Source organism: Thioalkalivibrio sp. AKL17 (assembly GCF_000377885.1).
Classification (GTDB): domain Bacteria; phylum Pseudomonadota; class Gammaproteobacteria; order Ectothiorhodospirales; family Ectothiorhodospiraceae; genus Thioalkalivibrio; species Thioalkalivibrio halophilus.
The window spans coordinates 224,853-337,314 of record NZ_KB898767.1; the positions used below are offsets into that span (position 1 = coordinate 224,853).

At 67.5% G+C, this 112,462-nt stretch carries 111 protein-coding genes and 1 riboswitch (2 of these 112 only partly in view); of the genes, 48 read left to right on the plus strand and 63 right to left on the minus strand.

Going from position 1 to position 112,462, the window contains the following annotated elements; translation table 11 throughout:
* Positions 1-801: the 5' portion of a dihydroorotate dehydrogenase gene (locus tag D577_RS0109375; protein WP_018947230.1), read on the minus strand. The gene continues 168 nt to the left of window position 1, outside the view; 801 of the gene's 969 nt are visible here — the first part of the coding sequence; its start codon is at positions 799-801; the stop codon falls past the left edge of the window.
* Here D577_RS0109375 and D577_RS0109380 point away from each other — a divergent pair.
* On the plus strand, positions 800-1,264 hold the full coding sequence (locus D577_RS0109380; protein ID WP_018947231.1) for a tRNA (cytidine(34)-2'-O)-methyltransferase: 465 nt from the start codon (positions 800-802) through the stop codon (positions 1,262-1,264). The two genes, D577_RS0109375 and D577_RS0109380, sit on opposite strands and share 2 nt — an antisense overlap.
* Positions 1,265-1,273: 9 nt before the next feature.
* Here the strand turns inward: D577_RS0109380 and D577_RS0109385 are convergent, their stop codons facing one another.
* From D577_RS0109385 to D577_RS0109405, 5 genes are read right to left on the minus strand one after another with little or no spacing between them, the layout of a single operon-like run.
* Positions 1,274-2,266, minus strand: a complete 993-nt coding sequence (locus D577_RS0109385; protein ID WP_018947232.1) for an NAD(P)H-dependent glycerol-3-phosphate dehydrogenase — start codon at positions 2,264-2,266, stop codon at positions 1,274-1,276.
* Positions 2,267-2,282: 16 nt separating this feature from the next.
* Positions 2,283-2,819: a protein-export chaperone SecB gene (secB, locus tag D577_RS0109390; protein WP_018868918.1), complete on the minus strand. Its 537-nt coding sequence runs from the start codon at positions 2,817-2,819 to the stop codon at positions 2,283-2,285.
* A 17-nt stretch (positions 2,820-2,836) separates the two neighbouring features.
* Complete coding sequence (gene grxC, locus D577_RS0109395) at positions 2,837-3,127, minus strand: glutaredoxin 3 (protein ID WP_018868917.1); 291 nt, start codon at positions 3,125-3,127, stop codon at positions 2,837-2,839.
* Position 3,128: 1 nt separating this feature from the next.
* Complete coding sequence (locus D577_RS0109400) at positions 3,129-3,557, minus strand: rhodanese-like domain-containing protein (protein ID WP_018868916.1); 429 nt, start codon at positions 3,555-3,557, stop codon at positions 3,129-3,131.
* A gap of 19 nt (positions 3,558-3,576) precedes the next feature.
* Complete coding sequence (locus D577_RS0109405; RefSeq protein ID WP_051073636.1) at positions 3,577-3,864, minus strand: helix-turn-helix transcriptional regulator; 288 nt, start codon at positions 3,862-3,864, stop codon at positions 3,577-3,579.
* Positions 3,865-3,969: 105 nt separating this feature from the next.
* On the opposite strand from D577_RS0109405, the gene D577_RS0109410 reads away from it, so the two are divergent.
* Genes D577_RS0109410 through D577_RS0109420 form a run of 3 tightly spaced genes read left to right on the plus strand, consistent with a single transcriptional unit; the run spans position 3,970 to position 7,040 of the window.
* Positions 3,970-5,160, plus strand: a complete 1,191-nt coding sequence (locus D577_RS0109410; RefSeq protein WP_026288997.1) for a murein hydrolase activator EnvC — start codon at positions 3,970-3,972, stop codon at positions 5,158-5,160.
* 60 nt (positions 5,161-5,220) lie between these two features.
* Positions 5,221-6,483, plus strand: coding sequence for a S41 family peptidase (locus D577_RS0109415; RefSeq protein ID WP_018947234.1), 1,263 nt, complete (start codon positions 5,221-5,223; stop codon positions 6,481-6,483).
* Between the two features lie 14 nt (positions 6,484-6,497).
* Complete coding sequence (locus D577_RS0109420) at positions 6,498-7,040, plus strand: DJ-1 family glyoxalase III (protein ID WP_018947235.1); 543 nt, start codon at positions 6,498-6,500, stop codon at positions 7,038-7,040.
* Positions 7,041-7,237: 197 nt separating this feature from the next.
* On the opposite strand, the gene D577_RS0109425 is transcribed toward D577_RS0109420, so the two are convergent.
* From D577_RS0109425 to rpmH, 22 genes are all read right to left on the minus strand, one after another.
* Entirely contained in the window at positions 7,238-7,534 is a 297-nt protein-coding gene (locus tag D577_RS0109425) for a hypothetical protein (protein ID WP_018947236.1), read from the minus strand.
* A gap of 74 nt (positions 7,535-7,608) precedes the next feature.
* Positions 7,609-9,459: a glutamine--fructose-6-phosphate transaminase (isomerizing) gene (glmS, locus tag D577_RS0109430; protein WP_018947237.1), complete on the minus strand. Its 1,851-nt coding sequence runs from the start codon at positions 9,457-9,459 to the stop codon at positions 7,609-7,611.
* 3 nt (positions 9,460-9,462) lie between these two features.
* Positions 9,463-10,872, minus strand: coding sequence for a bifunctional UDP-N-acetylglucosamine diphosphorylase/glucosamine-1-phosphate N-acetyltransferase GlmU (glmU, locus tag D577_RS0109435; protein ID WP_018947238.1), 1,410 nt, complete (start codon positions 10,870-10,872; stop codon positions 9,463-9,465).
* A 97-nt stretch (positions 10,873-10,969) separates the two neighbouring features.
* A complete protein-coding gene (locus D577_RS0109440; RefSeq protein ID WP_024328652.1) occupies positions 10,970-11,392 on the minus strand; it encodes a F0F1 ATP synthase subunit epsilon in 423 nt (140 codons plus the stop codon).
* Positions 11,393-11,404: 12 nt separating this feature from the next.
* On the minus strand, positions 11,405-12,781 hold the full coding sequence (gene atpD / locus D577_RS0109445; RefSeq protein WP_018947239.1) for a F0F1 ATP synthase subunit beta: 1,377 nt from the start codon (positions 12,779-12,781) through the stop codon (positions 11,405-11,407).
* Positions 12,782-12,837: 56 nt separating this feature from the next.
* A complete protein-coding gene (atpG, locus tag D577_RS0109450) occupies positions 12,838-13,698 on the minus strand; it encodes a F0F1 ATP synthase subunit gamma (protein WP_018947240.1) in 861 nt (286 codons plus the stop codon).
* 12 nt (positions 13,699-13,710) lie between these two features.
* Positions 13,711-15,252, minus strand: a complete 1,542-nt coding sequence (gene atpA / locus D577_RS0109455; protein ID WP_018947241.1) for a F0F1 ATP synthase subunit alpha — start codon at positions 15,250-15,252, stop codon at positions 13,711-13,713.
* 12 nt (positions 15,253-15,264) lie between these two features.
* Positions 15,265-15,801 (minus strand): F0F1 ATP synthase subunit delta, encoded by a 537-nt coding sequence (locus tag D577_RS0109460; protein WP_018947242.1) that lies wholly within the window; start codon positions 15,799-15,801, stop codon positions 15,265-15,267.
* Positions 15,802-15,810: 9 nt separating this feature from the next.
* Complete coding sequence (locus D577_RS0109465; protein ID WP_018947243.1) at positions 15,811-16,281, minus strand: F0F1 ATP synthase subunit B; 471 nt, start codon at positions 16,279-16,281, stop codon at positions 15,811-15,813.
* Positions 16,282-16,334: 53 nt separating this feature from the next.
* Positions 16,335-16,571: a F0F1 ATP synthase subunit C gene (gene atpE / locus D577_RS0109470; RefSeq protein WP_018868902.1), complete on the minus strand. Its 237-nt coding sequence runs from the start codon at positions 16,569-16,571 to the stop codon at positions 16,335-16,337.
* Between the two features lie 48 nt (positions 16,572-16,619).
* Positions 16,620-17,462: a F0F1 ATP synthase subunit A gene (gene atpB, locus D577_RS0109475; protein WP_018947244.1), complete on the minus strand. Its 843-nt coding sequence runs from the start codon at positions 17,460-17,462 to the stop codon at positions 16,620-16,622.
* 16 nt (positions 17,463-17,478) lie between these two features.
* The gene (locus tag D577_RS0109480; protein ID WP_018947245.1) at positions 17,479-17,880 is read right to left on the minus strand and encodes an ATP synthase subunit I; all 402 of its coding nucleotides are present in this window, start codon (positions 17,878-17,880) and stop codon (positions 17,479-17,481) included.
* An 82-nt stretch (positions 17,881-17,962) separates the two neighbouring features.
* Positions 17,963-18,814, minus strand: a complete 852-nt coding sequence (locus D577_RS0109485; protein WP_018947246.1) for a ParB/RepB/Spo0J family partition protein — start codon at positions 18,812-18,814, stop codon at positions 17,963-17,965.
* Positions 18,815-18,840: 26 nt separating this feature from the next.
* Positions 18,841-19,596: a ParA family protein gene (locus D577_RS0109490; protein WP_018947247.1), complete on the minus strand. Its 756-nt coding sequence runs from the start codon at positions 19,594-19,596 to the stop codon at positions 18,841-18,843.
* Entirely contained in the window at positions 19,593-20,252 is a 660-nt protein-coding gene (gene rsmG, locus D577_RS0109495) for a 16S rRNA (guanine(527)-N(7))-methyltransferase RsmG (RefSeq protein WP_018947248.1), read from the minus strand. The genes D577_RS0109490 and rsmG overlap by 4 nt, the downstream gene beginning before the upstream one ends.
* Complete coding sequence (gene mnmG / locus D577_RS0109500) at positions 20,242-22,116, minus strand: tRNA uridine-5-carboxymethylaminomethyl(34) synthesis enzyme MnmG (RefSeq protein WP_018947249.1); 1,875 nt, start codon at positions 22,114-22,116, stop codon at positions 20,242-20,244. Before mnmG ends, rsmG begins: the two co-directional genes overlap by 11 nt.
* Positions 22,117-22,226: 110 nt before the next feature.
* The gene (locus D577_RS0109505; protein WP_018947250.1) at positions 22,227-23,387 is read right to left on the minus strand and encodes a diguanylate cyclase; all 1,161 of its coding nucleotides are present in this window, start codon (positions 23,385-23,387) and stop codon (positions 22,227-22,229) included.
* Positions 23,388-23,466: 79 nt separating this feature from the next.
* Positions 23,467-24,783 (minus strand): tRNA uridine-5-carboxymethylaminomethyl(34) synthesis GTPase MnmE, encoded by a 1,317-nt coding sequence (gene mnmE / locus D577_RS0109510; RefSeq protein WP_018947251.1) that lies wholly within the window; start codon positions 24,781-24,783, stop codon positions 23,467-23,469.
* A 6-nt stretch (positions 24,784-24,789) separates the two neighbouring features.
* The gene (gene yidC, locus D577_RS0109515) at positions 24,790-26,493 is read right to left on the minus strand and encodes a membrane protein insertase YidC (protein WP_018947252.1); all 1,704 of its coding nucleotides are present in this window, start codon (positions 26,491-26,493) and stop codon (positions 24,790-24,792) included.
* Positions 26,494-26,501: 8 nt separating this feature from the next.
* Complete coding sequence (yidD, locus tag D577_RS0109520; protein WP_018868892.1) at positions 26,502-26,759, minus strand: membrane protein insertion efficiency factor YidD; 258 nt, start codon at positions 26,757-26,759, stop codon at positions 26,502-26,504.
* Positions 26,756-27,112 (minus strand): ribonuclease P protein component, encoded by a 357-nt coding sequence (gene rnpA, locus D577_RS0109525; protein ID WP_018947253.1) that lies wholly within the window; start codon positions 27,110-27,112, stop codon positions 26,756-26,758. Before rnpA ends, yidD begins: the two co-directional genes overlap by 4 nt.
* Positions 27,113-27,130: 18 nt before the next feature.
* On the minus strand, positions 27,131-27,265 hold the full coding sequence (rpmH, locus tag D577_RS0109530; protein WP_018868890.1) for a 50S ribosomal protein L34: 135 nt from the start codon (positions 27,263-27,265) through the stop codon (positions 27,131-27,133).
* A gap of 150 nt (positions 27,266-27,415) precedes the next feature.
* Here rpmH and dnaA point away from each other — a divergent pair, with 150 nt between their 5' ends.
* From dnaA to ubiD, 8 genes are all read left to right on the plus strand, one after another.
* The gene (dnaA, locus tag D577_RS0109535; RefSeq protein WP_018947254.1) at positions 27,416-28,786 is read left to right on the plus strand and encodes a chromosomal replication initiator protein DnaA; all 1,371 of its coding nucleotides are present in this window, start codon (positions 27,416-27,418) and stop codon (positions 28,784-28,786) included.
* Between the two features lie 260 nt (positions 28,787-29,046).
* Positions 29,047-30,150, plus strand: a complete 1,104-nt coding sequence (dnaN, locus tag D577_RS0109540; RefSeq protein WP_018947255.1) for a DNA polymerase III subunit beta — start codon at positions 29,047-29,049, stop codon at positions 30,148-30,150.
* Between the two features lie 14 nt (positions 30,151-30,164).
* Positions 30,165-31,241, plus strand: a complete 1,077-nt coding sequence (locus D577_RS0109545) for a DNA replication/repair protein RecF (protein WP_018947256.1) — start codon at positions 30,165-30,167, stop codon at positions 31,239-31,241.
* Positions 31,242-31,350: 109 nt separating this feature from the next.
* Positions 31,351-33,783, plus strand: coding sequence for a DNA topoisomerase (ATP-hydrolyzing) subunit B (gene gyrB, locus D577_RS0109550; RefSeq protein WP_018947257.1), 2,433 nt, complete (start codon positions 31,351-31,353; stop codon positions 33,781-33,783).
* A gap of 16 nt (positions 33,784-33,799) precedes the next feature.
* Positions 33,800-34,315, plus strand: coding sequence for a hypothetical protein (locus tag D577_RS0109555; protein ID WP_018947258.1), 516 nt, complete (start codon positions 33,800-33,802; stop codon positions 34,313-34,315).
* A 59-nt stretch (positions 34,316-34,374) separates the two neighbouring features.
* Positions 34,375-36,429 carry a M3 family metallopeptidase gene (locus D577_RS0109560; RefSeq protein WP_018947259.1) on the plus strand — a complete coding sequence of 685 codons (2,055 nt, stop codon included), beginning with the start codon at positions 34,375-34,377 and terminating at the stop codon, positions 36,427-36,429.
* On the plus strand, positions 36,426-37,196 hold the full coding sequence (xth, locus tag D577_RS0109565; protein ID WP_018947260.1) for an exodeoxyribonuclease III: 771 nt from the start codon (positions 36,426-36,428) through the stop codon (positions 37,194-37,196). Before D577_RS0109560 ends, xth begins: the two co-directional genes overlap by 4 nt.
* A gap of 47 nt (positions 37,197-37,243) precedes the next feature.
* Positions 37,244-38,707, plus strand: a complete 1,464-nt coding sequence (gene ubiD, locus D577_RS0109570; RefSeq protein WP_018947261.1) for a 4-hydroxy-3-polyprenylbenzoate decarboxylase — start codon at positions 37,244-37,246, stop codon at positions 38,705-38,707.
* A gap of 109 nt (positions 38,708-38,816) precedes the next feature.
* Here ubiD and D577_RS0109575 read toward each other — a convergent pair whose 3' ends face one another.
* Positions 38,817-39,383 carry a hypothetical protein gene (locus D577_RS0109575; protein ID WP_018947262.1) on the minus strand — a complete coding sequence of 189 codons (567 nt, stop codon included), beginning with the start codon at positions 39,381-39,383 and terminating at the stop codon, positions 38,817-38,819.
* A gap of 182 nt (positions 39,384-39,565) precedes the next feature.
* Between D577_RS0109575 and D577_RS0109580 the strand changes: the two genes are divergently transcribed.
* Positions 39,566-40,591 (plus strand): CDP-6-deoxy-delta-3,4-glucoseen reductase, encoded by a 1,026-nt coding sequence (locus D577_RS0109580; protein ID WP_018947263.1) that lies wholly within the window; start codon positions 39,566-39,568, stop codon positions 40,589-40,591.
* 71 nt (positions 40,592-40,662) lie between these two features.
* Here the strand turns inward: D577_RS0109580 and D577_RS0109585 are convergent, their stop codons facing one another.
* Together D577_RS0109585 and hemC are read right to left on the minus strand one after the other, a co-directional pair.
* Positions 40,663-41,484 carry a uroporphyrinogen-III synthase gene (locus D577_RS0109585; RefSeq protein ID WP_018947264.1) on the minus strand — a complete coding sequence of 274 codons (822 nt, stop codon included), beginning with the start codon at positions 41,482-41,484 and terminating at the stop codon, positions 40,663-40,665.
* 10 nt (positions 41,485-41,494) lie between these two features.
* The gene (gene hemC / locus D577_RS0109590; protein WP_018947265.1) at positions 41,495-42,424 is read right to left on the minus strand and encodes a hydroxymethylbilane synthase; all 930 of its coding nucleotides are present in this window, start codon (positions 42,422-42,424) and stop codon (positions 41,495-41,497) included.
* Positions 42,425-42,514: 90 nt separating this feature from the next.
* Between hemC and D577_RS0109595 the strand changes: the two genes are divergently transcribed.
* A complete protein-coding gene (locus D577_RS0109595) occupies positions 42,515-42,985 on the plus strand; it encodes a thioredoxin fold domain-containing protein (RefSeq protein WP_018947266.1) in 471 nt (156 codons plus the stop codon).
* Between the two features lie 51 nt (positions 42,986-43,036).
* Here D577_RS0109595 and D577_RS0109600 read toward each other — a convergent pair whose 3' ends face one another.
* Both D577_RS0109600 and D577_RS0109605 read right to left on the minus strand, forming a co-directional pair.
* Positions 43,037-43,753 carry a LytTR family DNA-binding domain-containing protein gene (locus D577_RS0109600; RefSeq protein WP_018947267.1) on the minus strand — a complete coding sequence of 239 codons (717 nt, stop codon included), beginning with the start codon at positions 43,751-43,753 and terminating at the stop codon, positions 43,037-43,039.
* A 3-nt stretch (positions 43,754-43,756) separates the two neighbouring features.
* Positions 43,757-44,836: a sensor histidine kinase gene (locus D577_RS0109605; RefSeq protein WP_018947268.1), complete on the minus strand. Its 1,080-nt coding sequence runs from the start codon at positions 44,834-44,836 to the stop codon at positions 43,757-43,759.
* 57 nt (positions 44,837-44,893) lie between these two features.
* Between D577_RS0109605 and argH the strand changes: the two genes are divergently transcribed.
* Positions 44,894-46,327, plus strand: coding sequence for an argininosuccinate lyase (gene argH, locus D577_RS0109610; protein ID WP_018947269.1), 1,434 nt, complete (start codon positions 44,894-44,896; stop codon positions 46,325-46,327).
* On the opposite strand, the gene D577_RS0109615 is transcribed toward argH, so the two are convergent.
* Positions 46,312-46,836 carry a hypothetical protein gene (locus tag D577_RS0109615; RefSeq protein ID WP_018947270.1) on the minus strand — a complete coding sequence of 175 codons (525 nt, stop codon included), beginning with the start codon at positions 46,834-46,836 and terminating at the stop codon, positions 46,312-46,314. The two genes, argH and D577_RS0109615, sit on opposite strands and share 16 nt — an antisense overlap.
* A gap of 118 nt (positions 46,837-46,954) precedes the next feature.
* Between D577_RS0109615 and D577_RS0109620 the strand changes: the two genes are divergently transcribed.
* Positions 46,955-48,478 carry a YdiU family protein gene (locus D577_RS0109620; protein WP_018947271.1) on the plus strand — a complete coding sequence of 508 codons (1,524 nt, stop codon included), beginning with the start codon at positions 46,955-46,957 and terminating at the stop codon, positions 48,476-48,478.
* A gap of 19 nt (positions 48,479-48,497) precedes the next feature.
* Here the strand turns inward: D577_RS0109620 and gpmI are convergent, their stop codons facing one another.
* From gpmI to soxY, 11 genes are all read right to left on the minus strand, one after another.
* Positions 48,498-50,048, minus strand: a complete 1,551-nt coding sequence (gene gpmI / locus D577_RS0109625; protein ID WP_018947272.1) for a 2,3-bisphosphoglycerate-independent phosphoglycerate mutase — start codon at positions 50,046-50,048, stop codon at positions 48,498-48,500.
* A gap of 100 nt (positions 50,049-50,148) precedes the next feature.
* Positions 50,149-51,276 (minus strand): twin-arginine translocase subunit TatC, encoded by a 1,128-nt coding sequence (gene tatC, locus D577_RS0109630; RefSeq protein ID WP_018947273.1) that lies wholly within the window; start codon positions 51,274-51,276, stop codon positions 50,149-50,151.
* The gene (gene tatB / locus D577_RS0109635) at positions 51,273-52,052 is read right to left on the minus strand and encodes a Sec-independent protein translocase protein TatB (protein WP_018947274.1); all 780 of its coding nucleotides are present in this window, start codon (positions 52,050-52,052) and stop codon (positions 51,273-51,275) included. Before tatB ends, tatC begins: the two co-directional genes overlap by 4 nt.
* Positions 52,053-52,096: 44 nt before the next feature.
* Positions 52,097-52,405 (minus strand): twin-arginine translocase TatA/TatE family subunit, encoded by a 309-nt coding sequence (tatA, locus tag D577_RS0109640; protein WP_018947275.1) that lies wholly within the window; start codon positions 52,403-52,405, stop codon positions 52,097-52,099.
* 70 nt (positions 52,406-52,475) lie between these two features.
* On the minus strand, positions 52,476-52,838 hold the full coding sequence (locus tag D577_RS0109645) for a phosphoribosyl-ATP diphosphatase (RefSeq protein ID WP_018947276.1): 363 nt from the start codon (positions 52,836-52,838) through the stop codon (positions 52,476-52,478).
* A complete protein-coding gene (gene hisF, locus D577_RS0109650; RefSeq protein WP_018947277.1) occupies positions 52,835-53,623 on the minus strand; it encodes an imidazole glycerol phosphate synthase subunit HisF in 789 nt (262 codons plus the stop codon). Before hisF ends, D577_RS0109645 begins: the two co-directional genes overlap by 4 nt.
* Position 53,624: 1 nt before the next feature.
* Entirely contained in the window at positions 53,625-54,362 is a 738-nt protein-coding gene (gene hisA, locus D577_RS0109655) for a 1-(5-phosphoribosyl)-5-[(5-phosphoribosylamino)methylideneamino]imidazole-4-carboxamide isomerase (RefSeq protein ID WP_018868865.1), read from the minus strand.
* Positions 54,363-54,377: 15 nt separating this feature from the next.
* Entirely contained in the window at positions 54,378-55,043 is a 666-nt protein-coding gene (hisH, locus tag D577_RS0109660; protein ID WP_018947278.1) for an imidazole glycerol phosphate synthase subunit HisH, read from the minus strand.
* A 24-nt stretch (positions 55,044-55,067) separates the two neighbouring features.
* Positions 55,068-55,661: an imidazoleglycerol-phosphate dehydratase HisB gene (gene hisB, locus D577_RS0109665; protein ID WP_018868863.1), complete on the minus strand. Its 594-nt coding sequence runs from the start codon at positions 55,659-55,661 to the stop codon at positions 55,068-55,070.
* 183 nt (positions 55,662-55,844) lie between these two features.
* A complete protein-coding gene (gene soxZ, locus D577_RS0109670) occupies positions 55,845-56,147 on the minus strand; it encodes a thiosulfate oxidation carrier complex protein SoxZ (protein ID WP_018947279.1) in 303 nt (100 codons plus the stop codon).
* Positions 56,148-56,193: 46 nt separating this feature from the next.
* Complete coding sequence (gene soxY, locus D577_RS0109675; protein ID WP_018868861.1) at positions 56,194-56,667, minus strand: thiosulfate oxidation carrier protein SoxY; 474 nt, start codon at positions 56,665-56,667, stop codon at positions 56,194-56,196.
* A 314-nt stretch (positions 56,668-56,981) separates the two neighbouring features.
* Between soxY and D577_RS14060 the strand changes: the two genes are divergently transcribed.
* The 13 genes from D577_RS14060 to ubiB all read left to right on the plus strand — a co-directional run bounded on the left by D577_RS14060 (position 56,982) and on the right by ubiB (position 67,622).
* The gene (locus D577_RS14060; protein WP_018947280.1) at positions 56,982-57,113 is read left to right on the plus strand and encodes a lipoprotein; all 132 of its coding nucleotides are present in this window, start codon (positions 56,982-56,984) and stop codon (positions 57,111-57,113) included.
* Positions 57,114-58,403: a diaminopimelate decarboxylase gene (gene lysA / locus D577_RS0109685; protein WP_018947281.1), complete on the plus strand. Its 1,290-nt coding sequence runs from the start codon at positions 57,114-57,116 to the stop codon at positions 58,401-58,403.
* Positions 58,400-59,077 carry a trans-aconitate 2-methyltransferase gene (locus D577_RS0109690; protein WP_018947282.1) on the plus strand — a complete coding sequence of 226 codons (678 nt, stop codon included), beginning with the start codon at positions 58,400-58,402 and terminating at the stop codon, positions 59,075-59,077. The genes lysA and D577_RS0109690 overlap by 4 nt, the downstream gene beginning before the upstream one ends.
* Positions 59,074-59,913 carry a diaminopimelate epimerase gene (dapF, locus tag D577_RS0109695; protein ID WP_018947283.1) on the plus strand — a complete coding sequence of 280 codons (840 nt, stop codon included), beginning with the start codon at positions 59,074-59,076 and terminating at the stop codon, positions 59,911-59,913. Before D577_RS0109690 ends, dapF begins: the two co-directional genes overlap by 4 nt.
* Positions 59,910-60,617: a DUF484 family protein gene (locus tag D577_RS0109700; RefSeq protein ID WP_018947284.1), complete on the plus strand. Its 708-nt coding sequence runs from the start codon at positions 59,910-59,912 to the stop codon at positions 60,615-60,617. Before dapF ends, D577_RS0109700 begins: the two co-directional genes overlap by 4 nt.
* Positions 60,592-61,569, plus strand: coding sequence for a tyrosine recombinase XerC (locus D577_RS0109705; RefSeq protein ID WP_018947285.1), 978 nt, complete (start codon positions 60,592-60,594; stop codon positions 61,567-61,569). The genes D577_RS0109700 and D577_RS0109705 overlap by 26 nt, the downstream gene beginning before the upstream one ends.
* A gap of 59 nt (positions 61,570-61,628) precedes the next feature.
* Entirely contained in the window at positions 61,629-62,171 is a 543-nt protein-coding gene (gene hslV, locus D577_RS0109710) for an ATP-dependent protease subunit HslV (protein WP_024328616.1), read from the plus strand.
* Between the two features lie 55 nt (positions 62,172-62,226).
* Positions 62,227-63,558, plus strand: coding sequence for an ATP-dependent protease ATPase subunit HslU (gene hslU, locus D577_RS0109715; RefSeq protein ID WP_018947287.1), 1,332 nt, complete (start codon positions 62,227-62,229; stop codon positions 63,556-63,558).
* Positions 63,559-63,642: 84 nt separating this feature from the next.
* Positions 63,643-64,053: a CBS domain-containing protein gene (locus D577_RS0109720; RefSeq protein ID WP_018947288.1), complete on the plus strand. Its 411-nt coding sequence runs from the start codon at positions 63,643-63,645 to the stop codon at positions 64,051-64,053.
* Positions 64,054-64,186: 133 nt separating this feature from the next.
* Positions 64,187-64,555, plus strand: coding sequence for a gamma-butyrobetaine hydroxylase-like domain-containing protein (locus D577_RS0109725; protein ID WP_018947289.1), 369 nt, complete (start codon positions 64,187-64,189; stop codon positions 64,553-64,555).
* Positions 64,556-64,568: 13 nt separating this feature from the next.
* Positions 64,569-65,321 carry a bifunctional demethylmenaquinone methyltransferase/2-methoxy-6-polyprenyl-1,4-benzoquinol methylase UbiE gene (gene ubiE / locus D577_RS0109730; protein WP_018947290.1) on the plus strand — a complete coding sequence of 251 codons (753 nt, stop codon included), beginning with the start codon at positions 64,569-64,571 and terminating at the stop codon, positions 65,319-65,321.
* A 19-nt stretch (positions 65,322-65,340) separates the two neighbouring features.
* Positions 65,341-65,940, plus strand: a complete 600-nt coding sequence (locus tag D577_RS0109735; RefSeq protein WP_018947291.1) for an SCP2 domain-containing protein — start codon at positions 65,341-65,343, stop codon at positions 65,938-65,940.
* Positions 65,941-65,945: 5 nt separating this feature from the next.
* Positions 65,946-67,622: a ubiquinone biosynthesis regulatory protein kinase UbiB gene (gene ubiB, locus D577_RS0109740; RefSeq protein ID WP_018947292.1), complete on the plus strand. Its 1,677-nt coding sequence runs from the start codon at positions 65,946-65,948 to the stop codon at positions 67,620-67,622.
* A 37-nt stretch (positions 67,623-67,659) separates the two neighbouring features.
* Here the strand turns inward: ubiB and D577_RS0109745 are convergent, their stop codons facing one another.
* Both D577_RS0109745 and D577_RS0109750 read right to left on the minus strand, forming a co-directional pair.
* Positions 67,660-68,916, minus strand: coding sequence for an inorganic phosphate transporter (locus D577_RS0109745; protein ID WP_018947293.1), 1,257 nt, complete (start codon positions 68,914-68,916; stop codon positions 67,660-67,662).
* A gap of 33 nt (positions 68,917-68,949) precedes the next feature.
* Positions 68,950-69,630, minus strand: a complete 681-nt coding sequence (locus D577_RS0109750; protein ID WP_018947294.1) for a TIGR00153 family protein — start codon at positions 69,628-69,630, stop codon at positions 68,950-68,952.
* A gap of 82 nt (positions 69,631-69,712) precedes the next feature.
* Positions 69,713-69,819: riboswitch (TPP riboswitch) on the plus strand.
* A 79-nt stretch (positions 69,820-69,898) separates the two neighbouring features.
* On the opposite strand from D577_RS0109750, the gene thiC reads away from it, so the two are divergent.
* The 4 genes from thiC to D577_RS0109770 all read left to right on the plus strand — a co-directional run bounded on the left by thiC (position 69,899) and on the right by D577_RS0109770 (position 75,533).
* Complete coding sequence (gene thiC, locus D577_RS0109755; RefSeq protein WP_018947295.1) at positions 69,899-71,788, plus strand: phosphomethylpyrimidine synthase ThiC; 1,890 nt, start codon at positions 69,899-69,901, stop codon at positions 71,786-71,788.
* A gap of 167 nt (positions 71,789-71,955) precedes the next feature.
* Positions 71,956-72,453: an SH3 domain-containing protein gene (locus D577_RS0109760; RefSeq protein ID WP_018947296.1), complete on the plus strand. Its 498-nt coding sequence runs from the start codon at positions 71,956-71,958 to the stop codon at positions 72,451-72,453.
* Complete coding sequence (locus D577_RS0109765) at positions 72,453-73,358, plus strand: M48 family metalloprotease (protein WP_018947297.1); 906 nt, start codon at positions 72,453-72,455, stop codon at positions 73,356-73,358. Before D577_RS0109760 ends, D577_RS0109765 begins: the two co-directional genes overlap by 1 nt.
* A gap of 57 nt (positions 73,359-73,415) precedes the next feature.
* Complete coding sequence (locus D577_RS0109770; protein ID WP_018947298.1) at positions 73,416-75,533, plus strand: CHASE2 domain-containing protein; 2,118 nt, start codon at positions 73,416-73,418, stop codon at positions 75,531-75,533.
* A gap of 11 nt (positions 75,534-75,544) precedes the next feature.
* Here the strand turns inward: D577_RS0109770 and D577_RS0109775 are convergent, their stop codons facing one another.
* Positions 75,545-76,228, minus strand: coding sequence for a hypothetical protein (locus tag D577_RS0109775; protein WP_018947299.1), 684 nt, complete (start codon positions 76,226-76,228; stop codon positions 75,545-75,547).
* A gap of 231 nt (positions 76,229-76,459) precedes the next feature.
* On the opposite strand from D577_RS0109775, the gene D577_RS0109780 reads away from it, so the two are divergent.
* From D577_RS0109780 to D577_RS0109825, 10 genes are all read left to right on the plus strand, one after another.
* On the plus strand, positions 76,460-79,459 hold the full coding sequence (locus D577_RS0109780) for a response regulator (protein WP_018947300.1): 3,000 nt from the start codon (positions 76,460-76,462) through the stop codon (positions 79,457-79,459).
* A 22-nt stretch (positions 79,460-79,481) separates the two neighbouring features.
* Positions 79,482-80,045 (plus strand): hypothetical protein, encoded by a 564-nt coding sequence (locus D577_RS0109785; protein WP_244263444.1) that lies wholly within the window; start codon positions 79,482-79,484, stop codon positions 80,043-80,045.
* A 92-nt stretch (positions 80,046-80,137) separates the two neighbouring features.
* On the plus strand, positions 80,138-82,141 hold the full coding sequence (locus D577_RS0109790) for a TonB-dependent siderophore receptor (protein WP_018947302.1): 2,004 nt from the start codon (positions 80,138-80,140) through the stop codon (positions 82,139-82,141).
* Between the two features lie 14 nt (positions 82,142-82,155).
* Positions 82,156-82,539, plus strand: a complete 384-nt coding sequence (locus D577_RS0109795) for a response regulator (RefSeq protein ID WP_018947303.1) — start codon at positions 82,156-82,158, stop codon at positions 82,537-82,539.
* Positions 82,536-83,684: an FIST N-terminal domain-containing protein gene (locus D577_RS0109800; protein WP_018947304.1), complete on the plus strand. Its 1,149-nt coding sequence runs from the start codon at positions 82,536-82,538 to the stop codon at positions 83,682-83,684. The genes D577_RS0109795 and D577_RS0109800 overlap by 4 nt, the downstream gene beginning before the upstream one ends.
* Complete coding sequence (locus D577_RS0109805) at positions 83,674-85,866, plus strand: response regulator (RefSeq protein ID WP_018947305.1); 2,193 nt, start codon at positions 83,674-83,676, stop codon at positions 85,864-85,866. Before D577_RS0109800 ends, D577_RS0109805 begins: the two co-directional genes overlap by 11 nt.
* The gene (locus D577_RS0109810; RefSeq protein WP_018947306.1) at positions 85,863-87,281 is read left to right on the plus strand and encodes a diguanylate cyclase; all 1,419 of its coding nucleotides are present in this window, start codon (positions 85,863-85,865) and stop codon (positions 87,279-87,281) included. The genes D577_RS0109805 and D577_RS0109810 overlap by 4 nt, the downstream gene beginning before the upstream one ends.
* A 132-nt stretch (positions 87,282-87,413) precedes the next feature.
* The gene (locus D577_RS0109815; RefSeq protein WP_018947307.1) at positions 87,414-87,785 is read left to right on the plus strand and encodes a DUF5362 family protein; all 372 of its coding nucleotides are present in this window, start codon (positions 87,414-87,416) and stop codon (positions 87,783-87,785) included.
* Positions 87,786-87,881: 96 nt separating this feature from the next.
* Positions 87,882-88,448, plus strand: a complete 567-nt coding sequence (locus D577_RS0109820) for a hypothetical protein (protein ID WP_018947308.1) — start codon at positions 87,882-87,884, stop codon at positions 88,446-88,448.
* A gap of 65 nt (positions 88,449-88,513) precedes the next feature.
* A complete protein-coding gene (locus D577_RS0109825) occupies positions 88,514-89,953 on the plus strand; it encodes a DUF945 family protein (RefSeq protein WP_018947309.1) in 1,440 nt (479 codons plus the stop codon).
* 3 nt (positions 89,954-89,956) lie between these two features.
* Here D577_RS0109825 and D577_RS0109830 read toward each other — a convergent pair whose 3' ends face one another.
* On the minus strand, positions 89,957-90,925 hold the full coding sequence (locus D577_RS0109830) for a sigma-54-dependent Fis family transcriptional regulator (protein ID WP_018947310.1): 969 nt from the start codon (positions 90,923-90,925) through the stop codon (positions 89,957-89,959).
* A 332-nt stretch (positions 90,926-91,257) separates the two neighbouring features.
* Here D577_RS0109830 and D577_RS0109835 point away from each other — a divergent pair, with 332 nt between their 5' ends.
* The 4 genes from D577_RS0109835 (at position 91,258) to D577_RS0109850 (ending at position 96,133) form a co-directional block, all read left to right on the plus strand.
* The gene (locus tag D577_RS0109835; protein WP_018947311.1) at positions 91,258-93,243 is read left to right on the plus strand and encodes a TonB-dependent copper receptor; all 1,986 of its coding nucleotides are present in this window, start codon (positions 91,258-91,260) and stop codon (positions 93,241-93,243) included.
* 18 nt (positions 93,244-93,261) lie between these two features.
* On the plus strand, positions 93,262-93,810 hold the full coding sequence (locus D577_RS0109840; protein ID WP_018947312.1) for a copper chaperone PCu(A)C: 549 nt from the start codon (positions 93,262-93,264) through the stop codon (positions 93,808-93,810).
* A 76-nt stretch (positions 93,811-93,886) separates the two neighbouring features.
* Positions 93,887-94,429, plus strand: a complete 543-nt coding sequence (locus D577_RS0109845) for an FHA domain-containing protein (protein ID WP_018868827.1) — start codon at positions 93,887-93,889, stop codon at positions 94,427-94,429.
* Between the two features lie 3 nt (positions 94,430-94,432).
* Complete coding sequence (locus D577_RS0109850) at positions 94,433-96,133, plus strand: serine/threonine-protein kinase (RefSeq protein ID WP_018947313.1); 1,701 nt, start codon at positions 94,433-94,435, stop codon at positions 96,131-96,133.
* Between the two features lie 19 nt (positions 96,134-96,152).
* Here D577_RS0109850 and D577_RS0109855 read toward each other — a convergent pair whose 3' ends face one another.
* The 10 genes from D577_RS0109855 to D577_RS0109900 all read right to left on the minus strand — a co-directional run bounded on the left by D577_RS0109855 (position 96,153) and on the right by D577_RS0109900 (position 105,211).
* Complete coding sequence (locus tag D577_RS0109855; protein WP_018947314.1) at positions 96,153-97,196, minus strand: LysM peptidoglycan-binding domain-containing protein; 1,044 nt, start codon at positions 97,194-97,196, stop codon at positions 96,153-96,155.
* Positions 97,197-97,259: 63 nt separating this feature from the next.
* The gene (locus tag D577_RS0109860) at positions 97,260-98,102 is read right to left on the minus strand and encodes a PP2C family serine/threonine-protein phosphatase (protein ID WP_018947315.1); all 843 of its coding nucleotides are present in this window, start codon (positions 98,100-98,102) and stop codon (positions 97,260-97,262) included.
* 146 nt (positions 98,103-98,248) lie between these two features.
* Positions 98,249-98,809 (minus strand): rhodanese-like domain-containing protein, encoded by a 561-nt coding sequence (locus D577_RS0109865; RefSeq protein WP_018947316.1) that lies wholly within the window; start codon positions 98,807-98,809, stop codon positions 98,249-98,251.
* Positions 98,810-98,908: 99 nt separating this feature from the next.
* Positions 98,909-99,859 carry a PDC sensor domain-containing protein gene (locus tag D577_RS0109870; protein ID WP_018868822.1) on the minus strand — a complete coding sequence of 317 codons (951 nt, stop codon included), beginning with the start codon at positions 99,857-99,859 and terminating at the stop codon, positions 98,909-98,911.
* 115 nt (positions 99,860-99,974) lie between these two features.
* Positions 99,975-100,196 (minus strand): hypothetical protein, encoded by a 222-nt coding sequence (locus tag D577_RS0109875; protein ID WP_018947317.1) that lies wholly within the window; start codon positions 100,194-100,196, stop codon positions 99,975-99,977.
* Between the two features lie 61 nt (positions 100,197-100,257).
* Positions 100,258-101,262, minus strand: a complete 1,005-nt coding sequence (gene hypE / locus D577_RS0109880; RefSeq protein WP_018947318.1) for a hydrogenase expression/formation protein HypE — start codon at positions 101,260-101,262, stop codon at positions 100,258-100,260.
* A complete protein-coding gene (gene hypD, locus D577_RS0109885) occupies positions 101,259-102,347 on the minus strand; it encodes a hydrogenase formation protein HypD (RefSeq protein WP_018947319.1) in 1,089 nt (362 codons plus the stop codon). The genes hypE and hypD overlap by 4 nt, the downstream gene beginning before the upstream one ends.
* Positions 102,344-102,601, minus strand: a complete 258-nt coding sequence (locus tag D577_RS0109890; RefSeq protein ID WP_018947320.1) for a HypC/HybG/HupF family hydrogenase formation chaperone — start codon at positions 102,599-102,601, stop codon at positions 102,344-102,346. Before D577_RS0109890 ends, hypD begins: the two co-directional genes overlap by 4 nt.
* A 4-nt stretch (positions 102,602-102,605) precedes the next feature.
* Positions 102,606-104,954, minus strand: a complete 2,349-nt coding sequence (gene hypF, locus D577_RS0109895; protein ID WP_018947321.1) for a carbamoyltransferase HypF — start codon at positions 104,952-104,954, stop codon at positions 102,606-102,608.
* The gene (locus D577_RS0109900) at positions 104,951-105,211 is read right to left on the minus strand and encodes a hydrogenase maturation nickel metallochaperone HypA (RefSeq protein WP_018947322.1); all 261 of its coding nucleotides are present in this window, start codon (positions 105,209-105,211) and stop codon (positions 104,951-104,953) included. The genes hypF and D577_RS0109900 overlap by 4 nt, the downstream gene beginning before the upstream one ends.
* A gap of 386 nt (positions 105,212-105,597) precedes the next feature.
* Between D577_RS0109900 and D577_RS0109905 the strand changes: the two genes are divergently transcribed.
* Positions 105,598-105,915, plus strand: coding sequence for a hypothetical protein (locus D577_RS0109905; RefSeq protein WP_018947323.1), 318 nt, complete (start codon positions 105,598-105,600; stop codon positions 105,913-105,915).
* Between the two features lie 92 nt (positions 105,916-106,007).
* Here D577_RS0109905 and D577_RS0109910 read toward each other — a convergent pair whose 3' ends face one another.
* From D577_RS0109910 to D577_RS0109925, 4 genes are all read right to left on the minus strand, one after another.
* Positions 106,008-107,147, minus strand: coding sequence for an acyl-CoA desaturase (locus D577_RS0109910; RefSeq protein WP_018947324.1), 1,140 nt, complete (start codon positions 107,145-107,147; stop codon positions 106,008-106,010).
* Positions 107,148-107,231: 84 nt separating this feature from the next.
* Positions 107,232-107,441, minus strand: coding sequence for a DUF3185 family protein (locus tag D577_RS0109915; protein WP_018947325.1), 210 nt, complete (start codon positions 107,439-107,441; stop codon positions 107,232-107,234).
* Between the two features lie 148 nt (positions 107,442-107,589).
* Positions 107,590-109,833 (minus strand): bifunctional diguanylate cyclase/phosphodiesterase, encoded by a 2,244-nt coding sequence (locus D577_RS0109920; protein ID WP_018947326.1) that lies wholly within the window; start codon positions 109,831-109,833, stop codon positions 107,590-107,592.
* Positions 109,823-112,462, minus strand: the 3' portion of a protein-coding gene (locus D577_RS0109925; RefSeq protein ID WP_018947327.1) for a CheR family methyltransferase. It continues 327 nt past the right edge of the window; only the last 2,640 of its 2,967 coding nucleotides appear in the window; its start codon lies beyond the right edge, outside the window; its stop codon occupies positions 109,823-109,825. Before D577_RS0109925 ends, D577_RS0109920 begins: the two co-directional genes overlap by 11 nt.

Consider the following 112,462-nt stretch of genomic DNA (forward strand, 5'->3'; position numbering starts at 1 on the left):
CGCGAGCAGGAACTCCAGGGCATCCTCGGCGCGGGTGACCCCGCCCTGGCCGATGATCGGGATGCCATGGGCCCTGGCTACCTGGTGGACCTGGTGGACCTTCAGCAGCGCCACCGGCTTGATCGCCGGGCCCGACAACCCGCCCTGGTTGTTGCCGATCACCGCGCGGCCGCTCTCGGCATCCACCGCCATGCCCATCAGGGTGTTGATCACGGCAAAGCCGTCGGTGCCCGCCTCGATGCAGCGCCGGGCGTTCTCCGCGATGTCGGTCTGGTTGGGCGAGAGCTTGGTGATCAGGGGCTTTTGCGTGACCGAGCGGCAGGCCTCGACCACCCGCGCGGACATGTCCGGGTCATTGCCGAAGGCGACCCCGCCTTCCTTCACGTTGGGGCAGGAGATGTTGATCTCGATCGCGTCCACCGGGGAATCGTCGAAGGCCCGCGTGACCGCGATGTATTCCTCGATGGTGGAGCCGGAAACGTTGGCGATGAAGCGCGTCTCGTCGTAATCCAGCCCCGGCAGGATCCCGCCGACCACCTGTTCGACCCCGGGGTTCTGCAGGCCGATGGCGTTGAGCATGCCCTCCGGGGTCTCGTACACCCGGTGCGGGGGGTTGCCGGGCCGGGCGGCCCCGGTGGTGCCCTTGAGGCACACCGCACCGGCATCCCGGTTGGAAAAGCCGGCCACCCGGGTATATTCCTCGCCGAACCCGACACAGCCGGACAGCAGCACCAGAGGCGTGTTGAAATGCAGCCCGCAGAATTCCAGGGAGAGCCGCGAATCGTCGCGCGCTTCGCTCATGTTTCACATCGTCCTGTATCAGCCCGAGATCCCGCCGAACACCGGGAACGTCATTCGTCTGGCCGCCAACACCGGGGCGGCCCTGCATCTGATCCACCCGCTGGGCTTCAGCCTCGACGAGAGCCGGCTGCGCCGCGCGGGGCTGGATTACCGGGAATGGGCCCGGGTCCGCGAGTATGACAGCCTGGCCGCCTGGCGGGAATCCGTGGCCCCGCGGCGGGTGTTCGCGATCACCACGCGCGGCACCTGCCGCTTTGATACCCCGGCGTTCGCCGCCGGCGATGCCTTCCTGTTCGGCCCCGAGAGCCGCGGCCTGCCGCAGCAGGAACTGGACGCGATCCCGGAGGAGCGACACCTGCGGCTGCCGATGCAGCCCGGCAGCCGCAGCCTCAATCTCGGCAATTCGGTCGCGGCGGTGATCTACGAGGCCTGGCGCCAGCTGGACTTCGCCGGCGGCGAATGAGCCGATGGGTCAGATATTCTCGGCGACCGGGTCGCGCTCCAGCAGGCGCCGCACCGCGTCGTGCACCCGCCGGCCACGGTAGAGCACCGCGTGCACCTCCTCGCAGATCGGCATCTCCACGCCGGCGGCATGCGCGCGTTCCACCGCCACGCGCGCGGTCTCGACCCCTTCCACCGACTGGCCCACCCGCTCGCGCGCGGTCGCCAGGTCGTAACCCTGGCCCAGCAAAAGACCGACACGGCGGTTACGCGACTGGTCATCGGTGCAGGTGAGCAGCAGGTCGCCGAGTCCGGACAGCCCGGTCAGGGTCTGCGGCCGCGCCCCCAGGGCCTCGCCCAGGCGCTGCAGCTCGGCCAGCCCGCGGGTCAGCAGCGCGGCGCGGGCATTGGCGCCGAACCCGGCCCCGTCGGCGATGCCGGAGGCCACCGCGAGGACGTTCTTGAACGCCCCGCCGAGCTCCACGCCGATCACGTCGGGGTTGCCGTAGATGCGCATGGAACCGCCGTGGAAGGCATCCGCCAGACGTCGCCGGCGCTCCGGGTCGGCCGAGGCCGCGGTGAGGGCAGTGGGCTGACCGCGCGCGACCTCGGCCGCGAACGAGGGACCGGAAATCAGGGCGGCGGGCTGATCCGGCCCCAGTTCGGCCTCCGCGACCTCATGCAGCCAGTCGCCGGTCGCGGTTTCCAGCCCCTTGGTGGCCCAGGCCACGACCTGCCCCGGTTCCAGCCGGGGCCGCAGCCAGCGCAGGGTCTCGCGGAACGCGCCGGACGGCACCACCACCAGCACCAGATCCACCCCGACGACGAGATCCGGGTCGGCGCTGACCCGGAGGTTGCGCGGGAAGGTCAGGCCGGGCAGGTAACGGGGGTTTTCGCGTTCCCGCTCAAGGCGCGCGGCAGTCTCCGGTGAACGTCCCCACAGCCGCACGTCGTCGTGCAGGCGGGCGGCATGCACCGCCAGCGCGGTGCCCCAGGAGCCGGCCCCCAGTACCGCGATGCGCATGCGCCGGGCCGCCGGCTCAGGGGTTTTCGCTGGCCGTGACGGCGGCGCCGTTGCCTCCCTGGCCCTGACCCGAACCTTCCTGCTGTTCCTTCAGGTGCTTGGCATACAGCGCGTCGAAGTTGACCGGCTGCAGCAGCAGCTGCGGGAAACCGCCCTTCAGGACCAGGTCGGCAACCGTCTCGCGGGCGAAGGGGAACAGCGCATTGGGGCAGTAGGCGCCCAGCAGCTGATTGCGTTGCTCCTCGGAGAAACCGCGCACGATGAACACCCCGGCCTGCTTGATCTCGACCAGGTAGCCGGTCTCGCCGTTGGATTCGGTGGTGACCGTCAGGCCCAGCTCGACCTCGTAGACCCCTTCCTGCTCGCCCACCGGGCGCGCCTGGGTGTTGAGCTGAATGCCGGTCTCGCCCTTCCATTCCTTGAGGAAGATCTCCGGGGCGCCGGGGGCCTCGAAGGACAGGTCCTTGATGAAGACCTTCTGCATGGAGAATTCGGGGCCGTCGGAGCCCTGGCCGCCCTGTGCGGCCGCGTCGGTCTGGTTTTCTTCAGCCATGGTGCGTTCGGATCCTTTCAGGTGTTCGTGGAATCGCCGGCGTCCACACCCCCGCAGGCCTCGATCAGGCGGTCCAGCTCGCCGGACCGTTCCATGGCCTGGAGTTCATCGTAGCCGCCGATATGGGTGTCCCCCAGGAAGATCTGCGGGACGCTGGTGCGTCCGTCCGCCCGCTGTTCCATCTCGTGGCGCAGCCCGGAGTCCCGGTCGATGCGGTATTCGTCGAAGCCGAGGTCGCGCTGGTTCAGCAGGCGGCGGGCGAGGATGCAGAACGGGCAGTGCCCGGTAGAGTAGACCTCGAAGCGCATGTCACTTCTTCTTCAGCGGCATGCCCGCATTTTCCCATGCCTGGATGCCACCGGAAAGATTGACCACGTCCTCGAAGCCAGCCGCCGTCAGCTGGTTCGCGGCCATGGAGGACCGGTTGCCGCTGCGGCAATACACCACCACTGGGCTGGATTTCCACGCCTCGATGTCCTGCATGCGCTTTTTCAGTTCGCCGAGGGGGATATGCTTCGCGCCACCGATGCGGCCGCCGGAGACCTCGTTGTGCTCGCGCACATCCAGCACCAGGGCATCATCCTGGTTCATCACGCGCACCGCTTCGGTGGGCGCCAGCTCGCGGTACTTGCGCGTCAGGCGCCGGAATTCGGCGTAGATGATCAGGGCAAGCACCGCGATCAGGGCACCCGTCAGAATCGGGTTGTTGGCGAGGAATTCGGGCAGTCGTTCAAGCATGCGGGAGACCGGTCGGGATTCAGGAACGGCAGAAGACGTCCTGCATCATACCGATCAGGCGCAGGGTGCGGGAGTCCCCCACGCGGTAATAGACCCGATTCGCGTCCTTGCGCGTGGCCAGGATGCCCTTGTCACGCAGGATTCCGAGGTGCTGGGAAATATTGCTCTGCGAGGTCCCGACCTGATCCACGATTTCCTGTACGCTGACCTCCCGGTCGCCCAGAATGCACAGGATCTTGAGCCGCAGCGGATGGGACATGGCCTTGAGCGAGCGCGAGGCCCTCTCGATATCCTCGTCCTGCGACATCAGTTCGTCTTCGATGCACGGTTCGTCGCTCACGGCAGCCTCTCGTTCGGAGGGGCATGACCCCTGCCACTGGGTGAGAATATTAGAACGCAAACGTACCCCGATATGCGGATTCACGCAATCTTGTCCCTGTCGCTTTCATGGGTTGGCCTGCTGCTGGCGGGCCTGCTGGTTGCCGTGCCGGCCACGGCACTGGAACCCGAGGCGGAGCTGGAAAAGACCCTGGAGGCCATCCGGGACGTCGAACGTTCGCTGGAGGAACGCCGCGAGGCAGTCGCCGATCTGGAAGACCGGATCGCCGCGTCCGCCCGGGGCGCAGGCGAACAACGCGAGCGTCTGGATGAACTGAAACGCCGCCGCGAGGCCCAGGAGGAGGTGATTGCCGAGCACGAGGCCCGCGTGGCCCGGCGCGAGGAACGGCTGCACGAGCAGCGACACGACGCGGCGCGACTGGTGCATGACCAGTGGCTGCAGGCGCGCCACGGGCAGCGTGAGCGACCGACGGAAGGCGGACAGCGGCACCACCCCGTTTACGCGGCCGCCATTCAGCAGGCGCGGGAACGGACCCTGGCAGGCCTGCACGAACGGATCGAGGAGCTGCAGGCGGCCCGTGCCGGGCTGACCGAGGAGCGCGAACGGCTGGCACGTCGCGAAACCGAAACCCGCGAAGCGATGGCCGAGCTGGAGCGCCAGGAAGCGGCCCGCCGGGCGGCACTGGAGGAACTCGAGGCGGCAATGGAAGACGAGGCACTCGAGCTGGAGCGCCTCGAACGCAACGCCGAAACCCTGGATCGCGTGATCACGGAGATCGAAGAACAACGCCGTGCCACCAGCCGCGAAAAAGAATCGGGCGAGGAGGCAGCCCCTCGGTCCCGCGCAGTCAATCCGGATGTCCCGTTCGCGGATCTGGAAGGGGAGTTGCCGCGACCGGTGGATGCGCCGGTCATCCGCGATTTCGGCAGCGAACGCCGGGGCAGTCTGCGCAGCCAGTGGAACGGGGTAGTACTGGAGGCGCCCTCCGGCGCGCCGGTGCGGGCAGTGCATCAGGGTCGCGTGGTCTATGCGGACTGGATGCAGGGCTACGGGTTCCTGGTGATCCTGGATCACGGGGACGGTTATCTGACGCTGTACGGCAACCTCGAAGACATCCTCGCCGGGCCGGGGGAATCGGCCGATGCAGGCGAGCCGGTGGGACGCGCCGGGGAAGGCAGCCCCGCCATCGCGCCGGGACTGTACTTCGAAGTGCGGCGTGAGGGGCGGACATTGAACCCGCAGGCATGGTGGCCGTCACAGTAAGGGCGGAATGCTAGAATTCGGAGCATAACCGCAGAAAGACCTCGGACAAGGGATACTCTGATGAACAAGCTTTTCCATTCCGGCTACGGCCTGCTCACCGGCCTCGTTCTGGGCATCATGCTGAGCGTCTCCGTTGGCGTGTACGCCGGGCGCGACGATGCCGCCGGTCTGTCGGCACTGCCGGTCGAGGACCTGCAGCGCTTCACCGACGTCTACATGCGCATCAAGCGCAATTACGTCGAGGAAGTCGACGACAGCGAGCTGCTGGACAACGCCATTCAGGGCATGCTGACGGGGCTCGACGAGCACTCTTCCTACCTCGACGAGGACGACTTCCGTGACATGGAAGCGGGAACCTCGGGCGAGTTCGGCGGCCTCGGGATCGAGGTCGGGATGGAAGACGGGTTCGTGAAGGTCATCGCTCCGATCGACGATACGCCCGCGGAGCGTGCGGGCATCCAGGCGGGTGACCTCATCGTGCGTCTGGACGGCGACTCGGTGCGCGGCATGACCCTGTCGGATGCCGTCAGCCGGATGCGCGGCGAACAGGGTTCCGACATCACCCTGACGGTGGTGCGCGACGGCGAGGATCAGCCGCTGGAGATCACGATCACGCGCGACATCATCCAGGTGGAATCCGTCCGCTCCGAGATGCTGGAAGACGGCTACGGCTACGTACGCGTCAGCAACTTCCAGACGCGCACGGCGCGGGATCTGGTCAGCGCGATCGAGGAGCTCAAGGAGGCCAACGGACTGAAGGGCCTGGTCCTGGACCTGCGCAACAACCCGGGCGGAATCCTCAACGGCGCCGTGGGCGTGTCCGACGCCTTCCTGGACGGTGGACGCATCGTCTACACCGAGGGCCGTCTGGACGAGGCGCAGATCGAATATGACGCCTCGCCGGGGGACGTCCTCGATGGCGTGCCGATGGTGGTGCTGGTTAACCGCGGCTCGGCATCGGCTTCGGAAATCGTCGCGGGTGCTCTGCAGGACCACGGTCGCGCGATCATCATGGGACAGAACAGCTTCGGCAAGGGATCGGTGCAGACCATCCTGCCGCTGTCCGAGCAGACCGGGATCAAGCTGACCACCGCACGCTACTTCACCCCGGACGGCCGGTCCATCCAGGACGAAGGCATCAATCCGGACATCGCGCTCGACGAGAGACTGCGGGTGTCGCGGTCGGAAGACGATGAACCCGCGCGGCGCGACCTGCCTGAAGACGTCGAAGACGAGGAAGAAGAAAGCCTGGCCGAGCGCGACTTCGGGCTTAACGAGGCCCTCAATCTCCTCAAGGGCCTGAATTTCTACAACGGACGCTAGCTGGGAGGAGCGCGATGACGCGAGTGCTCGTACCTCTGGCCTCCGGCTCGGAAGAGCTGGAGGCCGTGACCATGATCGACCTGTTCCGGCGGGCCGGCTTCGAGGTCACGGTGGCCGGCCAGGAGGCCGGGCCGGTCACCTGCTCGCGTGCTACGGTGATCCAGCCGGACAGCGACCTCGAAACGGCCGTCGGCGAGGATTTCGATCTGATTGCCATTCCCGGGGGACTGCCGGGCGCGAATCATCTCCGCGATGACCCGCGGCTGATCGCGCGGCTGCAGAAACAGGCAGAAGCCGGCCGGCATGTGGCGGCCATCTGTGCGGCCCCCAAGGTGCTGGCGCAGGCCGGGTTGCTGCAGGATCGCCGGGCGACCTGCTTTACCGGCGCCCTCGACGGCACCGGAGTGGAGTCGAGCGGAGCGGCCGTGGAGATCGACGGTACCGTGATTACCGGACGTGGCCCCGGGGTGGCGATGGATTTCGCCCTGGCGGTGATCGAAGAACTGGCGGGCCGCGAAACCCGTGAAGCGGTGGAGGGTCCGCTCCTGCGGGCCTGAGGCGGACCGCCGGAACGGACGTGATGCCGGGTCGGCGAGAGGGCCGAATCGGCGAGGGGGCTCGCCTCCTACAGGGAGGTCGAACCCTGGCCCCGGCAGGAGGCCGGCCCTCCGGCCGATTTTGCGTTCGGCCAATGCCTGCGCCGGAACGGCGAGGGGGCTCGCCTCCTGCAAGGAGGCCGAACACGGAAATCGCGTCAGTCGGCGCGACGCAGGAACGGCCGCTGTCCGGACTGCACGGCGCGACGGATGAAGTCCGCACGGCCGCCTTCACGCTGGTTGACCTCATCCGCGCACTGGGACGGCTCGTAGGCTGCGGCGGACAGCATCACTTCCAGCTCGGCCACGTCCACCTTCGGATCGGTCAGCTGGTCGGAGGTCACGTTCAGATGACGCCCCACCTCCCAGAACATGCGCGGATTCCACATCTTGGTCTGCACCCGCGGCGAGTTGAACAGTTCGACGCAGCGCTGATTGATCTGTTGCTGATCCATCGGATACTCCGGTCACGGTTTTCAGGACGCCGGGGAATCTAGCGAAGCCGGCGCGGCAATACAAGCCATGTACGCTATTCCACGGTCACGGACTTGGCGAGATTGCGGGGCTGATCGACGTCCGTGCCCTTGAGCACCGCGGTGTGATAGGCGAGGAGCTGCAGCGGGATCGCGAACAGTACCGGCGCGATCCAGGGATTCAGCGGACCGCTCTGCGGCATCCCGATCCAGGTGTCATCCGAACCCAGGGCACGCGCAGCAGCCGCTTCCCCGATCACGATGAGCTCGCCGCCCCGGGCACGCACCTCCTGGAGATTGCTGGCGAGCTTCTCCAGCTGGGCGTCATCCGGCGCGACCGCGATCACCGGCATCTCGGCATCCACGAGCGCCAGGGGACCGTGCTTGAGCTCGCCGGACGGGTAGGCCTCGGCATGGATGTAGGAGATCTCCTTCAGCTTCAGGGCGCCTTCCAGGGCGATCGGATAGTGCACACCGCGGCCCAGGAACAGCGCGTGGTGGCGTTCCACGAGATGCTCCGCCACCTGCGCCAGGCGGCCGTCCAGCTGCAGCGTGGCTTCCGCCATCGCGGGCAGGGACTGCAGGGCCCGGATCCCGTCCTGGCGATCACCATCCGCAAGGCGGGCGGCCCGCGCCGTATCGCCCAACAGGAGCACCAGCACCGCCAGCGCGGCCAGCTGGGTCGTAAAGGCCTTGGTTGAGGCCACTCCGATTTCGGGGCCCGCCTGAGTCATCAGGACCAGATCGGCGAGACGAGCCATGGTGCTCTCGGGCACATTGCAGATGGCGAGACGCGCGGCGAAGGGCTCTTCCCGCGCCTGGCGCAGGACCGCGAGAGTATCAGCAGTTTCTCCCGACTGGGACAGCACCAGCAACAGGGTCCCCGGCGCCACGACATGCCGACGATAACGGTATTCGCTCGCCACCTCGACCTGTGCCGGCATGCCGAGATAATCCTCGATCCAGTACCGCGCGACCATCCCCGCGTGGTAGCTCGTGCCGCAGGCCACGATCTGGACCGAGCTCACTTCCTGCAGCAGGCGGTCGGTGTCCGGACCCAGAAGATTGGGCAGAACACCATCGTGCCCGAAACGCCCCGCCAGCGTGTCGTACAGTGCCCGGGGCTGTTCGTGGATTTCCTTGAGCATGAAATGGCGATATTCGCCGCGGTCGGCGATCGTCACCTCGCACCGGGTTTCGCGAGCTTCGCGGACGACCGGCTGTCCGGCCACGTCCTCGATCTCGACCCGGTCGCGGTAGAGCACAGCGATATCGCCTTCTTCCAGGTCGATAAACCGCTGGGTGACCGGAAGGAGGGCCTGCATGTCCGAGGCGGCGAAATTTTCGCCGATTCCCAGTCCGAGCAGGAGCGGGGACCCGTGGCGAGCGACGATGATGCGATCGGGCGCGTCGGAAACACTCACCGCCAGTGCCCATGCACCCTGCAGCCGGGCGCAGGTGCTCCGGACTGCCGCCACCGGTTCCTGACCCGCCTCCAGCGCCTGTTCGACCAGGTGGGCGATGACTTCGCTGTCGGTGTCGGATGCACAGGCCCAGCCATCGTCGGCCAGCGCATCGCGCAGGGCCGCGTGGTTCTCGATGATGCCGTTGTGCGCGATGGCGACACGCCGGTCGCGCGACAGGTGGGGGTGGGCATTCACCTCGGACGGCCGACCATGGGTCGCCCACCGGGTGTGGGCGAGGCCAGCGTGACCGTGGATACCGGTCCGGGCGACGCGATCTTCCAGCGCCGCCACCTTGCCCTCGGTCCGCACCATGTCGATTCCGCCGGCTCCGGTGACCGCAATGCCGGCGGAGTCATAGCCGCGGTACTCCAGGCGATGGAGGCCTTCGATCAACAGCGGGACGATATTGCGTTCGGTGATTCCGGCAACCAGTCCGCACATGGTTCAGTCCCCGCTTTTGGTTGGATTGGGGCCGGCTGCGCCTGACTCAGGCTGCCTGGCCGGACGCTGCCAGCCCTCTACGGTTCGTGCCGGTGCCCGCGTGAGCGCCAGGGCCCCGTCCGGGACATCACGGCTGATGGTGGAGCCCGCACCCACGGTCGCCCCGGCACCAATGGTGACCGGTGCGACAAGCGCCGTATTCGAGCCGATGAACGCATCCGCACCAATCTCGGTGTGATGCTTGTTGGCGCCGTCGTAATTGCAGGTGATGGTGCCGGCGCCCAGATTGGCGCCGGCACCCACACGGGCATCCCCGACATAGGCGAGATGGTTGGCCTTCGCACCCGAATCCAGGCGCGCGTTCTTCACCTCGACGAAATTGCCGACACGAACGTCCTCGGCAAGATCGGCGCCCGGCCGCAGGCGCGCGAACGGGCCCGCCTCGGCCCGCTCACCGAGCCGCGCGCCCTCAACCACCGTATACGGCTGCAGCCGCGCGCCGGAGGCGATACGACAGTCACGCAGCACGCAGCCGGGGCCGATTTTCACGTCGTCCCCGAGGACCACCGTGCCCTCCAGGACCACGTTCACGTCCAGACGGCAGTCCTGCCCGAACTGCAGCGTACCGCGGCAATCGAATCGGGCCGGGTCGGCCAGTGCCAGACCCTCGCGCATGTATTTTTCGGCGATATCCCTCTGGAGCAGACGTTCCTGCACCGCAAGCTGGGCCCGGTCATTCACGCCCAGAACGGCATCGGGATCCTCGCTGTCGACCAGTGCCACCGATTGACCCTCGCCGCGAGCGACTTCCACCACGTCCGTGAGGTACCACTCGCGTTCGCTACCCGGCGCCGGTGCGCATGCGCCCAGCCATCGCCTCAGCGCGACCGCATCCCCGGCAAGCACACCCGTATTAATCCGCGTGACGGCAGCTTCCGACGCACTGGCTTCCTTGTCCTCGACAATGCACTCCAGGTTGCCCTGCGCATCTTCGATCAGCCGCCCGTAGCCTCGAGGATCGGCCACCCGCGTTCCGAGCACCGCCAGACTCTCACGGGCGCGAGCACAACCCTCCAGATCGGCGACCGGAATCCTCGGCACGTCGCCATACAGCACCAGGACCCGTGCCCCGTCGGGAACAGCCTCCAGGGCGCGGGCCACCGCATGGCCGGTCCCGCCAGGGTGTCCCTGATCCACCCAGTGGATGTCCTGTCGGGACGCGAATTCACCTTCCACTGCCTGGCGTCCGTGACTCACCACCACATGCCTGGCTTCTGCGGGGAGCGCGTCCGCCCGTTCCAGCACGTGGGCAAGCATCGGGCGCCCACCCAGCGGTTGCAGCACCTTCGGCAGGGCCGAACGCATCCGCGTCCCCTTGCCCGCCGCCAGTATGATCAGATGCAGTGTTTCCACGTTTCACCTTCCATCCCGAGTGCCCGGTCGGGGCCACAAACAACAAGGCCGCCCAGAACAGGCGGCCTTGCACTGCTTCCCTGCCGTGTCCGTCGCCTCAGCGGCGCCGACGCAGCTTTTCGATCATCTGCAGCCGGGCCGCGGCTTCCGCAAGCTCGGCCTGCGCCTTGGCATAATCGAAGTCGGCCTGCTTGTCGGCCAGGGCTTCCTCCGCCCGCTTCTTGGCCTCGAGCGCCTCGGCCTCGTCCAGGTCCTTCGCACGGACCGCGGTATCCGCGAGCACCGTGACGTGGCGCGGCTGCACCTCCATCACCCCCCCGGAGACGAACACCGGCTGGGGCTCCGCCCCTTCCTTTTCCTGGATGCGCAGTTCGCCGGGATTCAGACGAACGAGCATCTGCAGGTGACCGGCATACACGCCGACCTCGCCTTCCTCGGCCGGGGCCGCGATCATCTCGGCCGTGCCGGAGTAGATGGACTCCTCGGCACTGACCACGTCCACATGCATTGTCATTGGCATGACAGGTGCTCCTTAGCCGAGTTTGTCGGCCTTCTCGACGGCTTCCTCGATGGTACCCACCATGTAGAACGCCTGCTCGGGCAGGTGATCGTACTCACCGTCCACGATGGCCTGGAAGGCACGGATGGTGTCCTTGAGCGACACGTACTTGCCGGGGGCACCGGTGAACACTTCCGCCACAAAGAACGGCTGCGACAGGAAGCGCTGGATCTTGCGGGCCCGGGCCACGACCAGCTTGTCGTCTTCCGACAGCTCGTCCATGCCGAGGATCGCGATGATGTCCTTCAGCTCCTTGTAGCGCTGCAGCGTACCCTGCACCGCACGCGCGGTATCGTAGTGCTGCTGGCCGATGATCTGCGGATCCAGCTGACGCGAGGTCGAATCCAGCGGATCCACCGCCGGGTAGATCCCCAGTTCGGCGATCTGGCGCGACAGCACGACGGTCGCGTCAAGATGCGCAAACGTCGTGGCCGGGGACGGGTCGGTAAGGTCGTCCGCCGGCACGTAGACCGCCTGGATCGAGGTGATCGAGCCCTTCTTGGTCGACGTGATGCGTTCCTGCAGCACACCCATCTCTTCCGCCAGAGTCGGCTGGTAACCCACCGCGGAGGGCATGCGGCCCAGCAGTGCCGAAACCTCGGTACCGGCCAGCGTATAACGGTAGATGTTGTCGATGAACATCAGCACGTCGCGACCTTCGTCACGGAAGTACTCCGCCATGGTCAGACCGGTCAGCGCCACACGCAGACGGTTGCCCGGCGGCTCGTTCATCTGGCCGTAAACCAGAGCCACCTTGTCGAGGACGTTGGAATCCTTCATCTCGTGATAGAAGTCGTTCCCTTCACGAGTACGCTCACCGACGCCGGCGAACACGGAATAACCGCTGTGCTCGATCGCGATGTTACGGATGAGCTCCATCATGTTGACGGTCTTGCCCACGCCGGCGCCGCCAAACAGGCCAACCTTGCCACCCTTGGCAAAGGGGCACAGCAGATCGATCACCTTGATGCCGGTTTCCAGCAGATCGGTTGAACCCGCCTGCTCGTCAAAGCTGGGCGCCTTGCGGTGAATGGACCATTTTTCTTCGGTTTCCACCTCGCCGGCTTCGTCGACCGGCCGCCCGAGGACGTCCATCACGCGGCCCAGGGTCCCCTGACCCACCGGCACGGAGATCGGACCGCCGCTGCTGGTCACGGCCGTCTGACGCTTGAGGCCGTCGGTGCTGCCCATGGCGATGGTGCGCACGACCCCGTCACCCAGCTGCTGCTGGACCTCGAGGGTCAGGCCGTTTTCCAGGGTGAGGGCGTCGTACACCTTGGGCACTTCGCCGTGGGGAAACTCCACGTCCACGACAGCGCCGATGATTTCGACAATCTTTCCAGAGCTCATGCGTTCAATCCTCTAAGTCGTAATTCTTGCCGCGTCGGGCCTGCGGGAGCCGGTCTCTAGACCGCGGCGGCGCCGCTGACGATCTCGGAAATCTCCTGCGTGATCGCGGCCTGGCGTGCCTTGTTGTAGACCAGCTGGAGATCCTTGATCATCGTTCCGGCGTTGTCGGAGGCCGCCTTCATCGCCACCATCCGCGCAGCCATTTCGCAGGCCACGTTCTCGACTACGGCCTGATAGATCAGGGATTCCACGTAGCGCTCGACGAGGGTATCCAGGACCTCGTAGGGCTCCGGCTCGTAGATGTAGTCCCAGTGGTACTCGAGCTCGTCGTCGGAGCTCGGCGCCGTCGGCAGCAGCTGCGTGGTCCGGGGTTGCTGCGTCATGGTGTTGACGAACTTGTTCTCCACCAGGACCACGCGGTCGATTTTCTCCTCACGGAAATCGTCGAGCAGGACCTTGACGGTTCCGATGAGGTCAGAGAGGTGCGGGCGGTCACCGAGATCCGTGGCCTGAGCCACGATATTGCCGCCAAGCCGCCGGAAAAACTGCAGTGCCTTGTTACCGAAGACGCAGAGGTCGACCTCGACCCCTTCCTCACGGTAACGCCGCATCTCCGCCACGGCCTGCTTGAACAGATTGGTGTTCAACCCGCCGCACAGACCCCGGTCGGTCGACACCACGATCATGGCGACACGCTTGACGTCGCGCTCGACCATGAACGGATGCCGGTACTGGGCGTTCGCCATGGCAACGTGACCGATCACGTCGCGGATCTTCTCGGCGTAGGGCCGGGACTCCTGCATGCGGTCCTGGGCCTTGCGCATCTTGGACGCGGCCACCATCTCCATGGCCTTGGTGATCTTCTGAGTATTCTGGATACTCTTGATCTGCGTCCGGATCTCCTTTGTGCCCGCCATTGCGCGCTCCCGTTACCAGGTGTTCTTGGACTTGAACTCGTCCAGGGCACTGGTCATGCGTTCCTGGATGGAGTCGTTGTAGTCACCGGTGCTGTTGATCTCGTCGAGCAGGGACTTCTGGTTCGAGCGCAGCCACGCCTGCAGTTCACGTTCGAAGTCGACCACCTTGTCCTCGTCGACGTCGTCCAGGTAACCCTGGTTCGCCGCGTACAGCGAGAACGCCATTTCGCCAATGGACATCGGCTTGTACTGACCCTGCTTCATCAGCTCGGTCACGCGCTTGCCGCGATCCAGCTGCTTGCGGGTCGTCTCGTCCAGATCGGACGCGAACTGCGAGAAGGCCGCCAGTTCGCGGTACTGGGCCAGATCCAGACGGACGCTGCCACCCAGCTTCTTGATGATCTTGGTCTGAGCCGAACCACCCACTCGCGAAACCGAGAGACCGGCGTTGATCGCCGGACGGATGCCCGAGTTGAACAGATCGGTCTCAAGGAAGATCTGACCGTCGGTGATGGAGATGACGTTGGTCGGCACGAAGGCGGAGACGTCGCCGGCCTGGGTCTCGATGATCGGCAGCGCGGTCAGCGAGCCGGTCTTACCCTTCACTTCACCGTTGGTGGCCTTCTCCACGTAATCCTCGTTGACGCGGGAGGCGCGCTCCAGCAGACGGGAATGCAGGTAGAAGACGTCACCCGGATAGGCCTCGCGACCAGGCGGGCGACGCAGGAGCAGGGACACCTGACGATACGCCCAGGCCTGTTTGGTCAGGTCGTCATAAACGATCAGTGCGTCTTCGCCCTTGTCGCGGAAGTATTCGCCCATGGCGCAGCCGGCGTACGGAGCGATGAACTGCATCGCGGCCGATTCGGAGGCGTTGGCGGCCACGATGATGGTGTTGTCCATCGCGCCGGCCTCTTCAAGCTTGTTCACCACCGAGGCGACCGAGGAGGCCTTCTGGCCCACGGCGACATAGATGCACTTAACGCCGGAGTCCTTCTGGTTGATGATCGCATCGATCGCCACCGCGGTCTTGCCGGTCTGACGGTCGCCGATGATCAGCTCGCGCTGGCCGCGGCCGACCGGGACCATGGCGTCAATCGCCTTGATGCCGCTCTGCAGCGGCTGGTCGACGCCCTGGCGCTCGATCACGCCCGGGGCCATGCGCTCGATTGGGCTGGTATGATCGGTCTCGATCGGGCCCTTGCCGTCCAGCGGTTGACCGAGCGAGTTCACGACACGGCCGAGCATCTGGTCGCCGACCGGCACCTCGAGGATGCGGCCGGTGCACTTGACGGTGTCGCCCTCGCTGAGGTTCTGGTAGTCGCCGAGGATCACGACGCCCACGGAATCGCGCTCGAGGTTGAGCGCCATGCCGTAGACGTCCCCGGGGAAGGCGAGCATTTCGCCCTGCATGACGTCGCCCAGGCCGTGTACGCGGGCGATACCATCCTGCAGGCTGACCACCGTGCCTTCGTTGGAGGCCTCGGAGCCCGCATCGAACTGGTCGATGCGCTGTTTGATCAGATCACTGATCTCGGAGGGATTCAGTTGCATGATAATTTCCTCTTAGCGACTCAAATTGGCAGCCAGGCGGTCCAGCTGGCCTCGCACGGAGCCGTCGATGACCAGGTCGCCGGCGCGGATGATGGCCCCTCCAATAAGGGAGCTGTCGACCGAGGAGGTCAGATCCACCTCGCGACCGAGTCGTTGGGACAGGGCCTTGTGGATCTCTTTCTCCTGCGCCTGCGTGAGCTTGCGGGAGGCAATGACCTCGGCCTCCACGCGACTTTCCGCCTCGGCCTTCAGCGCATTGAACGCCTCGCTCACCGCCGGCAGGGCCGGCAGTCGACCGTTCTCGCCCAGGAGACGGACGAGGTTCGCCACGCCGTCGTCGAGCTTGCCCTCGGCGATGTCCAGCATGAGCTGGGCACGCTGGGCACGCGGGACCCGGGGGTTCGTGAGGAGATCGTGCACGCGGGAATCGCGGGCGATGGCCGCCAGCAACTCCAGCTGCTCGGCCCAGCCGGCAAGATCCTGGCCGTCGCGGGCCCGCTCAAAGGCGGCGCGAGCGTAGGGTCGGGCTACCGAAATCAGGTCTGACATAGCCTCTCCTTACAGCTTTGCGGCGAGCTTCTTGAGAAGGTCACCGTGGGCCTTGGCGTCAATCTCCTTGGCCAGGATCTGCTCGGCACCCTGAACTGCCAGGTCGGAGACCTGCTTGCGCAGCTCTTCCTTCGCGCGGTTGAGCTCCTGCTCGGATTCGGCCTGGGCCGATTCCTTGATTCGCTCCCCTTCCTCGCGGGCGGTGGTGCGGGCTTCCTCGACGAGCTCGTTGGCACGCTTCTGAGCGGAGGCGACGATGTCGTTGGCCTGCTGCTTGGCCTCCTTGATGACCTCGGTCGCTCGCTCCTGGGCCAGCTCCTGTTCCTTCTCGCCGCGTTCGGCGGCCGCGAGGCCGTCGGCGATCTTCTTGCGCCGTGCCTCCAGGGCCTGGGTCAGCGGCGGCCATACGAATCGCATGGTGAACCATACGAAAACGCTGAAGGCCAGCAGCTGCCCGATGATGGTGAGATTGATATTCATCCTGCTACCTCAGGTTGACGAGTGGTGAGGGATCCTCGTGACTCGATCAGCCCTTAGCCGAGAACGAACAGGACGTACAGGCCGATACCCACCGAGATCATCGGGACGGCGTCGGTCAGACCCACAACGATGAAGAAGTTGGTGCGCAGCATCGGGATCAGTTCCGGCTGACGGGCGGCGCCTTCGAGGAAGCGACCCCCGAGGGTGGCGACACCAATCGCGGCGCCGATAGCGGCCATGCCCATCATCAGAGCGGCGGCGATAATAACCAGAGCGTTAGCCATTTCCATCGTAATATCTCCAGTGAAGTTGAGACGGTCAGTTGAAGTTAAGGGTTATCAGTGGTCTTCCGAGTGAGCCATGTCCAGATAGACGATGGTCAGCACCATGAAGATGAAGGCCTGCAGCGGCACCACGAGGATGTGGAAGATCGCCCAGCCGACGTGCAGCACCCCCCCGGCAAGCCCGAACATCAGCCCGGCGGAGTACATCAGGCCGATGAGGATAAAGATCATCTCGGCGGCGTACAGGTTGCCGAACAGTCGCAGGGCGAGAGAAGCCGGCTTGGCCAGGAGGTCGACGACTTCCAGCACGAAGTTGGCCACCCAGGTCAGGGGCTTCAGCGGGGTGATGGAGGTCTGGAACGGCGCACCGGTCAGCTCCTTGACGAAACCCACCGGACCCTTGATCTTCAGCGAGTAATAGATGATGAGAATGAACACGCCCAGCGCCAGACCGATCGTCACGTTGATGTCGGTCGTGGGCACGATCTTGAAGTACGGGATGCCCAGCAGATAGGCGAGGTGCGGGATCAGATCCACCGGCACCAGGTCCATCAGGTTCAGGAGGAAGATCCAGATAAAGATAGTCAGTGCCAGCGGCGCGATGAGGTCGTTCTTGTGCTTGAACGAACCGCGCACGTTGGTGTCGACGAAGTCCATGATCCATTCGACGAAGTTCTGCCAGCCACCGGGGACACCGGCGGTGACCCGCTTTGCCGCGTAACGGAAGCTGAGGATGAACAGCAGGCCGAGGCCGATGGACCAGATCATCGAATCGACGTGGATGGCCCAGAAACCCATCTCGGCGGCCTCCGATGCGTTCATCGCGAAGCCGAGCCCGTTCTCCGGGTGATACCCGAAGGTCAGGTTCGTGAGATGGTGATTGATATGGTCGTCCATTTCTGAAGCCATGTCGCTATCTCTTCATTGCTTGGGCGGATGCCCGGTGGACCCACCACACGGGCAGAAGATGCACCGCGAGAAAGCCACCGAACAGGGCGAGCAGGTCGGGGTTCTCGTAACCCGCGAACACCGCCGCAAATGCGGCTGCGATGAGCAGCAGCCGGAATACCTGAGCCAGCATCATGCGCCCGGCCAGGTTGCGGGCGGCCGACGCACGATACGCCCCGAAGACCGCAAATACCATCACGGCGTTTCCGAGGGCGGCAATCCCGCCGCCGAGCGCCATCGAGATGGCGGCCGACGGTAACGACAGCACCAGCAAGAGCACCGTCAGGAGAAGGGTGACTGCGAGCTGCAGACCGAGCGACTGGATGGCAGGGCTGAAGCGTCGCAGTGTCATCTGGTGGATGGGCACAACCCACCCCTCTCCGGAAAATTGCGCGCAGTATAAGTGGGCCCTTAAGGGAGGTCAACGCGACCCGCGGGAGCCGACCGGGTTACTGAATATGTGACAGGATTCCGTCGAGCTCGTCGAGGGAGTTGTATTCGATCACCAGGCGGCCCTTGCCCTGACGGTTGTAACGCACCTGGACGGGAGCACCCAGGGTGTCGGCCAGGCGGCTCTCCAGCTGCCGGATCTCGGGCGGGGGCTCGCTGGAGACCGGCTCGGCATCCTTCTGCTCGAGGGTGCGGCGCACCAGCTGTTCGGTGGCGCGTACCGAGAGGCCGCGCTTGACGACGCGCTCGGCGACCTCGGGCTGGTCGTCGACCGGCAGGGCGAGGATGCAGCGGGCATGGCCCATCTCGAGGCGACCCTCGTCGACGTGAACCTTGACCGCATCGTGGAGCTCCAGCAGCCGCAGGAGGTTGGTCACCGCGGTGCGGGAGCGGCCAACGGCGGTGGCCGCGTCCTGGTGGGTCAGTTCGAATTCGCCGATCAGCCGGTGGATGGCACTGGCCTCCTCCAGCGGGTTGAGGTTCTCCCGCTGGATGTTCTCGATCAGGGCCATCGCGGCGGCCGCCTGGTCGGGGATCTCGCGGATCACTGCCGGGACCGTTTCGAGGCCTGCCTGCTGGGCGGCGCGCCAGCGTCGCTCGCCGGCGATCAGCTCGTAGCCATCGTCCACCGGCCGCAGGACCACCGGCTGTACGATGCCCTGCGAGCGGATGGATTCGGTCAGTTCGGCCAGCGCCTCTTCGGAAATCCGGCCGCGCGGCTGGTAACGGCCGCGGCGGATGCGTTCGACCGGCACGGACTCCAGGCGATCCTCTTCGCCGGGCTCCTCGGAGGCCCCGCTGAGCAGCGCGTCGATACCACGTCCGAGTCGTCCACTGTTTCTTCTGGCCATGTGTCGAATCCTGCCGAAAGGAGCAATCAGCGGCGCAGCAGTTCGCCTGCCAGGGCGAGATAGGCGACCGCGCCGCGCGATGAAGCATCATACAACAGAGCAGGCTGACCGAAGCTGGGGGCTTCGGCCAGGCGGATGTTGCGCGGGATCACGGTATTGTAGACCCGGTCGCCAAAATACCCGGTCAGCTGCTCGGATACGTCGCCGGCGAGACGGTTGCGGGCGTCGAACATGGTGCGCAGCAGCCCGGCGATGCGCAGGCGGGAATTGGGCCCGCGCTGGATGCTCTCGATGGTGCGCATCAGCGCGGTGAGACCCTCGAGGGCGTAGTACTCGCACTGCATGGGGATAACCACGCCGTCGGCAGCGACCAGACCGTTGACCGTCAGCAGGTTGAGTGACGGCGGGCAGTCGACCAGCACGTAGTCCCAGCGGCCACGGGCATCCGCCAGGGCCTGTTGCAGGCGATATTCGCGGCCCTCTTCTTCCATCAGGCGCACCTCGGCCACGGTCAGGTCACCGTTGGCCGGCAGCAGATCGAAGCCGGCCTCGACGCGCTGCACGACATCATCCAGGGGCGCATCACCCAGCAGGACGTCGCAGGTGGTGCGTACGTCGGCATGCTTGTCTTCGCCGGATCCCGTGGTCGCGTTGCCCTGCGGGTCCATGTCGACCACCAGCACCGAACGCCCCAGACGGGCGAGCGATGCGGCCAGGTTGACGCAGGTGGTCGTCTTGCCGACGCCGCCCTTCTGGTTGGTGATCGCGAGGGTTTCGGTCACGGCGCGGTTCTCTCGATGATGGCGATGTGACGGGGGGCGTGCTCGCCGGGAATGGTAACCGGCTCGACCGCATGATACGACCACGGTGGCGGCAACGCCTCGCGGGCGCGGTCCGCCGGGCCCAGCATCGCCAGTACCCGCCCCTGCGGGGCGACCAGATGGCCGGCGCGCTCAAGGGTCTCGGCGGGGGCCTTGAAGGCGCGCGAGACCAGGGTATCGAACGGGGTCTGCGGCGCGAACTGCTCGATCCGCAGATGACGGGCCTCGACGTTTTCCGTCCGCAGCAGGCCGATCACGTGACGCAGGAAGCGAACGCGCTTGGCGGCACTGTCCAGCAGGCAGTACCGCCGATTCGCGGCCGCATGGCCGTCGGGGGCGTACGCGTCGGCCAGGGCCAGGATCAGTCCCGGCAGTCCGGCACCGGTTCCCACGTCCAGGATGCGCTGCCCGTGCAGCCACGGGCGCAGGCTGAGACTGTCGAAGACATGCCGCGACACCATCTGCTGCGGATCGCGCACCGCGCTCAGGTTGTGCACCCGGTTCCAGCGTTCGAGCTGACTCAGCCAGGTCACCAGCGCGTCGATCGCGGGTTCCGTCAGACCCGCGGCGGGGGCGTGGCGCGCAAGCTCCGCACGCCAGGTGTCCTCATTCGCCACTGGCCCGCTGCTTCAGATGCACGGCCAGAGCGGACAGCGCGGCCGGAGTCACGCCGGGAATGCGCCCCGCCTGGGCCAGGGTGTGGGGACGGAACTCGGCGAGCTTCTGCCGGAGTTCGGCGGACAGGCCATGGACGCGGTCGTAGTCCAGATTTTCCGGCAGCGGCGTGTTTTCCGCGCGCTCCTGACGCCGGACCTCGGTCTGCTGACGTTCGATGTAGCCGGCATACTTGGTCTGGATCTCGACCTGCTCGCAGACGTCGGCGGGCAGGGTCGCGGCCAGTTCGGGCAGGCAGGCCATCAGACCGGGATAATCCACGTTCGGGCGACGCAGGAGGTCTTCCAGGGTCGCCTCGGGATCGGGTGTCTGGCCGAGGTAGGCGACCAGGGCCTCGTTGCGCCGCTGTTCGCGCGACAGTCGGGTCGCACCCAGGCGCACGCGTTCGGCTTCGACCTGTTCGGCCCGGCGACTGAACACGGTCCAGCGTTCGTCGTCGACCAGACCCATTTCGCGGCCCGTCGGCGTGAGGCGCAGATCGGCGTTGTCCTCGCGCAGCAGGAGGCGATGTTCGGCGCGCGAGGTGAACATCCGGTAGGGCTCGCGGGTACCGCGGGTGACCAGATCGTCGATCAGCACCCCGATATAGGCCTCGGAACGCTGCGGGACCCACGGGTCGTGCCCGGCGACGTGGCGGGCGGCGTTGAGGCCGGCCACCAGCCCCTGGGCGGCCGCTTCCTCGTAGCCGGTCGTACCGTTGATCTGGCCGGCGAGGAACAGGTTGTCGACTTCGCGGGTCGCCAGCGCCGGGGTCAGGCCGCGCGGGTCGAAGAAATCGTATTCGATCGCATACCCCGGACGGGTGATGTGTGCGTGCGCGAAACCGGGGATGCTGCGGACCACGTCGACCTGTACCTCCCAGGGGAGGCTGGTGGAGATGCCGTTGGGATACAGCTCGTGGGTATCCAGGCCTTCGGGTTCCACAAAGATCTGGTGACTGTCCTTGTCCGCGAAGCGCACCACCTTGTCCTCGATCGACGGACAGTAGCGCGGACCGGTGCTGTCGATGGCCCCGGAATACATCGGCGAGCGCTCGAGGTTGTCGCGGATGATCGCGTGGGTATGCTCGGTGGTCCGGGCGATATGACAGGCACGCTGCGGCGGATGCTCGTCGCGCGAACCGACGAACGAGAAGACCGGTCGCGGATCGTCGCCAGGCTGACGTTCCAGCACGGAAAAGTCGACGCTGCGGCCGTCGATGCGTGGCGGGGTACCGGTCTTCAGCCGGCCGACATCGAACGCCATCTCGCGCAGGCGCGCCGCCAGGCGTTCGCTCGGCGGGTCGCCGGCGCGGCCGCCGGCCTGGTTCTGCTCGCCGGTATGCATCCGGCCGTTGAGGAAGGTGCCCACGGTCAGCACCACCGAGCGGGCCTCGAAGCGGATCCCGCCGTCGGTCACGACCGCCGCAGCGCGGTCACCGTCGAGCACGACATCGGCCACGCCCTGCTGAAAGACCCGCAGGTTGGGACACTGGTCGACGGCGCGGCGTACGGCCAGGCGATAGAGCTGGCGATCCGACTGCGCACGGGTGGCGCGCACCGCCGGCCCCTTGCGCCGGTTCAGGACGCGGAAATGGATACCCGCGGCATCCGCGGCCCGCGCCATGACCCCGCCCAGTGCATCGATCTCCCTGACCAGATGCCCCTTGCCAATGCCGCCGATCGCCGGGTTGCAGCTCATCTGCCCGACGGTCTCGAGATTGTGGGTCAGCAGCAGGGTTTGCGCACCGGTGCGCGCTGCCGCCAGGGCTGCCTCGGTACCGGCATGCCCGCCGCCCACTACGATGACATCAAAGGATTCCGCCATGCTCGAGAACTTCCCGGCCCGGGGGTCGGGCCACTGCGTTGCAAGCGATCAGTGTAGCAGGAGCGCTGCCGGTCCCGAAGTGACCATACCGTGAATCGCTTTCGACTCGATCAGGTCGGGACGGGGGCGCTGCGCACGCAGTCCCGGCCGGCGGTCTTGGCGGCGTACAGTGCGTCATCGGCGCGCTGCACCAGCGCGTCCAGCGATTCGTCACCCTGGCGACACGCCACGCCCACCGAGGCGGTTACGGTCAGCGAATCCGCCGGAAACAGATCGACGGGTTCCGCCCCCAGGCGCTCGCGAATCCGTTCCGCCAGCGCTCGCGCGCGCTCGAGGTCGCCGTGCGGCAGGACCGCGAGGAATTCTTCACCGCCCCAGCGGCCGGGGGTGCCGCCGTCGCACAACTCGTCCTGCAGCAGGGCAGCGAAATGTTCCAGCACCCGATCGCCGGCACGATGGCCATGGGTGTCGTTGATCCGCTTGAACCAGTCGAGATCGAACAGCAGCACGCACAGGCCGGCATCCGCCCCGCCGCCAACTTCCAGCTGACTCCGTACCCGGCGCGCGAGGGCCCCGCGGTTGAACAGGCCGGTCAGCGGATCGCGAGTGGCCTGCCGGTAGAGCCGCAGCAGCATGTGCAGCTGACTCAGAGCGGCCCATACGGCTACCCCGGCCACCAGCACCAGCAGCCAGAGATTGCCCAGGGTGTCCCAGCGACCCAGATTGCCCATTGCCGCCTCGATGGCCATGTAGACGGCGAGGATGACAACCGAACCGAACGCACCTTCGCGCAGGGTCAGCGGGAAGATGGCCAGGGCCGCGACCGTGAGCGCCGGAAAGAAGGCGTAACCCGAGGCGAGCGCCGACTCGAGGTCGGAATTGATGATGAACCGCGCCATGGCATAGAGCGTCATCGGAATCGCCAGCAGCAGGGCGAGGCGCCACAGCGTGCCGCGGTAGCCGGTATCCTGGCGGCAACTCCACCACAGCACCAGCCCGGCGCCGGCCCCTGTGAGCCGCAGGATCATCGTAAGCAGGGCGTCCGGGGTATCCAGCAGGAAGAATTCGAGCGGCAGCCACAGGGGCAGACCGATGGCCAGCAACAGCGCCAGCGGCCGGATCCGGCGGCGGATGTAGTCCGCTCGCGTTTCCCGGAAGTCGGGCGCGTGACCGCCACCATGGACGAGATCGGGTAGATTCATCCGGATCAGGCGTTCACGCAGGGAGGCAGGGGAGGATTCCTCGGTCGGGACTTCCGGTTCGGTCGCCATGCCGCATTCCTTCGCTCGGGATTCGGCAAGCCTGCGGCGGGATCACGGCGAATGCAAAAGCCGCAGAACGGCACTCGGATTATTTGCCGATGCAGAACCCGGCGAAGATCTCGCCCAGCAGGGCCTCGTGGTCCTGGCGTCCGAGGAGGGCGTCGAGGGTCTGTTCGGCGCTGCGCAGTTCTTCGGCGGCGAGATCGCCGGGCAGTGCCGGGTGGATGCGTTCCAGGGCACTCGCGGCCGCCACCAGCCCGTCGAGGTGGCGCGCACGCACGCTGAAGCCGCCGTCCGTCTCGGGCGCCAGGCCCAGGCGCGCGGCAATCGCGGCGCGCAGCGCATCCAGTCCCTCGCCGGTGCGCGCGGAGATCGCGAGCGCGTCGGCGGAGACAGAACCCTGCCGGTCATCGGCAAGATCGCTCTTGTTCCACACTACCAGGCGCGGCAGATCGGCCGGCAGGTCCTGTGGTATCCCGGCGTCGGGATCGGTGAGGTCACGCAGCTCGAGCACCAGGTCGGCCGTCCGTCCGGCCTCGCGGGCCCGTTCCATGCCGATCCGCTCCACCGGATCCTCGCTCCCGTGCAGGCCGGCCGTATCCACCACCTCGACGGGAATGCCATGGATCGCGACCGGTGCCCGCAGCACGTCGCGCGTGGTCCCGGGCCGGTCGGTGACGATGGCAACCTCATCCTCTGCAAGGCGGTTCATCAGGCTGGACTTGCCGGCGTTGGGTGGCCCGAGCAGCGCCAGTCGCAGACCGCGGTCCAGGTAGCGGCCGGGCCGCAGGCGTTCGATCAGCGCGCGGATCTGCGCGGCGAGTTCGGCCGCCGCCGGAGCCAGCGTCCCGGCCACATTCGACTCGAGATCGGTCTCGCCAAAGTCCAGTTCCGCCTCCATGTGGACCCGCAGGTCGCGGATGCGGCGGGAGACCGGCTGCAGCTCGGCCGCCAGGGCGCCGTCCAGACTGGAACGTGCGCGCCGCGCCGCGCGCTCGGTCTGGGCGTGGATGAGATCGGCGACGGCCTCCGCCTGGGCCAGGTCCATGCGGCCATTGAGGAACGCGCGTTCGGTGTATTCGCCCGGGCGCGCACGGCGCGCGCCCAGGGCCACGCAGGCCGCGACCAGCCGCTCCAGGAGTACGGGGCTCCCGTGGCCCTGGAATTCGACCACGTCCTCTCCGGTGTAGGAACGCGGGCCCGGGAAGAACAGCACCAGACCGTCGTCGATCAGCGCATCATCGGCAGGATCCTGCAGGCGCACGTAATGGGCGTGCCGCGGCCGTGGATCAAGCCCGGCGATCCGCCGCGCCAGTGCCACAGCATCGGGACCGGAAAGGCGCACCACCCCGATGCCGCCGGACCCCGGAGGGGTCGCGACCGCGACGATGGTGTCACCGTCCACGAAGGGTCACTCCTTCTGCTTGTCGGGGTCCGCGCCGGTCTCGATCTTGCGCGTGATGTACCACTGCTGCGCGATGGAGAACAGGTTGTTGGTGAACCAGTACAGCACCAGGCCCGCCGGGAAGAAGGCGAAGAACACGGTGAACACGAACGGCAGCGCCATGAAGATCTTCTGCTGCACCGGATCCATCGGCGGCGGGTTCAGCTTGTACTGCACGAACATGGACACGCCCATCAGGATCGGCAGGATGAAGAACGGATCGCGTGACGACAGATCCTGGATCCACAGCCACCAGGGGGCCTGACGCAGTTCGACACTCTCCAGCAGCACCCAGTACAGGGCGATGAACACCGGTATCTGCACCAGGATCGGGAGACAGCCACCCAGCGGATTGATCTTCTCCTTCTTGTACAGGTCCATCAGCGCCTGGTTCATGCGCTGCTTGTCGTCCTTGTAGCGCTCCTTCAGCTCCTGCAGCTTGGGCGCGACCTTGCGCATGCGCGCCATGGAGCGGTAACTGGTCGCCGACAGCTTGAAGAAGGCCAGCTTGATCAGGATCGTCAGGATGACGATGGACCAGCCCCAGTTACCGACGACCGCGTGGATCTTGTCCAGCAGCCAGAACAGCGGGCTGGAGAGGAAGGTGAACACCCCGTAATCGACCGTCAATTGCAGGCCGTCCGCGATTTCGGCCAGCTCCGCCTGGGTCTTGGGGCCGACCCACAGGCGGGTATGGAACTGGCCGCTGTCGCCCGAGGCCACGCGCAACGGCTCGGCCGAATGCAGGCCGATCAGGTACTCCTCGCCCACTTCCCCGGGGACCCCACGGGCATACAGGGCGTTGAGTTCCTCGGCGCCCGGGATCCAGGCCGACACGAAATAGTGCTCGATCATCGAGACCCAGCCACCCTCGATGCGATCCTCGACCGGATCGTCCGCCAGCGACTCGAAACGCTCGCGCTCGTAGCTGCCGTCGTACCAGGCCGCTCCGGTAAAGGTGTACAGCCACCAGGATTCACGGTCGGGGGTCTCGCCATGACGCAGCTGGCGATACTGACGCCCGATCCAGGGATCGGCACTGTGGTTGTGGACCTCGTATTCCACCTCGATCAGGTGGGTGCCGCGGTTGAAGACGTAGGTCTTCACGACCTCGATCTCACCGTCTTCCGAGGTCCAGCGCATCGGCACGCGCAGCTGATCCTGGCCTTCGCCCAGCTCGAAACGATCCTGGTCGACCTCGAAGTCGGCGTGATGCGACGGCGCGCGTCCTTCGGGGTCGACACCCTCAACGCGGTCGTGGGTCAGGCCGCTCTGCGCGACATAACCGCGAATGCGGTGATCCAGCAGGCGCACCGGCACCAGGGGGTCGTCGCGCAGATCCTGCGGGAACTGCAGCAGATCGGCCCGCAGGATCGTGCCACCGCGGGTATCGATCAGCAGGTCATGCTTGTCGGTCACCACCTGGATCTGACGCCGCTCCGGGGCCGCGATGGGTTCCGGGGCATCCGTGGCCGGGTCGGCCTCGGGCTCGGCCGCCGCCTCCGGGGTATCCGGAACATCCTCCGGCCGCGCATCCGGATCTTCTTCCAGCTCGCGTTCGGCCGCGGTCTCGGTGGCCGGTCGGGTGCCGTAGTCATCGTTCCAGGCCATCCACATCAGGAACAGGATGAAGGCCAGGGTCAGCCACAGCAGGGGACGGATGTTATCCATGGGCGCGATTACTTCCGGGAAGGAGATTGGGAGTCGGGATCCCGCGGCGGGACCGGATCATAGCCACCCGGTGACCAGGGGTGACAGCGCAGGATGCGGCGCAGGCCCAGCCAGAATCCGCGCAGCACGCCGTGGGTCTCCACGGCTTCCACCGTGTAGGCGGAACACGTCGGGAAATGGCGGCAATGCGGCGCCATGAACGGCGAGATGCCGTACTGATAGGCCCGCACGGGCAACAGGGCGATCTTGCGCAGCAGACGGCTCATCGGATGCGGTCCAGCAAATGGTCGATCTCGCGCCGCAGGGCTTCGGCTTCCACGTCACCCGCCCCGCCGCGCGCGAGGATGATGATATCCACCGGCGGCAGTTCGGTACGGCGCTGGCGAAAGGCCTCGCGGGCGATTCGCTTGATACGGTTGCGTCGTACCGCGCGTCGGACATGGCGCTTGCCGATCGCCAGGCCCAGCCGCGCAGGGCCGTCCTCGCTCCGCGGGCGGTAAAGCAGGGTCAGGTGGCGCCCGCGCACCCGCCGTGCGTCCTGGAAGACGTAGCGGTAGTCACCGCCGGTCAGCAGGCGCGCGGCGCGCGGAAAGCCGGCCGGCGAGGACTGCGCGGGCACTCGGGCCGAGGCCGGGCGTTACGGCGTCAGGCGCTTGCGGCCCTTGGCCCGACGGGCATTGATGACCTTGCGACCGCCACGGGTGGCCATGCGGGCACGGAATCCGTGGGTTCGCGCGCGGACGAGACGGCTGGGCTGGAAGGTGCGCTTCATGATGATTCCGGAATGACTGGATGAAAGGCCGGTGAACCTACCCCGTGTAGCGCCACAAGTCAATCGTCCCCGGGGGATGCGGCTGGCGTGACCGGGCGCGGCGGGCGTAGACTGCACGACTGTTTCGTATCCCTCATCGGAGAATATCGCGTGGCTTCCGACAGCCTTTGGAGGGCCTGCCTGGACCGCCTGCAGGACAAGGTCTCCGAACAGCAGCTCAATACCTGGCTGCGCCCCCTGCATGCGGATGAAAGTGGCGACACCCTGCGCCTACTGGCCCCGAACCAGTTCGTGTTCGAGCACGTGCGCGACCATCTGCTCGGGACGATCGAAGAGGCGGTGGTGGAGATCGCCCCCGCCGGTTCCGGGGGTGAGACACCGGCCGTCCGGCTCGGGATCGGCGGCGAGGAACCAGCGCCGGCAGCGGCAGGCGACGGGGCAGGCGCCACCGGGGCACGGCCGGCCGAAGGGGCCGGCACTCCGCCTCGGGCATCCGGACCGGTCAGCAACCTGAATCCGGCGTTCACTTTCGAGACCTTCGTCGAGGGGAAGTCCAACCAGCTGGCCAAGGCCGCCAGTCTGCAGGTCGCGGAAAATCCCGGGGTCGGCTACAACCCCCTGTTCATTTACGGCGGTGTCGGCCTGGGCAAGACCCATCTGATGCATGCGATCGGCAACAGCATCCTGGCGCGTCAGCCGGAAGGCCGGATCATCTATCTCCATTCCGAGCGCTTCGTGGCGGACATGATCAAGGCGCTGCAGCACAACGCGATCGACGACTTCAAACAGCACTACCGGAGTGCGGATGCGCTGCTGATCGATGACATCCAGTTCTTTGCCGGAAAGGAACGCTCGCAGGAGGAATTCTTCCACACCTTCAACGCGCTCCTGGAAGGCCAGCAGCAGATCATCCTGACCTCCGACCGTTACCCCAAGGAAGTCGAGGGGCTGGAGGAACGCCTGAAGTCCCGGTTCGGCTGGGGACTGACCATCGCGATCGAACCGCCGGAACTGGAGACCCGTGTCGCCATCCTGCAGCGCAAGGCGGAACAGGCGGGGATCGAACTGCCCAGCGAGGTGGCCTTCTTCATGGGCAAGCGAATCCGCTCGAACATCCGCGAACTGGAAGGTTCGCTGCGCCGGGTCCTGGCAAACGCCCACTTCACCGGCAAGCCGATCACGGTGGACTTCGCCAAGGAGGCGCTGCGCGACCTGCTGGCGGTGCAGAACAAGCTGATTACGCTGGAGAACATCCAGAAGACGGTGGCCGATTATTACCGGATCAAGGTCGCGGATCTGCTGTCCACGCGCCGCAGCCGCTCGATCGCGCGGCCACGTCAGGTAGCGATGGCTCTGGCCAAGGAGCTGACCCAGCACAGCCTGCCGGAGATCGGTCAGGCCTTTGGCGGGCGCGATCACACGACGGTCATGCATGCCTGCCGCAAGATCGCGGAACTGCGCGAGTCGGACGCGAGCCTCGACGAGGACTATTCCAACCTGCTCCGCACGCTGAGCAGTTGAACGGCGGATGGGAGAACGCCCGCCCGGGGCTGTGGATAAAACGGTGGACAAGCTGTCCCTGTGGCGGTGCAAAAACCGTGGGTGAGTGAGGAGGCGGAATCTGTCCACAGGCCACGCACAGCTATCCCCAAGGGCTGAAGGGACAGATTTATAGTCATAAATTACTGTTTTTAAATGTAAAACAGTCTTTTTTCCACAGGCTGACGCGTCAGTTATTACTACAAGTATTCATTTAGAAAGCTCTTACAACAGGACAAGCCATGGAACTCTCATTCAACCGGGAAGCGATGACCGAGGCCCTGCAGCGGATCGTGGGGGCGGCCGAGAAAAGGCTGACCATGCCGATCCTCGGGAACGTCCGCGTGCGGCCGGACGATACCGGGGGCATGCGGCTGGAGACTACGGACCTGGAACTGGCCTGGAGTGCACATGCAGCCGGCAACATTCCGGCGGAATGCGACACCACCGTGTCCGTGCGCAAGCTGCTGGATGTGGTAAAGGCCGCACCCGGCGAGAGCGAGATCCGGGCGAGCCTGGATGCGGAACGCATGAGTGTCGGTTTTGGCGGTTCACGGTTTTCGCTCGCTACCCTGCCGGGTGCGGATTTCCCCGACTGGGAGGCCGGCGGAATCGTGGCCGCCGTGGATGTGCCGCAGAACCGGTTGCGGCGGTTGCTGGAGGCGACCATGTTCTCCATGGCGCAGCAGGATGTGCGTTACTACCTCCAGGGGCTTTTGCTCGTGGCGACGGGGCATACGCTGCGCGCTGTCGCTACCGATGGCCACCGTCTCGCTCTGGCCGAGATCGAGCTCGATCAGGCGGTGGATAACCGCATCGAACGGATCGTGCCACGCAAGGCGGTGGCCGAACTGAAGCGCAACCTCACCGACGATGACCAGGCGGTGCGTATCGGGTTCGCCGAGGATCAGATGGTGTTCGAGCTGGGATCGGCGGTTCTGCGGTCCAAGGTCATTGAAGGGCGGTTTCCGGATTACGAACGGGTGATCCCCGCGGATCTTCCGGCGACCCTGGTGGTGGAACGGGAAGTCCTCAAAAGGGCGCTGGCACGTGTGTCCATCGTCGCGAGTGACAAGTACCGGGGGGTGCGGATGGTCCTGGGACCGGCGGGCTGCCAGGTGATGACCCATAACGCCGATCGCGAGGAAGCGCAGGAGGCGGTGGAAGCATCCTATGACGGGCCGGAAATGGAGATCGGCTTTAACCTCGGGTACCTGCAGGACGTACTGAACGTGATCGAAACGGATTCAGTGCGGATCGGGCTTCGGGACGGTAACTCCTCGATCCTGATCCAGGCGGAACCGCCTGGCGGCGCGCGCTACGTGGTCATGCCGATGCGTCTGTAGCTGCGGACCCCGGGGTGCTGGAAGAACTGCGTATCCAGGGCGTGCGCAACCTGGAGGCGACCCGGCTGAAGCTGAGCGGCGGATTCAACGTGTTCGCCGGGGCCAACGGTGCTGGCAAGACATCGGTACTGGAGGCCTGTCATTTGTTGTCGGTCGGCCGGTCGTTTCGTACGCAGCAACTCCGCCGGGTGGTACGTGAGGGGGAACATTACCTCGGCGTGGGAGGAACGGTGCTGGACCCGGTGAGCGGGACGCGCCACCGGCTCGGTGTGGAATGGCAGGGGAGCCGGCGCTCGCGTCTGGACGGAGAGTGGCTTCGGGGGCATGCGCGCGTGGCGGAATGGCTGCCCTCGCGGGTGCTGCACGCGGGCAGTTTCGACCTGGTACGGGAAGGGCCGGAGGAACGGCGACGGCTGCTGGACTGGGGCTGTTTTCACGGAATTGCTGGCTACCGCGAGGCATGGCAGCGCTGGCGGCGGGCCCACGAGCAGCGAAACGCGGCGTTGCGGCAGGGACAGGGGAGCGCGGCCCGTGAATTCGAGGGGCCACTGGTGGGGGCGGGCGAACGGGTGACCCGGGCGCGCGAAGAGTATGTCGGAGAATGGCGGGCTCGGACGCTGGAGGCCGCGGGGAAGCTGGGTTTCAAGGAGGACCTTGAAGGTCTGGATCTTCGGCTTCGGCCGGGATGGGAGCAGCGTCGCTCGCTGGCGGAGGCGGTTGATCGCAGTCGGAGCACGGATGCGGAACGCGGGTTTGCGCAGGTCGGGCCGCAGCGTGCCGATCTGGTGCTGAAACTGGCGGGGAGGGACGCGACGGAGGGATCGCGAGGGGAACAGAAACGGCTGGTAACGGCGCTGGTGGTGGGGCAGGGTCTGATGCTGGAGGCGCGTACGGGTCGCTCGCCGCTGCTGTTGCTTGACGACGTTCTGTCGGAACTGGATCGAGGGGTGACGGCCGGGCTGCTCGGCGGCTTGGATACGCTGGGCTGGCAGGTCCTGCTGACCGCAGTGGATCACGGCGCGGTCGGAGACCGGGTTCGGGAGCCCCGGATGTTTCACGTGGAACACGGGCAGGTGACTCCGCCCGACTGATGTTCCACGTGGAACATCCCTCCTCCTTTCACCCCCCGACCCGCCGACCGCCAGACTCGGCCGGCTTTGCGGTACAATGACGGGATTGTCACCTGCCGGAAGCGCATCCATGGCCGACCACGAAATCCCCGCCGATCCCGCCGCCTATGATTCCAGCCAGATCCGTGTCCTCAAGGGCCTGGACGCGGTGCGCAAGCGTCCGGGGATGTACATCGGCGATACCGATGACGGCACCGGTCTGCACCACATGGTCTTCGAGGTGGTGGACAACTCCATCGACGAGGCCCTGGCCGGACACTGTGACAGCATCGAGGTCGTGATCCACGAGGACAACGCCATCAGCGTTGCCGATAACGGCCGAGGGATTCCTACGGATGTCCATGAGGAAGAGGGGAAATCCGCGGCCGAAGTGATCCTCACCGTCCTGCACGCCGGCGGGAAGTTCGACAACAATTCCTACAAGGTCTCGGGTGGCCTCCACGGGGTAGGCGTGTCGGTCGTCAACGCCCTGTCGGAAGAGCTTCGCCTGGAGATCCATCGCGATGGCCAGCGGCACGAACAGATCTACCACCTCGGCGTACCGGAGACCGATCTGACCGTGGCGGGGGCGACCGAACGGCACGGTACCCGCATCTGGTTCCGGCCCAGCAGCGAAATCTTCTCCGACGTCGAGTTCCATTACGAGATCCTCGCCAAACGCCTGCGCGAGCTTTCGTTCCTCAACTCGGGGGTGCGCATCACGCTCCGAGACCTGCGCGACAACCGCGAAGAGACCTTCGTGTTCGAAGGCGGTATCCGTGCCTTTGTCGAGCACCTGAACCAGAAAAAGACCGCCCTGCATCCCACGGTCATCTACGCCGACCAGATGCGGGACGACTACGCAGTGGAGATCGCCCTGCAGTGGAATGATTCGTATCAGGAGAATATCTTCTGCTACACCAACAACATTCCGCAGCGCGATGGCGGCAGCCACATGGCCGGTTTTCGCGCCGCGCTCACCCGCACGATCAACCAGTATCTCGAGCGCGAGGGCCTGACCAAAAAGGCGAAGGTCGCCACGGCCGGCGATGACATGCGGGAGGGTCTGACGGCGGTTCTGTCGGTGAAGGTTCCCGACCCGAAATTCTCGTCCCAGACCAAGGACAAGCTGGTCTCCTCCGAGGTGAAGCCGATCGTCGATTCGGTGCTCTCCGATGCGCTGGGCGCCTTCCTGCTGGAAAATCCGCCCGAGGCCAAGGCGATCACCGACAAGGTGCTGGACGCCGCCCGCGCCCGCGAGGCCGCGCGCAAGGCACGCGAAGTCACCCGTCGCAAGGGCGCACTGGACGTTGCCGGCCTGCCCGGCAAGCTGGCCGACTGCCAGGAAAAGGACCCGTCCCGCTCGGAACTCTACCTGGTGGAGGGGGACTCGGCCGGCGGTTCGGCCAAGCAGGGCCGCGACCGCCATTTCCAGGCGATCCTTCCGCTCAAGGGCAAGATCCTCAACGTGGAACGCGCGCGTTTTGACCGTATGCTTGGCTCTGCCGAGGTCGGTACGCTGATCACCGCCCTGGGCTGCGGAATCGGCAAGGACGAATACGACCCCGACAAGCTGCGCTATCACCGCATCATCATCATGACCGACGCGGATGTCGACGGCTCGCACATCCGCACCCTTCTGCTGACCTTCTTCTTCCGGCAGATGCCGGAGCTGATCGAGCGCGGCCACGTCTACATCGCCCAGCCGCCGCTCTACAAGATCAAGCGCGGCAAGCGCGAGCAGTACATCCGCGACGAACAGGAAATGCAGCAGATCATCCACTCCCTGGCCCTGGACGGGGCAGCGCTGCACCCCGCCGCCGAGGCCCCCGCGATCACCGGAGAAGCATTCGAGGACCTGATCCGCGCCTACCAGGCGGCCGCCGCGGCGGTCGGGCGTCTGGGACGTCTGTATGACCCCCGCGTCCTGTGGGGCATGCTGGAAGCGCCACCCATGCCGCGTCCGCGCTCGGTGACCGAACCCGCGGTTCAGCAATGGTTCCAGGCGATTCTCGACGGACTGTCGAGTGACAAGGCGGGTGCCACGCGCTACGAACTGGAGGCCGATCGCGACGCCGACGGTCATGACCGGCTCGCACTCCATCGTCTCGAGCACGGCGCCCGGATGTCGCAGCACCTCACCGACGACACCCTGGCCTCGCGCGATTTCCAGGCGATACTCGATCTGTCCGAACGCCTGCAGAGCCTGCTGGACGAAGGCGCCTACATTCAGCGCGGCGAGCGGCGTCATGAAATCGTCCGTTTTTCCGAAGCCATGGAGTGGCTGCTGGCCGAAGGCCGGCGTGGGCTGTCCGTCCAGCGGTACAAGGGCCTCGGGGAAATGAACGCCGAGCAGCTGTGGGAGACGACCATGGATCCCGAATCCCGTCGCCTCCTGCAGGTCCGCGTGGAGGACGCGATTCGCGCGGACGAGATCTTCACCACCCTGATGGGCGACCAGGTCGAACCGCGTCGCGACTTCATCGAGACCCGAGCGCTGAGCGCCGAAAACGTCGACATCTGAGCCGCGCGCGTCGCCCGTGCTCGCTCTGCTGCTGGCCCTTGTCGCCGTGACCGGCCTCGTCTGGCTGGGGCGGACGGCGGCCCGTCTCGCCCACTGTCACCGCCAGGTCACCCGCGCCTGGGAACAGTTCGATGTCCTGGTGTGCCAGCGTAATGCGCTTTTGCCGCGGGCTCTGACCGAACTCGCGGTCCCGCCGGCCCGCCGCGCCGGCCTGGACACCGCCCTGGAAGCACATGAATCCGCACGCCGCCACGGCAATCCACCGCAACTTGCGGCGGCCGAGCGAGACCTGCGCAAGAACTGGGACCTGCTCGCCGAGGAATTCGATGAATCCACCCGCGATCACTCCGGCGTCCGTCGCATCGAGGCCCTGGATGTAGCCATCACGGATGCCATTCGTCGTTACAATGCGGCCCTTGGCGCCTATCGCTCGCTGTGCCGAACCCCTTCGGGCGTACTGATCGCGCGCCTGACCGTCCGTGGTCCCTACGCCCCCCTGGAGCCGTCCCACCAGCGCGAGCGTGCACATTGATCCGTGTTTCCCTGACAGTGGCATAATCCTGTTCCCAAACACCGACCCCGGGAGCCGTCGTGTCCAATCCGTTGCTGAACGTGGATTCCCTGCCCGCGTTCCGGTCCATCGAGCCGGATCATGTGATCCCGGCCATTGATCAGTTGCTCGCCGACAATCGCCGCGAGATCGATGAACTCGTCGCCCGCGCCGGTGACCGGCCCACCTGGGACAACCTGGTCGCCCCTCTCCAGCACCTCGAAAATCGCCTGGAGACCGCCTGGTCGCCGGTCAGCCATCTGAATTCGGTGATGAATTCGCCGGCCCTGCGCGAGGCCTACAATGCGTGCCTGCCCAGGCTGTCGGATTACGGTTCCTGGCTGTCCCAGCACCAGGGCCTGTACCAGGCTTTCCGCGCGCTGGCCGATGGCGATGAATACCCGCGCCTTTCGCCGCAGCGGCGCAAGGTCATCGACGATGCCCTGCGTGACTTTCATCTGAGCGGTGTCGATCTCCCCGCCGAGGCGCGCGACCGCCTGCGGCAGATCGACGGGCGGCTCTCCGAGCTGACCGCGAGCTTCGAGGAGAATGTGCTGGACGCCACTCAGGCCTGGGCCTATCCGCTACACGAGGAGGGCGAACTCGCCGGCCTGTCCGATTCCGACCGCGCCCTGCTGGCCCGGAACGCCCGTGACCACGAGCTGGACGCCCCCTGGGCCGCCACCCTCGACTTCCCCAGCGTGCACGCCGTCCTCACTCACGCCGACGATCGGGCGTTGCGCGAACGCGTCTATCACGCCTTCGTCACCCGAGCCTCGGAGACCGGCCCGCACGACCTCGCCTACGACAACTCCGCCAACATGGTCGAAATCCTGCAGCTGCGCCAGGAAAAGGCCGAACTCACCGGTTTTCCCCGTTACGCCCATCGTTCGCTGTCCACCAAGATGGCCGAGACGCCGGAGCAGGTGGAGCAGTTTCTCGCCGATCTCGCCCGCCGGGCCCGCCCCCGGGCCGAACGCGACCGCGCCGAGCTGGAGCGCTTCGCCCGCGAGGAACTGGACCTAGAGCAACTCGAATCCTGGGATGTGGCCTGGGCCGCGGAGAAGATGCGCGAGCGCCGGCTCGGACTCTCGCAGGAGATGCTGAAACCGTATTTCCCCGCCACCCGGGCCGTTGACGGTCTGTTCCGTCTGGTCGAACGCCTGTTCGGGGTCCGCTTCGAGGCCGATCCCGCGATCGAGACCTGGCACGACGACGTGACCTTCTACCGCATCTTCGGACCCGAGGGCGATGAACGCGCCGGCTTCTATCTGGACCTCTACGCCCGCCGCAACAAGCGCGGAGGCGCCTGGATGGATGTCTGCCGCCAGCGCTATGCGCGGCCTGACGGATTGCAGCTGCCCGTGGCCTACATGACCTGCAATTCCACGCCGCCGGTGGATGACCAGCCCGCGCTGTTCACCCACGACGAGGTGATCACGCTCTTTCATGAATTCGGCCACGGCCTGCACCACATGCTGACGCGGGTCGACGAGCCCGAGATCGCCGGCATCAACGGGGTGGAATGGGATGCGGTCGAACTGCCCAGCCAGTTCATGGAAAACTGGTGCTGGGAGCGGGAACCGCTGGACCTCTTCGCCAGGCATCACGAGACCGGCGAACCAATGCCGGAGGACCTGTACGAACGCCTGCAGGGCACGCGTCATTTTCATGCTGCCCTGCAGCTGCTGCGCCAGGTGGAATTCTCCATGTTCGACATGCGCCTGCACGACCGTCCGGCCCCGACGGATCCCGCAGAGATCCAGGACCTGCTGGACACGGTGCGGCAGGAGGTCGCGGTCTTCATTCCGCCGTCGTATAACCGCTTTCCCCACGGCTTTGCCCATATCTTCGCGGGGGGCTACGCCGCGGGTTACTACTCCTACAAGTGGGCCGAGGTGCTCTCGGCGGATGCCTTTGCCCGGTTCGAGGAGGAGGGCCTGTTCTCGCGCGAGGCCGGCGCCGACTACCTGCACGAGATCCTCGAGGCGGGGGCATCCCGCCCTGCCGCGGATTCCTTTCGCGCGTTCCGCGGCCGCGACCCGCAGATCGATGCGCTGCTGCGCCACAGTGGACTGGAGGAGAAGGCCGCGTGAAGATCGCCAGCTGGAACGTCAATTCCCTGAAGGTGCGCCTGCCCCAGGTCCTGTCATGGCTGGGGACGTCGCATACCGACATCCTCGCCCTGCAGGAGACCAAACTGACCGACGAAGCCTTCCCCGTGGCCGCCATCCACGAGGCCGGCTATCAGGTGGTCCATTCCGGCCAGAAAACCTATAACGGGGTCGCCATCCTGTCGCGCACCGAGGCCACCGACGTGGTGACCGATCCGCCCGGGCTCGAGGACGCCCAGCGCCGCATCCTCGCCGCGACCATCGCCGGCGTGCGGGTGGTGAACCTGTACGTGGTCAATGGCGAGGCCGTGGATTCGGAAAAATACGCCTACAAGCTCGACTGGCTGTCGCGGGTCCGGCGCTGGCTGGAAGAAGAGGCCCGGCACCACGACAGGCTCGTGGTCCTCGGCGATTTCAATATCGCGCCGGACGACCGCGACGTTCACGATCCGGAGGCCTGGGAGGGCAAGGTCCTGTGTTCGGCACCCGAACGCGAAGCGTTGCAGTCCCTGCAGGCCCTGGGGCTGGCGGATACGTTCCGCGCGTTTGATCAGTCCGAAGGTGAATTCTCCTGGTTCGACTACCGAGCCGCGTCCTACCGCCGCAATCGCGGGTTGCGCATCGATCTGATCCTCGCGTCGGCGGCCCTCGCCAGCCGGCTGGCGGGGGCCGGTATCGACCGCGAACCCCGCGCCTGGGAACGCCCCTCCGACCATGCCCCGGTATGGGCGGAATTCACCGACGACTGACCCCGTCTGACCCGCCACCGGTACCACCACCCGTCACGGGAGGACCCATGCAGTACAAGGATCTGCGCGATTTCATCGACGGCCTGGAACAGCGGGGAGAGCTCCGCCGCATCCAGCGCGAGGTCAGCCCCGATCTGGAGATGACCGAGATCAGCGACCGCGTACTGCGTGCCGGCGGTCCCGCCCTGCTGTTCGAGAACCCGACCGGTTCCGACATCCCGGTGCTGGCCAATCTGTTCGGCACGCCGGAACGGGTGGCCCTCGGCATGGGCGAGGATTCGGTGGAGGCGTTGCGCGAGGTCGGCCGCCTGCTGGCCTTTCTCAAGCAGCCCGATCCGCCCAAGGGTCTGAAGGCGGCCTGGGAGCAGCTCCCGGTGTTCCGCAAGGTCCTCGACATGGCGCCGAAGAAGGTGCGCAGTCCGGACTGCCAGCGACACGTGCTCGAGGGTGATGACGTCGACCTGAACCAACTGCCGGTGCAGACCTGCTGGCCGGGCGATGCCGGGCCCCTGATCACCTGGGGCCTGGTCGTGACCCGCGGCCCGGAGAAGACCCGACAGAACCTGGGCATCTATCGCCAGCAGGTCATCGGACGCAACCGCGTGATCATGCGCTGGCTGTCACACCGGGGTGGCGCTCTGGATTATCAGGAATGGTGCCGGGCTCACCCGGGCGAGCCGTTCCCGGTGGCCGTGACCCTGGGTGCAGATCCGGCGACGATCCTGGGGGCGGTCACCCCGGTACCGGATACCCTGTCGGAGTATGCCTTCGCCGGCCTGCTGCGCGGGCGCCGGACCGAACTGGCCACCTGTATCGGCTCCGATCTGCAGGTGCCCGCCTCCGCGGAATTCGTCCTCGAGGGCCATATCCATCCAGGCGATAACGCGCCGGAAGGACCCTTCGGCGATCACACCGGATACTACAACGAGGTCGACGAATTCCCGGTCTTCACCGTCGACCGGATTACCCACCGCGACCAGCCGATCTATCACTCGACCTACACCGGCCGCCCGCCCGACGAGCCGGCCATTCTCGGGGTCGCGCTCAACGAGGTCTTCGTCCCGATCCTGCAGAAGCAGTTCCCGGAGATCGTGGATTTCTACCTTCCTCCCGAAGGCTGTTCCTACCGCCTCGCGGTGGTCTCCATGCGCAAGCAGTACCCCGGCCATGCCAAGCGGGTGATGATGGGGGTCTGGAGTTTCCTGCGGCAGTTCATGTACACCAAGTTCGTCATCGTGGTCGACGAAGACGTGAACACCCGCGACTGGAAGGACGTGATCTGGGCGATCACCACCCGCATGGATCCGGTGCGCGATACCACGCTGGTCGAGAATACACCTATAGATTATCTGGATTTTGCCTCGCCGGTATCCGGTCTGGGATCCAAGATGGGGATGGATGCGACATCCAAATGGCCCGGCGAGACCGACCGCGAATGGGGCCGACCCATCAGCATGGATCCGGCCGTGAAGGAACGGGTGGACGCCATCTGGGACGAACTGGGGCTCTGAACCCGCGACCCGGCTGTCGGGTTGCCCCCCCCCGGGGCTCCAGCCGATCCCCTCCGCAGGAAAGGGAGCGGGACCGGGGACATCCGGGCCCGCTCCGCGGGTCCGGGGCTCAGTTGCCCAGATGGGCGCCGTCTTCCGGCACCCGCGACCATGCGGCGATATCCGAGCCCATCGCGCGGATCGTGCGTCCCATCACCGAACAGGTACCCTTGAATCCGCCGAAGGCGCCGCCACCGGAGATGCGACGAGAGGTGAAGTCCGCGACGGCTTCACCGTCCTCGTACAGTGTCCCTTCGGCTTCGCTGAAGGCACGGTGGCCGGACCAGGCATTCCCGTCGTTGCGCGCCTGGGTGATTTCCACCATCAGGACCTGGCCGCCGTCCGCCGGGCTCGCGTCACCGCGCTCCTCGAAGCGAATGTCATGCCGTGCACCGAACTCCTGCACGAACTCCGGAAAGCGTTCTTCCAGCTCGCATTCATTGCGGATGGCCTGCGTCACCACCGCATCATCGCTGTAGGCGAAGCGCTCGGGCATCACGATGGTGACCGCCGGATCACTGACCGCCGGCGCCGCCTGCGCCTCCCCGCCCGAATCCCGGGTCTCGTTCGCGGCACAGCCACCCAGTGCCAGGACGCCCGCTGCGGCCAGCACGCTCAGGTATTGCTTCTTTTGCATGGCTTTCTCCCCTTTGCCCATTGTGGTCTCGCGAAGTCTGCCCCAGAACCAACCCTTCATGCACCCCCCGAATCGGGGGGGGCACGGCGAATCCGGGCGGTCGATGCGGAATCCTTGCGGTTGCTTGCGTTCCCCGGTTCTCTGACCACAATGAACGCCTTTCCTGCATGGAGCATTCCCCAATGGCCTTTGACGTCACCATCCAGCCCAGCGGCCACCAGTTCGAAGTCGAGGACGACGAGACCGTCCTCGAGGCCGGCCTGCGTCAGGGATACGCGTTCCCTTACGGGTGCCGCAACGGTGCCTGTGGTTCCTGCAAGGGTCGGGTGCTGTCGGGCGAGGTGGATCATGGTCCCAAACTGCCACCGGGCATTACCGAGGCCGAGCTGGCCGACGGCCTGGCGCTGTTCTGCCAGGCGGTCCCGGTGGATGATCTGGAGATCGAGGTGCGCGAGATCGGCGCCGCCCGTGATATCGAGGTCAAGACGCTGCCGTGCCGCGTGGCGGCCCTCAACCGCCTGGCCGATGACGTGATGGAACTGCGTATCCAGCTCCCCGCGCGGGAACGCCTGCAGTTCCTCGCCGGGCAGTACCTCGACGTGTTGCTGAAGGGGGGTGAACGCCGCAGCTATTCCCTGGCCAACGCTCCGCACGACGACGAACAGCTGATCCTGCACGTGAAATACGTCGAGGGCGGACGCTTCTCGGCCCATGTGTTCGAAGAGATGCAGCCCAGGGCCCTGCTGCGTATCGAGGGCCCGCTGGGGCAGTTCTTCGTGGACGAGGAATCGCCGCGCCCGCGCCTGTTCGTGGGCGGGGGGACCGGTTTCGGTCCGCTGAAGGGGATGCTGGACCACCTCGCGAACGAGGGCCTGGACCGGCGGCACCACCTGTTCTGGGGCGCGCGGGAGGCGGCGGGAATCTATGCTCCCGAGTGGCTGCAGGCCATGGCGGCTGCGGAACCGGAGCACTTCCGTTTTACCCCGGTTCTGTCCGATCATCCGCAGGACGAGGCGGCGGGCTTCGCCGCGCGGGCGGGACTGCCCCACGATGCGGTGCTGGCCGAATATCCGGATCTGTCCGGCTTCGATGTCTACATGGCGGGGCCGCCACCCATGGTGCATGCGGCCCGCGAGGCTTTCCGTGCGGCGGGTCTCCCCCCCGAGCAGCTCTACTACGACAGCTTCGAGCCGGCGGGCGGATCCTGACCGGGGCACGTGCCCCTGTTCGCCTGCGAGCAGGCTCCTGCCGGTTTCGTGGGAGCGGGACAGACCCTGTCTCAGCCGTCGCTGCCGTCCAGGCGCGCCGCGAGACGGCGTGCGGCCGCCAGCATGGACGCGTCGGTGGGATCTTCGGCCGTCTCCACCGCGGCCTTGAAGCCGAGCTCCTGCGCGATTTCGGCGATGCGCTCGCTGCCGACCACCAGCGGGGTCTTGCGCAGCCACATGCGTCCCAGCTTGCCGACCATCTCGTAGAGATTGCGCAGGCCCTCGCCCGAGGTAATGGTGATGATGTCGATCTGCCCGCGCGAGAACGCATACATCAGATCCCCGGTGTCCCCCTCCGGGCGGCCGCGCCGGTAGGCCTCGGCGAAGGTCACCGTGGCGCCGCGTTCGCGCAGAGTATCTCCCAGCAGCTCGCGCCCGCCGTCCCCGCGGAAGATCACCACCCGCTTGCCGCCCACCTCCTGCATCGCCGGCTCCGCCAGCAGCGCCTCGCTGTCAAAGCGGCGGGGCGGGGCGATGTCGGGCGCGTGGCCGAAACTGCGCAATTCCTGGGCCGTCCGGTTGCCGATTGCGGCGATGGCGGTCCCGGCGGGCCACTCACGATCCGCCAGCGCCAGGTTCATCACGCGCTGAACGGCGTTGGGGCTGATGAACACCGCAATATCGAACTGATCCAGCTCGTCCAGCACCGCGCGCAGATTGGTGGGATCGCTGGGTGCGAGGATCTCCAGCACCGGGAAGCGGATCACCCGGGCCCCTTCACTCTCCAGCGCCTCACAGAACGGTTCCGCCTGAGCGGCGGGCCGGGTCACCAGAATGCCCCGGTCGGCGAGGGTCGGGGCCCGGCTCCGGGCGGCGGTTTCGGCATCGGCCATGATGCGGTCCTCAGTGATCGTTCATTGCGGCGCGCAGGAGTTCCCCGGCGCCCAGTTCCAGCAGCTCGTCCGCCAGGCGGATGCCCAGTGCCTCGGCATCGGCACGGGGCCCGCGTACCTCGCGCTGCAGCAGCTGGCTGCCATCGACCGCGCCCACCAGCCCGCGCAGCCACAGGCCACCGTCGGACTCGAGGATCGCATGGGCGGCCAGCGGTACCTGACAACCCCCCTCGAGCCGGCGGTTGAACGCGCGTTCCGCGCGTACGCGATCGCTGGTATCCGGATCATTCAGGCTGGCGATCCGTGCTTCCACCTCGTTGTCCCCGTCGCGGCATTCGATCGCGATGGCCCCCTGACCGACGGCGGGCAGGCTGACCTCGGGTTCCAGGCAGTTGCGAATGCGCGCATCGAAGCCGAGGCGCTTGAGTCCCGCCGCGGCCAGCAGGATCGCGTCGTATTCGCCGGCATCCAGCTTGCCCAGCCGCGTGTTCACGTTGCCGCGCAGGTCATGGACCTCCAGATCGGGCCGGCGGGCACGCAGCTGGCACTGGCGACGCAGGCTGGAGGAGCCGACCCGCGCGCCCTGCGGAAGCTCGTCCACGTGCCCGTAGTGATTCGACACGAACGCATCCAGAGGATCCTCGCGATCGAGGATGACGGGCAGGGCCAGGCCTTCCGGAAGCTCCATCGGGACATCCTTGACCGAATGCACCGCAATATCCGCGCGATCTTCCAGCAGCGCGTTCTCCAGCTCCTTCACGAACAGGCCCTTGCCGCCGATTTTCGCCAAAGGCGAGTCGAGCACGCGGTCGCCCTGAGTGGTCATGCCCACCAGTTCGACCGACCGGTCCGGATGTGCCGCGCGCAGGCGCTCGGCGACGTGTTCGGCCTGCCACATGGCCAGCGGACTCTTGCGGGTGGCGATGCGTAGCGGTTTCATGCAGTGTCCCGTTCGGGGAACCCGGTGGTTTGTCCCGGGTCCATAAAAACGACGTAGTATAACGGCTCGCAACCCGCAGCCGAAAAACCGATGGACAAGTTCATGATGATACGCAACCCGATTCTCGCGGCCTTCGGCCTGGCCGCGGCCATGCTGTTCGCCGGTCCGGCTCAGGCGGAGCTGGAACGGGTGACCGACCTGCAGGCGCTCAAGGACAACGGTGAGCGCAAGCCCACCGTGGTGATGTTCACCGCCGAGAATTGCCCCTACTGCGAGCTCGCGAAGGAGGCCCATCTCGGCCCGATGAGCCGTGACGAGGCCCATTCCGACGTCAATATCCTCATGGTGGAGATGAACGGCGAAGAAGTCCGTGATTTCGATGGCGATACCATGCGTGGCTCCGAGCTGGGGAACCGGTACGGGGCCCGCGTGACCCCCACCCTGGTGGCGTTCGACGCCGAGGGCAATCCGGTCGGGCGCCCGCTGGTGGGCATTCCCAACGAGGAGCTCTACCGCAGTCAGGTGCGCATGCGCATCAACGCCGCACGCGAGGGCAGCTGACCCGAGCCACGTCCCGCCGGACCGGACCCGCGCGGATCAGGCCCGCCCGGATCACACCCGGGTGTGCCGCCGCAGAAACTCGCGCACTCGGGCCAGCTGCCGCCGGCTCACCGGTACCGGATCGCGCCCGTCACGAAACCGCAGACGATGGTCGCCGGCGTTGCGGGTCTCCAGGCCCGCCACGTTCCGGGCCACCGCCAGGGCCCCGCGGTGCACGCGCAGCACCTCGTCCCCCAGGGCCTGCTCCAGATCCTGCAGCCGAGCCTCGACGAAGCCCTCGAGGTCCCGCCCGCGTGCGACTACGCAGCCATCCTCGGTGACGAAACAGTCGATCGCATCCAGCTGCACCGACTCTTCGCGTCGGCCGATGCGCAGGCGTATGGCCGGCGGCTCGTCCGGCTGCCCGGATCCGTCCGTTGCATGCCGGGCTCGTTCCAGAGCCTGCTCCAGTCGCTCCCGGCGTACGGGCTTGAGCACGTAGTCGCGCACCCCCGCTTCGAAGGCCTGCAGGCCGAAAGCCTCGTGTGCGGTGACCAGGATCACGACCATTTCGGGATGGCTCCGCGCGAGTTCGCCCGCCAGCTCGATCCCGCGCTCGCCGGGCATCTCGATGTCCAGCAGCAACACCCGGGGCCGGTAGGTCTGCAGGGCCGTGCGTACCTCGCCGGCGTCCGCGGCTTCCGCCACCACCCGGTGGCCCAGTTCGGTCACCAGGTCGCGCAGCCGCTCGCGCGCGACCGGTTCGTCATCCGCGATCAGCAATTCCATGGATCAGCGTCTCCCTCTCCCTCTCTCCGAATCCGGTCGATCCGGCAGCGTGCGCGGTATCTGCAGCCGGACGACGAATTCGTCTCCGTCACGTTGCGCGTGAAGCGATGCCCGATCCCCAAAGGCGTGGCGCAGGCGCAGCCGGACCGCGTCGCTGGCGGTTCCGGTACCGGCCGGGGCGGCCACCTCCGGCAGGCTGTTGCGGATCTCGACGCTCAGCGTATCCCGTTCCCGGTGGATCCGGATTCCGAGATGGCCCCGCCCGCGGGCCGGTGCGATGCCGTGCTGGATAGCGTTCTCCACCAGCGGCAACAGAACCAGTGACGGGATTTCCTGTTCCAGCGACGGGTCCTCGGGCCACTCCCGATCAATCCGGAAGCGATCGCCCAGGCGCGTCTGTTCCACCCGCAGATAGCCCTCGACCAGTTCCAGCTCCTCGCGCAGGGTATGGTGGTCGGCGCCGTTGAACGCGGCGCGAAACAGATCGGCAAGATCCAGGGTGACCTCTTCCGCGCGCGCGGGATCCGTCCGGCACAGCCCGGCGATGGTGTTCATGCTGTTGTAGAGGAAATGCGGCCGAAGCCGTGCTCGCATGGCCTGCTCGCGGGCTCGCGCCACGGCCCGGGTCTCGCGTTCCCAGGCGGTCTGCAGGTAGAGGTAATGCATCGCGACCAGGCTCAGGATCACCGCGATGCCCAGCACCGGCAGACGCAGCTCGGGATCCGCCAGCTCCACCGACTCGGCGGCGTGCTGCACCAGCGCGGTATTGACGATGGGGACCAGCGGCGGCAGCACGATCTGCAGGGTCAGCGGGCCACGCCGCAGCAGGCGCTGCAGCAGACACAGGATCAGCAGACTGGTGAGTGCGACCCAGAAGATGAACAGTGCATACAGTGCCAGGGTCCCCAGCCAGTCCCCGGTGCCGGGTCGCAGCAGGGTAATCGCCAGCGCCAGCAGCACCGCCAGCATGAGCACGCGCAGCAGGGTCTCCGCGCCACAGAAATCCGGCAGTGGCGAGACGCGGTCCGCGCGGCCCTCGTCAACCCGCTCGTTCCCGCTGGACGACCCCGGTTCCGGGCGCATGGCAGTCGCTCTCCCTGTATACTTCCCTGTCGTTCAAAACCCCGTTCAGAGTGCACCATGACGCAGGATTCCCCGCAGGACAAGCCGGCCTCCGAAGCCAAGCTCTGGGGTGGCCGCTTCTCCGAGCCCACCGATGCCTTCGTGGAGCGATTTACCGCCTCGGTGGACTTCGACCGCCGCCTCTACCGCGAGGACATCCGGGGCTCGCAGGCCCACGCGCACATGCTGGCCAGGGTGGGGGTCCTGAGCGAGGACGAGGCGCGCCGGATCGTCGACGGGCTGGACGCCATCCGCGAGGAGATCGCCGCCGGGGAGTTCGACTGGCAGGTGGGCCGCGAGGATGTCCACATGAACATCGAGGCGCGCCTGATCGAGCGCATCGGCGATGTCGGCAAGAAGCTGCACACCGGCCGCTCGCGCAACGACCAGATCGCCACCGACATCCGCCTGTGGCTGCGCGCCGCGATCGACGAGATCCTCGAACTGATTCGTTCCTACCAGAGCGGTCTGGTGGATCTGGCCGAGCGCGAGGCCGACACCATCATGCCCGGGTTCACCCATCTGCAGACGGCCCAGCCGGTGACCTTCGGCCACCACATGCTGGCGTGGTACGAGATGCTCGAGCGCGACGCCGAACGGCTGCGCGACTGCCGGCGCCGGGTGAACATCCTGCCGCTGGGCGCCGCTGCCCTGGCGGGTACGCCGTACCCCCTGGACCGTGAATACGTGGCGGAACAGCTCGGATTCGACGGGGTCACGCGCAACTCGCTGGATGCGGTGTCGGATCGCGATTTCGCGATCGAATTCACCGCGGCGGCCTCGACCCTGATGATGCATCTGTCGCGTCAGGCCGAGGAGCTGGTGCTGTGGACCAGCGCCCAGTTCGACTTCATCGAGCTGCCGGATCGTTACTGCACCGGATCCTCCATCATGCCGCAGAAGAAGAACCCGGACGTGCCGGAGCTGGTGCGCGGCAAGACCGGCCGGGTGTATGGCCATCTGACCAGTCTCCTGACCCTGATGAAGAGCCAGCCGCTGGCCTACAACAAGGACAACCAGGAGGACAAGGAGCCGCTGTTCGACACCGTGGACACCCTGCTGGGCTCCCTGCGGGCGTTCGCCGACATGGTCCCCAACCTGGCCGTGCGTCGTGCGAACACCCTGGCGGCCACTACCCGCGGTTTTGCCACCGCCACCGATCTCGCCGACTACCTGGTGGAGCGGGGCGTGGCCTTCCGCGACGCCCACGAGGTGGTGGGCCGTGCGGTGCGCCTGGCGCAGGAGCGGGGTGTGGACCTGGCACAGCTGTCACTGGGGGAACTGCAGCAGCTGAGTGCCGCGGTGGGCGAGGATGTCCACGGGGTGCTGACCGCCGAGGGCTCGGTGGCCGCCCGCCGGGTAACCGGCGGGACGGCGCCGGAACAGGTCCGGCGCCAGGTCGCGGCCGCGCGCGCGCGTCTGGCCGCAGCCGGGGATCAGTCCTCGACGTAGCCGTCGACCACGTCCCACATCACGTTGCCGTGGATGACCTCGTATTCCAGTAGCAGCTGGCCGAAGCGGTCGCCGCTCTCGAAATGGGCGAGCACCCAGCGCGCGTTGAGTACGTAGATCCCGTCTTCGCGGAACTCGGCGGTGTCACCGTCGCGCAGGACCTCGGGAACCAGTTGCGGATTCTCGACCAGATCCTCGGACAGCCGGCGCTCCGGGTTGGTCATCCCCAGACGCTGCAGCTGCTGGATGTCGGCGTTGCGCAGGCCGATCTCCACCGGGCGCGGCACCTCCTCGCGGGTGTATTCGGCCAGCTGCATCTGGGCCTCCAGCAGCTCGCGGTTGGCCTCGGTGACGTCGTGCTCCAGGCCTTCGGCGCGCGCGATGTAGATCGCCAGGATGATGACGAAGAACGCCATCAGGCCCAGCCACATCAGGCGTTCACGGGTACGCAGGCGACCCGGATCCTCGTTGTCGGTCTCGGGGTTGCGGTTTTCATCATCCTGGGACACGGCGGTTCTCCTCGGTTGCGGGCGGGCGGTAGTCCCGGGCCGAGTGGGCCCATGGGACGTACCCTCGACATGTGGCGCATGATAACCCGCAATGTTCCCGCTGCCGAGGTGCCGCCCCATGTCCGCCGCCGAGCCGAACCGCGAACGTCCTCCGGAGACACCGCCGTCGGGCGCCGGGCTGGAATGGATCAACCGTTTCGCCGCGCTGCCGGACGCCTTCCATCACCGCCCGGAGCCGGCCCCGTTCCCCGGGGCCCGGCTGCTCGCCAGCAGTCCGGCGATGCGCGAGCGTCTGGGTCTGACGCCCGAGGATCTCGCCGCGGAACCGTGGCTCGGCATGATTACCCGCGGCGAGCCGGTGGCGGGCACGCCGCAGGTCGCCAGCGTGTATGCGGGTCACCAGTTCGGGGTCTACGTGCCGCAGCTGGGCGACGGCCGGGCCAAGTTGCTGGGCGAGGTGCGCACGCCCGCCGGCGAGCACTGGGAACTGCAGAGCAAGGGCTCCGGTCCGACCGCGTTCTCGCGTCATGCCGACGGACGCGCGGTGCTGCGCTCGTCGATCCGCGAATACCTGGTTTCCGAGCACATGGCGGCGCTGGGTATCCCCACCACGCGCGCGGTGGCCCTCTACGGGTCCTCGCTGCGGGTGTTCCGTGAGCGCATCGAGAGTGGCGCGGTGGTACTGCGCGCGGCGCCCAGCTTCCTGCGTTTCGGGCATTTCGAATACTTCCACTATGCCGGTTATCCGGAGCGGCTGCGCCAGCTGATCGACTACGCGCTGGATCACGACTTTCCCGAGCACCGGGACGCGGAGGACCCGGTCCGGGCGATGCTGGAGACCGTCACGGCCCGCACCGCCGAGCTGATGGCCGACTGGCAGGCAGTGGGCTTCAGCCACGGGGTCATGAACACCGACAACATGAGCCTGACCGGGCTCACCATCGACTACGGCCCGTTTGCGTTCATGGACGCCTACGACCCCGATTACATCTGCAACCACACCGACCAGGGGGGCCGTTACGCCTTCGGCCGTCAGCCGGGCGTGGCTCAGTGGAACCTGATCCGTCTGGCGGAGACCCTGGTGGGGCAGTTCCGTGCCCCCGACATCGACACCGCGGTGGAGCAGGCGAAGCCCGTCCTCGAGGCGTACCAGGAGCAGTTCCGCGCGGCCTGGTTGCGGCGCATGCGCGCCAAGCTGGGCCTGCAGCTCGGACGTGACGAGGACGAGGCCCTGATCCAGGATCTGCTCGCCCGGATGGCGGCCGAAGGCGTCGACTACACCCGTTTCTTCCGTCAGTTGCCGGCGCTGGAAGACGGGGACGCGCGTCAGGGATTCCTCGAGGAGCTGGAAGACCCGCGTGCCTGGGCGGCCTGGGAGGATCGCTGGCGTGCCCGTCTGGGCCACGAGACGCGACCGACCGCGGAGCGCCATGCGGCGATGCGGGCGGTCAACCCGAAATATATCCTGCGCAACCACCTGGCGCAGGCTGCCATCGAACGCGCCGAGGAGGGTGACCTGTCGGAGGTCGAGCGACTGCAGCGCGTGCTGAGCCGGCCATTCGACGAACAGCCGGAGGACGAGGACCTCGCCGGGCTGCCGCCGGCCTGGGCCAGCGGCATCCAGCTCAGCTGCTCGTCCTGAGGGGAGGCGCTGCCCGGCTTCAGGCCGAGTCGGGGACCTCTTCCAGCAGCAGGCTGCGTCCGCCCATCGCACTCGGCTTGGGCACGCCCATCAGTTCGAGCACCGTGGGGGCGACGTCGGCGAGTCCGCCGCCGGTACGCAGGCGCCAGCGCTGGCTGTCGAGGATCATGCACATCACCGGGTAGATGGTGTGCTGGGTGTGCGGTGCCCCGGTGACCGGGTCGACGTATTCGTCGCAGTTGCCGTGGTCGGCGGTGACGATCACCGAGTACTCCTGGGCCTCGGCCGCATCCAGCACCCGCCCGACCTCGCGGTCGAGGGTGTGAACGGCTTCGATCAGGGCCTCGCGACGGGCGGTATGGCCCACCATGTCGCCGTTGGCGAAATTCACCAGGATGAAGCCGTAACGCCCGCTTTCCATCGCCTTGATGGTCTCGTCGGCCACCTCGCGCGCGCTCATCTCCGGCTGCTCGTCATAGGTGTCCACCGCGGGCGAGGGCACCATCACCCGCTTCTCGCCCGCATAGGGTTCCTCCTTGCCGCCGTTGAAGAAGAAGGTCACGTGGGCGTACTTCTCGGTCTCCGCGCAGTGGAACTGCGGGATCCCGGCGGAGGCGATGGTGGAACCCAGGGTGGTGGACGGGCGTTCCGGGGGAAACGCGATCGGCGACAGAAAGCGCGGGTCGTATTCGGTCAGGCAGGTCTCCGAGACCGGGTGGAAATCCCCGCGATCGAACCCGTCGAAATCATCCATGCCCAGGGCAGCGGTGAGCTGGCGCGGGCGGTCGTTGCGGAAGTTGAACAGCACGCATTCCGCCTCGGTGCCCATCGGCGCCCCGCCATTGATGATGCGGGGCTTGATGAATTCGTCATCCTCGCCCGCAGCCCAGGCACCCTCGATCGCCTCGCGCGCGCTGCCAACCGGCTCGCCCTCGGCATAGGCCATCGCGCGGAAGGCCTTCTCCGTGCGGTTCCAGCGCTTGTCACGGTCCATGGCGTAGTAGCGGCCGCAGACCGTGGCGATAAATCCGCCGGCCTGTTTCAGCTCCTGTTCCAGGACCTCGAGATAGTTCAGCGCCGAGCGAGGCGCGGTATCACGGCCGTCGGTGATCATGTGCACGATCGGCCGGGCGCCTTCCTGGCGGCAGATGCCGATCAGGGCCACCAGGTGCCGGATATGCGAATGCACGCCGCCGTCGGACACCAGTCCGATCAGGTGCAGGGGCTGGTCCTTGGAGGCCGCGGCCCGCGCCGCGCTCACCAGGGCATCGTTCTCGAAGAAACTCCCATCGGCGATGGCATCGTCGATGCGCACGAGATCCTGATTGACCACCGTCCCCGCTCCCAGCGTCAGGTGGCCGACCTCCGAGTTGCCCATCTGCCCGTCGGGCAGGCCAACCGCGCGTCCGCAGGCATCCAGGGTGGTGTGCGTGCGGGTCGACAGATAACGGTCGAGGTTGGGGGTGTCCGCCTCGGCGTAGGCGTTGTTGAGCTTGCTGGGGTTCACGCCCACCCCATCCATGACGATGAGGAGGACGGGGCGGCGAGGGGTGGTGCGTGGATCAGCCATCGCGGTCTCGGTACCTGGGTGCGTGGGTGGGACGAATCATCAGTGAAGGCTGAATTTTACCAGCTCCGCACGCGGTTTGGAGGTCCGCGACCGTCGCGAATCAGCGGGGATCGCGCTCGGGGCGGCCCCCGGATTCGTCCGGCGTGTCGTCCGCCGCATCGTCCGGCCCATCTGTGCGGTTGCCCGCGGATGCGGTTCCGCGTCGGGCGTCTTCGGCCTCGATGCGATCGAGTTCGGCATCCATCTCCGCCTCGGAAAGCGGGGTGTAGCCGGTGCGGGCCGCGGGGGACGGACGCGTCTCGTCGGAGGTGTCGGCCCGGGCCCTGCTCGCGGGTTCGGGCTGGTTGCCGCCGGAGCTCCCCCGCGGTGCGGGGCCGGAATCCAGTCCGCTCCGAGGTCCCGCGCCCGGGCTGCCGCCCGGTCCGCCATCGGGGTCATCGGGCCCGTCCGGGTCGTCATCGGGGGCGGCCTTCTGTTCGGCCTTGCGCCGCTCCATGATGCGCGCAAGGATCAGGCCGACCTCGAACAGCAACCACATCGGCAGGGCCAGCAGGGTCTGCGAAATGATGTCCGGCGGAGTCAGGACCATGCCCACGAGGAACACCCCGACGATCACGTACGGGCGCTTGGCGGCCAGCTTCTCGGTGGTGGTGGCCCCCATGGTCACCAGCAGGATGGTGGCCACCGGCATCTCGAAGGCGATGCCGAAGGCGATGAACAGCAGGATGACGAAATCCAGGTAGCGCGAGATGTCCGTCATCACGTCCACGCCTTCGGGCGCGGCCGCGGTGAAGAACGCGAAGATCAGCGGAAAGACCACGAAATAGGCGAACGCCATCCCGAGGTAGAACAGGATCGTCGATGACGCGACCAGCGGCCCGGCCAGGCTCTTCTCGTGCTGATAAAGCCCCGGCGCGATGAACGCCCAGAGCTGATAGAGCAGGTACGGGATGCTGATCGCCACCGCCAGCAGCAGGGTCAGCTTGAACGGGATCAGAAACGGCGCGGCCACCTCGATCGCGATCATGCTGGTGCCTTCCGGCAGATGCGCCATCAGCGGATCGGCCAGGAAGGTATAGAGCTGGTTGGCGAACGGGAACAGGATCAGGAACACCACCAGCACGGCGATGAACATCCGCAGGACCCGGTCGCGCAGCTCGATCAGGTGGGAGAGCAGGGTCTCGGTGGCCTCTTCCGTGGGTTCGACCCCCGGGCTGGTCTTGCTCATGGGCGTTCGTCAGGCGTGCGGGGTGAGTGGTCGGTGTCGGTTTCCTGCGGCCCGTCGCCGCCCTGTTCTTCCGGAGATTCCGGCGCCTGCTGGTTGCGGCGCTGCGGCCGGCGGCCGCCGGTGCGCCGCCGGGGCGTTTCTTCCCGAGCGTCTTCCCGCGTGCTGCGCTGTTCGCGTTCGGCCGCCAGAGCGGGATCTTCGGTGGCCAGGTCCGGGCCCATGTCGTGGCTGACGGGTACGCGTTCGAGGTCGCCGCCGTCCGCGTCCCAGGCCGGTCCCTCCGGCGCGGGTCCCGCCTCGGCGTCCTGCGTGCCGGCATCTTCCACCGAATCGGTGCGGGAGGTGTCGGTTTCGCGACCGGCCGGCTCCGGAGGGGTGCGACGTTCGCGAACCGCGGGACGTGCCGGCTTCGCCGGTGGCGTGTCCCCGTCGCCCGACTCGCCGGCATCCGCATCCGCCCGGGAGTCGTCGGTGTCGCGCAGCTCGCGGTTGATCTCGCGCTCGGTCTGCTCCAGATCCTCGCGCAGGCTGGTCTCGGTATCCTCGACCATGTGCTTGAGCTCGCGGATCTCGCGGTCCTGGCTCTTGACCATCTCGCGCAGCTCCTCGGTCTGGAATTCCCGCTCCACGTCCGAGCGCACGCTCTGGACAAAGCGCCGGGTCTTGCCGACGAACCGGCCGATCTCGCGCGCAAGGCCGGGCAGGCGCTCCGGTCCCACGACCAGGAGCGCCACCACGACGATGATCAGGATTTCCCAGAAGCCGATGTCGAACATGGACTAGCGCCGCTGCCGGCCGGTCGTTGCGGACCGGAACCGGATCAGGCGTTCTTGTCCGACGAGTCGTTGTCGCCGGACTTCTCGCTGCGCTTTTTCACCTCGGCGTCGACCACGCGACCTTCGTCGTCCTCGCTCTGGTTCTCGACGCCCGGCTTTTCGCCTTCCGCGCCTTCCTCGCCTTCTTCCTTCTTCTGGTTCTCGCCGTCGGGGTCCTTGACCGCCTGCCGGAAGTTCTTCAGCGCGGAGCCGACGTCACCGCCCATGTTGCGCAGTTTCTTCGTGCCGAACAGCAGGACCACGATCAGAAGGATGATCAGGAGCTGCCAGATGCTGATACCACCAATACCCATGGAGTGTCTCCGAAATAAGTTCCTTGCCGGACAGCCTGACCGGGGAGGGTTCCCGAATCAACCAGGCCGCCTATTTGTCCGAACGCTGTCCTGCGACTTCGCGGCCGGCCTTTTCCTCCACGCCGGACAGGCCGAAACGCCGGGCCAGTTCGTCGAGGACGTCGTCGGGGTGCCGGTCGCGCGCCCGCAGGACAATGAGGGTATGAAACCACAGGTCGGCCATTTCCGACACCAGCGCATCGGCGTCGTCGTCCTTGGCCGCCAGCACCGCCTCGGTGGCTTCTTCGCCCACCTTCTTGAGCATGGCATCCAGGCCGCGTGCCTGCAGCTTCGCGACGTAGGAGCGTTCGGGGTCCGCGGAGCGTCGCTCGTCGATGACCTCGGCCAGCGCCGCCAGCAGGTGCTCGCGCGGGGTTGCGGAGGGATCGTTCACGCCGTCACCTCCTGCAGAGGACGCACGGGCACCCCCGCGGCTTCCATCGCGGCCTTGGCCTCGCCCACCGTGTGCTCGCCGAAGTGGAAGATGCTGGCCGCCAGCACGGCATCCGCGTGCCCGGTGGTCACGCCCTCGACCAGGTGTTCCAGGCTGCCCACGCCGCCCGAGGCGATCACCGGGATGTTCACCGCGTCGCTCACCGCACGCGTCAGTTCCAGGTCGAAGCCGCTGCGGGTGCCGTCGCGGTCCATGCTGGTCAGCAGGATCTCCCCGGCACCCAGTTCGGCCATGTATTGCGCCCATTCGATCGCATCCAGGCCGGTCTCGCGGCGCCCGCCGTGGGTGAAGATCTCCCAGCGTGGGGGTTCGCCCTCGGCGCTGGTGCGGCGCGCGTCGATGGCCACCACGATGCACTGCGAGCCGACCCAGTCGGCGGCTTCGCGTACCAGTTCGGGCCGGTGAACCGCCGCAGTGTTGATGGACACCTTGTCCGCCCCGGCGTTCAGCAGACGGCGGATGTCGTCCACCGCGCGCACGCCGCCGCCCACGGTCAGCGGGATGAAGACCTGCGAGGCGACTTCTTCGACCACGTGCAGGATGGTGCTGCGGTCGTCGGAGGAGGCGGTGATGTCGAGGAACGTCAGCTCGTCGGCCCCCTGGGCGTCGTAGCGCCGGGCGATCTCCACCGGGTCACCGGCGTCGCGGATGCCGACGAAGTTCACGCCCTTGACCACGCGGCCGGCGTCCACGTCCAGGCAGGGGATGATGCGGCGTGCCAGCATCTCAGGTGTCCTCGCCCCGGGCGGCTGCGCGCGCCTGCTCCAGGGTGAAGGCGTCCTCGTACAGGGCGCGACCAACGATCACGCCGTCGATACCGGCGTCGGCCCCGCGGGCGAGGCTGCGGATGTCGTCCAGCGAGCTGACGCCGCCGGAGGCGATCACCGGTACGCGAACGTTCTCCGCGAGCTTCGCGGTGGCCTCCACGTTGGGGCCTTCCATCATCCCGTCGCGCGCGATGTCGGTATAGATGATCGCGGCGACGCCGTCGGACTCGAAGTGCTGGGCGAGGTCGATCACGTCGTGACGCGAGAGCTTGGACCAGCCGTCCACCGCGATCTTGCCGTCGCGGGCATCCAGGCCGACGATGATGTGTCCCGGGAATTCCAGGCACAGGTCGTTGACGAAATGCGGCGCGCTGACCGCCCGTGTGCCGATGATCACGTACTGCACGCCGGCATCGAGGTAGGCCTGCACGGTGTCATCGTCGCGGATGCCGCCGCCGATCTGGATGGTCAGGTCGGGGAAGGCCTCGACGATCGCGTGGATCGCCTCGGCGTTGCGCGGGCGGCCGGCGAACGCGCCGTCAAGGTCCACGATGTGCAGGCGTTCGGCCCCGGCCTCGACCCAGCGTCGGGCCATTTCCACTGGCTCTTCGCCGAATACCGTCGAATCCTCCATGCGCCCCTGGCGCAGGCGCACGCACTTGCCTTCCTTCAGGTCGATCGCGGGAATGACCAGCATCTTCTCCGCCTCCAGTTACGGCGTTTGCGGGGCGTCCGGGGCGTCGCCGTCCCAGCGCAGAAAGTTGTTCAGCAGGCGCAACCCGCAGGCCGCGCTCTTTTCCGGGTGACACTGCATGGTGAACAGCGAGCCGCGGGCGAGGGCCGAGGCGAAGGTTTCGCCATAATCCGTGTGCGCAGCCACGCTGGCCGCGTCGCGCGGCTGCACCCGGAAGCTGTGCACGAAATAGAACCACGGCGTCTCCGGCAGGCCGTGCCACAGCGGGTGCTCGCCGGTGGGCTGCACGCGGTTCCAGCCCATGTGTGGCACCTTGAGGCGACGCCCCTGCGCATCGCTGCGTTCCGGAAAGCGGGCGACCCCGCCGGGGATCACCCCCAGCAGGTCGACGCCACCGCTTTCGTCCGAGTGCTCCATCAGGATCTGCTGCCCCAGGCAGAGTCCGAGGAACGGGCGCGAGGCGGCCAGTTCCGGGAGCATGCGGTTCAGACCGCGCCGGGCGAGGGCCTGCATCGCGTCGCCGGCCGCCCCCTGGCCGGGAAACACCAGCCGGTCGGCCTCGCGCAGGATCTCCGGGTCGTCGGTACGCAGGATGCGCTGGCCGGGTGCGGCCTCGTGCGTCAGGGCACGCTCCACCGAGTGGAGGTTGCCCATGCCGTAGTCGATGACGGCGACGGTTTCCATGTGGCTTCCCTGTTGCGGCGGGCCTTACAGGCTGCCCTTGGTGGAGGGCGTGATGCCGGCGCCGCGGGGGTCTTCCTCCGCGGCCTCGCGCAGCGCGCGGCCGAAGGCCTTGAAGATGGTCTCCGCTACGTGATGGGCATTGTCCCCGCGCAGGCAGTCCACGTGCAGGGTGATCCACGCGTGGTTGACCAGGCCCTGGAAGAATTCGTGGAACAGGTCGACATCGAACTGGCCGATGTGCGAACGGCGGAAATCGGCGTGCATCTCCAGGCCCGGGCGGCCGGAGAAGTCGATCACCACCCGTGACAGGGCCTCGTCCAGCGGCACATAGGCATGGCCATAGCGGCGGATGCCCTTCTTGTCGCCGATCGCCTGCGCCAGTGCCTGGCCCAGGGTGATGCCGATGTCTTCCACCGTGTGGTGGTCGTCGATGTGCAGGTCGCCTTCGGCGCGCACGTCCAGATCGACCATCCCGTGACGCGCGATCTGGTCGAGCATGTGGTCGAGGAACGGGATGCCGGTCTCGGTGTGGCACTGGCCGGTGCCGTCGAGGTTCAGTTCGACGGCGATCCGGGTCTCGAGGGTGTCGCGGCGGACGGAGGCGGTACGCTGGTTCATCTTGGCTGGCTTCGACGCAGAAAGCTCCAGTGTAGCAAGGCTGGCGCCCGGCCGGTATGCCGTACTCGCGGCCCGGGACATGCAGCGCGACGTCTTTCCACCCATCGGCGCGCCGGATACGGGTACCCATAAAAAAGGCCGGGGCGAACCCCGGCCTTTCCCCATCCATCAAGGGAGATGGATTTACCGGACGGTAACCGACTCGGAAGCGGTGTCGCCCTGATTGTCTTCCCAGCTGACCTCGACGGTGTCGCCGGACGAACCTTCGAATTCCAGCTCGAGGAAGGGGTTCTGCGAGATGGTCACGTTCCAGTAGGCGGTGACCATGGTTTCGCCGTTGCGCTTGGCTTCGACGGTCTGAATGAAATGCTCGGGGATGATTTCGCCGGCATCATCCTCTTCCTCACCCGTGTGCATCGGGTGGGACAGCAGGGCGCGGACGTTGATCATGCCGTCCTGTTCCTGGGCGCGAATACGGATGGACATAGTTCTTTACCTCCAGACTGTTGATCGGATCGGTGAGGGTGCCGGCTTAGCCGCCGCAGCCACCCACCGTCACTTCGACGTTGCGGGACGTCATGTACCAGTTGCCGTCGGCCTTGACGGCGGCGATCACGTCCGAGGTGTCACCCAGGCGGATGCGCATGGACGCCTTGGGCTTCGCGCCGGAGGCGAAGACATAACGGCCGGTCAGGGAGCGGTTGTTGGCTTCGGCGAAGACCGCGATCTCCTCGACGTTGTCCATGTGGGCCTCGACCGAGATCGGCACCACGGCACCGTTCTCGGCGATTTCCGGGGCGCTCAGGTCGATGTCGTCGGACTGCTGCATGTCGGTGGTGCCGGCGACCGCATTCATTGCATCTTCCATGCTCTCGGTATCGAACATGTCGGCGGACCAGGCGGCGAGCAGCTTGCTCGGGGCCAGCAGGCCGGCGCCCACGGCGGCGCCCACGGTACCGGCGGCGAGAGTGCCTTTCAGGAAGACACGACGCTTGGTGCTAATCATGGAGATCTCCTCTCATCTTTTTGGATCAAATCCGGACATTCCCGGGGCGCGAGCGATCCATGTGGATGCAGGCGCCTGTGCGTTGTGACGAGGTACCGTTCGGTTCTATTCCCCGTCCCCGGATCAGCCCCCTTTGGTGTCGGGCCCTTTGCTGATCCTGCAACTCCAGAGTCCCAGAATGTGGCTGAACGCTTCATGAACGGATCCGTTATCGAGCGGCTCCGGGCCGCAACGCCCCTGATCCGAGTGAAGCCAGCCCCGTATCAATGGCACACTATGCCCTCCCGATGCAATCATTTCCGGATACCGCACCCATGTCCTTCTGCAAGGCCCACCTGCTGCTGCTGATCGTGGTCATCGTCCTCGGAGGCGCGCAGATGCTGGCCAGCTGCGGGCAGAAGGGCGATCTCTACCTCCCCGAGGACGAGCAGGAGGAATCCCGCTAGATGGACTATTTCGATTACCGCGGGGGCACGCTGCATTGCGAGAGCGTGGACCTCGACGCCCTGGCCCGCCGGGTGGGGACCCCGGCCTACGTCTACTCCCGCGCCACCCTGGAGCGCCATTACCGCGCGTTCGCCGAGGCCCTGATCGGGATGCCGCATCAGGTCTGCTTCGCGGTCAAGGCCAACTCCAGTCTGGCGGTGCTGAACGTGCTGGCGCGCATGGGCTCCGGGTTCGACATCGTCTCCGGCGGCGAACTGGAGCGGGTACTGCGTGCCGGCGGCGATCCCGCGCGGGTGGTGTTCTCCGGGGTCGGCAAGACCGCGGCGGAGATGCAGCGCGCGCTGGACGTGGGCATCCACTGCTTCAACGTGGAGTCGGAGGCCGAGCTGGAACGCCTGGAAGCGGTCGCCGCCGAGCGCGGGGAGGTCGCCCCGGTGTCGCTGCGGGTGAACCCGGACGTCGACGCGGAGACCCATCCCTACATTGCCACCGGGCTGCGCGACAACAAGTTCGGCGTGGCGATCGAGGACGCGCCGGCGCTGTATCGCCGCATCCATGAGTCCGGGCACCTGGACGCGATCGGCGTGGATTTCCACATCGGCTCCCAGCTGACCAGCACCGAGCCGTTCGTCGACGCGCTGGAACGGGTGCTGGCGCTGGTGGACCGGCTGGCGGAAGACGGCATCGAGCTGTCGCACATCGATGTCGGCGGCGGGCTGGGCGTGCGCTACCGCGACGAGACCCCGCCGGAGCCGGACGTCTGGGCGGCCGCCCTGCGCGAAACCCTGGGCGAGCGGCCGCTGAAGGTGCTGCTGGAGCCGGGTCGGGCGATCGCCGCTAACGCCGGGGTGTTCCTGACCCGGGTGGAATACCTCAAGCATTCGGAGCACCGCGATTTCGCGATCGTCGACGGGGCAATGAACGACCTGCTGCGTCCGGCGCTGTATGGCGCCTGGCAGGCGATCGAGCCGGTGGTCCCGCGCGATGATGTCGAGCCCCGCAGTTACGACGTGGTGGGTCCGGTGTGCGAGACCGGGGATTTCCTCGGGCGCGAACGCGACCTCGCGCTGGCCGCCGGCGACGTCCTCGCGGTGCGCTCCGCCGGTGCCTACGGTTACGTGATGGCGGGCAATTACAACAGCCGCCCGCGCCCGCCCGAGGTCATGGTGGATGGTGATCATTATCAGATCGTCAACCGCCGCGAGCAGGTCGATCACCTGATGATGCGCGAGAGCATGCTGCCGCGCGATCCCGACGACGAGGATCCGCCCGGGAGGGTCGATCCGTGATCCCGCGGCGGCCCGAGCCCGAGCTGATGCTGGAGCCCGGCCAGGCCCGGGCCTATGCCGAGGCGGATTTCGCGCAGCCCCACGAGGGCTTCGTGGATGCCTTCGCCGAAGTGTTCCCGGAGCCGGTGCGCGGCCCGGTACTGGATCCGGGTTGCGGCCCGGGGGATGTCAGCCTGCGCTTCGCCGCGCGCCATCCCGACTGCGAGGTCGACGGGCTGGACGGGGCCCCCGCGATGCTGGCGGCCGGGGATGCGCTGCGGGTCGGCCATCCGGCCGCCGCGCGTGTCCATCTGGCCGAGGGTTGCCTGCCCGATGCGCGGGGTCCGCGCGCGCCCTACGCCACCATCATCTGCAACTCGCTGCTGCATCACCTGCATGATCCGGGAGTGCTGTGGCAGGTGATCCGTCGCGACGGCGCTCCGGGAGCGCGGGTGTTCGTGATGGACCTGCGCCGTCCCGACTCGGAGGCCGAAGTGAAACGCCTGGTGGGGGAGCACGCGGCCGACGCCCCGGAGGTCCTGCGGCGCGACTTCGAACATTCCCTGCATGCGGCGTTTACCCCCGAGGAGGTCCAGGGCCAGCTGGCCGCCGTCGGTCTCGAAGGTTTCCGCGTGCGGGTGACCAGCGACCGCCACATGGTCATCCACGGGCGATTGCCGGAGCGCGCGGAATGAGCGAGCTGGCTTTCACCAAGATGCATGGCCTGGGCAACGACTTCGTGGTGTTCGACGGCGTGCGTCAGGCGGTCGCGCTGAGCACGGATCAGCTGCGCCTGCTGGCCGATCGCCATTTCGGCGTGGGCTGCGACCAGATCCTGCTGGTGGAGCCGCCCGCCGATCCGGCGAGCGCGCTGTTTCGCTATCGCATCTTCAACGCCGACGGTGGCGAGGTGGAGCAGTGCGGCAATGGCGCGCGCTGTTTCGCCCGGTTCGTGCGCGAGCAGGGCCTGACCGATGCCCGCGAGATCCCGGTGGAGACCCTGGGCGGTCCGCTGGTGCTGCGGGTGGAGGCGGACGAACAGGTGACCGTCGACATGGGCCGCCCGGTACTGGAGCCGGCGCGCATCCCGTTCGAGGCCGACTTTGAGGCACCGGAGTACCGCCTGGAGGTCGGCGACACGGCCCTGACGATCGGCGCGGTGTCCATGGGCAACCCGCATGCCGTGACCTTCGTCGACGACGTGGGGCAGGCACCGGTGGCGACCCTGGGGCCCGCGATCGAGGCGCATCCCCGCTTCCCGCGCCGCGTGAACGCCGGTTTTGCCGCGGTACGTGATCGCGGGCACCTGGACCTGCGGGTATACGAACGCGGCGCCGGCGAGACCCTGGCCTGCGGCTCCGGCGCCGCCGCGGCGATGGTGGTGGCCCGTCTGCAGGGCCGGGTCGATGACTGCGTGCGGGTCTCGCTGCCGGGCGGGACCCTTGTGCTAAGCTGGGACGGCAGGCCGGAGTCGCCGGTGCGGCTGACCGGCCCCGCAACCACGGTATTCAACGGCAGGATCGATCTATGAGTACAGACCCCTCCAGTGTCTCCCCGGCGGGGGATGGCGCCGAGCTCTCGGCGGCCGAGGTCGAGGCCTGGCTGCGCGAGCACCCGGATTTTTTCCTCGACCACCAGGCCCTGCTGGACGTGCTGCGCATCCCGCATCCGGCCGGTGGAGCCGAGTCCCTGGTCGAACGCCAGCTCAAGCGCCTGCGCGAGCAGAACCGCCAGCTGGAGCAGCGCATGCACGAGCTGGTGGAGCGCGCCCGCGACAACGAACGGGTCGGCCGCCAGCTGCACGATCTCGCCCGAACCCTGATGCGTGCGGAGAACCTGGATGCGGTGCTGGCGCTGACCCAGGATGCCCTGCGCGATGAACTGGGCGCCGAGCGGGTGAGCATCCGTCTGGCGGAGCGCGAGGTGCAGGACCTGCACGCCCTGGATACTGCCCAGCTGGCCGTGCTGGAACCGCTGTTCGCCCGCGGCCGGGCGCAGTGCGGCCGCGTGCCGCCTGACATGCTGAAGGTGCTGTTCGACGATGCGGACGACACGGTGGGTTCGGCGATCCTGATGCCGCTGCTGGCGGACGATGAACGCGTGGGCGTGCTGGGCCTGGCCAGTGCCTCGCCGGACCGCTTCCAGCCGGACATGGGGACCTACTTCGTCACCCATATCGGCGAGCTGCTGGCCGAGTCCATCCGCTGCCATGCTGACCGCAAACAGGCTGCCTGAGTCCGAGCCGCAACCCGACCCCGCCATCGAGGCCTATCTCGCGCATCTGCGTGATGTGCGCGGGCTGTCGCCGCACACCGTAGCCGCGTACCGTCGCGACCTGCGCGAACTGCGCCGGGCCTGGGCCGCGCCCTGGGCGGAGCTGGATGCCGCCGCGCTGCGCCGCATCGTGGCCGGGCTGGCACGCGGCGGGCGCCATTCGCGCTCGGTCCGCCGGTTTCTCGCCGCGGTACGCGGTTTCCTCGATTTTCAGGTGGAGCGTGGCGAGCGCGCCGCCAACCCCGCCGCGGGGCTGCGCGGTCCGAAGACCGACCGTCCGTTGCCCCGCGGGCTGGACGTGGATCAGGCGCAGCAGGCGCTGGATGCCCCGCCCGCCACCGGCGCCGCGCCGGACGGGGAAGCGGCCGATCCCGATTCGCCCCTGGCGCGCCGCGACCGCGCGATGCTGGAGCTGCTGTACGGCTCCGGACTGCGGCTGGCGGAACTGACCGGGCTGGATCTGCCGGACGTGGACCGGGACGCCGGCATGGTACGGGTTCTCGGCAAGGGCCGGCGCGAGCGGCGGGTGCCCGCCGGGCGCATGGCGCTGGCTGCCCTGCGCGACTGGCTGGCGGTGCGAGGCCAGTGGGCCAACGACGACGAACCCGCGCTGTTCGTGACCCGGCGCGGGCAGCGCATCAGCAACCGTTCGGTCCAGCGACGGGTCGCCGAGGCGGGGCGCCGGGGCGGGCTCGACGTGCATCTGCACCCGCATCGCCTGCGCCACGCCTTCGCCAGCCACCTGCTGGAATCCAGCGGCGACCTGCGCGCGGTGCAGGAACTGCTGGGGCATGCCGACCTGTCCACTACCCAGATCTACACCCATCTGGACTATCAGCACCTGGCCGAGGTCTACGATGCCGCCCATCCCCGCGCGCGGCGTCACGATCCGGCCGACGAGACGGGTTCGTAGGCGGCCGCAACCGCGTACAATCCCGGTCCGGATCCGACTACCGATTGCAGGAGACCACCGTGGAGCAGTTTCGTGGCACCACCATCGTCTGTGTGCGCCGCAATGGCGCCGTGACCCTGGGCGGCGACGGCCAGGTATCGCTGGGCAACACCGTGATGAAAGGCAACGCGCGCAAGGTGCGCCGCGTCTATCATGACCGCATTCTCGCCGGTTTCGCCGGCGGCACCGCCGACGCCTTTACCCTGTTCGAGCGCTTCGAGGGCATGCTGGAGAAGCACTCCGGCAACGTCACCCGGGCCGCGGTCGAGCTGGCCAAGGACTGGCGCACCGACCGCGCGCTGCGCAAGCTGGAGGCCCTGCTGGCGGTGTCCGATCGCGAGAACTCGTTCGTGATCTCGGGCAATGGCGACGTGATCGAGCCCGAGAACGCGCTGATCGCGATCGGCTCCGGCGGCCCCTACGCCCAGGCCTCGGCCCAGGCCCTGCTGCAGAACACCGATCTGCCGGCGCGCGATGTGGTGGAGAAGAGCCTCCATACCGCCGCCGACATCTGCGTCTACACCAATCACAACATCACGCTGGAGAGCCTCGACGCCGAGTGACGCCCCGGCGTCGCCCGCAAGGCTCCCCGGCCGCGACCCTTCAGGACCGCAAGCCATGAGCGACATGACCCCCCGCGAGATCGTCCAGGAACTGGATCGCTACATCATTGGCCAGGACGACGCCAAGCGTTCCGTGGCCGTCGCCCTGCGCAACCGCTGGCGCCGGCGCCAGCTGCCCGAGGCCCTGCAGCCCGAGGTCACGCCCAAGAACATCCTGATGATCGGCCCCACCGGCGTCGGCAAGACCGAGATCGCCCGCCGCCTGGCGAAGCTGGCCAAGGCCCCGTTCATCAAGGTCGAGGCGACCAAGTTCACCGAGGTGGGCTATGTCGGGCGCGATGTGGAGTCGATCATCCGGGATCTGGCCGAAAACGCGATCAAGCAGCTGCGCGAGGAAGAGATGCAGCAGCACCGCGGCCAGGCCGAGGACGCCGCCGAGGAGCGCATCCTCGATGCCCTGCTGCCGCGACCGCGCAACGCCGGTTTCACCGAGTCCGGCGACGACGCGGCCAACAACGAGACCCGGCAGAAGCTGCGCAAACGCCTGCGCGAGGGCAGCCTGGACGAGCGCGAGATCGACATCGAGCTCCAGCAGCAGGGGCAGAACGTCGAACTGATGACACCGCCCGGCATGGAAGAGATGGCCAGCCAGCTGCAGTCCATGTTCCAGAACATGGGTGGTCAGAAGAGCCAGCAGCGGCGCCTGAAGATCGCCGACGCCCGGCGCCTGCTGGTGGACGAGGAGGCCGCGCGCCTGGTCAACGAGGAGGAACTCAAGGTCAAGGCGATCGAGCGGGTCGAGCAGAGCGGCATCGTGTTCCTCGACGAGATCGACAAGGTCGCCAAGGGCAGCGAGAAGAGCGGCTCGGATGTCTCCCGCGAGGGCGTGCAGCGCGACCTGCTGCCGCTGATCGAGGGCACTACCGTGTCGACCAAGCTGGGCATGGTGCGCACCGACCACATCCTGTTCATCGCCTCCGGTGCGTTCCACCTGAGCAAGCCGTCGGACATGGTCCCCGAGCTCCAGGGCCGGCTGCCGATCCGGGTGGAACTGGAACCGCTGTCGGTGGAGGCCTTCGTGCGCATCCTGACCGAGCCCACGGCCTCGCTGACCGAGCAGTACGTGGAGCTGATGAAGACCGAAGGCGTCAGCGTGGAATTCCGCGACGAGGGCGTGCACCGCCTGGCCGAGATCGCCCACGACGTCAACGCGCGCACCGAGAACATCGGTGCCCGGCGGCTGCATACCGTGCTCGAGCGCCTGCTGCAGGATGTTGCGTTCCGCGCCCCCGACATCCCGGAACCGGTCGTGATCGACCGCGCGTTCGTCGACGAACGCCTGAGCGATCTGGCCGAGGACGAGGACCTGTCGCGCTACATTCTGTGAGATCGTTCGGAGAAACCTTAGCTGGCGCGCGGGTTCCGGACGTTGTAGGGTTCGGGGTCCGGAAACCGTCAGGGAGGCGTCACCATGCAAGCACCCACGATCGAATCGGTCATGATCCGCGACCCCATCACCATCACCGCCGACACCCGGCTGGGCGAGGCGCTGGAGATGATGATGCAGCGCAATCTGCGCCATCTGCCGGTGATGAACGGCGGGGAACTGCTGGGGGTGGCCTCGGACCGGGATGTCCTGCTGGCGGAGATCGCGCATGTGGATCTGTCCGATCATTCCAGCCTGAAGATCGGGGACGTGTGCGCTCTGGACGCCTACTGCGTGGCCCCGGAGACGCCCCTGCCGGAGGTGCTGCGTGGCATGGCCGAGCGCCACATCGGCTCCGCGCTGGTCTGCGCGGCTGATGGCCGGCCGCTGGGCATCTTCACCTCCACCGATGCCTGCCGCGAGCTGGCGCACGTGCTGGAAGGGGGAACGGGCTGATCCGTGCGGCGGAACCCGGTCCCGGTCGCCGGGATCTGCGCACCGGCATGCGGGGGGCTGGTATCCTCGCCCTACGGAACCCCGGGCTGAATGGGCCCGGCCCCCCATTCCCGCGACGGCAAGCGGAGGCCGCATGAGCACGAGCACGCATCGACCGACCGACATCCAGTTGCACCAGAAGTCGCGCATCCTCGAGCTGCGCTACGCCGACGGCTCGCATTTCGAGCTGCCCTGCGAGTTCCTGCGGGTGTATTCGCCGTCGGCCGAGGTGCGCGGGCACGGCCCCGGGCAGGAGGTGCTGCAGGTCGGCAAGGAAGACGTGAACATCACCGCGATCGAGCCGGTCGGCAACTACGCGGTCAAGCTGGTGTTCTCCGACGGCCACGATACGGGCATCTACGACTGGGATTACCTCTACAAGCTGGGTACGGAACAGGAGCGTCTGTGGCAGGATTACATGGAACGGCTGCATCAGGCCGGTCACGAACGCCGCACCCACTGACGCAAGAAGACTCATGAACGACGACGACCCCGGCAAGACCCACTTCGGCTACCAGACCGTCTCCGAATCCGAGAAGGCCGAGCGGGTCGGACAGGTGTTCCACTCCGTGGCCTCGCGCTACGACGTGATGAACGATCTGATGTCCATGGGCATCCACCGCGTGTGGAAGCGCTATACCGTGGAACGCGCCGGGGTACGGCCCGGCATGCGCATCCTCGACCTCGCTGGCGGGACCGGCGATCTGGCCAGTGCGTTCGCGCCGCGGGTCGGGCCGAAGGGCCAGGTCGTTGTGTGCGACATCAACGCCTCCATGCTGGAGGCCGGGCGCGACCGGCTGATCGACGAGGGCCGGGTCGGCAACATCGAATACGTGCAGGCGGATGCCGAAGTCCTGCCGTATCCCGACGAGTCCTTCGACCGCATCACCATGGCCTTCGGCCTGCGCAACGTGACCCGCAAGGAGAAAGCCCTGGCCGAGATGCGCCGGGTGCTCAAGCCCGGCGGCCGGGTGCTGATCCTCGAATTCTCGCAGCCGGTGGCGCCGCTGCGGCCGGCCTACGATGTCTATTCCTTCAAGCTCCTGCCGCTGATGGGGCGTCTGGTGGCCAATGATGCCGATTCCTATCGCTATCTGGCCGAATCCATCCGCATGCACCCGGATCAGGAAACCCTCGCCGGGCTGATGCGCGATGCCGGCCTCGAGCGCGTCGAATACGACAACCTTACCGGCGGCATCGTCGCCCTGCACCGCGCTACCCGCCTGTAACAGCCGGAGAAGAATCGCGATGGCCGAGCCTGCTGCCCTGCCGAGCCCCGTCACCGCTCTGGTCGAGACCCTGCTGAACGAGATCCTGGCCGCCGCGCCGGAACCGGCACGCGAGCGCCTGGCCGGCCGCGCGGTGGCCATCGTGGTGGAACCGCCGGGGGTCGCATTCAGTCTGGTGGGTGCGGCCGACCGGCTGCAGGTGATCGGCGGGGTGGAAGAACCGGTGGACGCGCGGGTTTCCGGCTCGCCGCTGTCGCTGGGCGCGGCCATGGCCCGCGACGACCGCAGCGGGCTGACGATCGAGGGGGATGCCACGGCACTCTCCGATCTGCAGCGCGCGCTGGGCGAGGCCGAGCATGACTGGGCGGCGCTGTTCGAACGGGTCGCCGGCGCCGGGTCCGCGGGTCCGCTGCAGGACCTGTTCCGGCGGGCGGTAACCGGCTTTCGCCACGCCACCACGCGCTCGGCGGAGGACCTGGCCGATTATGCCCGCGACGAGGCAGGCTGGCTGCCGCCGTCCGGGGCTTTCGAGGCCTTCAGCGAGGACGTGGCCCGCCTGCGTGACGACTCTGCCCGGCTGGAGGCGCGTCTGCGCCGTCTCGAATCCGGAGACGCCTGACGCCCATGCGACGCAGTTTCTACCAGGGTCTGCGGCTGTGGACCATCGCCCGCGTCCTGGTGCGCTACCGGCTGGACGTTATCCTGTTCACGCTGAAGCCGCTGCGCCCGCTCAGTTTCCTGCTCTATCTCGCCCCGTGGAACTGGTTCCGCCGCACCCGGGGCACGCGTGGCGAACGCATCCGTCGCGCGCTGGAGGATCTGGGGCCGATCTTCATCAAGTTCGGACAGATGCTGTCGACCCGCCGCGACCTCCTGCCGGACGATATCGCAGTGGAGCTGGCGCGCCTGCAGGACCGGGTCCCGCCGTTCCCCGCCGATCAGGCGCGAGCGGTGATCGAGGCCGAACTGGAACGCCCGGTGGATATCGCCTTCGCCGAGTTTTCCGACACGCCGCTGGCCTCGGCCTCCATCGCCCAGGTGCACCAGGCGCGGCTGCAGGACGGCCGCGAGGTGGTGGTGAAGGTGGTCCGTCCGGGGATCCTGAAGACCATTCGCGCCGATCTCGAGGTGATGCACACCATCGCCGCGCTGGCGGATCGCTACTGGAGCGAGGCCCGCCGCCTGCGCCCGCGCGAGGTGGTCAACGAATACGAGAAGACCGTCACCGACGAGCTGGACCTGATCCGCGAAGGTGCCAACGCGACCGCGATCCGGCGCAATTTCGACGACAGCCATCTGCTCCACATCCCCGAGATCATCTGGGACCACACCCGACGCAGCGTGCTGGTAATGGAGCGCATCGGCGGGATCCCGGTGGCGGATGTGGCTGCCCTGCGCGAACGCGGTGTGGATCTGCGTCTGCTGGCGGAACGCGGGGTGGAGATCTTCTTCACCCAAGTGTTCCAGCACAATTTCTTCCATGCCGACATGCATCCGGGCAATATCTTCGTGGACGCCACCGACCCGGAGGACCCCACCTATCTGGCGGTGGACTTCGGCATCGTCGGGTCGCTGCTGGATTCCGATCAGCGCTATCTGGCGGAGAACTTCTACGCCTTCTTCAACCGCGACTACCGCCGGGTGGCGGAGCTGCACGTGGAATCCGGCTGGGTGCCGAAGGACACCCGCGTCGACGAGTTCGAGGCGGCGATCCGTTCGGTGTGCGAGCCGATCTTCCAGAAACCGCTGGACGAGATCTCCTTCGGCCAGGTGCTGATGCGCCTGTTCCAGACCGCGCGACGCTTCAACATGGAGGTGCAGCCGCAACTGGTGCTGCTGCAGAAGACCCTGCTCAACATCGAGGGGCTGGGGCGCCAGTTGTATCCGCAGCTGGATCTGTGGACCACGGCCAAGCCGTTCATCGAAGAGTGGATGCACGAACGCATGGGCACGCGGGCGTTCCTGCGCAGTGCCCGCGAGCATCTGCCGCGGCTGCTGGCCCACTTGCCGGAGCTCCCGCTGCATCTGGAGAAGGCCCTGACGGTGGAAGAGCAGCGGGCCGAACGTGATGCCGCGCTGCGCCAGCAGATCCGGGAACTGGAGGAGGGGCTCGGCCAGCAGGACCGCCGGCGCCGCGAAGGCCTGGCCGCGCTGGGGCTGCTGGTGGTGGCGGGCCTGACTTTCCAGCTCGACGTGCCGCAATGGCTGGGGATCGCCTGGCCGGCGTGGCCCGCCGGCGTCCTGGGGCTGGGGCTGCTGCTGTTCAGCCTGCGGCCGTTGCCGCCGCGGCCGCAGAACTGACACCGGCCGGCTCCGGTCCCCGCCCCCGGCCCGGGATTCAGCCGAGCAGGCCGCGCAGCACGAAGAAGAACACGATCGCCAGGATCGCGCCGGCCGGCAGAGTCACGATCCAGGACATGAAGATCATGCGGACCAGGCGCAGATCGATGGCGGCGATCCCGCGGGCCAGGCCCACGCCGAGGATCGCGCCCACCAGGGTATGGGTGGTCGAGATCGGCAGGCCGGTGCCGGAAGCGAGCACTACGGTGGCGGCGGCGGCCGCGGTGGCCGCATAGCCGCGACTGGGGGTGAGCTGGGTGATCCCGGTGCCGACCGTGGCGATCACCTTGTGGCCGTAGGTGAACAGGCCGAACACGATGCCGAACCCACCCAGCAGCAGGACCCACATCGGGACCAGCGTCTCCGGGTCCACCTCGCCGGTCTGGATGACGTCCACCACTGCGGCCAGCGGGCCCACGGCGTTGGCCACGTCGTTGGACCCCAGGGCAAAGGCCATGGCGCAGCCGGTGACCACCATCAGCACCCCGAAGACCTTCTCGACGTCACTGAAGTGCGAGCCGTTTTCCTCCGGCGGGGTCTCTTCGAAGCGCAGCCGGCGGATGGCCAGCATGCCGGCCGCCACCACGCCCAGGCTGATCAGGGTCGCCAGGCTGTAGCTCTGTACCGTGGTCAGGTTCAGGCCGACATGGGTGAGGCCCTTGAACATGGTCACCAGGGCGGTGACGAAGGCCGTCAGGAAGATGTACAGCGGTGCCCAGCGTCGGGCGTTTTTCAGCGGCTGGGCGGTATCCAGGATCAGCAGCTGGATGCTGCGAAACAGGGCAAAGGCGATCGCGCCGCCGATCATCGGCGACAGCACCCAGGACATCGCGATAGTGCCCACCCGTTCCCAGCGCACTACCTCGAAGCCCAGGCCGACCACGGCAAAACCGATGATGGCGCCGATGATGGAATGCGTGGTCGAAACCGGCCAGCCGAAATACGACGCAACCATCAGCCAGGTTCCGGCGGCCGCCAGGGCCGCCAGCATCCCGAATACCAGCAAGTCCGGACTGTCCGCGAGCAGCTCGGAATCGACCATTCCGCTGCGGATGGTCTGGGTGACCTCTCCCCCGGCCAGCCAGGCCCCGGCAAACACGAAGATTCCGGCGACCACCACCGCCTGACGAATGGTCAGGGCCCGTGACCCCACCGAGGTCCCCATGGCATTGGCCACGTCGTTGGCGCCGATGCCCCAGGCCATGAACAGGCCAAAGAAAACCGCGAGGGCGAGCAGCACAATGCCGTATTCCATGCCGTCTCCCGAGCCTCGTCTTGTGTCGGGTGGTTACTTGGCCAGCATCAGTTGCAGGCGGCTGCCCACGCGCTGTGCCAGGTCGGCGAGATCACCAATGGAGTCGATCACGCGATACATGAACATGACGCTCACCGGCGGCAGCTCCGTCTCCCGGGCGAACAGCATCTCGCGGACTTCGCGCTGCGCGTCGTCGGCTTCGTGTTCCAGGGCGTCCAGCTTCTGCAGGATGCGGTTCACGACCTCGACTTCGTGGCCGCGGAAGCCCGCTTCCACCAGTTCGTCCAGCTCGTTGACCGCACGCCCCGCCTGATCGACGGTATCCACGCTGCGCTGCAGGAACCGCTGCACGGGCTCCTGCATGTCGTCGGGAAAGCGCATCTGCCGGCCCAGCATCAGTCCGGCGATGTCCTTGGCCTTGTTGGCGACCTGGTCCTGGATGAGGAGGGTGTCGAGGACGTCGCGGCGCGACATGGCCAGCATCAGCCCCTTGGGGAGGTGCAGACGCAGATCCTTCTTCAGGCGGTCGGCGTCGTGTTCGAGCTGGACGATGCGTTCCTGGTGGTTGCGGGCAGCCTCCCAGTCATCCCATCCGACCGCCTCGATAAAGGGCGGCAGTTCGGCGATGCAGGAACGAACCTTGTCCATGTGTGCCTGCAGCGGGCGCACCGGGGACCGGCCGAACAGTTCGAAGACAAAGTTCTTGGGGCTCATGGCGGCGCGAAGAGTGTCACAGACCATTAATCTAGCGCAAACGGCCCCGCCGTGCTTACTGGACGGCTCTGCGTTACACTCGGAGGTGAGCTGGGGGTGCCCCGTTGTCGAGAGCGGCGACCGGGCTGAGAGAGTCCCCTCGAACCTGAACCGGTTAACACCGGCGGAGGGAAGCTCGGTCAACGGTCTGCTGTACCCGGGGGTTCTGCCCCCGCGATCGCCCTGCCCGCGCTCCCTTCGCCTCACGCGTCGCAGCAGAGGTCCGATCATGAGTGCCATCCCCGAGTCGTTTGCCCGCAAGACCGCCGAAGTCTCCGCGGACGTCACCCGCCCGTTCCCGAACTCCGGGAAGCGTTACGTCGGGGGTTCGCGTGCGGATATCCGCGTGCCGTATCGCGAGGTCGCGCAGACGCCGACGATGACCTCCGGCACGCCCGAGGAGAACCCGCCGATCCCGGTCTACGACACCTCCGGTCCGTACACCGACCCCGAGGCGACCATCGATCTGACCCGCGGGCTGGCGGACCTGCGCGGTGCGTGGATCGACGAACGCGGCGACACCGAGTGGCTGGACGGCCCGAGTTCGGAGTACGGCCGCGCCCGCGCCGCCGATCCGGAACTGGCCAGCCTGCGCTTCGAGCACATCCGCCCGCCGCGCCGCGCGAAGGCCGGCGCGAACGTCTCCCAGATGCACTACGCCCGCCAGGGCATCATCACCCCGGAGATGGAGTTCGTCGCGATCCGCGAGAACAACCGCCTGCAGGAACTGCGGGCCGACCCGCGCTACAAGAAGCTGCTGCGGAGCCACGCCGGCGAGTCGTTCGGGGCCTCCATCCCGGACGAAATAACCCCCGAGTTCGTGCGCGACGAGATCGCCCGCGGCCGCGCGATCATCCCGGCGAACATCAACCACCCGGAACTGGAGCCGATGATCATCGGCCGCAACTTCCGGGTGAAGGTCAACACCAACATCGGCAACTCGGCGGTCTCCTCGTCGATCGAGGAAGAGGTCGAGAAGCTCGTGTGGTCCGCGCGCTGGGGCGGCGACACCCTGATGGACCTGTCCACCGGCAAGAACATCCACGAGACCCGCGAGTGGATCCTGCGCAACTCGCCGGTGCCGATCGGCACCGTGCCGATCTACCAGGCGCTGGAGAAGGTCGACGGCAAGCCCGAGGACCTGACCTGGGAGCTGTTCCGCGACACCCTGATCGAGCAGGCCGAACAGGGCGTGGACTACTTCACCATCCATGCGGGCGTGCGCCTGCAGTACGTGCCGCTGACCGCCGAGCGGGTGACCGGCATCGTCTCGCGTGGCGGCTCGATCATGGCCAAGTGGTGCCTGGCGCATCACCAGGAGAACTTCCTCTACACCCGCTTCGACGAGATCTGCGAGATCATGAAGGCGTTCGACGTCTCGTTCTCGCTGGGTGACGGCCTGCGCCCCGGCTGCCTGGCCGACGCCAACGACGCCGCGCAGTTCGGCGAGCTGGAGACCCTCGGCGAGCTGACGCAGAAGGCCTGGGAACACGACGTGCAGGTGATGATCGAGGGCCCCGGTCACGTGCCGCTGCAGAAGGTGAAGGAGAACGTCGACAAGGAGCTGGAAGACTGCTTCGAGGCGCCGTTCTACACCCTCGGCCCGCTGGTCACCGACATCGCCCCGGCCTACGACCACATCACCTCCGGCATCGGCGCGGCCAACATCGGCTGGTACGGCACTGCGATGCTCTGCTACGTGACGCCGAAGGAGCATCTGGGCCTGCCCAACAAGCAGGACGTGCGCGACGGCATTATCACCTACAAGATTGCGGCCCATGCGGCCGATCTCGCCAAGGGCTTCCCCGGCGTGCAGCTGCAGGACAACGCGCTGTCCAAGGCGCGCTTCGAGTTCCGCTGGGAGGACCAGTTCAACCTGGCACTGGACCCGGAGCGCGCACGCGAATTCCACGACGAGACCCTGCCCAAGGACGCGCACAAGGTTGCCCACTTCTGCTCCATGTGCGGCCCCAACTTCTGCTCGATGAAGATCACCCAGGACGTGCGCGACTACGCCGTGGCCCAGGGGCTTTCGGAACAGGAGGCGCTGGAAAAGGGCATGCAGGAGAAGGCCGTCGAGTTTGTCGACAAAGGCGCGAAGATCTACCGCGAGGTGTGAGCCACCGATCCCCCCACCGCGTCCGCATCGCCGTACCGGGGCATCGTCGGGCGCCCCTGCCGGCGTGTACTGGCGGCTTGACGCCGCGGGGCCGCTTCGGTAGGAAGAATGTCCATTGTCCGTCGGGTTTTCCGACGCGGGCAATCACTCACGGCCGAGGTCCTTCCATGCTGCGTATCCGAAACCTCCCGGTGCTGTTTCTCGTCCTGGTCATCGCCGGTGCCGGCTCCGTCGCGCTGGCCTTCGAGCGCGGCGATCCCGGGGACGTGGCCGTGCGCTCGGCCGAGCTGCGCGAGGCGCCCGGACATCTGACCGCGATACGCGGGCATCTCGATTACGGGACCCGGGTCGAGGTGCGGGACCGGCGCGAGGGATTCCTGCGGGTGCGCAGCGAGGCCGGCGAGGAGGGCTGGCTGCACCCGTCCGCGCTGAGCCGGGATCCGGTGATCCTGACGGGGGACGGGGACGACGTTGAACGGGACGCGGACCGCGACGAGATCGCGCTGGCCGGGCGCGGCTTCAACGAGGAAGTGGAAGAGCGCTATCGCAGTGAGCGCGGCCTGTCCTTTGCCCCGGTCGACCGGATGGAAGCCGGGGGAGCGGATCCCGAGGATCTGAGGGCGTTCCTCGAGCAGGGCGAGCTGCATCTGCCGGGGGGTGAGTGATGCGAGTACGCAATGGATCCTGCCTGCTGCTGCCGGTGTTCCTGGTGCTGTCGCTGGCGCTGCTGGCGGGTTGCCGAACGGTCGCTTCGGTGGGTGCGGAGCTGGGGACCCGGACCGGCGTGCTGGATGCGCGGCAGGCCGAAAGCCTGCGCCAGACCGGCGAGCTGGCGGAGCGCAGCATGGAGGATTTCACCCCGGAGCAGGAATATTTCATCGGCCGCGCCGTGGCGGCCCGGGTGCTGGAGGACTACGCGGTCCTCGATGACCCCGCCGCACAGGCGTACCTGAACAACCTGGGCGGGGTCCTGGCCCTGCACTCGGAGCGCCCGACTCTCTACCAGGGCTATTCCTTCCGCCTGCTGGATTCCGACGAGCTCAATGCCTTTGCCACCCCGGGCGGGCATATCTTCATCACTCGCGGCATGGCCCGGCTGGCGCAGACCGAGGACGAACTGGCGGCCATACTCGCGCACGAGATCGCCCACGTGCAGGAGCGCCACGGCCTGCAGGCGATCCGCAGCTCGCGCGTGACCGCGGCGCTCACCAGTGCGGCGCTGACCGGGGCGCAGCTGGCGGGGGACGATGATCTGCGCGAGCTGACGGACATCTTCGAGGACTCCATCGACGACATCACCCGGACCCTGTTCGTGAACGGCTATTCACGCGAGTTCGAGCGCGAGGCGGACGACGGGGCGGTGGCCATCCTCGAGCGCACCGGCTATCGCCCCGAGGCGCTGAGCCGCGTGCTGGAGCGCATGGATGACGAATGGAATCCGCAGGGCCCCGGATTCGCCCGTACCCATCCATCGCCCTCCAGTCGCATCGCGGAGCTGGGGCTGGAGCCGGCGGAGTCGCGCAGCACAGCCCGGGCCAAGCGGTTCTCGCGATTCCGCACGGCCCTCTGACCGCTCCCCCGGATGTCCGCAAACTCCCGCTCCGGAGGCCGTTTCCGGCGGGCCCTGATGACCGGGCTGCTGGCGGTCCTGCTGGCCCTGGTGGCGCAGCAGTCGGGATGGCTGGACGGGCCGGAGCGGGCGGCCTACGACCTGCAGGCGCGTCTGCTGGCCGGCCTGCTGGCTCCGGGCGGTGATGACGAGGTCGTGCTGATCCTGGTCGACGAGCAGAGCCTCGAGTGGGCGCTGGACACGCAGGGCCAGGGCTGGCCGTGGCCGCGTGAATACCCGGCGGTGATCGCTGATTTCGCCCGCCGGGCGGGGGCCGCCTCGCTGACCTTTGATGTGCTGTATACCGACGACTCCGGCTTCGGCGTGCATGACGATCGCCGCTTTGCGCGGGCCGCCGCGGATTTTGGTCCGACGGTGTTCGCCGCGCTGTACGGCGAGGAGGCCGCCCGCCACGACCGGTTCCCGCAGGACGCGCCCGTCTCGTCCGCGACGGTGGAGGTGGAAGGGGCCGGCGGCGCCACCTTCCCCGCGTTTTCCCGCGCGACCTTCCCGGTGACCGAGCTTGCGCAGTCGGCGGCGCGCATGGGCAACGTGCACGTTACCCCGGATCCCGACGGGGTCTACCGCCGGCTCCCGCCGGTGACTCGCTTCGACGGGGAGCTGGTACCCGGACTGGGGCTGGCGGCCTTTCTCGCGGGATCGGAGGAGCCGCCCGGTTTGCGGCTGGAGGACGACGGGCGGGCGCTGCGGGTGGGTGAACGGCATGTGCCGCTGGACCCGGATGGCCGCCTGATCCTGCGCTTCGAGCGGCCGGGTGCGGAACGTACCCGGCTGCGGGCGGCCGCGGTCATCCAGAGCGAACTGCGGCTGGCGGCGGACCCCGACGCCGACCCCGGCACCGACACGCCGGTCGACCCTGCAGAACTCGAAGGGCGGCATGTGATGGTGGGGCTGTCGGCGGCCGGGCTGTTCGACCTGCGACCGCTGCCGCTGGATCCGCGTGCGCCCGGCGTGGAGTTCCACGCGACCATGCTGGAGAATCTGACCACGCAGAATTTCATGCGCGAGGTCGACGCCACCCGGGCGCTGGTGCTGGTCGGTCTGCTGGCCTTTCTGCCGGCCTTCCTCGCCGGGCTGGGGCGCAGCAGTGCGAGCACGGCCCTGGCGATTGCGTTCGCCCTGGTGGCGCCGGTGCTGCTGTCCGGCTTTGCGCATGCCGGCGGGGTCTGGCTGCCCCTGGTCGTGCCGCTGGTGGCCGGGCTGACGGGGACCGTGGGGGCCGCGGTCTACAACTATGCCCGCGAGGGCCGTGAACGGCGCTTCATCAAGGCGGCCTTCGCGCAGTATCTCAGCCCGCAGGTGATCGAGCGCCTGCTGGAGGAGCCCGACCGCCTGAAACTGGGGGGCGAGCGCCGCGAACTCACCATCTTCTTCAGTGATCTGGAGGGCTTCACCAGCCTCAGCGAGCGGCTGTCACCGGATGATCTCACGCGGCTGCTCAACGAGTACCTGACGGAGATGACCGACATCCTCACGGCCTGTGGAGCCACCATCGACAAGTACGAGGGGGACGCGATCATCGCCTTCTGGAACGCGCCGGTGGATGTCCCCGACCATCCGCGGCGGGCGGTGGAGGCGGCGCTCGAATGTCAGCGGCGTCTGGCGGCCATGGCACCGCGCCTGCGCGGGCGGGCCGGACGCGATCTCGCGATGCGTATCGGCGTGAACACCGGCGAGGCAGTGGTCGGCAATATGGGGTCGCGTACCCGTTTCGACTACACCATGCTCGGTGACGCGGTGAATCTGGCCGCGCGGCTGGAGGGGGCGAACAAGGTCTTCGGCACGTACACCCTGATCGCGGAGAGCACCGTAGGGAAGCTCCCCGAAACGCTTTACTGCCGCGAGCTGGGCGAGATTCGCGTGGTCGGCCGGGCGCGGCCGGTGCGGGTCTATGAGCCGGTCGCGCGCTTGGCCCTGGATGCGGCTCCCGAGCGCTATGAGGTCTTCGCGCGGGCGCTGCAGACCCTGCGCCAGGGCCGGGTGGAGCAGGCGCGAGCGCTGTTCGCGACCATTGCCGACCAGGACCCGCCCGCGGCACGCTACGTCGAACGCTGCACGCGATTGCTGGAACAGGGTGAGGCCGGCGACGGCGTCTGGGAACTCGACGCGAAGTAGTCCCGCGGCGTTCAGAGCCCCTGGCGCAGGGTACCCAGGAGCTGGTTCATGCTCGCGTCGATGTCCATCTCGACGATCGTGGTGATGGATACAAAGTTCTGCATGGCATTGATGTTGGCGTCGCGCCGCGACGCGAGACGGATCCGCTGCATGAGGGCACGGTTGACCGTATTCAGCTCGCGATGCAGTTCCTGCAGCCCTTCCATGTCCCAGTCCGGTGCTTCACCCTCCCGGCGGTCGAGATACTGACGGACCAGATACGTCCCCGCCATGCGGTACAGCGTTTCCTCGAGGGTGGCGAACGGCAGGTGGAATTCCGCCAGCGGGCGCAGCCGCGACAGGATCGGGCAGGCGCCCGAGGCCATGATCAGCCCGAACAGCGAGCGCAGGAATTCCTGTACGTCGCATTCCTTCAGATAGCTGCGTGCGGGGGCGTCCACGCGGCCCCGGATGCGTTCCACCGACGGGCTGTCGGCGAAATGCCGCGCGATATCGGCGAACTCGATGGCCGCCGGGCAGTATTCCACGGTGCGCGCGTCCAGCGGACAGTTTTCGCACTGTCGGCATTCCAGGCGGGTCCAGTCCGGATGGGCCTCGTCATTATGGCGCGCCGGGTCCCGCGAGCGGTGGATATCCACCCGATAGCACCACTCGCTGCCGTCACTGCGTTCCAGGCGATAGATGATTTGGCTCATCGCTTTCTCTTCCCGCCGCTTTCACCGTGTTTTTGTGAAGCCTATCACGCCGCGCCGGGCCTGCCGTCCTCCGCCCCGGCGAGTCCTTTTTAACGCAGTTTCTGACCTCGGCTAACGCCTGGCTCACGCTTCGGGGGTGTAATCCCGCACGGAGCATGCCAGCATTAGCACCCGGTCCGGATCAGGGAATGGTTCCGGACGGGCCATATGGATATCCAGAGGGATGCTTCAATGCGCTTCGGAGTTGCCAGTCGCCTGCGTGGCGGCCTGATCGGGCTCGCACTCGTCACGGTCGTTGCGAGTATCGTTTCCCTCGTTTCCTTCGAACGCTTCGCGAGCAGTTTCGACGAACTGGCGGCGGAACAGGTGCCGGTACTCATGGGGACCGGCAACCTGGTCCAGCGCAGCGAGGCGATCGTCTCCACGTCGGTCGGCCTGCTCACGGCCGGAGATACGGCCGAGCGGGCTTCCGGTTTTGCCGAAATCGAGCGTTACAACGCCGATATCGGTGCCCTTCTGGAACAGATGCCGCGCAACCAGGTGGACCCGGCAACCCTCGAGGAACTCGATTTCCTGCGCGAAGACATGATGGGCTCGGTGCGTGCCCTGGAGGCGGTCATGGAGGAACATGCCGCTCACGAGGAGCGCACGCGGTCGGTACTGGCCGATCTGCGCGAGGCGCGCAGCGGGCTGGGCCGTCTGCGCGATGACCCGGATTATCCGGCGAGCTGGCTGGGACGCGCCGGCATGGTGATCATGAGTCTGGCCATGGCCGCGACGGTGGACTCGCGTGAAGACCTGGCCCCGCTGCGCCAACAGGCCAGGGACCGCGTCGAGATCCTCGTCCGCGCGACGGAAGACCTGCCGCCGGCACTGCGCCCGCAGGCCCGGCAGCTGACCGCGGATCTGCGCCGGCTCGTCCACGGCGACACGGGACTGCTGGCCACGCGCGAAGGCCAGCTGCGTCAGGCGGAGGCGGTGCAGGCCGAGCTCGGTACGGTCCGCGCCCGCGCCGGCCGTCTGGTCAGCGAGCTGTCGATGCTCACCTTCGAGCTGGAAACCAGCGTGATCACGCGGCAGGAGGAGGTGCAGGAGCTCTCGGATCAGCGCATGACGGTCCTCGCCACCACCATGGCCGTCGGCCTCCTGCTGGCAGGGATGATCATCCATTACGTTAACCGTCGGGTCGTCCGCCGGCTGCAGTCCCTGCACCACGGCATGAACGGCTGTGTCGGGGGCGAACATACTTCGGTTCCGGTCGAGGGCAACGACGAGATCGGCGACATCGGACGGGCCGCGAACTACTTCATCGACTCCGTGCGCCGGCGCGAGGAGATGCTGGAGAAGCTGTTCGATGCCACCCCCCTGCCACTGGTGCTGTGCGAACCGGCCATGGGGGTCATCGAGCGGCACAATCGGCGTCTGACCGACCTGTTCGGACCCGATATCGAGAATGTCGGGATGCTGTTCGAAAACGCTCGGGACTGGGAGGAGCTGCGGGAGAACCTGGCCGGCGGGGCCTTCCTGGATCATCACGAGCTGCAGCTGCGGCGGGCCGACGGCAGCCCGTTCTGGGCCCTGATCTCCGCACGCCGGATCACCCTGGGCGAGCGTGAACTCCTGCTGCTCAGTGCGCTGGACATCTCGGCCCGCAAGCAGGCCGAAGCCGCGATGCGCGAGGCCAAGGAACGCGCCGAAGATGCCACGCGGGCGAAGTCCGAATTCCTGGCCAACATGAGCCACGAACTGCGCACTCCCCTTAATGCCATCATCGGCTACAGCGACATGCTCCTCGAGGAAGCCGAGGACATGGGCTTCAGCGACTTCGATGATGACCTCGACAAGATCCGCTCCGCGGGGCGCCACCTGCTGATGCTTATCAACGACATCCTCGATATTTCCAAGATCGAGGCGGGCCGCATGCAGCTGTACCTGGAGGATCAGGAAGTCAGCCAGATCGCCTCCGAGGTCGAGGCGATGGTCACGCCGCTGGTGGGCAAGAACGGGAACCGGCTGGTCGTCGAGGGTGCCGAGGGGGCCGGCACCATGCATACCGATGTCACCAAGCTGCGTCAGTGCCTGTTCAACCTGCTCTCCAACGCCGCCAAGTTTACCGAGAACGGGGAGATTCGCCTGGAGATCGAGACGCGCCCGGACGCCTCGGACCCCGAGGCCGACCGGTTGTATTTTCACGTGAGCGACACCGGGATCGGCCTCAGCGAGGATCAGATGGCCCGGCTGTTCCGTTCGTTTTCCCAGGCCGATGCCTCCACCACCCGCAAGTACGGGGGGACCGGTCTGGGGCTCGCCATCACCCGTCACTTCGCCCGCATGATGGGCGGAGACGTCACCGTCAGCAGCGAGCCGGGTGCGGGATCCACCTTCACCGTGGAACTGCCGCGCGTTTCCAGCGAGTCGGCGCCGGAGCCGAGCGAGAGCACCGGCACCCTCCTGCTGTTCGACCAGGACGAGAACCTCTACCGCATGATCGGTGGCGGGCTGGAGGAGGAAGGCTACTCGGTGGTGTTCGCCAGCACCGTGGACGAGGCGCTGAAAAAGGTCGAGGAGGTGCACCCGGACCTCATTGCGGTGGGCTGCCAGATGGAGCAGGGCAACGGCTGGACACTGGTGACCACGCTCAAGCAGATGCCCGGGGCTTCGGAGATCCCGCTGATCATGGTGGGCCAGCGCGAGGACGGCGACTCCGCCCATGCACTGCCCCTGGGCAACGTGGTCACAAAGCCGGTGGATACGCGTCACTTGATGCAGATCATCAACCGTCATGGCAAACCGGGCGATGGTGACCACGTTCTGGTTGTGGATGACGACCCCGACGCCCGGGCCGTCCTGGAACGGCTCCTGGACCGCGAAGGAATCGCCACCGCACCGGCGGGGGATGGCATCGAGGCGCTGGAGTCCATGGGGAAAAAACGCCCCTCGATGCTCCTGCTGGATCTGATGATGCCGAACCTGGACGGCTTCGGCGTCCTCGAGGCCATGCAGGGGGACCCCGAGCTGCGTGATGTGCCGGTGGTCGTCATCACCGCCAAGGACCTGGAGCCGGACGAGGCGCGTCAGCTTCAGGAACGAACGCTCCGGGTCCTGCGCAAGGGGCAGTACGACCGGCGGACCCTGCTGGAGATGATCAAGAACCGGCTGGCCCGCGAGCAGGCTCCCGCCGGTGCGGCCGTCGCCGAAACCGAAACCGAAACCGCCGGAACCGACGCATGAAGACTCGCTCTCGGGAGGTCACGTGGCAGCAAGAGACGCGCGCAGAAGGCGCCTGACACTGACGGCCGCCGCCTGTTGCTGCGGCGTGATACTGGCACTCGGATATCCGGCCCTTGCTGTCGCCGATCCCGAACGGGACCTGCGCGTGGCCACCCGGGCCCTGAGCTTCCTGGACCATCGACCCAGCGGGGACATGCCCGTAGCCGTGGTTTACGCCGCCGGCGATTCCGCTTCCGAGGATCATGCCCGTCGCATGGCCGATGCGATGGGTGACGGCGGCCCGCAGGGACGGATCCGTCTCGTGCCGACTCTGATGGCAGCCGACGACCTGGGGGCCCTGGACCGCCAGGAAGCCGTCCTGATCGCTGACGGCCTCGCTGACGATCAGGCCGCCGAGGTCTTTTCCGCTGCGAGCCGGCGCGGCCTGATCACCATCGCTTCGGACATGGCATGCGTGGATGAGGGCCATTGCGTGATGGCGGTGGCCAGCGAGCCGCGGGTCCAGATCGTCGTCAGCCGCGATGCCGCCCGGGCAAGCGATGTGGGCTTTGCGTCTTCCTTCCGCATGATGATCACCGAACGATGATGGCCGCCGCTATGAATCTTGATTCTCTCCCTTCCGGTTTTGATTTTCGCGTTCGCCCGCTCGCCGTTGGCGTTGCCCTGCTGTCTGCGGGAATGGTCCCCGCGCCGGCGCTGGCCCAGGCCATCGACTACGGTGCGCTGGAAGATCTGTTCCAGGAGCCGGTGACCACCAGCGCGACCGGCTCCCCTCAGCGCAGCACCGAGGTGCCGGCGGACATGGAGATCATCTCCGCCGAAGATATCCGCCGTTCCGGCGCGACCGATATCCCGGAACTGCTGCGCCAGGTCCAGGGGGTGGATGTCTGGCGGCACAGCTTCGCCTCGGTGGACGCCACGGTGCGCGGCTACAACCGTCCGTATTCCCAGCGCCTGCTGGTGCTGATCAACGGCCGCCAGGTCTACAAGGACTACTGCGGCTACACCAGCTGGGGCGCGCTGCCGGTCAATCTGTCCGAGATTCGGCAGATCGAGGTGGTGAAAGGTCCCAACGCGGCACTGTTCGGCTTCAATGCAGTGGGCGGCGTGGTCAACATCATCACCTACAGCCCGCTTTATGACGATCACAACAACGTGACCGTGCGCGCCGGCAATCACGGGTATCAGGAGGTTTCCCTCACCCACACGGCCCAATTCGGGGACGTCGGCGGGGCCCGGATCTCGCTGGGTGGTTACGGCGCCGACGAGTTCGACACCGATGCGCACCCGGTGGATGAACCTTTCCGGCTGGATCGCTCGCGGCGCCGGCATGCCGCCGTCGATACCCTCTTCCAGGTCAGTGACCGGACGCAGGTGGGCATCGAGGCGACCACCGTGCGTTCGGACCAGACGAACCTGCTGCCGTTCTACGGCCTGACCCAGGCCAAGTACGACAACCAGTCGCTGCGGGTGAACCTGGGAGCCGACACCGACTTCGGCCTGATCGAGGCGACGGCCTACCAGAACGTCACTCACGTGGACATGAACAATGCGTTCATCGGCGACACCCAGATCGACAACCGCATCACCGTTGCACGCGTCCAGAACCTCATCAAGCCTGCCAGCGATCATACTTTTCGCATGACCGGCGAGTTTCGCCGCAACGTCCTCTACAGCCTGCCGTTCGAAGGCGGCAAGGTGAGCTACGACGTCTGGGCTGCGGGCGGCATGTGGGACTGGCAGATGACCCCGCGTCTGACCCTGAACAACGCCGTGCGCTACGACCGCCTGAGTTCGGGGCGCAGTGGCAGGCTGCCCGATACCTGGCTGTACGAGCAGGATGACTATGACGTTACGCTCAACGAGGTCAGCTGGAACAGCGGTCTGGTCTTCCGTGCCACGGACAACGACACCTTCCGTCTGCTGGCGGGCAGCGGGGTCCAGCTGCCGTCGATGATCGAGGGGAGCTTCATGTTTCTGCTCGATCCCAATGATTACGGCATCACCCAGATGGGCAACCTCGCCGGGGGTGCCGGCAGCCCCGAGGTGGAGCCCACCCGTGTCACCAACGTGGCGCTGACCTGGGATCGGGAAATCCCGCAATGGGATGCCAGCCTCAAGACCTCGGTCTTTCACACCCGCAACAAGGACCTCAAGAGCGTCCCGGGGATTTACCCCGACACAATGGTCGATCAGGTCCCCTACGTGATGTTCACCAACGTGGGTGATTCCTCCGCCAGCGGCTTCGAGGTCGGTCTGAGCCGGACCACGCGCAACTGGATCATGGAGGGCAGCTACGCCTACCTGCGCGTCAGCGATGACCTCGACGATTCCGTCTACGGTCCCGACGGGAGCCCGGTCAAGGCCATCGACTACGAGGACAGCAGCTCGCGGCACAAGATCAACGCCCGTCTGGGCTACGCGACCGGCCCGTGGGAGTTTGATCTCTACGGCAACTACGTGAGTGGATACTCCCTGCTGGAAAGCGGTGGAAGCCCGTTCGAGATGCGTGAAGTGGATGTCCCGAGCTACACCCTTTTCAGCGGGCGGATCGGGTACCAGTTCACCGACAACGCCTCGCTGGCGCTGTCGGCACAGGGGTTCAACACCTCCAGCCACCGGGAAAGCGCCGCGCCCGAAGTCGAGCGCCGCGTGCAGATGACCCTGTCGGTCGATTACTGAGAGCGAGAGCAGCCATGGGCAACCGGATCCTTCTGGTCGAAGACAACGAGATGAACCGCGACATGCTGTCGCGGCGCCTGACCCGCAAGGGCTTCGAGGTGACCACTGCCGAGGATGGTGCGACGGGGGTGCAGCTGGCGCGGGACGAACGCCCCGATCTGATCCTGATGGACATGAGCCTGCCGGTGATGGATGGCTGGGAAGCCAGCCGGACGCTCAAGGGGGAGGCGGATACGGCCGTCATCCCGATCATCGCCCTCACGGCGCATGCGATGACGGGTGATCGCGAGAAGGCCCTCGAGGCGGGATGCGATGACTTCGACACCAAACCGGTGGAGATGCCGCGGTTGCTGGAAAAGATCCATGCATACCTGGATGGCGCCGGAGCCTCCGCATGAGCACGGGTGTCGGGCCGGACGTCCGCCAGGCCTCCAGCCACGCCGACGACCCGCACGAAGCGATTGCCGAGGTGGCCGCCGGACTCGATGCCGCCGACGCCTCGGTGGTCTTTCTCTTCTGTTCCGCGCGCCATGACCGCAATGCCCTGGGCCGGGCCATCGCCCGGGCGTTCGCTGGCCGCCCGGTGGTGGGCTGCACCACGGCCGGCGAGCTGAGCGGCGCCACGGGCTATGTGGCCGGCAGCGTGACCGGGGCTTCGATCCGCTCGCCGCGTCTGCGGGTGGCCACCCGCCTGATCGGGCCGCTGGACGGGTTTGACGCGACCTGGTCCACCGAAACCGTTCAGACGCTGGTGGACGAGGTGGCCACGGACGGCCTTGACCCGGAACGCCAGTTCGCACTGCTGCTGATCGACGGCCTGTCCATGCAGGAGGAGGCCGTGGCCGCCACGCTGCATGGCAGTCTTCACGGAGTGGGGCTGTTCGGCGGTTCGGCGGGTGACGAAATGCGCTTCGAGGGTACCGCGGTGTATCACGACGGGGCGTTCCACGAGGGCGCGGCGGTCGTTGCGATGTTCGATTCCGGCCATCCGTTCCATCTGTTCCGGTTTCAGCATTTCGAGCCCACCGACATCCGCATGGTTACGACCGCCGCCGATCCGGCGTCACGCACGGTCCACGAAATCGACGGCATGCCGGCGGCCGAGGCCTACGCGCGTGCGGTGGGGGTGGATCCCGCCGAGCTGGACGGCCATGTGTTCGCGCGCCACCCGGTGATGCTGCGGGTCGGCGGGGAATGGTATGTGCGCTCCATTCAGCAGGCTCTTCCCGATGGCAGTCTCACCTTCTACTGCGCGATCGACGATGGTCTGGTGCTGGCGCTCGGGAGGGGAGTGGATCTGGCCCGGAGCATCCGCGAGAGCTTCGACCGCCTCCGTGAAACCCACGGCGAACCCGGCTTCCTGCTGGCCTGCGACTGCATCTTCCGGCGCATGGAACTGACCGACCTTGATGCCCTGGAGGCCGGTTCCGCGAGCCTTCGCGGCCTGCCGTTGATCGGATTCAATACCTACGGCGAGCAGTTCCGCGGACTGCATGTCAATCAGACCCTGACCGGGGTGATGCTGGGGACCGATGAACGCTGAAGACGACAACCGCATCCGGGAGCTGGAAGCGGAGCTCGAGCGCAAGGACCGCATCATCGCCGCGCTGATGCGCCGGGTGGAACGGGCGGTGGACGATGCGGGCGACAGCTTCTCGCTGTTCGAGCGCAACGCCGCGCTGGAATCCACCGCCCGCGAGCGCATGGTGCAGCTGGAACAGGCCAATCATCGCCTGACGGATTCGGAGGAACGGCTGCGCCGGGTCTTCGACAACGTCCAGGAGATCCTCTTCGAGACCGACGGGGAGCGCCGGATCGTGATGCTTAACCCGGCCTGGGAGCGCATTACGGGGATTCCCGCCGCCCGCTGTCTGGGCCGCGACTGGATCGAGATCCTGCATTCCGAGGACCGCGACAAGGGGCTGGCCCGCTGCGCGCCGTTCATGGAAGGCAGCACCGCGGACTGCGCCGAGACCCTGCGCATCACCTGTGAGGACGGCAGCGTGCGCTGGATGGACGTGCGCATGGCGCGGTCGACCGACCGCGACGGGAACACGGTGGGGACCATCGGCACCATGGCCGACGTGACCCGTCAGCATGAAGCGGTGGAGCAGATCCGCCAGGCGCGGGAGGCCGCCGAGGCCGCCAATCAGGCCAAGAGCGCCTTCCTGGCCAACATGAGTCACGAGCTGCGGACTCCGCTGAACGCGATCATCGGCTACGGGGAGATCCTCAGCGAGGAGGCCGGGGATCTGGGTGCCGGCGAACTCAGCGATGATGCGGACAAGATCATCAGCGCCGGTCGCCATCTGCTGTCCCTGATCAACGACATCCTCGATATCTCCAAGATCGAGGCGGGCCGAATGGACCTTTACCTGGAGGACTTCAGCCTGGCCCCGGAGATCGAGCAGGTGCTGTCCACCGTGCGCCCCCTGGTCGAGTCCCGTGGCAACGAGCTGAGGCTTGAGAACGGGACGCGACACGAAACCATTCATGCGGACCTGACCAAGCTGCGGCAGATCCTGTTCAACCTGCTGTCGAACGCCGCCAAGTTCACCGACCACGGCGAGATCCGCCTGACCGTGCGGGATGGCGAGGACGACGCGCTGGAATTCGAAATCCGGGATACCGGGATCGGCATTACCGAGGAACAGCTCGCGCGCCTGTTCCAGCCGTTCACCCAGGCCGATGCGTCCACCACGCGCAAGTACGGCGGTACGGGCCTCGGACTCTCCCTCAGCCGGCATTTCGCCCGGATGATGGGCGGTGACATCGAGGTCAGCAGCGAACCCGGTGAGGGCTCGACCTTCGTGGTGCGCCTGCCGCTGCAGGGTGAGGTACCCGGCGCCGGCCGGGATGCCTCCGGCTCCGCCGCGGTGGCACCACCGTCCGGGCGAAGCTGCCGCCCCGGGCATGTACTGGTGATCGACGACGATGCCAGCGTGCGCGACCTGATCCGGCGCAGCCTGGCCACGGAAGGCTACGAGGTGACGCTGGCCACCGGGGGCGAGGAAGGGCTGCGCCTGGCCCGCGAGCAGCGCCCGGACCTGATCACCCTGGACGTGATGATGCCCGCCATGGACGGCTGGGCGGTGATGACCGCGCTGAAAAACGACCCCGACACCCGCGACATCCCGGTCATCATGCTGAGCATGCTGCGCGACCGGGATATGGGGTTCATGCTGGGGGCGGCCGACTATGTCACCAAGCCCGTAGAACGGCATTACCTGCTCGAGGCCGTCGGTCGGCAGATGCCCCCGCCCTGCGCCTGGGGCGCAACCCCGGAGACCTGCGAACGATCGCCGGGCTGCGGCTGTACCTGCACGGTCCTGGTGGTCGAGGACGATGCCGAGACCCGCGAAATGATCCGTCGCCAGCTCGACTGCGAGGGCAGCCGGGTGATCGAGGCCGAGGACGGCCAGGCGGGGCTGCGCCGTCTCGAGGAACGGGACGGCCGGGTCGATCTCATTCTGCTCGACCTGATGCTCCCGGGCATGGATGGTTTCGCCTTTCTCGACCAGCTGCAGCGTCACGAGCGCTGGGGGGGGATTCCGGTGCTGGTGCTTACTGCCCGGGATCTTTCCGCCGCGGAACGCGGCCGGCTGCTGGAGCGGGTGGAGGACATCTTCCAGAAGGGGGCTGTCAGCCGTGAGGACCTGCTGGCGGCCATCCATTCCCACGTCGACCGCCATGCCTCCGCCAGCAACACGGATCACGGGCAATGAACGTGGCGAACACCAATATCCGTCATGACCTGCGCACGCCGGTGAACCACATCATCGGTTACGCCGAGATGGTCCAGGAAGACCTGGAGGATGCCGGCATCGATGGTGGTTCGGGGCAGCAGTTGAGCGCCCTGGTGCAGAAGGCCCACGAGCTCCTCGAGCAGGTCAATCGCATTCGCACTCCGGAGGAAGGCGGGCCGCCGCTGGAAGACCAGTTTGCCGAATGGACCGACGTGCTGTCCGATCTGACCCGGCTGCATTCCGATGTCCGCGCCGCAGTTCCGGAGGCCGGGGCCGGGAGCCTGCACGGAGATCTCGACAAGATCGGAGACGCCATCAACCATCTGGCCGATATGGTGCGTGCCGGCAGTCGTACGCGTCTTGCCGATCCCGATCCCGGCCCCGAGGCCTCCGGGCCCGGCGATGCCACGGGCGCTTCATCCGACGCCCCGCCCGGGGAAGCGCCGGAAGACGCGCCGCGGATCCTGGTGGTCGACGACAATCGTTCCAACCTCGAGATTCTCGCCCGGCGTCTGGAGCGCGAGGGGTATCGCGTGTCGGCGGTGACCAGCGGCTTCCACGCCCTGGCCCGGCTGGGTGATGAAACCTTCGACCTGATCCTGCTGGACGTGGTCATGCCGGACATGGATGGCCAGGAGGTGCTGGACCGGGTGCGCCGCAAGTACGGCCCGACCGAATTGCCAGTGATCATGGTCACCGGACTGTACAACAGCGACAGCATCGTCCAGGCCCTCAATGCCGGGGCCAATGACTACGTCACCAAACCGGTGGACTTCCCCGTGGCCCTGGCGCGCATCCGCACGCATCTCCAGCTGGGCGAGCTGGCGCGTGATCTGGCCGCGGCCAACGAGCGGCTGTTCCGGTATTCCTACATGGACGGTCTGACCGCGATCCCCAATCGGCGGCATTTCGACGAACACTATGCCCGCGAGTGGGATCGTGCCCGGCGGGAGTCGCTGCCCATTGCCGTGGTCCTGATGGACATCGACTACTTCAAGCCCTTCAACGACTACTACGGCCACGAGGCCGGCGACCGGGTCCTCAAGGAAGTGGGGCGCGCCCTGGACGCGACCCCGCGGCGCAGTTCCGATCTGGTCGCCCGCTACGGCGGCGAGGAATTCGTGGCGGTGCTCCCGGGTGCGGAACAGAGCGATGCCCGCGACTTCGCCGAGCGCCTGCGGGCGTCGGTGGAGGCCCTGGAGCTGGAACACAGCCAGTCCGGTGCTGCCGCGCATGTGACGCTGAGCGTGGGCGTCGCCGGGGAGCGGCCGGTCACGGGCGGTGACGAGGCGGACGACCGGCGCCGTCAGCTGCTCCTGCGCGCGGACGAGGCCCTGTACGAGGCGAAAGAAGGCGGGCGGAACCAGGTCCGCTGTGCGCCCGATCCGGCATAGGGGGGCAGGCGGGCCCCGGCTTGTGTCCCCCTGCAAACATGCAGGTAAGTTCGCGCGGTCCGGCTGCTACACTTCGGGAAGGCGTCGGCGGCTGCGGGCGACCTGCCACCGAGGGAGAGAAAAAGGGGAATCATGAACGAGACAACCAGTACGACCGGCGTGCGCGAACTCATCGAGCCGGTTTATCGCGGCAAGTTCTGGATGCAGCTGATCGGGGTCATGCTGATCCTGTCCGGGGTGCTCACGGCCCTGTCGATCATCGGCATCATCGTGGCCTGGATCCCGATCTGGGCCGGCGTGGTGCTGATGCAGGCAGCCGGCAGCTTCACCCGGGCCTACGAGCGCGATGACGAGCTGGAGGCGAAGAATGCCATGGGCCGGCTGCGAACCCACTTCACCATCATGGGCGTGCTCCTGCTGGTCTACATCCTGCTGATGGTGCTGGGTGTCCTGTTCGGCATCGGCGCGGGGATGATGGGCATGAGCGAGCTTCAGGGCATGTAATCCGGGCAGTCGGGCCGCCGGCCGCGGCCCATTGCCTTTTGCGGCCCGTCGTCATAGCTTCTCCGGTATGTCCATCGTCCAGACCGGAGGTTCGTGATGACCCGCTCGCCAGCCGTGCTGTTCGCCGTTTCGCTTGTGCTTCCCGTTCCCGCGCTGGCCGGGCCGGATGCCGGCGAAGCGGAAGCCGATGCCTTCACGCGTGCCTACGCGGATTCCTGTCTGAGCGGAGTGAGCGATCTGGAGGCACTGCGGGCCGAACAGGACGAGGACGATCTGCTGCGTCCGGAGGTGGCCGCGCCGTTTCTGGGCGGGCAGGAAGGCGACGCCTGGCGTCTGGAGTCAGAGGCCGGGCGTTTCGTGCTGGCCCTTCCCGACGGTGACACGTTCTGTGCGGTGCACGCGCGTCGCGCCGATGTCGAGCATGCGCACGAGGCGTTCGTGCGTCTGATCTCGGAGGCCCCGGACCCGATCGAAGCCCGCGAGGTTAGCGATGACACCCGCGAGGTGCCGGGGCGCGGCCCGACGCGAACCGTATCCTGGGAATGGGCGGTGCCCGAAGCCCCTCTCAAGCAGCTGTTCACCCTGACCCTGGCCCCGGCCGACGATGACGGCCGGGGCCAGCTGATGGGGTCGGCGGCCCTGGTGACCACCGACGACGACTGATTCGCTCCGGGGCCGTTGCTCACCCCGGGGCACACTGGCAACACCCACCAAAGAAGGGAGTCATTATGGCAAGTGGACTGGCGAAGGCCGGCGTGGCCGTCGGTGTCGTGGTACTGGGCGGAGCGGCCTGGGCGGGCGGTGACCGTCTGGTTCAGGCGCAGGCGCAGGACAGCCTGCAGGAGGCGCTCGACCGCTTCGAGGCGGATGCCGCGGCGGTGGACGAGTTCGACGTGATCCGGCTCGCTTATGACCGGGATGCGGGGACGGTCGATTATCGCTTCCGCTATCGCCCGGAGTCCGACAACCCGCTGCACGAGCCGCTGGCGGAGCTTCAGGGCACGCCGGAGCCGAGCGTGAGTGCCAGTGGTCGCATGGAGGTCGAGGATTACGGCCTCGCCCGCTGGGTCAGCGGCCAGCCGTTCCGCGCGGCCGGCACGCTGCCGTGGGCCGAAGCCGTGGCGGCCGACCTGCCCGCACTGGAGCAGGATCACTGGGCCACGCTGGAGTTCGCCCATCGCCCCGGGGGCGACACCGGCATCCACCTGCAGGGCACCGGTTATGACGGCGATCTGCTGATGGCCGGGCAGCATCGCATTGGCGAGCTGTCCTGGGACGCCTGGGAGGCCTCCGCGCAGATCGCGGGCGAGGCCGGTCTGCAGGCGCTGCACGCCGAGCTGCCCCGGGCCTGGATCGGCGTGCCGGGCGAGGTGGATCTGCGGATCGACGGCCTGCGCATGCGCGGCGACAACCTGGTCATCGTCGACTCGCTGCTGGTGGAGGGCGATTCCGAACTCGCGCTGGACGGGATCGAGGGTGAGTTCGACGACGAGTCTTTCCGCATGCGCGACCTGCGTCTGGCGGGGGTGACCCGCGAGACCGACGGTCGTTCGCGCAGTGACCTGAGTCTGGAGCTGGGCGAGACCCGGGCGGAAGGCCTGACCGGTCTGCAGCAGTTCCACGCCGAGCTGCATCTGGACCTCGATGCCGCCTCCGTCCGCGAGGCCGGGCGTCTGGGCCGCGAAGTCGAAGCCGGCCTGCATGCGCTGGAGGATGTGGACGCCCTGTATCAGCAGTGGCTGATGGATACCGCCTCGCACGGCGCCGCCCTGGAGCTGCGGGAACTGCGGGTGGTGGACGCCCGGGGCGATGCCCTGGACGGCAGCCTGACGCTGCGGGCCGGCGAGATCCCGCCAGCCGCCTGGCAGGGCCCGGGATTGCTGGAGTATCTGTCGGGTTCGTTGCAGGCGGGCGTGGACCGGGGGCTCATCCGTACCTCGGTGCGCGAGGACATGGCCCTGCGTGAGCCGCATCGGCCGGCGGCGGAGGTGGAGCGCGAGGCCGAGGAGATCGTGGCCATGCTGATGCAGGGCGCGCGCGAGTTCCCGCTGTTCACGGTGGAGGATGACCGGGTCCGGCTGGACGTCGAGGTCGCCGAGGGCATGATCGTGGTCGATGGCGAGCCGATGATGGCGGTCACCGACCTGATGATGCTGCTGCAGGGATAGCGATCAGGCGATCTGGTATTTCTTCATCCGGTAGAGCAGGGTGTCGCGGGTCAGCCCCAGCAGGCGGGCGGCCCGCGACCGGTTGCCCGCGGTCTGTTCCAGGGCCTGGCGGATCAGGTCCATCTCCAGGCGCTCCAGGCTGAGCCCTCCCGGCGGGATCACGAACGGCCCGCCGGCCTGGTCGTGCGGGGTCTGCAGCCAGGCATCGGGCAGATCGCCCGGGTTGATCTCGGCACCGCTCATGAAGATTACGCAGCGCTCGACCAGGTTCTTCAGCTCGCGCACGTTGCCGGGCCAGGGCCACTGGCCGAGCCAGCGCAGCAGTGCGGGCGTGAACCGCGGCGGTTCCACGCCGTGGTGTTCCGCCAGTGTGACGCGAAAGTGTTCGGCCAGGCGGCGCACGTCTCCCTGGCGGCTGCGCAGTGGCGGCATCTCCAGCGGCACCACCTGCAGGCGATAGTACAGGTCGGCGCGGAAACGCCCGTCGGCCACGCGCTGCTGCAGATCCTGGTGGGTCGCGGCGATCACGCGAACGTCGATCTGTTCCGCCTCGGCCGCGCCCAGCGGCTGGCATTCCCCGTTTTCCAGAAAGCGCAGCAGCTTGGCCTGGGCCCCGGCCGGGAGTTCGGCGATCTCGTCGAGCAGCAGCGTGCCGCCATGTGCCTGGCGCACCAGCCCCGGTTGATGGTCGTTCGCGCCGGTGAAGGCCCCGCGGCGGTGGCCGAACAGTTCGGATTCGACCAGCTCTTCGGGCAGGGCCGCGCAGTTCACCGTGATCAGCGGTCCGTCCGGGCGCCGACTGCGGGCATGGATGTGGCGCGCCAGGTGTTCCTTGCCGGTTCCGCTCTCGCCCAGCACCAGTACCGTGGCATCGGTGGCCGCTACCATGCTGGCCTGACGCAGCACGGCCTGCAGCTCGGGCGAGCTCCCAACGAAATGTTCGGCGGTATTTTCGGCTGATTCGACCAACATCTCCTCCCGGCCGCCAGGCGCTTGCGGCATGACTGCATAGCCTGCCCCAGAGTCCGTGCCCGGGCAAGGGACTCCGTACGCGTCCGGTTCGCAACTGCGGCGTTTCACCCCTCCGCTGTGGCAAATCCCGCACCGGTCCCGGGGGCTGCCGTGTGTGCGTGGCGGTTCCGGCCACCTCCGGTGGTGCTCCCAATGGTGCTTCGGGCGCCGCAGTCCGCCATTCCGGTTTCCCGATCCTTGTTGGTGCCCGTACCTGGCCCCTACCTGGCCCGGTGCTTGCTGGCGAGTCGGTCGCACGACACCAATGACAAGAACAAGGACGGAGAGAAATCATGAAGCATTTGCATGGATTCCGGTGCCGCTGGATCCCCCTGGCGATCGCCGGTGCCGCGGCCGCGCCCGTGGCGGCCGCAGGGCCTTCTGCGCCGCAGGCCGGGGATCCGGCGCGGCTGGCCCCGGTGGTGGTAACGGTTCCCGCCATGGAGGGGCCCGGGCGGGTCAGTACCGATCCGCGCCAGCCCCGGCTTCCGTTGCCGGCGCATGATGGCGGGGCGTATCTGGCCTCCATCCCCGGATTCGTGACCAGCCGCAAGGGCGGTACCAGCGGCGATCCGGCCCTGCGAGGCCTGGGAGGCTCGCGACTGTCGCTGCTGCTGGACGACGATCCGGTGCTGGGCGGCTGCGGCGGGCGCATGGACCCGCCCACCGCGTATGCCTACCCGCAGGCCTTTGACCGCATCGAAGTGAGCAAGGGTCCGCAGAGCGTGCGGCATGGTGCCGTGTCGGGCGGTACGGTCCGTTTCGAGCGGGACGCGCCGGTGTTCACGGAGGCCGGGGAGGTCACCGGATTCGCGGGCCTGACCGTCGGGCGTTTCGATCGCACCGACCTGGTGGCGGACGTGGCGACCGGGTCCTCAGCGGGCTATCTGCGTGCCATCGGCACCTTCTCGGATCAGGACGATTACCGCGACGGCGATGGCAACGAGGTCCACTCGCGGTATTCCCGCTGGAGTGGCACCGGGATCGCCGGCTGGCGCCCTGACGAGCAGACCCTCATTGAGTTCACGTATGACCGTTCCGACGCCGAGGCCGCTTACGACGACCGTGGCATGGACGGCGTGCGCTTCGACCGCACCGGCTACAGCCTTGCGCTTACCCGCGATGATCTCGCGCCCTGGTTCGAGACCCTGGAGGCGCGGGTCTTCCGCAACGAGATCGACCATGTGATGGACAACTACACCCTGCGGGAGCCTCCGGGCATGCCCATGGTCAGCTACCCCGAACGCATCACCGAAGGGGCGCGGGTGGCCGGGGATTTCCGGCTGCCGCGGGACATGGCCCTGCACGCCGGGTTCGATTACAGCCGCAACCGCCACAGCGGGAACCGCCTGATGGGGCCGGACGCCTTCGGGTGGCGCGATGTCGCCCGCGAGGATACCGCGCGATTCCGCGACGCAGGGGTGTTCGGCGAACTCGAGATCCCGCTGGATGCGCGGCGCCGCGTGGTGAGCGGCCTGCGGGTTGACCGGACCCGGGCCGAGGCGCAGCGCGACGGCTTTGGTGGCGCCAGCGACGGCGACCGCGAGCGCGCGACCGCCACCAGCGGTTTCCTGCGCTATGAACAGGAGCAGGCGCAGCGGCCGCTGGCCTGGCACGTCGGTGTCGGGCGTTCGGAGCGTGCGGCGGATTTCTGGGAGCGCCGGCGGGTGTTCGATCTGGATACCGAGGTCCTGACCCAGCTGGATGCGGGCATTGCCTGGAGCGGGCCGCGCCTGCGTGCCTCGCTGTCCGGTTTCTACGGCGAGTTCGATGACTACATCCTGGTGGCGCAGCCCGGGGATCGCACGCGCAACGTGGGCGCCCGGACCTGGGGCTTCGAAGCGGACGGCGCCTGGGAGATGACGTCGGCGTGGACCTTGAACGCGAGTGCCGCCTGGGTGCGTTCGGAGAACACCACGGACGACGTGCCCCTGGCGCAGACCCCGCCGGCGGAGGCGACGCTGGGCGCGGAGTATGCGTCCGGGATGCATTTCGGCGGGTTGCAGGTGCGCGGCGTGATGCGTCAGGACCGCATCCACGAGGATCACGGTACGATCTACAGCCTGGACACCGGAGAGACCTCGGGCTTTGCCACCGTCGCGCTGTACGGCGGGGTGGAGCTGTTCGGGAACTCGCAGCTGACCGTGGGCGTGGACAACCTGTTCGATCGCACCTACAGCGAGCATATCCAGCGCGGCAGTGCCGAACTGGGAGCGGCCACCCGGCCGGTCAACGAACCCGGGCGGACCGTCTGGGCCCAGTGGAACGTGGAATTCTGAGAGAGGGAGACATAAGCAATGACCAACATCTCGCAATATCAACGCCCCGGGCGGCTGGCCCTGGCCGGTGCCGTATTCCTGGCACTGGCTGCCACCGGCGTGACGGCCGGAGAACATGCGCATGGCGCGGACGAGACTTTCGCCTGCGACTGTCCGGCGGGCCTGGAAATCGTGTCCGAGCCCTGGGTGCGCATGATGCCGCCGGGCATGGGCTCGACCGCGGCGTATCTGACCCTTGCCAACCATACCGACGAGGACGTCGAGCTGGTCCGGGGCGAATCGCCGGTCGCCGGGGTCACCGAGCTGCACGACCACGTGCAGGATGACGCGGGCGTGATGCGCATGCGCGAGGTCGAGGCCATCACCATCCCGGCCGGCGGGAAGACCGCGCTGGAGCCGGGTGGCCTGCACGTGATGCTGATCGATCTGCATGAACCGCTGGAGCGGGATCAGCGTGTGTCGGTCACCCTGGAGACGGCCGCGGGCGAAACCGCGCGCTTCGAGGCCACGGTACGCGATGGTGGCGGGTCGCGCCATGGCCACGGGTCCGGTCACCACGGGCACTGAGGATTGATCCAGATCGTTGTGACCCTCCCGGGGGTGCGGGCATACTCCATCCCGTATGTCCATTCACGGGGGGAGCATGAACGAGCATTCCGAGGGAAGGGGCGAGGGCCGCGACCGTAACGGCCCGCAGGGCACCATGCTGTTCCAGCGTGGCGAACTGCCCGAGGCCCCGCCGGAGCCCGCCGGCACCGAGGTCGAGGAGAGTGACCTGCCGGTGCTGGTGGGGGTCGCCGAGCCGTTCAAGCAGCAACGCCTGCTCATGCGCCCCGGCCGCCATTCGCTGGGGCGTCAGTCCGACAACGACATCGTCCTGCAGGAGCCGAGCGTGTCCTCCCAGCACGCCTGGGTCATCAACGAGGACGGCGAATGCCGGGTGATGAACCTGCTCTCCACCAATGGCACCTGGGTCAACGGCGAGCGGGTGCACGAGGCCACGCTCAGGGAGGGCGACCGCGTGCGCTTCGGCGGGGCCGAATTCGTGTTTCATCACCGGGATCATGCCGGGGCCGGTCTGCCCCTGGCCGGCCGCCGTCCGCGCTGGCGGGCCTGGCTGGCGGGCGGTGCTGCGGTGCTGGTGGTGGCGGTGCTGGTACGGATCGGGCTGGAGGTCCTGGCCTGATCCATGCGCCGCTTCGGCCGGTATGAAGTGGGCGAGGAGCTGGGCCGCGGCGCGATGGCGACGGTCCATCAGGGGTATGACCCGCAGATCCGTCGGACCCTGGCCATCAAGATCCTGCATGACGACTACGCCTGCGATCCGGAATACCGCCAGCGCTTCCTGACCGAGGCCCGTGCCGCGGGTACGCTGACCCACCCGGGTATTGTCACGGTCTTCGACGTGGGCGAAGCCGAGGGCCGGCCGTTCATCGCCATGGAGCTGGTGGAGGGGCAGACGCTGGATGCCTACGCCGAACAGTTCCGGCCATTGCTGCTGCGCAATTTTCTCAAGGTGGCGCAGCAGCTGGCCGAGGCGCTGGACTATGCTCACCGCCATGGCGTGATCCACCGGGACATCAAGCCGGAAAACATCCTCGTCACCAGTGCCACGGTCAACATCAAGGTGATGGATTTCGGCATTGCCGAGACCCTGTTCGATCCCGAATGGCGCGCCGAGGACCACACCGCGTCGGCCGGTACTCCCCATTACATGGCCCCCGAGCTGATCCGCGGCGGTGATGCCGACGGTCGCAGCGATCTGTGGTCGATGGGCGTAGTGCTGTACGAACTGCTCACCGGGCATCGGCCGTTTCTGGATGGCGAGGCCGGTCGGGTCCTGGAGCGGGTCCTGGAAGAGCCGGTGCCGGAACCACGGCCGATCATCCGCGACTGCCCGGAAGACCTGGTCGCGGTGGTGCGCCGGCTGCTGGAACGCGACCCGTCCCGGCGTTATCAGTCGGCCGCCGAGCTGCTGGTGGATCTGCAGCGCATCGAGGACGAGCGCGCCGAACGCGAACGCGCCGGTGCCGGGCGCCGCATCGTGCCCCTGCGCCTGCGCTGGACCGCCGTGATGGGGGCTCTGGTCGCGGTCACGCTGGCGGTGGGTGCCTTCCTGGTGCAGCAGAAACAGAACGAGGTGATGACCGACCTCGCTTTCGATTACGGTTCCACGCTCGCGGGCACCATCGCGGTGGAGAGCGCCGAGGACCTGCTGCTGGAGGATTCCATCGCGATGCAGGCGCGCCTGCGCGACATGCAGGCCAATCGCGAGATCGAACTGCTGTCCGTCAGCGACCGGCACGGACGTATCGTCGCCAGCTCCGACCCGGACGCGCTGGGCGAGCCGCGCAACGAGCCGCCGGCCGAGGATCTTCTGCTCTCGCGCGAGGGGCGCACGGTATGGTCCACCGCCGGTCCGGACGGCAACGAGGTGTTCCTGTTCGAGGCGCCGGTGCGGTTCCAGGATTTCGAACTGGGACATCTGCAGGTGGCGCTCAGTACCTCTTCGCTGCAGGAAGCGGGGCGCACCACCATGATGGCGCTGCTCATGCTGACGGTGGTGACCGTGCTGGCGGTGCTGCTGGGCGTCTATGTCTTTGCCCGGCGCCTGCAGGTGCCGATGGAAACCCTGCGCGGCGCGCTGGACCAGATCGCTCAGGGGCGGCTGGATACCCGTATCCGGGTGCGGCGGCGGGACGACTTCGAACGCGTATTCTCCGCCTACAACGCCATGGCGGATTCGCTGGAAGCGCGGGTCAAGCGGGCGGCTGCGGACCCGGCGCCGTCGGGGCACAAGGACGATGCCTCCGCCACGCGGACCATGCCAGTGGCTCCACCGGAACGGCCGCCCGGCGCGGACCCGGGCGGCGACGAACGCAGCGGATAGTCCGCCGCGGTCCGGCCGGTTACTCCATGTTCTCCAGGCGCCGCTGCAGCTCGCGGGCGCGCAGGCGATAGCCTTCCGCCGCGTCGAAGTCGGGATCGAGCTCGAGCGCGGCATCCCACAGCTCAATGGCCCGCTCGAGTTCCTGGTTGCGGTAGTGGACGATCGCGGCGGAGTGCAGGGTCTCCGCTTCCGCGCGCCGCAGACGCGCCAGTTCGGTTCGTGCCGGTTCGCGCCCGGGTTCCGCCTCGAGTGCGCGTTCCAGCCAGTCCCTGGCCGCGTCCGCGTCGTCGCGGTCTCGCGCATCCAGGCCGCGCTGTTCGTAATGAGCCGCCATGGCCTCCTGTTCCAGCGGGTCGAGCCAGTCGTCCCAGGCCTCATCGGGGGCGGCCTCACGGGCGGCCCGTGCGGTCTCGTAGGCCGCTTCGTGACGCCCGGCGTCGAGGTCGGCGCGGATGGTCATGCGGTAGGACTCCCCATGTTCGCGGGAGCCGTCTTCCGCGCCCGCACCCAGGGCCTGCAGCTGCTCGTCGAGATCGGGGGTGACACCAGGCTCGCCGGCGTCCTGGGGGTCGGCGGGCGGGGGAACCCGCAGCTGCTGACCGACGGTCAGGTGTTCCGGCCGCCGGATGTCGTTGAGCCGAGCCAGGATCACGAACTGCGTGGCGTCGCCGGTGTAGCGCCTGGCGATCAGACCCAGGGTCTCGCCCGCTTCCACGGTATGCCGGGTCTCGCCGTCGGCGAGCAGCGTTTCCGGGTCCTCCGTGAGCTGACGCTGCAGCGAGCGCGCGGTGGGGTCCTCGGGGCGGGATTCCCGGAACCGCTCCAGCATGGTCTCCGCCCGGTCCCATTCGCCCGCCTGCAGCCGGCTCAGGATAGCAGCAAGGGTCGGCGGTGAGGCATGTTTTTCGTCCGACCGGGCTGCTTCCCGCGGTTCATCCGTCGCTTGCGGGTCCTGGGTCGGTTCCGGGTCTGCGTCCGGTTCCTGTTCCAGCATTGCACAGCCGCCCGTCAGGGACAGCAGGGACAACAGCAACAGCGAGCGGACGAAACGGGAGGGGGCCATCGGACGATCCATTATGTGAACTGCTTCACTGTTTATACAGTATACGGGTTCCGTGATTTCCGTTCATCCGCCGCCGACCGGCCAGAACAGGATCGCCAGCACCGCCAGCAGGATGATCCCGCCCAGCAGCGTCGATGGCACCAGCGACCCGCCCCGGTGGCGCAGGCGATCGAAGCCCCGGGGGGCGCCGCTGCGCCAGGCGGCCACGGCGATGTTGTCGCCGCGTGGGCCCCCGCGCCTGGCGGCTACCCGCACCGCCTCGTCGAGCCCGCCGGACAGGTCATCGGACACCAGCAGGCCCGCCATCTCCGCCGGCTCGATCTGTTCCCAGAAGCCGTCGGTGCACAGCAGGAACGCGGAGTCCGGATGGCGTTTCGCGTGTCCGTGGTCCAGCCGCAGGCCTCCGGGCATGCCCAGCGCCGCGAGCAGGTGGTTCTGATCCGGGTGGGTGGCCATTTCCTGTTCGCGGATCATCCCGGCCTCGAACAGCTCCTGCACCCGCGAGTGGTCGCGGGTGCGTTCGATCAGGCGCGTGCCACGGAAATGCAGCAGGCGGCTGTCGCCGCAGTGCACCCACCACGCACCGGACTCATCCACGAACAGCACCACCAGGGTAGTCCCGGGCGGGGCGGTGTCGTCGGTGATTTCCGCGCGCAGGGCGTCGTGGGCCGCGCGGGCAACGGTTTCCAGCCAGCGGGCCGGACGCGTGGGCATGCCGTTGCACTGCTCCCAGTGCGCCTCGATGGTGGCGATGGCGGTATGCGAGGCCCAGGCCCCGGCCGCGTGGCCGCCCATGCCGTCGGCGACGGCCAGCAGTGCGCGGCGACCGTCGTCGGAGACCCGGACGGTGACGGCATCCTGCTGTTCGGGGCGCGCCCCGATGTCGCTGGCGGAGGCGGTTTCCATGTCGAGTCCGGCGGGAGGGATGAAGACCCTGCCATGATGCCGGTTTCGGGGATTGCGGGACACCCCCGGGCGGGAGAGTACGAAACGGGTGAAACGGCCCCGGTGGCATCCGGGGCCGCGGAGGATCCGGACGGATCCGGGTGGGGTCAGTCGCTGCGGTGGATCTTGTCGGCGTTCATCTCGCGGCTCCACGGCAGGCCGGAGTTCTGCCAGCCGTTCTTCAGGCGGAAGCCGGCGCGTTCGCCTTCGCTGATGGCGTCGCCCTGGAAGCCGTTGACCACGTAACGGGCGTTGGGAAAGCCGTTCTCGCGCAGGAATGCCGCGCTGGGCTCTCCGCGTTCGCTGCCGGAGCGGCACATGGTGATGATCGTGGTGTCACGGTCCAGGCCGCGCTCGTCCAGCGCCGCGTCGATCTGGTCGACGAAGTCGGGGTTACGCGAGGGGTTGAAGCGGTTCTTCTCGTCATCCCAGTCGTGGCGGTCCACCAGCAGGAAGGGGATGTTGAGATCGACCTCGTCGGTGAAGCCCACGAACATGATCTCGACCGGGTCGCGGACATCGATGAACAGGATGTCATCGCCGTCTTCCTGCACCAGGTTGTAGGTCGCCTGCGGCGAGATCCCGAATTCGTGGACGTCGTCGGCCACGGCGGTGGCGGGCAGGGCGAGGGCCAGGCCCAGAGTCAGGGCGGCGAGGGTACGCTGCATGCTTCTCTCCAGTGTTTATTAGGGAATACTAATATACATGCAGCGCCGTGACCCCGGGAAAATGACCCGGCCCCCGAGGGGGTATGAGGCCGGGGCGGATCAGCCGGTCGCCCCCAGCCAGAATTCTATGGAACGCCCGAGGAATTCCTCGGAGGTCATGTAGTGCGAGCCGTCGCAGGAGAAGGTCAGGCTGACCATGCCGTTGAACAGGTTGAGCGACGCGGAACGCAGATACACGGTGTCGTCGGCGAAACGCAGGGTCCGCAGGCCGTCCAGCACCCGGCCGATGTCCCGTTGCGGGATCAGTGCCTCCTCCGGGTAGGGCTCGTGGGGGAAGGCCAGACAGACATCCGGATCGGCCAGCGACTCGTGGGTCAGGATGCGGTAGCGGTACGGATCCTCGGTGGTCCACAGGGTCGCGCGCGAGCTGGAGAAGTGGAACACGCCCTGGAACACGCCGCGCTCCGTGAACAGCTCCTCCAGGATGGCCAGCGCGGTGTCCATGTTGCGGTCCATCAGGCTTTCGGTGCGGCTCTGCTGGAACAGCGTGCCGCGGATCGACGGGTCGCCCTTGATCTGACGCCACTCGCTGGATTCCTCGTACAGGTCTTCCGACAGGTCCGGCAGGTTGCGCAGGTCGAAGTCCGCGCCGAGGAAACCCAGGGCCCGGCCGTTGTCGTCGCGGACGAGCTGCAGGGCGGTCAGCGACGGGCGCCGCCCCAGCAGGCTGATATAGGCCTCGGACAGCAGGAAACCGTCGGCCGGCACTGCCTCCTTCATGTATGGCCGCTGCGAGCGGTCGCGGCCGAAGTGCTCGGGCAGCACGCCGCTGCGGGAGATGTTGTCGGACAGCTGGATCCCGCGGGTGTTGAGCGCGTACATGAATGTGGCCTCGGGGATCCGCCGGATCCCGTCCTCCAGGATCGAGTCCAGTTCCTCGCGCCGGGGCCAGGCCGGCACCAGGCGCGCCGCGATCCCGCTCAGTGGCTCATGCAGCCGCTCTTCCAGGTACTCCCGCTGGTGCTCGATGGCCTGTTTCAGTTCGTTCATGGTGCGTTTCCGATTCCTTTTGGTGCGCGCGCATTATCCCCGAACCGGGTTTTCACAGTCGTGACCGGCTCTCCCGAGCATGCACCGGTTTTGTCAGCAGGATTCGTGCCCGCTGTCAGCTCCGCGGGTCTTTCCGCCGGCGCGACCGCCGCCACAGCCAGGCGCCCCCGATTACGGCGGCCAGCAGCAGGACCGCGGCCGCGGGCCAGAGATGCTCCGGCGAGCTCAGATAATGCAGCAGGGAAGAATGGCCGTCGCCGTGCCCATGTCCGGGGTGCGCGAGCGCCGGGCTGGCGGCCAGGGCCAGGGGGACGAGAGTGAGGCGACTGAGGCTCATGATCGGTCTCCTGTTGCTGCGTAAACGGGCCGGACAACGATAGCGCGTGCGGCAGCGGGTTTCAGCAGATGCGCGGGAGCTGCTCCCCGGCCGGAAGGACCAGCCGGCGCTCCACGCCGGTCGGCAGACGCCGGATCACCGCCGGATCGCCGGCAACGGCCCGGCCGATGGCGACTGCGTCCCGGGTCACCGGAACGGACTGCAGGACCGCCAGCGCCTGCTCGGCATGGACCGCCGGGACGGCCGCGAGGAACCGCCCCTCGCAGGCCGAGTGCAGCGGGTCCAGCCCGAGGATCTCGCAGGCCCCGCGCACGTCTTCGCGTACGGGGATGGCCGCATCGTCCAGCACCAGGCGGCAGCCGGAGGCCTCGGCCAGCTCCTGCAGTGCGGCAACGGCGCCGCCACGGGTCGGGTCGCGCAGTGCATGTACCGCCACCCCGGCATCCAGCAGGGCCGCCACGGCTGCAGCGACCGCCGCGCTGTCGCTGGGCACGGGCGGCTCGAGGCCGAGGTCCTCGCGTGCGGCAAGGATGGCCACGCCATGGCGCCCGAGGTCGCCGCTGGCCAGCAGCACGTCGCCCGGCCGGATCGCGGTCGGTTTGATGCCAACCCCGTCCGGGACCACGCCTGCGCCGCTCGTGTTGATGTAGACCCCGTCACCATGCCCGGCCTCGACCACCTTGGTGTCGCCGGCCACCACCTGCACACCACATTCTTCGGCGGCCGCGCTTACGGAGGCGAGGACGCGGCGCAGGTCCTCCAGCGGGAGCCCCTCCTCGAGGATCAGCCCCAGCGTCAGCCACAGCGGTCGCGCCCCCGCCATCGCCAGGTCGTTGACCGTGCCGTGTACCGCGAGGCGGCCGATGTCGCCGCCGGGAAAGAACAGCGGCCGCACCACGAAGCTGTCGGTGGTCATGGCCAGGCGCCCGCCCGGCGCGTCGAGCACGGCCGCATCGGGGGCGCCGCAGGCGCGGGCGCCGAGGGCCGGCAGGATCACCTCGTCCAGCAGCCCGGCCTGCAGCCGGCCCCCGCCGCCATGTGCCAGCCGCACGACCTCGGTGGTCATGTCTCGCCCCGGTAGTGGAGGTAGGCCGCACAGGCCCCCTCGGAGGAGACCATCGGCGCCCCCAGGGGGTGATCCGGGGTGCATTCGCGGCCGAAGGCCGGACAGTCGGTGGGTCGGCTCAGCCCGCGCAGCACCTGGCCGGCGATACAGGGACCGTCTCCTCCGGATTCGGTCCCGGCCAGGTCAAAGCGCTTCAGGGCATCGAAGCGCGCGTATTCCGGACGCAGGCCCAGGCCGCTGGCGGGCAGGCGGCCCATCCCGCGCCACTCGCGTTCCACCGGCTCGAACACGCGGGTGACCGCATCGCGCGCGGCGGCGTTGCCGTCATCGCGGGCGGCCCGGTCGTAGCGGTTCTCCACCCGCGCTTCGCCGCGTTCCAGCTGCTCCACGCAGGCCCGAATCCCGGCCAGCAGGTCCACCGGCTCGAAGCCCGTCACCACGATGGGAATCCGGAAGCGTTCGGCGATCGTCCGGTAGACGTCTGCACCTTCCACCGTGCAGACGTGTCCGGCGGCCAGAAAGCCCTGGATGCGACTGTCCGGGTCGGTCAGCAGGGCCTCCATCGCCGGCGGCACCAGTGAGTGCGAGACCAGCAGCGACAGGTTGGTCAGGCCCAGGGCCTCGGCCTGCAGCACCGCGATGGCGGCGGCCGGGGCGGTGGTCTCGAAGCCCACCGCCAGCAGCACCACCTCGCGCTTCGGGTGTTCCCGCGCCAGTGCGACAGCATCCAGCGGCGAGTAGATCACGCGCACGTCGCCCCCGGCCGCGCGCGCGGCGTTCAGGTCGCCCAGCGCGCCCGGTACGCGCAGCATGTCGCCGAAGGTGCACAGCATCACCTCCGGGCGGCGGGTCAGCAGTACCGCCTGATCAAGGGTCTCGGCCGGGGTCACGCAGACCGGGCAGCCGGGCCCGTGGAGCAGCTCGACCGAGTCGGCCAGCAATTCATCCAGCCCGTGGCGCAGGATCGCGTGGGTCTGGCCGCCGCAGACCTCCATCAGCGTCCAGCGCCGGGTGCAGGCCGCGCGGATCGCCTCGACCTGCTGCAGGATCAGCGCCGGGTCGCGGTATTCGTCGAGGTGCTTCACGGAGCCTCCGGAGCGGACGGATCGTGCCCGGGGATTTCGCGCAGCGCCGCCAGGGTGCGTTCGGCGGCCGCCTCGTCGAGGGTGGCGATCGCGATGCCGGCATGCACCAGCACGTAGTCGCCCGGCCCGGCCTCCGGCGTGCAGGCCAGAGAGACCGTTCGGGTGACGCCGCCGAACGCGACGCGCGCCTGGCGGAACAGCGGATCGTCCGCCTCCTCCACGTGGTCGATGCGGCCGGGGATGGCCAGGCACATGGTCTCAGTCTCCGTCGGTGGTTCGCACGGGCGAGGTCGCCCGTCTTGCAATCACGGCCTGGCCGGTCGCCAGCCCGCCGTCGCCGGGCGGGATGCGCTGCGGCCAGAGCGGGCGGAAACCGGCCGCCCGCAGGGCGTCCACGCATTGTTGCAGCAAATGCCGATTCTGGAAGCATCCGCCGGTCAATGCCACGGTTTCCCGGTTATTGGCGCGGGCCGCCGCGACCGCGAATCCCGCGAGCGCCCGGTGCAGCCGCGTGGCCATGCGTGCGGGCGCGTCCACCGGCCGCGCCGCGCGTTCCGCGAGCAGGGCATCGACCAGCGGGGCCCAGTCGCCCTGCCAGGGTGCAAGATCGGTATCCAGCGGGATCGCGTCTGGATCACCGTACCGTGCCCGGTCGTCCGGGTGCCCTGCCGCTTCCGCGGCTTCCTGTACGTGTAGCGCGGCCTGCCCTTCGTAGCCGGCGGCGATGCGCAGGCCGCTGAGTGCCGCGACCGCATCGAACAGCCTTCCCGCACTGGAGGTCACCGGGGCGTTGATCCCCCGGTCCAGGCAGGCGAGCAGCGGCCGCCATTCCGCTGCGGTGAACAGGGCGCGCGCGGGGCTGGCCTCGAGGGTCGCGCGATCGCCGTGGTACCGGGTATGCAGCAGACCCAGCAGCGCGCGCCGCGGTTCGCGCATCGCGGCCTCGCCCCCGGGCAGGCGGAACGGTCGCAGATGCCCGCTGCGGCGCCAGCTACCGTCACGGTCGAGACTCAGGCACTCGCCGCCCCACAGCGTGTCGTCGTCGCCCAGCCCGGCCCCGTCCCACACCAGGGCCAGCGCCGGTTCGCGCACGCCGTGCTCCGCGAGGGCAGCGACCGCATGGGCATGATGATGCTGTACCCGCGTGAGCGGCAGGTTCCAGGTTTCGGCCAGGCGCGTGGAGGCGTAATCCGGGTGCCGGTCGCAGGCGACCCGTTCGATGTCCACCCCGCAGAGCTCCCCCAGCGCCCGGGCCTCGCGGTTCAGCCGCTGTAATGCCGTGTCGCTTTCCAGGTCGCCGACATGGGCGCCGACCACCACTTCATTCCCGAGCGCCAGGGCGGGCGCGGCCTTGAGCTGCCCGCCCAGGGCCAGGGTGACCGGCGCGGGCGCAACCGCGGGCTCCCCCGCAGGTAGTGGCACGCGCGTTGGCATGCAGCCGCGCCCCAGTCGCAGGCACTGGGGTTCGCCGGCGGCGACCTGGAACACGGAGTCGTCCAGCGCCCGTGCGACCGGCCGGTCGTGATCCAGGATCGCGTCCGCGATATCGCCCAGCCGGGCAACCGCCTCGTCGCCCTCCATGCACAGGGGCTCGCCGCTGCGGTTCCCGGAAGTGCAGACCACCGGCTCGCCGAAGTCGTCCAGCAGCAGGACATGCAGCGGGGTGGACGGGCGCATCAGTCCGCGACGTCCGAGCCCCGGGGCGACCCCCTCGGCCAGCGGTGCCTCCGGCCGGCCCTCGACCAGTACGATGGGGGCCTCCGGGGATTCCAGCAGCGCCCGCTCGACATCGTCGATGCGGGCGAGCGTATCCGTTTCGGCCCGACCCGGCAGCATGATCGCCAGTGGTTTCTCCGGCCGCTGCTTGCGCCGGCGCAGCCGCGCGACCGCTTCCGGACGGGTGGCATCCACCAGCAGCTGGAAGCCGCCCGTCCCCTTCAGGGCCAGAATGCCCCCTTCGCGCAGGGTGTCCACCGCCGCGCGCAGGGCGTCGTCGCCGGTGCTCCGCGCGCCCCCGTCCGGCGTGCGCAGCGTCAGTTGCGGGCCGCAGGCGGGGCAGGCCATGGCCTCGGCGTGGAAGCGCCGATCCTCCGGATCTTCGAACTCCGTCCGGCAGGCCGGGCACAGCGGGAACGCCGCCAGCGTGGTGTGGGCCCGGTCCCAGGGCAGGTCGGTCGCGATGCTCCAGCGCGGTCCGCAGTCGGCACAGGCGGTGAACGGATAGCGGAACCGCCGCGCAGCCGGGTCACGGATTTCGGCCCGACACGCCGGGCAGGGCGCGCGGTCAGGGGCCAGTGCGGGAGCGCCCCCGCCGGCGGCATGATGGGTGCGGACGTAAAAATCCGTATCGCCGAGCGGCGGAATCGTGGTGGCGGTGATCAGGTCCACGCGTGCGGCCGGCGGGCCGTCCTCCTCCAGGGAATGGCGGAAGGACTTCAGTGCCGCCTGCGGCCCTTCGATCTCGATCACGACCCCTTCCGCGGTGTTCGCGACCGCCCCCGTCAGCCCCAGCCGACGGGCCTGACGGGCGACGAACGGCCGGAACCCGACGCCCTGTACCCGGCCTGCGACGATCAGGCGCCAGCGCGCACGGGCGCGGTCGTTCACACCACGTCCAGGTTCCGCAGCAGGATCTGCTGGGCTTCGGGGTGGGTCTCGTCGTCCGAGGTCTCCACCTCCAGTTCGGCGCCCTCGGCCAGCGTGCCGCGGGTGCCGTCCTCGAAATGCTCGCGGAAATGCTCCGGCGTGATATGCGACAGCGCCCCGAGCCACACCCGGACCCGGGTCACGCGCTCGGCGTTGTTGTCGGCCGCCACCTGTTCGATCTTGCGCAGCAAGTCGGCCATCAGCGAATGTTCGTGCATGGTTCAGTGTCTCCCCGTCCCGGTTTCCTTAAGGTAGACTGGTTCCTTCCTATAATGGCTGCAGGGAGGCGGCATGGAAAAGAACGAAACCTGGAAACCGTCGATGTTTCTGCCAGGGAAACACTGATCCATGTGCACGTTCGCGCTCGAGTCGCTTTTGCGTGCGAACAAGGCGCGGTGACCGCCGTGCAGCATTCTGCACAAGGGAGCCGCAACGCCGTGCGCGCGCCCGTTTTGATCAACAACGGGCGGCCGAGCCCCTTCGGGGTTGGCACCCCGGGTTCCTCGATCCGGCGTTGTCCTCTCCATCCCGTTCGCCGCGGATGTCATCCGGCATGTTCGACGGGTACGGGCGGCGGACACCCACTGAACGGAGCCCGACATCCATGCAGATCCACATCGACACCCCCGACCTGATGACCCGCGTGCGGCTCGAATCGCGCTGGCGCGCGGCCGGTGCCGAAGTGACCGGCAGCGGCGAGCCCGCAGCCCCCGACCTGATCGTGATCGACCTGGGTGCACGGGACGTCGCGAGTGTGTCGACCTGGCGTGAACGCTGTCCGGGTGCCGCCATCCTCGCCTTTGGCCCGCATGTGGAAGGGAGCATGCTCAAGGCCGCGCGTGAGGCCGGAGCCGACGAGGTGGTGGTGCGTGGCAAGGTCGCCGATCGCGTGGCGAAAAAGATCGCCGACGACACGGCATAGCGTGACGGGGCGGCGGGCGCATGCCCGAGCTCGACCGGGGTGTCCGCTTCAATGGACTCCCCGGGTCCCTGAACTCCCGGGAGGGCACGGCGTCAGGCGGAAGCCGATGGCGTCCGGTGGCAGGCCGACAGCGCGCGCAGGCGGCGGCGCTGCATCTTGAGGCGATACTCCAGCTCCTTGAATCGGGTGCGCAGTTCCGTGCGCAGCCAGCGGTCGTTCAGGGCCTCGCGTCCGGCCCGCATGTTGTCCGCCTGCACCTGCTGCCACTGGTTCACCGTATCGCGGAAGTGCTGGTACTCGCGCTCCACGGTCGCGCGCCAGGTGTCGTGCATCGGCCCGGCCGCATCGGCGTTCAGCAGGCGGCGGAACTCGGTGTGCAGCCGCGCGCGCAGGATCTTGAAGCGCGGCGTCCAGCGCCGGTCATGCACCAGCCCCGTCCACGCCAGCAGGTTGATCAGCCACTTCGAGGGGTCGTACTGCCACCAGCGCACGCCGTTGCGGTAGTCGCCCTGAAAGGCATGGTGGAAGTTGTGGTACCCCTCGCCCCAGGTGAGCAACGCGACCAGGCCGTTGTCCACGGCGGTATTCTCGTCACTGTAGGGGCGCCATCCCCACCAGTGCGCCAGGGAGTTGATAAAGAACGTGAAATGGTGACTGAGCACCAGCCGCAGCACGCCCGCCAGCAGCAGCATGCCGATCACGTCCCCGAACACCAGCCCCAGCAGCAAGGGCAACCCCAGGTTCAGCCCCCACACCAGGGTCCAGTAGTGGCGGTGCTGCCACATCACCACCGGATCCTTCGTCAGGTCCTTCGCGCGCGAATAATCGGCCCGGCTGGCGGGCCAGTTGCGCAGCATCCATCCCATGTGGGCGTGCCAGAAGCCGCGCTTGATGGAATGCGGGTCGCGTTCCACGTCATCCACGTAGCCATGATGCACGCGGTGCCGGGCACTCCAGTTGTAGATGCTGTTCTGCAGCGCCAGCGCCCCGCAAAGCGCCAGAATCACGCGCAGCGGGCCACGCGCCTTGAAGCTGCGATGCGCCCACAGGCGGTGATAGCCGACCGTGATCCCCAGCCCGCTCAATACCAGGAACAGTCCGAAGAACAGCCAGGCTGCGCCACTGAAACCCTGTGTGAGACCCCACCAGGGCACCAGCGTGAGTGCGGCCAGATTCGACAGGGCGAAAAAGATGGCCGAGGTCCAGGCGACGGGAGGGGTGTGTGCGGACATGGAAAACCTGCTTGCGAGACGGAGGAGCAGGGCGCTCCTGCCTGTACGAGTAGGACAGCCCTGCACCCGGAAAATGCCCGGGGTTTAACGTTTGACGCCAAATATCGTCAGCAGCAGCCCCAGGACTACGGCCACACCGCCCCCGATGAAATACCACGTGGTTTCATCCGTGAACCGGCCGGTCAGGGTCTCGTGGGCCTGTTCGACCAAGCCCTGCGAAGTCTGCCAGCCAAAATAAAGAATCACGATCCCTGCGACCAGCAGGACGATACCGAGAATGCGAACCGGACTCATGGACTTTCTCCTTGCGCTCCGGTGTCATGGTTAGCGGGGTGCCAGCACGAACGTGCACCGGATCAGTGCTTCCCTGAAGTCTAGACCCTTGCCCGCGGGGTTGCCGACGACGGCCCCTGCTTCGCGCAGGCACGATCCCGGATCCGGATTATCGGGCTCTTCGGGTGCCCTGCAGCATGGCCCGGAAATCCTCCGCCTCGAGAGGATGCGCAAGGAGGAAGCCCTGGACACGGTCACAGCCGTGCGCCCGCAGCCAGGCCAGCTGCTGCGGGGTCTCCACGCCCTCGGCTACCGTCCGCAGGGCCAGGGCGCGTGCCATGGCGAGGCTGGCGCGGGCAATGGCTTCGTCGTTCTCGTCCGTGCCCAGCCCGTCCACAAAGGATTTGTCGATCTTGAGCTCGGCGAGGGGGAGCCGCTTGAGGTTGATCAGGGAGGAGTAACCGGTCCCGAAATCGTCGATGGCCAGGTGGATCCCCTGTTGGTGAAGCCTGCGGATCTCCTCGTGGACGATATCGGAGCGCTCGGTAAGCGTGCCCTCGGTGAACTCCAGCTGGAGCTGGTCTGCGCCGATGCCGTGGTGCGTCATGCACTGGAACAGCGCCGTGGCGAACTCCCCTTCCCGAAAGTCCCGGGGCGAGACATTGAAGGAGATCGGGGGCGGGTCGAGCCCGGCCGCCCGCCAGGCGCCGACCTGTTCGCACAGGATCTTCTCCACCCGCCGGCCCAGCTCGGTGATCAGGTCGGATTTCTCCGCAACGGGTATGAAGTGTCCCGGACTGACCGCTCCCCTCTCCGGGTGCTCCCAGCGCAGCAGGGCCTCCGCGCCCACGAGCCGTTCCGGATCGCCTGCGTCGAACTGGGGCTGATAGACGAGGCGCAGTTCGTCGTTGACCAGAGCCCGGCGCAGCGCGTCCTCCAGGCTGCAGTCTTCCATCAGGCGCCGGTGCAGTGCCGGTTCGTACAGACGCAGCCGGTTGCGGCCGTCGGCCTTGGCCCGGTACATGGCCATGTCGGCTGCGCGGGACAGGGTGTCCGCATCCTCGCCGTCGTCGGGGTACAGCGCCAGGCCGATGCTGCAGGTGACACGCAGGCTTCGGCCCCGGACTTCAAACGGGCGAGCAAGGGTCGCCACCAGGCGCCGGGCAATCGAGGCGGCTTCGTCGGTGTGAGTGTCGGCGAGGATGACCGTAAACTCATCGCCGCCCAGGCGCGCGATCGTATCCACGTCACGCACCACCTCCTGCAGCCGGGAGGCCACTTCGACCAGCAGCTCGTCGCCCACCTCGTGGCCCAGGGTGTCATTGATGGTCTTGAAATCGTCCAGATCGAGGAACAGCAGGGCCGCCTGTTTCCCGTCGCGCCGGGCCTGGGCAATGGCCTGGAGAAGTCGGTCCTGGAACAGGTTGCGGTTCGACAGGCCGGTCAGCGCATCGTGGTTGGCCAGGTATTCGACCTCCCGGTGGGAATCCTTGAGCTGGCTGATGTCCGAAAAGACCGTCACGAAGTAACGGGGCTGGCCGACATCGTCATCCACGCGGTTGATGGTCAGCCATTCCGGGTAAACATCCCCGTTCTTTCGCCGGTTCCAGATCTCCCCCTCCCAGAATCCGCGCTGGTTGATGCCTTCCCACATTTCTTCGTAGAAGGCCTGGCTGTGGCGTCCGGATTTGAGCAGGCGGCCGATTTTGACGCCCATGGCGTCGCTGCTGGTGTAGCCGGTAATGCGGGTGAAGGCCTGGTTGACGGTCTGGATGCGGCCGGCCGGATCCGTCACCACGATGGCCTCGCCGGCGTCCTCGAACACATGGGCCGCGATCCGGAGCTGATCCTCCGCGCGGCGGCGTTCCGTGATATCCATGAGGGCACAACGGAACCGGGCCTCGGCGGCGTCCTTGTTGCGTTCCGCCACCGTGTCCATGCGCACGGTCCGCGGGCTTGAGCCGTCGCCCACCAGGTTCAGTTCGTCCACAACATGGGCCTTCCCCGCGCCGGTCAGTGCACGGCGGTGCAGGTGCAGTGCATCCTGGGATTCGGTGGCCACGAAAGCGGACAGGGGCTGGTCGGTGACATCGGTTCCCGGGGCGAGGAGTTCGGTGGCGGCCCGGTTGGCCTCCCGTATCCGACCCTCGTCGTCCAGGATCAGGTAACCCATCGGGGCCTGCTGGAACAGGTCCCGGTAGCGATCCCGGGCGGTTTCCAGGTGGTCCCGTGCCTGTTGCAGCACCTCGTTCTGGATCCTCAGCTCCTCCTGATGCAGCTCCAGCTCCGCCACCAGGGCCCGGGTATCCGCATCGGTCCGTTCGGAGATGTCCGTCAGGCCGCGCCCCAGGCGCTGACGGGCCGCTTCGCGCAGGGCCTCGGGCGGAAGGGGTTTCGGGTCGTCATGGTCCATGGTCGGGGCTCCTTGCGGCGGGTTCCGGGGCCCGGGACACCGGTCTCCGGAACTCCATGGTGAGCAGGATCATGCTCGCGTCGTCCTCCAGTTCCAGGCGACGGCCGTTCAGGAGCAGGCCGGTCGACTCCGGGTCGCCGAAATCCGCTGTCAGCTCGAAGTCGTGGAAGGCCTTGTTCTGCGGCAGGACCTCGGTCAGCAGGGCCCGCAATTCCGGGTGGTTCCACTGCCCGTCTGCCAGCTTGAACAGGCTTCGGCCTTCCACCGACTCCGGGGTCAGGGGGAAGCTGCGATAAAAGCCGTCGTTGGCGGACACCACCCGCAACTCCGAATTCAGCACCAGCAGGGGCTCGCGAACGGTGTCGACGACCGCCCGGAAGAATGCCTCGGGACGGGCTACCCCCTGAGCGGCCTGAATGTCCTGGAAGGTACACACCACCCCGCGGATCACGTTCCGGGTGCTGCGGTAGGGCTGGATGCGCAGCAGATACCAGTGGCCGGTCTGCGTCTGCACCTTCACCTCGCGGGGGATAAGGCTGTCCAGAACCGCCTCGGCGTCCGCCTCGAGGGAGTCGTAGCAAAGCCTGGTGGTCAGCTCCCTCAAAGGGCGGCCGATGTCGGAGGGGCGTACCGCGATCAGGGTCTGCGCGGGCATGGTAAAGCGCTTGATGTTCAGGGATTCATCCAGGAACAGGATGGCGAGGTGGGTGCTCTCCAGGAGGTTCTTGAGGTCATCGTTGGCCTCGGTCAGGTCATCCACCCGGGTCTGCAGCTCGGTATTGACGCTGCGCAGCTCCTGGTTGAGGGACTCGACTTCCTCCTTGGCAGCTTCCAGCTCCTCGTTGCTGCTCTGGTGCTCCTCGTTCATGGACTGCAGTTCTTCGTTAAGGGACTGCAGCTCCTCGTTGGAGGACTGCAGTTCCTTGACCGCGAACTGCTTGTCCTGACGCAGGGCCTCCAGCTCCCGCTTCAGCCGGGTTGCGTCCGCGGTATTGCCGCCTTCCGGGGCGGCTGCCGTCGCACACGATTCAATGGATGCTTCCGCCGGGTCCACGGCAGGGACCGAATGCAGGGCCACCAGGCGGAATCCCGAAAGGGCGGCGGGTGTCCGGATCCGCCGGACTTCCAGCCGGACCGGCTCGGTATCGCCGTTGGTCTGGACCTGCACCTCGCGGGTCACGTGATCGGTATCGCTGCCGGTCACGTCCTTCAACGCCTGGGACAGCGGCGCCCGCAGCCCCGGCCGAGCCATCTCCAGGATCTGATTCCGCGCGGGGCCGCTGGCGGGTTCCAGGAAGCGCCCGGTGCGTCCGTGAATGTACACCACCTCCCCGCGGTCATTGACCACCACTGTCGGCGGAGCGAACTGCAGGGCCAGCAGGCGTTCCACATTGCGGGCGAGGCTGTTCCCGGTTCCGGTGGCCGGGCTGTCGCTGCTTTCCTGGGAGGGCAGTGCCCGATGGTGACGGCTGGGCCCCGGCATCTCCGGCAGGAGCGACGGCAGGCCCCCCTCGGCGACGCGGAAGATCCGGCTTTCCTTGTCCGCGACCGAGAAGGCCTCGCTGTGGTAATCCGGGCTTTCCGATGCGCCCAGCAGCAGCAGACCCTGGCTGCGCAGGGAGTAACGGAACAGCGCCAGGAGACGCTCCTGACGGTCACGCTCCAGATAGATCAACAGGTTGCGGCAGGTAATGAGATCCAGCCCGGTGAACGGCGGGTCCTGCAGCGCGTTGTGCTCGGCGAACACCACCATGTCCCGCACCTCCCGGCCGATCCGGTAGGCGTCGTTTTCGGCCGAGAAATGCCGGCGCACCCGTGCCTCGGTCAGATCCTGGGCAATGCCCGCCGGATAGCGTCCCGCCCGTGCGATGTTGATGGCCGCCTGATCCACATCGGTGGCGAAGATCCGGACCTCCGGGGCCTGCTCCCAGTGCTCGATACATTCCCGGACGAGGATGGCCAGCGTGTAGGCCTCTTCCCCGGTCGCACAGCCCACCACCCAGGCGCGGAACTCCTGCCCCGTCCGGGCTGCCCGTTGCAGCATGGCCGGCAGCAGCTTCTCTGCCAGCGTGGTCCAGACGGGGGGATCCCGGAAGAAGTTGGTAACACTGATCAGGAACTCCTGAAAGAGCAGGTCGATTTCCTCGGGATGCGTCTGCAGATAGGTCAGGTATTCCTCGGCATCCACGATCTGCCGCAGGTCCATGCGCCGTTCCAGGCGGCGATGCAGGGTGCTGGTCTTGTACCCGGAAAAATCGTGGCCGGTGCGCTGCCGGACCTGGTTCAGGATCCGGGCCAGCAGGTTTTGCGGGATCAGAGGGGCATGATCCGCCAGGGCCTTCTGGCGGTCACCCCGGGAACGGAGATAGCCGGTCAGGGTGGCTGGCATGTCGGCCGCGGGCAGCACGTAGTCCACCTGCCCGGTGGCGATGGCATTGCCCGGCATGTCGCCGAACTCGGCGGTATCCGTGGCCTGGGCCATGACCATGCCCTCGCGCGACTTGATGGCCTGGACCCCGAGGGTGCCGTCGCTGCCCGTTCCGGAGAGAACAATCGCGATGGCCCGGTGTGCTGCCCCCTCCGCCAGTGAACGGAAGAGGGTATCAATGGGGTGGGGAGGGCCGTTGCC

Excerpts from the sequence above, each read along its gene's own strand:
- D577_RS0109380 (WP_018947231.1), top strand. The coding sequence starts at position 800 with ATGTTTCACATCGTCCTGTATCAGCCCGAGATCCCGCCGAACACCGGG.
- D577_RS0109385 (WP_018947232.1), bottom strand. The coding sequence starts at position 2,266 with ATGCGCATCGCGGTACTGGGGGCCGGCTCCTGGGGCACCGCGCTGGCG.
- secB (WP_018868918.1), bottom strand. The coding sequence starts at position 2,819 with ATGGCTGAAGAAAACCAGACCGACGCGGCCGCACAGGGCGGCCAGGGC.
- grxC (WP_018868917.1), bottom strand. The coding sequence starts at position 3,127 with ATGCGCTTCGAGGTCTACTCTACCGGGCACTGCCCGTTCTGCATCCTC.
- D577_RS0109400 (WP_018868916.1), bottom strand. The coding sequence starts at position 3,557 with ATGCTTGAACGACTGCCCGAATTCCTCGCCAACAACCCGATTCTGACG.
- D577_RS0109405 (WP_051073636.1), bottom strand. The coding sequence starts at position 3,864 with ATGTCGCAGGACGAGGATATCGAGAGGGCCTCGCGCTCGCTCAAGGCC.
- D577_RS0109410 (WP_026288997.1), top strand. The coding sequence starts at position 3,970 with ATGCGGATTCACGCAATCTTGTCCCTGTCGCTTTCATGGGTTGGCCTG.
- D577_RS0109415 (WP_018947234.1), top strand. The coding sequence starts at position 5,221 with ATGAACAAGCTTTTCCATTCCGGCTACGGCCTGCTCACCGGCCTCGTT.
- D577_RS0109420 (WP_018947235.1), top strand. The coding sequence starts at position 6,498 with ATGACGCGAGTGCTCGTACCTCTGGCCTCCGGCTCGGAAGAGCTGGAG.
- D577_RS0109425 (WP_018947236.1), bottom strand. The coding sequence starts at position 7,534 with ATGGATCAGCAACAGATCAATCAGCGCTGCGTCGAACTGTTCAACTCG.
- glmS (WP_018947237.1), bottom strand. The coding sequence starts at position 9,459 with ATGTGCGGACTGGTTGCCGGAATCACCGAACGCAATATCGTCCCGCTG.
- D577_RS0109440 (WP_024328652.1), bottom strand. The coding sequence starts at position 11,392 with ATGCCAATGACAATGCATGTGGACGTGGTCAGTGCCGAGGAGTCCATC.
- atpD (WP_018947239.1), bottom strand. The coding sequence starts at position 12,781 with ATGAGCTCTGGAAAGATTGTCGAAATCATCGGCGCTGTCGTGGACGTG.
- atpG (WP_018947240.1), bottom strand. The coding sequence starts at position 13,698 with ATGGCGGGCACAAAGGAGATCCGGACGCAGATCAAGAGTATCCAGAAT.
- atpA (WP_018947241.1), bottom strand. The coding sequence starts at position 15,252 with ATGCAACTGAATCCCTCCGAGATCAGTGATCTGATCAAACAGCGCATC.
- D577_RS0109460 (WP_018947242.1), bottom strand. The coding sequence starts at position 15,801 with ATGTCAGACCTGATTTCGGTAGCCCGACCCTACGCTCGCGCCGCCTTT.
- D577_RS0109465 (WP_018947243.1), bottom strand. The coding sequence starts at position 16,281 with ATGAATATCAATCTCACCATCATCGGGCAGCTGCTGGCCTTCAGCGTT.
- atpE (WP_018868902.1), bottom strand. The coding sequence starts at position 16,571 with ATGGAAATGGCTAACGCTCTGGTTATTATCGCCGCCGCTCTGATGATG.
- atpB (WP_018947244.1), bottom strand. The coding sequence starts at position 17,462 with ATGGACGACCATATCAATCACCATCTCACGAACCTGACCTTCGGGTAT.
- D577_RS0109485 (WP_018947246.1), bottom strand. The coding sequence starts at position 18,814 with ATGGCCAGAAGAAACAGTGGACGACTCGGACGTGGTATCGACGCGCTG.
- mnmG (WP_018947249.1), bottom strand. The coding sequence starts at position 22,116 with ATGGCGGAATCCTTTGATGTCATCGTAGTGGGCGGCGGGCATGCCGGT.
- D577_RS0109505 (WP_018947250.1), bottom strand. The coding sequence starts at position 23,387 with ATGGCGACCGAACCGGAAGTCCCGACCGAGGAATCCTCCCCTGCCTCC.
- yidC (WP_018947252.1), bottom strand. The coding sequence starts at position 26,493 with ATGGATAACATCCGTCCCCTGCTGTGGCTGACCCTGGCCTTCATCCTG.
- yidD (WP_018868892.1), bottom strand. The coding sequence starts at position 26,759 with ATGAGCCGTCTGCTGCGCAAGATCGCCCTGTTGCCCGTGCGGGCCTAT.
- rpmH (WP_018868890.1), bottom strand. The coding sequence starts at position 27,265 with ATGAAGCGCACCTTCCAGCCCAGCCGTCTCGTCCGCGCGCGAACCCAC.
- dnaN (WP_018947255.1), top strand. The coding sequence starts at position 29,047 with ATGGAACTCTCATTCAACCGGGAAGCGATGACCGAGGCCCTGCAGCGG.
- gyrB (WP_018947257.1), top strand. The coding sequence starts at position 31,351 with ATGGCCGACCACGAAATCCCCGCCGATCCCGCCGCCTATGATTCCAGC.
- ubiD (WP_018947261.1), top strand. The coding sequence starts at position 37,244 with ATGCAGTACAAGGATCTGCGCGATTTCATCGACGGCCTGGAACAGCGG.
- D577_RS0109575 (WP_018947262.1), bottom strand. The coding sequence starts at position 39,383 with ATGCAAAAGAAGCAATACCTGAGCGTGCTGGCCGCAGCGGGCGTCCTG.
- D577_RS0109580 (WP_018947263.1), top strand. The coding sequence starts at position 39,566 with ATGGCCTTTGACGTCACCATCCAGCCCAGCGGCCACCAGTTCGAAGTC.
- D577_RS0109585 (WP_018947264.1), bottom strand. The coding sequence starts at position 41,484 with ATGGCCGATGCCGAAACCGCCGCCCGGAGCCGGGCCCCGACCCTCGCC.
- hemC (WP_018947265.1), bottom strand. The coding sequence starts at position 42,424 with ATGAAACCGCTACGCATCGCCACCCGCAAGAGTCCGCTGGCCATGTGG.
- D577_RS0109595 (WP_018947266.1), top strand. The coding sequence starts at position 42,515 with ATGGACAAGTTCATGATGATACGCAACCCGATTCTCGCGGCCTTCGGC.
- D577_RS0109600 (WP_018947267.1), bottom strand. The coding sequence starts at position 43,753 with ATGGAATTGCTGATCGCGGATGACGAACCGGTCGCGCGCGAGCGGCTG.
- D577_RS0109605 (WP_018947268.1), bottom strand. The coding sequence starts at position 44,836 with ATGCGCCCGGAACCGGGGTCGTCCAGCGGGAACGAGCGGGTTGACGAG.
- argH (WP_018947269.1), top strand. The coding sequence starts at position 44,894 with ATGACGCAGGATTCCCCGCAGGACAAGCCGGCCTCCGAAGCCAAGCTC.
- D577_RS0109620 (WP_018947271.1), top strand. The coding sequence starts at position 46,955 with ATGTCCGCCGCCGAGCCGAACCGCGAACGTCCTCCGGAGACACCGCCG.
- gpmI (WP_018947272.1), bottom strand. The coding sequence starts at position 50,048 with ATGGCTGATCCACGCACCACCCCTCGCCGCCCCGTCCTCCTCATCGTC.
- tatC (WP_018947273.1), bottom strand. The coding sequence starts at position 51,276 with ATGAGCAAGACCAGCCCGGGGGTCGAACCCACGGAAGAGGCCACCGAG.
- tatB (WP_018947274.1), bottom strand. The coding sequence starts at position 52,052 with ATGTTCGACATCGGCTTCTGGGAAATCCTGATCATCGTCGTGGTGGCG.
- tatA (WP_018947275.1), bottom strand. The coding sequence starts at position 52,405 with ATGGGTATTGGTGGTATCAGCATCTGGCAGCTCCTGATCATCCTTCTG.
- hisF (WP_018947277.1), bottom strand. The coding sequence starts at position 53,623 with ATGCTGGCACGCCGCATCATCCCCTGCCTGGACGTGGACGCCGGCCGC.
- hisA (WP_018868865.1), bottom strand. The coding sequence starts at position 54,362 with ATGCTGGTCATTCCCGCGATCGACCTGAAGGAAGGCAAGTGCGTGCGC.
- hisH (WP_018947278.1), bottom strand. The coding sequence starts at position 55,043 with ATGGAAACCGTCGCCGTCATCGACTACGGCATGGGCAACCTCCACTCG.
- hisB (WP_018868863.1), bottom strand. The coding sequence starts at position 55,661 with ATGAACCAGCGTACCGCCTCCGTCCGCCGCGACACCCTCGAGACCCGG.
- soxZ (WP_018947279.1), bottom strand. The coding sequence starts at position 56,147 with ATGTCCATCCGTATTCGCGCCCAGGAACAGGACGGCATGATCAACGTC.
- soxY (WP_018868861.1), bottom strand. The coding sequence starts at position 56,667 with ATGATTAGCACCAAGCGTCGTGTCTTCCTGAAAGGCACTCTCGCCGCC.
- D577_RS14060 (WP_018947280.1), top strand. The coding sequence starts at position 56,982 with ATGTCCTTCTGCAAGGCCCACCTGCTGCTGCTGATCGTGGTCATCGTC.
- lysA (WP_018947281.1), top strand. The coding sequence starts at position 57,114 with ATGGACTATTTCGATTACCGCGGGGGCACGCTGCATTGCGAGAGCGTG.
- dapF (WP_018947283.1), top strand. The coding sequence starts at position 59,074 with ATGAGCGAGCTGGCTTTCACCAAGATGCATGGCCTGGGCAACGACTTC.
- D577_RS0109700 (WP_018947284.1), top strand. The coding sequence starts at position 59,910 with ATGAGTACAGACCCCTCCAGTGTCTCCCCGGCGGGGGATGGCGCCGAG.
- D577_RS0109705 (WP_018947285.1), top strand. The coding sequence starts at position 60,592 with ATGCTGACCGCAAACAGGCTGCCTGAGTCCGAGCCGCAACCCGACCCC.
- hslU (WP_018947287.1), top strand. The coding sequence starts at position 62,227 with ATGAGCGACATGACCCCCCGCGAGATCGTCCAGGAACTGGATCGCTAC.
- D577_RS0109720 (WP_018947288.1), top strand. The coding sequence starts at position 63,643 with ATGCAAGCACCCACGATCGAATCGGTCATGATCCGCGACCCCATCACC.
- D577_RS0109725 (WP_018947289.1), top strand. The coding sequence starts at position 64,187 with ATGAGCACGAGCACGCATCGACCGACCGACATCCAGTTGCACCAGAAG.
- ubiE (WP_018947290.1), top strand. The coding sequence starts at position 64,569 with ATGAACGACGACGACCCCGGCAAGACCCACTTCGGCTACCAGACCGTC.
- D577_RS0109735 (WP_018947291.1), top strand. The coding sequence starts at position 65,341 with ATGGCCGAGCCTGCTGCCCTGCCGAGCCCCGTCACCGCTCTGGTCGAG.
- ubiB (WP_018947292.1), top strand. The coding sequence starts at position 65,946 with ATGCGACGCAGTTTCTACCAGGGTCTGCGGCTGTGGACCATCGCCCGC.
- D577_RS0109745 (WP_018947293.1), bottom strand. The coding sequence starts at position 68,916 with ATGGAATACGGCATTGTGCTGCTCGCCCTCGCGGTTTTCTTTGGCCTG.
- D577_RS0109750 (WP_018947294.1), bottom strand. The coding sequence starts at position 69,630 with ATGAGCCCCAAGAACTTTGTCTTCGAACTGTTCGGCCGGTCCCCGGTG.
- thiC (WP_018947295.1), top strand. The coding sequence starts at position 69,899 with ATGAGTGCCATCCCCGAGTCGTTTGCCCGCAAGACCGCCGAAGTCTCC.
- D577_RS0109760 (WP_018947296.1), top strand. The coding sequence starts at position 71,956 with ATGCTGCGTATCCGAAACCTCCCGGTGCTGTTTCTCGTCCTGGTCATC.
- D577_RS0109765 (WP_018947297.1), top strand. The coding sequence starts at position 72,453 with ATGCGAGTACGCAATGGATCCTGCCTGCTGCTGCCGGTGTTCCTGGTG.
- D577_RS0109770 (WP_018947298.1), top strand. The coding sequence starts at position 73,416 with ATGACCGGGCTGCTGGCGGTCCTGCTGGCCCTGGTGGCGCAGCAGTCG.
- D577_RS0109775 (WP_018947299.1), bottom strand. The coding sequence starts at position 76,228 with ATGAGCCAAATCATCTATCGCCTGGAACGCAGTGACGGCAGCGAGTGG.
- D577_RS0109780 (WP_018947300.1), top strand. The coding sequence starts at position 76,460 with ATGCGCTTCGGAGTTGCCAGTCGCCTGCGTGGCGGCCTGATCGGGCTC.
- D577_RS0109790 (WP_018947302.1), top strand. The coding sequence starts at position 80,138 with ATGGTCCCCGCGCCGGCGCTGGCCCAGGCCATCGACTACGGTGCGCTG.
- D577_RS0109795 (WP_018947303.1), top strand. The coding sequence starts at position 82,156 with ATGGGCAACCGGATCCTTCTGGTCGAAGACAACGAGATGAACCGCGAC.
- D577_RS0109800 (WP_018947304.1), top strand. The coding sequence starts at position 82,536 with ATGAGCACGGGTGTCGGGCCGGACGTCCGCCAGGCCTCCAGCCACGCC.
- D577_RS0109805 (WP_018947305.1), top strand. The coding sequence starts at position 83,674 with ATGAACGCTGAAGACGACAACCGCATCCGGGAGCTGGAAGCGGAGCTC.
- D577_RS0109810 (WP_018947306.1), top strand. The coding sequence starts at position 85,863 with ATGAACGTGGCGAACACCAATATCCGTCATGACCTGCGCACGCCGGTG.
- D577_RS0109815 (WP_018947307.1), top strand. The coding sequence starts at position 87,414 with ATGAACGAGACAACCAGTACGACCGGCGTGCGCGAACTCATCGAGCCG.
- D577_RS0109820 (WP_018947308.1), top strand. The coding sequence starts at position 87,882 with ATGACCCGCTCGCCAGCCGTGCTGTTCGCCGTTTCGCTTGTGCTTCCC.
- D577_RS0109825 (WP_018947309.1), top strand. The coding sequence starts at position 88,514 with ATGGCAAGTGGACTGGCGAAGGCCGGCGTGGCCGTCGGTGTCGTGGTA.
- D577_RS0109830 (WP_018947310.1), bottom strand. The coding sequence starts at position 90,925 with ATGTTGGTCGAATCAGCCGAAAATACCGCCGAACATTTCGTTGGGAGC.
- D577_RS0109835 (WP_018947311.1), top strand. The coding sequence starts at position 91,258 with ATGAAGCATTTGCATGGATTCCGGTGCCGCTGGATCCCCCTGGCGATC.
- D577_RS0109840 (WP_018947312.1), top strand. The coding sequence starts at position 93,262 with ATGACCAACATCTCGCAATATCAACGCCCCGGGCGGCTGGCCCTGGCC.
- D577_RS0109845 (WP_018868827.1), top strand. The coding sequence starts at position 93,887 with ATGAACGAGCATTCCGAGGGAAGGGGCGAGGGCCGCGACCGTAACGGC.
- D577_RS0109850 (WP_018947313.1), top strand. The coding sequence starts at position 94,433 with ATGCGCCGCTTCGGCCGGTATGAAGTGGGCGAGGAGCTGGGCCGCGGC.
- D577_RS0109855 (WP_018947314.1), bottom strand. The coding sequence starts at position 97,196 with ATGGCCCCCTCCCGTTTCGTCCGCTCGCTGTTGCTGTTGTCCCTGCTG.
- D577_RS0109860 (WP_018947315.1), bottom strand. The coding sequence starts at position 98,102 with ATGGAAACCGCCTCCGCCAGCGACATCGGGGCGCGCCCCGAACAGCAG.
- D577_RS0109865 (WP_018947316.1), bottom strand. The coding sequence starts at position 98,809 with ATGCAGCGTACCCTCGCCGCCCTGACTCTGGGCCTGGCCCTCGCCCTG.
- D577_RS0109870 (WP_018868822.1), bottom strand. The coding sequence starts at position 99,859 with ATGAACGAACTGAAACAGGCCATCGAGCACCAGCGGGAGTACCTGGAA.
- D577_RS0109875 (WP_018947317.1), bottom strand. The coding sequence starts at position 100,196 with ATGAGCCTCAGTCGCCTCACTCTCGTCCCCCTGGCCCTGGCCGCCAGC.
- hypE (WP_018947318.1), bottom strand. The coding sequence starts at position 101,262 with ATGACCACCGAGGTCGTGCGGCTGGCACATGGCGGCGGGGGCCGGCTG.
- D577_RS0109890 (WP_018947320.1), bottom strand. The coding sequence starts at position 102,601 with ATGTGCCTGGCCATCCCCGGCCGCATCGACCACGTGGAGGAGGCGGAC.
- D577_RS0109900 (WP_018947322.1), bottom strand. The coding sequence starts at position 105,211 with ATGCACGAACATTCGCTGATGGCCGACTTGCTGCGCAAGATCGAACAG.
- D577_RS0109905 (WP_018947323.1), top strand. The coding sequence starts at position 105,598 with ATGCAGATCCACATCGACACCCCCGACCTGATGACCCGCGTGCGGCTC.
- D577_RS0109910 (WP_018947324.1), bottom strand. The coding sequence starts at position 107,147 with ATGTCCGCACACACCCCTCCCGTCGCCTGGACCTCGGCCATCTTTTTC.
- D577_RS0109915 (WP_018947325.1), bottom strand. The coding sequence starts at position 107,441 with ATGAGTCCGGTTCGCATTCTCGGTATCGTCCTGCTGGTCGCAGGGATC.
- D577_RS0109920 (WP_018947326.1), bottom strand. The coding sequence starts at position 109,833 with ATGGACCATGACGACCCGAAACCCCTTCCGCCCGAGGCCCTGCGCGAA.